The sequence below is a fragment of the Candidatus Accumulibacter propinquus genome, assembly GCF_056856495.1.
In genome coordinates this window covers 749402-838866 of record NZ_JBSEHC010000002.1, presented here as the reverse complement: position 1 = coordinate 838866, position 89465 = coordinate 749402, and the positions used below count along the sequence as shown (strand labels likewise).

Here is an 89465-nt window from a genome sequence, read left to right as displayed (position 1 = left end):
GGCTGAGAAACGCATGTCGGCAGTCCCCTTTCCATATGGACGTTGTGTAAAGTTGCAACATCTGAAGACAACAAGCCTGCGCATGGCAAACCTACGGTACCGACACGCCCGCGATACGGCCGACCGACTGGGGCAAGTGTTTACGCCACAGCCGATTGCCGAGCTCCTCGCTGAATCGATCCCGGTCGATGCATGCGAGGTGCGTCGCGTTCTCGACTTGGGTGCCGGAAAAGGCGCTCTGGCCAAAGCCGTACTTGAGCGAAACTCCTTGGCCACGGCAACGCTTGTTGAAATCGATAGGGCAAACATACGAGCTCTTGAGGCGGTGTTCCCCGGCCGGACGACCGTAATCCTTGCTGACGTATTGAAGCGCGCATGGAAGTCGCCTACCCATGCTGATTTAATCGTCAGCAATCCTCCGTACGGCGCAATCCCGTCGTCGCCTGAGCTCGAAGAAATACTTGCCATGTCAGGCTTGGCCGTCCCGGCCGGCGGTGGCGAATGGGTACGCGGAGACGTAGCCTTCGTCGCTCGTGCCTGGGGGCTGGCCGAGCACGGTACAGGCATGGGACTGATCGTCGCAGCACCGATGATCAGGGATCCTGCCTACCGCGTGCTGCGGCAACGGTTGGTTGGCGAGCTACGCGGTTTGTGCGTGACGCAACTGAATGAGAGCACGTTCCAAAACGCACAAGTCCGAGCGTTCATGATCGCCGGGCAGCGGGCGGCTCATCGACGCAGGAACGTGTTGCTGCGTAAAGCAAAAGCTGACGGCACCATCATCGACGAGATCGAAGTCAGCTACAGCGCTGCAACTACCAGCCTCGACATCGATTATCACCGGGCGCTCCAGCGCATTGATGTTCGCACAGACACGATTTTGGACACGCTCGCGTCTATCGGAGCTTCGATTACCCGTGGCAGCCGGTCGCAACGTGAATTCGAACGCCTGGGATTAAGCGCATTCCATACGACGGATTTCCCTGGGGCTACCGATGAAATTGTCCTGCAAGGGTCTGCACACAAGACGTTTCATTCGGCTCGGCAGGGTGACATTCTCATTCCGCGTGTAGGATCCAGATGTCTCGTCCGCCAAGCACGTGTCAGTGGCGGTACAGGCCTCTTTACCGACTGCATCTATCGGATCTCGGTTGATCAACGCAACTGCGCCCGTGTGTGGAAAACACTTTCGAGTTCGTTCGGTGCCGAATGGCGGAGCATAAATGCCGGAGGCAGTTGTGCCAAGCATTTGCCGATTCAGACTCTCTGGAACATGCCTCTTCTGCCGTGATCAGCCAATAGACTGGGCTATGGCTACGCTAGCCTGACAGTCACGTGGTGCCACGTCGCATTTCCTTCTGAACGTTTATTTACGCGCTGGGGATGGTCGTAGTAGAGGGACGTTGTCGGCTCAATTCCCTTGGTTTCCAGCAAAAACAGAGCAGCTCCAACAGCATGCGGTTTCGTGCCAATGGGCGACACATAGAAACAACCACTTTCGTCTCCCAGCTGGCGGTAAAGCTCCCACAGCGTCAGGTACGTCTCACGTATCGAATTGGCTTGGCAGTACACGATTGAGTGGTCGTCAATACCCAGCTCCTCCAATACGTGCAAGTGTGGACGGATCGAATTGGCTTCCCATCCGCTCTGGAATGCTGGAACACCGATAACCGCGTAGACGCCGTACCGGTTTCGGTTTCGTTCGCCCAGTTGCTCAAACGCATTACGAATTCTGGCCGATTCATAGCCGAGCATGAACACATGCGCAGCCTTCATGTTTGACTGGTATTCGTTCGCAAACCCGAGGACGCCCTGGAACCGGCAATTCGTCGTCAGTGCGAAATCGCGGCGTTGAGGCTCCTCTTTGTGCGCAGTCTTGTTTTCTGTGTACTTGATTGGCTCTGCATAAAGAAATTCCACGGCCTGATGCCCCCCCTGGCGAGCCGCCATAAGGAGATGCAGAATCTCGCCAAGGCCCAACGTTGTTGCGTCGATCAAGATACGACTGCAACCGTCCATGTGCTCGATGATACGTTGTCGATTGGACTTGTTAGCGTTCAGGTAAATCTCTTGGTTATCCGGATCAAAGCGAAAACCGGAAATCGTTTTGGTGACATCCTTGAGCGCATTGACCGTCGCGAACCCACGATCATCGACCGATACGCCAACAAAGGCGAGATCTGCTCCCGCACACTCCGGCGGTACCGATGGCAATTGCCTTGAGGTGAACGTGTAACCAGGCCCAGTCATGATCCTGCTTCGCCAAAGAGGTCAGGGTGATCATCGCCGCCGTTATCTTGACGGCTAAATTCGCGCACCAAAGCGTCTCTCCCTCGCTGATCTCCTTCTAGCATCCCAAGTAATTGGACTGCTGATATCGGTAAGCTGCGCTTCTTTCGGAACGAAATCTGAAAGTATGGGGAAAATATTGGGTTCAAGATGTAGTCGACATCGATGGCGCCGGTCGACTTCATCTTCGTTTCGCGTCCAACGTACAGCACTGACCACTTCTCGGCTTCGCAGAGATATCTTCGCAGCTTGTCGTCCACCTCGCCGCGAGACAACGTAAAGTGATTTATTTCCGGCTCGCTCTGCCGGCCACTTCTGTGCCGCTCCAGGAAAATTGAGCCTAAGCATTGTGCGAGATTGTGGAGCTGCGGACCATAAACTCCGTGCCCGCTGACGGTCCCCAGAATCAACTCGCTCGCATCCTTCACGGCCTTCGCTTGGACGGCTGGGGGCACTACGGGCAACTCACAATCTTCACTGGATTTGAAAACTTTGAAGATGCGATGGATCAGTTCGAGAAGGTGGCGAATATTGGCCTTGGCAATGAGCGTCAACGAGGTAAATCCAGAAAATAGGATCGACTCCCGCCTAGCATCGATGTATATGGCGTTAACGCAGCCGAACAGGTTGTTCCCTACCAAATCCCCAGTTGGCGATAAGCGGCCCTCCTTTCCAGACTTCAAGGCCTCAAACTCGGCAAGCAGCCGGTCTGGATCTTCGCGTGGACGGTACAACAAAGCTGACATCAGGACCGAAACTTCGGGGTACTTATCGTCGATGAAACTAGACAAGTCAATCCGTGATCGCCGTTTCAACAACGCGGCCCGGACCCTTGCAAGAAGGCAATCCCGCAATCGATGATCTGCAAGAATCGCCATGGCTGCCCCGCGATCAGTTGTTCGCGGAAGCAGTTCTTCCGCCGCTCTGATTACCCGATCCCGGTACTCTTGATTTTTGTAGCGGTGCTTAATTTGATTGACTGAACGCAATTGCTCAGGGACGATAGGAAGCCTGTCCAGAAGGTATGGGGCATGCTCCGCCAAGCGAAAAAAGAGAAGTTCGGCCGCAAACAAATCGAAATCCTTGGCGACCTCTTCTTCGAGGTCGATTTCTCTATAGTCAGAAATTAACTGGATCGACTCAGACCCTAAGGTTTGGGTTGTGTGCCACCCATTACGCTTCATAGCGATGTTGTAGAGGAGCGGCGGCTCACCGTGCTTCAACATGCCGTTAATGAATTGCTGTTGCTCGATACGAAGGTTTTCGTACTCGTCGATAAATACCGCAAACGTCGAGTCCCTAAGGTACGGCAACTGCGTTTGGAGTGTCTCAACCAGTGTCTTCAGGAACGGTTGAGCAGGCAAAAAAATGGGTCGAGGAAAGGTCTCAAGATTGTTGAGCCATGACGACATCTTTCGGCGACTTTTTTGAAGCGCCCGCTCCAAGTCGTTTAGCGTCTGTCCTAGCGCCGCATCGAAATCCTGAAGTGCTTCGAGGTCCAGTTCGTCGATTCTCCCGTACGAGCGCTGACGCTCCGGGTTGCAGTTCAGGTTCCGGACCGCCTGAATAATCTCCTTGCCCAACTCGCAGGCTAGAACGTGTTCAAACGCCGCTCGCCACGTTTCTGGAGCCTGCCCCCCCCCAGCGAAGGAGTTAAGAAAGTTTGTGTCGGCCCTCCAATAAAGACCGATGTGCGCGAGGTCTGCCTGTGGCACGTTGGGTCGCTTGGGGGAGAACTGGGTGGCATGGCAGAAGTAACGCAGCAGTGTTGTCTTTCCGCATCCACGCCCACCGATGATCACGATGGCCTTGCTCTGCGTCTTGATACCCAGTTCATTAAGGAACGGCGGGACGACGAAGTCGGCCCAGATGTCCTCCTTCGTTTCCTCGCTCCGATTTTTTGAGAATACGTCAGGTAATTTGTGTGTCATGATCAGCGCTCAAGTATCGGCTGCCATTCGGCAGACCCGTACCAAAGAATCGGAAGGGAGTTGTTGGGAGTGGAGTGGCTAAAGCCAAACGTCAGTGCAAGCTCACCGTATCCAAGCGGACTAACTCTGTTCGGACCGCATTTTCGCTTGCCAGCAAAATCCACGTACCAAGACTTTGCATCATCGGCTGTCACGCAGCCATTGTGCCCGATCCGCTCCCAGACCGCTGCTGAAAAGAAATCGTGTGATGGACCGAGCGTTTCCGCCGACACTACGCATACCTGAGGGAGTTCCTTCGCGAGATGGTCGATGCCTTTCTGATGTGCCACGACCGGCGCATAGAAGTGGCTTACACTACTATCCAAGTGCTTGTCGAAGTGCCACTGGCCAAAGAACCCCTCGAACTGCCCACCAGACCCGAGAAAGTCGTCGACAAACAGAATTGTTTCGACCGAACCTTCTTCGACTGCTTTGACTGCCTGCCACGGCCAGCACATCCATTTCGCATTGAGTAGCAGGATTCTTTGCAAGCGGCGCAAGACCAAGGGGCCAGACTTCGTCGGAGCGTCCGTCTCGCAAATAACGGGAACCAGCCTTACCTTCGGATCCGTTCTGCCTTTGAGCATCTCCAGCAATTGGAGATCCTGGGCGCCAGGGTAGAGATTTCCATAGAGATTGCTTCTAAACAGAGATCGGAGCGCAGCCTCGAACTGCTGCCTAGTCCTAAATATCAATTGGTCAAGCAAACAAGCTGCAAAGAACTGTTCTTCGGGGCCACAGAATTGCCGGAACCAGCTCTCAAAGCGAGGCATGGGGATTTCCCAGAAACCTCGTTCGATAAGCAGCTTGCTGTTAGCGCAGACTGAATCAACGAAGGATTCAGCAGTATCCGGTAACCTCACTTCCCCTCCCATCTATCAATATGTTCTTGGCAATTTGTTGCCTCGCCATTAGCTTAACATTGCAGCTTGCAAGGGGGTGCGGCGATGTCAAGGTCTGAATCGCCCCGCTTGCGTTGACCGTTTTGAGCGTCTGCTTGACGACACAATTTTGTCGCTGATTCAAAGGAGGCTGGATGGCTGCTGAGGCCGAACAACTGTCAGAGTCCGCAGATAACGGGACGTCCGGTTCAAGATCAGTTGCCCGCCGTTCGCGCCGGATCACATTTCGCGGCCGCTACGCCTGCTGATGGCCGACTGACGACATTCGCCAGTCTATCATTCCACACATTGACGCGCCTCGCTTGCCCGACTTAGGTCAGCAGGTTGTACACCTGCCAGCACTGTCTCCACCATGCCTGGCGCCGTCAGAGCCAACTGTATGGCGCACGTGGTGATGGCGTCTTCTGGGCCAGCAAGATCAATCGGACTGACCCCGGCGAGGGGTGCGCTACCTCCTTCAAAGGGCGGGCCATGAGGGGGTTTTCACGCTGGGCAGCCGACGAGTACAATCCTCGACACTCCCCGATGGGTTCTATGTCGTTTCATCGGGAACTGACCGCCCATTGGCGCCAACTCTGCGGGGTGACCTCAAGCAAATGCGTCCGCTACGTCTTCTGTTCCCGCTCCTGTTACTCCTCCTCTCCCTCCACGCCCACGCCGACACCTTGACCGGGACGGTGGTTGCCGTCGCCGACGGCGACACCATCACCGTCCTCGACGCCAACCACGAGCAGCACAAGATTCGTCTCGCTGGTATCGACGCCCCTGAGAAGTCACAACCCTTCGGCCAGAACTCGAAACAATCGATGTCGACCCTTGTGTTCGGGAAAGAGGTCGATGTGCAGTGGCACAAGCACGACCGTTACCAGCGCATCATTGGCAAAGTCATGGTCGCGGATACGAACTGCCGGACAAGCCATTGCCCCAAGACACTCGACGCCGGCTTGGCACAGATCACCGTTGGTTTGGCGTGGTGGTACCGGCAGTATGCGAAGGAGCAAACGCCAGAGGACGCGGGGCGGTATGAGTTTGCCGAGCAGGAGTCAAGGGCGAAGCATGCCGGCCTGTGGTCAGACCCTCGCCCGGTACCGCCGTGGGATTGGCGGAAGGGCGAGCATTGAAACTGTGGCCGGCGACGATTGACGAAGCGGTTGGGGTGGTGATTGCCTCGCTGTCGGACCAGGAGAAATCGGCGATCGCGGCCATGGCGGAGTCGGATCTGATCGGGCTACACTTCGGCTTGGGGATGTGGATTCGGAATAACCTGGGGCTGTGGCAGGGCAACGACGAGCTGATGCATGCGATCAGGGAGCGTGACCAGGCGATTCACCCTGACGATGTGTCGATGGTCATCGTTGAGGCGGTGTGGGAGAGGCTGCGGGAAATGGTGCCGAAGGTGCATTGAGATGTGCGGCTCCTTACGGCCAGGAGCGGACGCTGAGTAAGTGTGCCCTAAGCAGTCATTCAAGCGATCCCGGTGTATCCTGTTGACCCTACATTACGTAGTGCTGCTTTTCGAGGAAATTTAGTTCCCTGTCCAAGTAGCAACCGTACGAGTGAAAGCCTGCTGGGAAGCGCCTTTCAGCGCGATGCAGGGCGTCGAGTTAGGGAGCACGCGCCGGAGTTATGCAGCAAAACTGTCTCCCTAAAACAAAGTTAGCGCTATGCAGATTACGTTCGACGACAAGCTAGAACAGCATCTAGACGATGTACTAGCTTATTGGCAAAAGATATATTTTGAATATGAACAGAGAGCGGCACGTATAGCGACAGCCGGAGGAGTTCTCGCAACTTTCTTTGGAAGTTTGACCGTTAAATTTTCGATGGCACCAACTAGCATCACAAGCCTTGCGGTAGTAATAGCATATTCAGGAGTGGTTCTGATTGTTGGTTCAAGTCTGTTTTCGTTAACCATATTTTTGCCGATTACACATCGAGGGAAAATTGGTCTATTAGCGCTTCGCCGAGCGGAACGTGAAGAAAATTCTGCAAATCTAGAAATTCGAACGGTTTCACGAGAAGATTTTCCAGGCATCGTACATCGTAGAGCGCAAGTATTTTTCTGGGCGCCTGCCGATGAGTCAGATACAACAGTCAGCTATAGGCTTCGTTCAAAACTTGCAGCCATAAGCCAATTCAGAAGAATGTCAAGTCTGCGAAGTATGCGAAATCTAGTCGCTGTTTGGTTACTCATATTCGGTACGCTCGTAATTCTGGTGGCGGGAGCAGTTCAGCTCTCATCATGATGATCACAATGAACGCTAACATGCCGCTCAACACGGACGCCCTACAGCAAGCTTCGCTTGTTTCCGGCCGCCGGTTAGCTTCACGTTAGCCCTCTCAAGGAGCCCATGTCATGTCTCGCGACGAAGAAGAAGAGGATTCGTCGTCAAAAACCAATGAAACTCACAAACACGGGAGAGACAAGATGGATGCCCAAGACTTTCTGATCGAATTCGCAGACCGTCCAGAGTATTTGGTAGCGCTCATGTTCAGCACTCCGAACACTGAGCTATCCAAGACACTCTCGACCGTAACTATTGAATTCAGCGAGTCCGAAGTGCTAGCGCGGGTCAAACGCCCGTCGCACCAAGGCCGAGGCCCGCAACTACTCGCAACCAAGCAAACCATCTTCGCCGCAATCCTTCTCCATCATCTCATCTTGGCACGTGGCCCAGACTTTGCGTCGTCGGTAGAAGAACGCGCACGCTACTTTGGTGAGAAGGCGGCAGTTCGCAATGCAAACTTCTTTCCGAACCTTCAAGGCGGATGGTATCCGCCAGGCCAGTCTCCGGATGCAGAAAGCTCAACCTTTTTCCAAGAGATCGACATCATGCCGTCCGATCTCGAAGTTGCCCAAAGCAAAACCAACGAAGCCCTTGCATTCCTAGAGCAGCAAGGTCTGGCCATCGATCCGGCGTTTACGCCCGAGTTCATGGTTCTTGCCGGGCTCATACCAATGCACTTCTCCGTGCGAACGCCCAAAGGTGAGCGCGTCTACAGGGAGATCAAGGTCAATGCTCCGTTGTGGTCGCTCGATATAGTGCGCGGAACTAGAAACGCACGCCCGTACACCGATGTCGAATTCAAGTTCCGCGGAATTGAGATCGTTCGAAAAGCCATAACTGCGATGGCGACGCAATACCTCGAGTCCGAGGAGAAGGTTCGCCACGCGAAGGGCCAGCCGACCATTCGTCGCAAGGGCGCACCTAACCTCGATGGCGAGTGAGGGGGCTAACAATTCCGTCGAGAGGGACCGCCCACAAGCTGCGCTTGTGGGTTCCCTTCGCGGCTTCGCCGCTACGGCGGCCCCTCACGTCAAACGTTGGGCACTCACAGAGGGCTAACATGCAAGCCGATTCGCATAACACAGATAACCCTATGCGTCTCTTTAAGCTTCAAAAACTGTGGTTGCGCGTTGCCACTATTGCGCGGGAGCAATCTATCGGCATGAATGAGTCGCTGGATATTCTCGTGACCCGAGCGACTACACTTTCTAATGATGATGTTTCAGCCTTGAGACAAATGATTAATCAATCAGCGCGCACCCCCTCACGGTCTATTCACTGGAAGCAAATAGTTTCTGGTGGCGGTGGCCCCGGAACAGGGAAACGAAGATAGTATTGGAGCCTAACATTGCGGTCGCGAGTAACACTCGGCGCCTCTTCCCTTAAACGATTGTCATCACGGAGCATTCACCATGGCTGTATACGACATAGCGTTTGGTGAGAAGCTCGCGGATGTTGCCAGCTTCGTCGTTGCAGATGGACTTACCGACCATGATGCGAAACGAACCGTTCTTTATCTCAGTCTTCTTTCCACCGAAATTTCAATGAAATCCATGCTTGAGCACGCTGGTAGGCCTGTGGCCGCAATACGGGCGCAATCTCACAAGCTCGCGAATTTACTTACTGACCTCGGCAAATGCGAGGTCGAGGTTGAAGTCACGCCAGACAATCGCATGTTTGTGCCCGCGACTCGCCTTCGCTCTTGCTCTCTGAGGCATGGCGATGCAGAGGTTACTGTCGGCGCAGTAATTGATGCAGAGAGCCTGGGTGCTTCAATATATCCAAACCAAATCAGGTATGGTGATGTCTTGCGACATTATCCGCCTGACGTGGTGGCACAAATGGCTTTAAGTGTTGCAGCCTTTGCCCGTCAGCACTGGCAAAGTATTCGTATCAAATGATGCCCAACACTACGTTCCAGGGGACGCAGCGCGATAAAGCCGCGCCGGGTGGATTCAGACGTGATGCTGCAGAAGAACCACTTCGACCGGCCGCTTTTCCGGGAGCCGTGCGTCGCCTTTGGGTCGTTTGCGGCCATTTATCGAGACCCGCCCAACCCGACCGCACCACCAATGACCCAGCGCCTCCGCCCCGCCGTCACCGACCCCGTCATCCTGATGTTCTCCCGGCGCCAGGTCGAAACCCTCGACCTCGCCGAGCCGTTGCATTTTCTGCGCCGCCTGACCGCCGACCGACACACGGCACTCGAGTTCTCCGGCCGGCTCAGTCTGGTGGTGGACGGCTACAACGACGACCCGCGCGAGCTGTTCGAGATCCCCGAGGTGCGCGCGTACATCAAGCACCTCGACCAGGAGTGGCGTTACTGGTTCTTCTTCCTGTCGCAGGCCGACGAGTCGATCAAGCTGCTGGAGAGCTGCCTGTGCGAGACCATCGAGGTGGTGCCGGGCGTGACGTCCGTGGACATGGAGCAGCTGGAGCGATCGCTGGCGCGACACTTCGGCGCGATGTACCGGCTGGGCGAGGAGCTGAAGCTGCCCGACGAGATGTGCGAGGAGGTCGCCGAGGGGATCGTCGGCATGTACCGGAATGCGACGGTGGAGCGGATCGAGGGGGATGATTACCGGTAGGTGACCTTGCCGTGGGCAGGGTGTATGCTGCCGGTCGGTGTGAGGCGTCCAAGGTACGGATCAGGGGTGGCCGGAGGGAGGTTCCCGGCGATGCTGAGCTGACGGGAGGCGCCGGAGTTATGCAGCAAGAGTCCTCCCGATAATATTCATTATGAGTCTCATCGTGACTGATATCGCAGATTTGCTTCACCAATCGGATGAGCTAGCTACCGAACTGTCCGAGCTTCTGGAGTTGCCACCATACGACAACTCCCCGCGAATAACAGCTAGTCGCACCCTCTGCGGGGTTTCATTCGAGCACTCCGAAAGCGTGCGCGTTCTAATATCGACCGGAAACTTCACCTCCTCACTCGGTGTGCTCCGGATGCAATACGAGGCACTTGCAAAGGCGATTTGGGCGCTTTACGCAGCTTCTGAGAGTTCTATTTCCAAGTTACAAAGCAACCTGAATCATGAAACCGTTAAGTCGGCTGACAGAATTCCCATGCTGAGTGTGCTACTGGTTGAGCTTGAGGGGAAAGCTCCAGCTCAAGCGCTTGGGCAATTGACTGAATTCAAAGAGTATTCCTGGAAACCGTTGAGTTCCTATATCCACGGGGGTATTCACGCAATAACACGGCATCGCAACGGATACCCTGTTGAATTGCTCGCACAGGCAGTGAGGTTGTCGAACGGTCTACAGGTCATGACCGGAATGATGTTGGTTATCTTGTCCGGCGATACCAAACAACAAGGGCGTATGGCCACGATTCAGCAAAGATTCGCTAACTGCTTTCCCGCCCCTAATCCTGATAAAACAGCGCCCTAGCCTGAATATTGCATGAATTTTCTTATCGGCTCTGTTCCTCGCGCCACTGCGATTTTTTGATTTTTAGGCGAGGGCTGCCCTTCCCCCACTGGCGGGGTGAAGCGTGAGAATGAGTGGATGGCCGGGGTGGGTGGCAGCGTCTCGTGCGCCAGACGTTCCGGGTCATGGAGAGGCGGACATCGCGGACCTCCGGTTAGACGAATAGAGTCGCTGACAGACCAAGGCCAGAAGCGCCTTGACCGGGCAATTACTGGGCAGATGCAGCAACACGCGGTCTTTGTACTGCTTGACTCGGGTGGCGATCTTGAACAGGGTGAGCATGATGGTCGTGGGTTCGGCGGTAGCCAGCCTCGTGCCTTGCAACGCCAGGCAGCGCAATTGCTGGTGTAAGACATAGGCCGCGGCCGCCAGCAACAGGCGTGCGGAGTTAGCGAGGAAAGACGACGCCGAGGTCCGGTCGGATTTCAGATCGTCCTTCACTTGCTTGATCAAATTCTCTGCCTGACCACGGGCACAGTAGTCCTGTTGGTAGAGCGTGCGGGACGAGGGGCCGCGCAAGGTGGTGACCACGAAGCGTTGATTGTCTTTGGCCGGCGATTGGCCACTACTCCCCAGGATTTCGGCCTTGAGCACCACCCGGAAGGCTTGCGGCCAAGACCCGGCCGCATACTCAAAGTCACCGAAAAACCGCACCGCGTCCACCGGAGGCCCCAGGCCTTGAGCGGCCAGCGACTGATGCAGGGCGAGGTGGCCACGCGCGTTCTTCATCAAACCCTCGGCTTGGCGCAACAGGACGGCAATGCCGCCCAGTCCGAAGAGGAAATCAGCATTCCCATCGGCCAGGATCAACAGCATCAGTTCGGGATTGGAGAAATGACCGTCGCCCCGCAGCAGGACATGGGTGTTTGGCCAGTGGCGGCGTAACAAGCGCAGCACCCGCTTCATGATCATCGCGTTCTCGGCGCCAGTCGGGCGTCTGCCGGGGCGTAGGACGGCGGTCACCAAGGCGCCGGAATGGGCCTCGAACACCAGCAAGGGCAAATAGCAATGGCTGTGGTAATGATGGTTGTAGCAGGAAAGCTCCTGTTGGCCATAAGTGGCATCATCGGTGTGGTCGAGATCCAGCGTGATCGTGAGGGGGGCCTCCGAGTAACCGGCGATGAACTGCTCGACCAAGGCGTGCGCCATCCGGTAGATATCGCTGCGCCGTAGCGCCCCTTCCAGACGGGACAAGGTGGCGCCGCAGGCCAAGGGGTTGTCGGTATCCAGAGGCGCACGCCCCGTGATCAGCTTGAACAGTGGATCATGCCGTAGGGTGTTCGCGTCATTGCCGTCTTCATAACCCGAGGCGATCTGAAAAACCCGCTGCATCAGCAAAGCGCGGAGCGAGTGGGTGATGTAACGCGCGTCACGGGCATCCACAATGGCCCCGGTCAGGCGATCAATCAGGCCAATGCGGCGATCAACGGCGCCCAGCATCAAGGTGCCCAGATCTGAGGACATCTCTCCGCCGGTGAAGTCGGCGCGAACCGTCAAGCCCGCAACAGGCAGAAATTGGAGGGGTTTCGGGCGGAATCGGAAGGGTTCCGGGGGAAAATCAACAGCAGGGCGAGTGTCGAGAGCGATTTTTTACGGACTGTTTGAGAGAAAACAAGCACTCTATCATACGGTTATCGCATTTATCGCCCTGTCTATGCACAATCCAGGCTAGGGGCCCCGCTAAAGCGGCCCCCTTGAGCTCCACGTGTGCGCCGGCCATGGCGTGTAATTCATAAGTGAAAGTCGTATGGACAAGGCTTGCCGAACCGTCGGTGGCGAATTCTCACGACACTGTGGATGGGGGAGCCGTGAGGCTTCTCCCTATCCCGATTAGTCACAAATTCGCCGTGAGCGAGCGTAAATCAGCTCAAACTCTCAATAACTCAGTCGAGGTATCAATTCAATGAAGATCGTCTCCGCAATCGCGCTTACAGCCACTCTTCTAATCTCCGGGTGTGCGTCTGTAGATATGGCCTCACAAGCCGAGTCGGCAAGAGCAAAAGAATTCAACCCACCTAGTCAAGGCAACGCGGGTGTTTACGTTTATCGAGACAGCTTCGTTGGCAAGGCCCTTAAAAAAGACATATGGATTGATGGGAAGTGCGTCGGCGAGAGCGCGCCAGATGTGTTTTTCTATACCGAAGTTGAGGGCGGGAAGAATCACAAGATCGATACGGAATCTGAGTTTTCACCAAATGCCCTTGAGTTAATGTTCGAGGCAGGGAAGAACTATTTCATTCGGCAGTTCATTAAGATAGGAGTATTTGTTGGTGGCGCAGGGCTAGAACAGATCCCTGAAGAGCAAGGAAAAATAGCTGTCGCCAAACTCGAAATGGCAATACCAGGTAAGTGTAGTGCGGAGCGATAAACCAAGTCCTATCGAACCTAGGGCGCCCAACGAGTAAGAATAGATCGTGCGCAGCCACGATCTCAAGCCGGCACCCAAGCGAGCCGGCGGCAGGATCCAAGTCAGTTGACTGCCTGCGCCGGTGAGGGGCATGTGTGCTGCGAGGCCGATCGAGGGGATGAGTACCGGTAGGTGACGGTGATTAGGGCAGGGTGTATGCTGGCGGTCTGTGCGCGCGTCTGCTTCGCGCGATCGCTTGTCTGCCCAGACGGGGCAGACGGATGGCTGGTGAACAATGGGCGAGCCAAACGCTGATGATGCGTCGATTGTGATTGTCGAGGCAGCGTGGGAGAGGCTGCGGGAAATGTTGCCGAAGGTGCATTGAGATGTGCGGTCGATACGCTCTCTACAGTCCGGCCTCCCGAGTTCGGGAGCAGTTCAATCTCAACGACGAACTCGACTTCGGGCCGCGCTACAACATCGCACCGACGACGCAGGTCTTGATCGTCCAGGCGGGACCGCAAGGCGAGCGGCTGGCGAAACTTCACCGCTGGGGACTGATCCCGTCATGGGCCAAGGATGTCTCGAACGGCGCCAAGCTCATCAATGCGCGCGGGGAAACCGTCGCCGAGAAACCCGCGTTTCGCACGGCGTTTCGTCGCTGGCGGTGCATCGTGCCGGCGAACGGCTTCTACGAGTGGAAGGCCGTACCGGAAGCGGGTCGCACCATCAAGCAGCCGTACTTCATTCGCCCGCAGGATGAGGGCGATCTGTTCGGGTTTGCCGGGCTCTCCGAGCGCTGGGTGTCGCCGGAAGGCGAGGAAATCCACACGTGCTGCATTATCACGACGGACGCTAACGCACTGATGACGCCGATTCACGACCGGATGCCGGTGATTCTGCAAGCCAGGGATTACGGGGCGTGGCTGGACCCGGGTCAGGCCGATGTGGATAGGTTGCGCGTATTGCTACGCCCTGCCGCGGCTGATGGCATGATCGCCTACAAGGTATGCCGGGCGGTCAATTCGTCTCGCGGTAAGTCTGCGACGTTGGTGGAACCACTCTGACTCAGCGCCGCCGCCCCGCTGTCACCGACCTCGACCTCTTGATGTTCTCTAGGCACTAGTTCGAAACAAGCGACCTAGCATTGAGGCGCCATACGGAGACCTGATGTTCCGACCCGAGACCGTCAAGGTCGCCCGTCAGGAAATGGTGGTCCGCGCGCCAGTCGCCAAGCTCCTGCAGGGCGCTGCTCCAGTATCCTTCGTCCGCGCTGCGCAGTACCACGGCGAGTTCGCGATCGCGATCATCGACGGTAGTGAGTTGCGCTTCGAGGACTTCGAGCTTGCCGTCACCATTGGTATCCGACAGGCTGATCCAGCCGTTGCTCTCCCACGGAACGTCGTCGAAAGCAGTCTCTTCGGCTCGCCACTGCATGTCGTTGAATCGCCACAGGTCGATCGTCGCGTGGCCATCGCCGCCATCAGACAGGCGCAGCAGTTCGGCTTCCTGCAGGCCGACCATGTCCCCGAGCAGGTATCTGGCGCTGGCGCTCCAGGCGCCGAGCAGTGTTGATGTGCTTTCGGAAAATCCCGCGCCATCGATCAGCCAGGTGCGGGCCATGGCCTGGCCCGCATCGTTCGGCGAGACCTCGACGAGTGCGGCGCTGCCGGTGCCGCTGACGTCACCCACCAGATAGTGACTTTCGGGCCTCCAGGCTCCGAGTTCCAGCGTTTCGCCAGCGAGCTAAGCAACGCCAGTGGCTTGCCACAGCCTGGCAAAGGCGTTGCCGTCGGGCCGTTCGCCGATGACGACGAGATCCAGGCGTCGGTCGGCGTTGAAGTCGACATCCAGGATGCGGACATCCGGTGCAGCAAGTTCCAGGAACCGGTTCTCGCCAAGGCGGTCAGTGGAGAGCCGTGCTTCGCCATCGGTGGTGGCTGACCCGTCGAGCGGCGGGTCACCAGCCAGTCTGTCGACAAGCACCCGCGCTCGCTCGGCAAGGGTCGCGTCGTGGCTTTGCACTTCCGCATGTGCCCCAGCCGCCTCGATGGTTGCCATCGGAAGCGAGACTGGATCGCCTGATAACAGCAGTCGCGGCTCGATGGCTTCGAAATGAATGCGCGGACTGGTTTCGCAGGCTCTGGCGGAGGAGGGTGGGTTGCCGCAAGCCTGCCCTGGCGGTGATTGTTTTCCCTGCAAGGCAGGGAAGACTCTACGCAGCGCTCTACGCAGCGCAGATAGTAGCGGTGCGAGTGAAAATCCGGGTGGGCTATCGGGACGGTCGTTTGCTTCTACAGACTGGCGCATGGCTATTCCCCCCTCGCATCGCGATGCAATGCCAACGGACAAACCCCAAGTTCCTTGCTGGCCGGCAAAGGCCCAAGGACTGACTGCAAATGCTACGAATGAACGATCAGCGGCATTTCCTGTTATTCTGTCGGGCAAAATCTTATGCAAGATGTTGCGAGGTGTCAACAATTTCTTGCGTTTATTGCCACATTCTTCTTTCCTTGCGATCGGTTGTCGATGTCTGCATTTCCCGTCAATGACGGAACACCCCAATACGGAACAGCCTCGGGAGTCGGGTCAGACCCGCGTCCGCTTCCGAAAGTCGAATCCAGCGCGCTGGCGGCGCGTTTGCAGGCGATCATCGGCAAGGAGTCCGTGTCGTCCTTTGCGCGCCGCTGCGGACTCGCGGAATCGGTTCTGCGGACCTATCTCAGGGACGGTCGCATGCCGCCGCTCGACAAGGCCTGCGCAATGGCAGCCGCCGCCGGTGTCTCGGTCGACTGGCTGGCCACCGGCAACGGCCCGGGCAGGGCTGCCGAAGTGCAGGCAAGCTACAGTTTGAGTGCGCCGGGTGTGGCCGCTTCCGACACGCGGCCGGTCGACACCGGTGTGCTGGAAGGCATCCTCAAGGCCGTCCTGGAAGCGCAGGATACTCACGCCCCACCAGCGTATCTGGCCGCACTGATCGCCGATCTTTACCGGCGGGCAATGGATCGGCACCTGCCGGCATAGTTCGCAGGCGGCTATTGCAGCTGTCTTGAGGTTGCACGTCGCTGCCATACCCCGGAACGGGGCACAGGCAGCTCCGAAGTACTCGACGATCTCCACTGCCGGCGCTTCGGGTCGCGGCAGATCGTCGAGATTTCCCAGTCTGTCGTCCCTGGGTCAGATGCTGTCCAATTCGGTGCCACGATTACGACCATGAACACTACTTCATCCTATTCTCGTGACTCTCGGGCTGCCTGGCTGTTGGCGGGGGTCGAGCTGTTTTTCTCCTTGAGCTGGGTGGTCTACGTCATTTTCCTGCCCGAACTGTTGCTGCGGGGTGGGGTGGATAAGCACTATCTGCCGTGGCTCCTGGCGGCCGACCAGTTGCTGTTCGCTCTGGCCGACTGGTCGATGGGTGTGGCGGTTGATCGCGCACGCGCGGCGCTGCGCAGGATCGGACCGATGCTGGTGCTGCTGTCGGCAGTTTCGGCGCTGGCCATGTTGCTGTTGCCGTGGCTGTCAGGGATGCCGATGCTCTTCCTGTTGATGACCGGCTTGTGGGTGGCAACTTCCTCGGCCCTGCGCGCGCCACCTTACGTGCTGCTTTCGCGCTATGCCGGGCGCTCCTCGGTGGCCGGTCTGGCCGGTATCCAGTTGCTTGGTCTGGCGGCGGCCTCGGCCCTGGCACCGTACCTCGGGATGCTGCTCAAAGGCGTCGATCCGGCTTTGCCGTTCCTGTTCAGCGCGCTGGCGGTCGGGCTGTCGGCGTTGGCGCTGATCTACGTCGAACGGCTGCAGCCGCCCAGTCAGCCGATCGTTGCCGACGCGCAGTCCGCCCGGGTGGGGGCGACGGGAAGGCGCGGGTGGGCCTGGTTGCTGCTCCTGGCCTTGCTGCTCGCGTTCGGGCAGCAGGTGCATACGGCGATCAACGCGGCGGCGCAGTTTCGGCGCCTGGCCGATCCGGAACTGCTCGCCTGGCTGCTGCCCGTTTTCTGGGTCGGTTTCAGCCTGGGTCTGCTGCTCGTCGATCGTCTGGTGCGCGCGCATGGCACGCTGCGGGTCCTGCAACTGGCCTGCGTGGCCGGCGCGCTGGCGCTCAGCGTCTCGGCAATTGCCGTTTCTTTGCCGCTGCTGGTGTTGAGCCAGGGGGTGGCGGGTTTCTTCTGGGGCTTTATCCTGTGCGCGTTGATTGGCTACGCCGTCGAGCGGGGACAGCCACTGCGCACTGGTCGCCATACCGGCATGCTGATGGCGACCCTGGCGGTGGCCGCGATGTCGCGCCTGGGTTTGACCGCCTCCGGGGCGGTGGCTGCAGGGTCGCTGCTGGAATGGCTGCCGGTGATCGTGTGGGGGATGGTGGCCGTGTTTCTGGTCCGGAGGGGTGCGACTTCGGAGTAGGCGCCGCCGCCGCGCGGCGGGAGCCGCAAGACCGTCACCAACCTGAAGCGATGGTACGCTCGCCGGGAATTGCCAACCTCATTTGAAGCGGCAAGCGCCAGGCCCGTCAGGGTGGCCGCAGCTCCCGCAAGGGGCAGGAAAGTCATCCGCGCCCGCAACCGAACCGCTTGGCGCGGCAAAGGCCGAAAGCTTCTTGTGCAGGTCGGTGCTGCGGCAGTCTGGACACTCCGGCGCGGGCAAGGGCTGGCGGACCAGTTTCTCGAATTCCTTGCCGCAAGCGGCACACTCGTACTCATAGATGGGCATGTTGTCTAAACTCCAGTTGTTTCGCGATTATCGTTGAAAACCACTGGCCAGTGGCTGACTCAGTGAAACCGGGCTGCGACATCGGACAGCGCAGATGTCGCAATGTCGCAAACGCGACAATCGCCGCATGGTGTGCAATATCGCGGAATCAAGCGCTTACCGGTGGCACGGCGATTGCAACAAGACCTCCAACCGAGGACTTACGCCATGAAGACAGCCGAAATCGCCGAACTGTTGAACGAGCCCGCCTGCGCGCACAACGCCAAGGAAAAGTCCGGTTGCGCACGCACCAAACCGGGCGCCACGGCAGGCGGCTGCTCCTTCGACGGAGCACAGATCGCGCTACTGCCGATTGCCGATGTCGCGCACATTGTGCATGGACCGATTGCCTGTGCCGGGGCTTCCTGGGACAACCGCGGCGCCCGCTCGTCTGGCCCGACGCTGTACCGCATCGGCATGACCACCGACCTCACCGAGCAGGACGTGATCATGGGTCGCGGCGAGAAGCGACTGTTTCTGGCGATCAAGCAGGCCATCGACGACTACTCCCCCCAGGCGGTGTTTCTCTACTCCACGTGCGTTCCGGCACTGATCGGCGACGACCTCGAAGCGGTTGCCAAAGCCGCCAGCGAGCGCTGGGGGGTGCCGGTGGTGCCCATCGACTGTGCCGGCTTCTATGGCACCAAGAACCTCGGCAATCGCATCGCCGGGGAAGCGATGTTCAAATACGTGATCGGCAGCCGCGAACCGGACCCGGTGCCGGCGACCGCGCAACGGCCAGGAATCACCGTGCACGACGTGAACCTGATTGGCGAATACAACATCGCCGGCGAGTTCTGGTACCTCGCGCCGCTGTTCGACGAACTCGGCTTGCGGATCCTGTGCACGCTCTCCGGGGACGCACGCTTTCATGAAGTGCAGACCATGCATCGGGCCCGGGCGTCGATGGTGGTCTGCGCCAAAGCGTTGCTCAATGTCGCGCGCAAACTCGAAGAATCCTTCGGTGTGCCCTATTTCGAGGGAAGCTTTTACGGGATCACCGATACTTCGCAGGCTTTCCGCGACTTCGCAGCGCTGCTCGGGGACGCCGATCTGACCGCGCGTACCGAGGCGATGATCAGCCGCGAGGAGGCGAGGATTCGCGCTGCCCTGGAGCCCTGGCGCAAGCGCCTGGCCGGCAAGCGGGTGTTGCTCTATACCGGCGGTGTCAAGAGCTGGTCGGTGGTCTCGGCTCTCCAGGATCTCGGCATGACGGTGGTCGCCACCGGCACCAACAAATCCACCGAGGAAGACAAGGCGCGCATCCGCGAGATCATGGGCGACGACGCCAGGATGATCACCGACGGTAGTCCGAAGGCACTGCTGCAGGCTTTCCGGGACCACCAGGCAGACATCCTGATTGCCGGTGGTCGCAACCTGTACACGGCACTGAAGGCGCGCATTCCTTTTCTCGACATCAACCAGGAGCGGGAATTCGGCTATGCCGGCTACGAGGGGATGCTGGAACTGGTGCGTCAGTTGACGCTGACGCTGGAGTCGCCGGTGTGGCACAAGGTGCGCGCACCCGCGCCGTGGGCCCGCCACAAGGTCGCCGGCGAAGCACTGGCCTGGCGCGGAGAAAACGATGGTTGAGATCCTCAAACGTGCCAAACCACTGGCGGTGAGTCCGCTCAAGGCCAGTCAACCGATAGGCGCCGCACTCGCTTTCCTCGGCCTGCGCCGAGCGATCCCGATGTTGCACGGCTCGCAGGGTTGCACCGCCTTCGGCAAGGTATTTCTGGTGCGCCATTTCCGCGAGCCGATTCCGCTGCAGACGACGGCCATGGATCAGGTGTCGAGCATCATGAGCGCCGACGAGAACGTCATCGCGGGCCTGCGCGTGCTCTGCGAGAAAAATTCTCCGGAAATCATCGGCCTGCCGACCACCGGCCTGTCCGAAACGCAGGGTTGCGACATCCAGCGGCTGGTGCGCGAATTCCGCGCTCGTCATCCGCAGTTCGCGGAAACCGTCGGTGGTGCCGGTGAACACGCCGGACTATGCCGGGTGTCTCGAAACCGGTTTTGCTCTCGCGGTCGAAGCGATCATTGACACGCTGGTCCCGCACACCGCCAGGTCTTCGCTGGTCGGGCGCCGCCGCAAGCAGGTCAACGTGCTCGCCTCGTCGATGCTGACGCCCGGAGACATCGAGGCCATCAAGACCTGGATCGAGGCCTTCGGCCTGCGGCCGCTGGTGCTGCCGGATATCGGTGATTCGCTCGACGGACACCTGATCGACCAGGACAGTACCCCGCTGACGCTCGGCGGAACCTCCCGAGGCGAAGTGGCAACGCTTGGCGAAGCGGCGGCCACCCTGGTCATTGGACGTTCGCTGAACCGCGCCGCGGATCTGCTCAAGTCGCGTACCGGCGTGCCGGACTTCCGTTTCGACCATCTGCTGGGCCTCGACGCCTGCGATGCCTTCACCCTGGTATTGACCGAACTCTCCGGTCAGCCGGTGACCGCCGGCATCGAGCGACAGAGGGCTCAGTTGCAGGACGCGATGGTCGACACGCATTTCATGACCGGCTTCCTGCGTGTCGGCATCGCTGCCGATCCAGATTTGCTGGTTGCGCTCGGACAGTTCCTCCATGGCGTCGGCGCCGAGGTAGTGGCTGCCGTGGCGTCAAGCCGCGCGGAGATCCTCGCCGACCTGCCCGCCGCGACGGTACGGATCGGCGATCTCGAGGATCTCGAACGCCAGGCTCTGGCCCATCGAGCCCAACTGATCGTCTCCAATTCGCACGCGGCGGCGAGCGCGGAACGCCTGCAGATTCCCTTGCTGCGCGCCGGCTTCCCGCAGTACGACTGGGTCGGGGGCTATGCACGGACCTGGGTCGGCTATCGCGGCGCACGTCAGGCCCTGTTCGACATCGCCAATCTCTTCCTGGGGAACCACCATGACACCCCTGTCCATCGATCCATATACCGGGTCAACCGCGCCGGCGATCCGCAGTTCCGGCCGACGCCTGGCTCTGGCCTGGTCCAGCACTAGGGAGGCGCCGAGCATGCTCAGGGTGGCCTTTGCCAGCAATGACCGCAGCACCGTCAACCAGCACTTCGGTGCTGCCGAAGGTTTCGCGATCTATGCCCTGGACGGCGAACGCGCGCAACTGGTCGAACTCGTCGAGTTCCCACCGGAAAGCATGGACGGCAACGAGAACCGGCTACCGGCCAAGATTGGCACGCTGACCGGCTGTGCCGCCGTGTATTGCCTTGCGGCAGGGGCATCGGCGGTGAAACAGCTGCTCGCGGCAGGCGTCCAGCCGATCCGCCTGGACGCTGAAGCAGCGATCGAAGGGCTGCTGAAGGAAATCAGTCTGGCGGTCCGCGAAGGTGGCATCGCGTGGGTCGACAAGGCCATTCGCCAACAAGCGGCCGACAACAGCCGCTTCGATCGGATGCTCGAAGAGGGCTGGGACGAATGATGCCCAGCTTCCGCGAAACAAGCGTCGGCATGACCGACACCCTTTTCGCCGTCCCGGTCCACTTTCTGTCCGGACAACTGCTCGCCGACCGCGAAGGTCACCGATATACCCGCAATGATCTCGATTGGGCCACTCTCTCCCGCTCGCGCCAGGCGTGATCTGCTTCCCTCTTACCCACCGCGCGCCGTACCTGCCCAGGAACCCTGCCAGGCTCGCTGACGCGCCTTCCAAGGCCGCATTTCCCGGAGAAACCAAATGACTGAAACCCTTGCCCCCGAATCCGCCATCGAACCCGCCAATGATCCCGTCTATGCCACTGACTTTGTCAAGGAAATGCTGCGCCAGACGCGGGCGCTCGACAGCTACGGCCAGTGGGACGGCAAACCGACATCGGCGATTCTCGCCGGCTACGTGCTGAGCAAGGAACAGAAGCGTGCGATTCCGACCATCGGTGATCCGGACGAAGTGACGCTGGCCCGTGTCAAGGCCTTCCACAACGCGATCGCGGTGTTGATCGAAAAGGAGTGCGGCCAGATGGCGGTGCCCTTCGTACAGATCACCCATGAGGGTTTTGGTCGGGCGCTGATTACCGTCGGCAAGCTGCTGGTCATGGATCGGACGCTACGCGACGTGCATCGCTTCGGCTTCGAGTCGCTGTCGAAAATGAAAACCGAAGGCGACAAGCACCTGGCGGTGGCGTTGGGCATTATCGGCAGATTCCCAGAAGTGGCCGGCATGTAAGGGGGCGATGATGACCGAAAGCGAACTCAAGGAACTCGACAGGGAAGTGAAGAAGCTGAAACGTATCGCCAGCGAGTGGGCGGCGCAACTTCACGACCTGGTGGAAGACAGGCTGCCTGCCGGTTGGCAGGAACTCCCGGAAATATCACGGGCAACGCTCGAGGCCTGTCAGGCCTGGGCGGTTGCCAACGCCCGCCTGCAGGCGGCGCAGAAAGGCTAAGAAAATGACCACGATCACCGGACGCACACGCGGTGGGGACGAGTGGATCCCACAGTTCGTCAGCTTCCTCGATCCCAGGAAGTGCATCGGTTGCGGCCGCTGCTACAAGGTCTGTCCACGCAATGTTCTCGATCTCGTCGAACGCAGTGAGCAGTTGCTCGCTGACGCGGACGACGACGATGCCGATGACGACGAAATGATGGTGATGACCATTGCCAATGGCGCAGACTGCATCGGCTGTGGCGCCTGCGGCCGCGTTTGCCCGAAGGACTGCTACACCTATGCGTCTGCCGAGGCGTGAGCTCGTCCCGCACGCCGGCGTCCGCGAGATCGGATCGGATGTCGGCGTGTCGTGTTTACGACAAAGCGCAAAATCCGGAATAATGGCCAACACCAATTGCAATTCAACGAGTTATGAGCGCTTCTCGGGGCTGGTACGAAGCTTGCACAGGGATGGTGAGAGCCGCAAACCCACCCCATCAGAAGGAGAGCGCACCATGATCACGCTGACCCCCGCCGCATCCAAGGCGATAAACCGTTTCATCAAGGCAACGGAGACTCCGGTCGCCGGTCTGCGCATCTTCGTTTCCGGTGGTGGTTGCGCCGGGCTGCAGTATGGCCTGCGCCTCGAACAGGACAAGAGCGCGGATGATCTGGAGTTCGATGTCGGCACCGGCGCCAAATTGCTGGTCGATCCGATGAGCAGTTCGATGCTCGAAGGCCTGACCGTCGACTTCGTCGACAGCCTGACCCAGACCGGATTCAAGTTCAACAATCCGAACGTGTCGGGCGCCTGCGCCTGCGGCCAATCATTTACCGGCTAAGGAGATCATCATGTGGGACTACTCCGAGAAGGTGCGCGAACACTTCTTCAACCCGAGGAACTCGGGACCTCTGGAAAACGCCAACGGTATCGGCGACTTCGGTTCCATCAAGTGCGGCGACGCGCTGCGCCTGATGCTGAAGGTCAACCCCGAAACGGAAGTCATCGACGACGCGCGCTTCCAGACCTTCGGCTGCGGCTCGGCGATCGCATCGTCGTCGGCCCTGACCGAGATCATCAAGGGCAAGACGCTCGACGAGGCCCTGCAGGTCAGCAACCAGGACATCGCCGACTATCTCGACGGTCTGCCGCCGGAAAAGATGCACTGTTCGGTGATGGGACGCGAGGCGCTGCAGGCGGCGGTCGCCAACTATCGTGGCGAGGTATGGAAAGACGATCACGAAGACGGCGATCTGGTCTGCAAGTGTTTTGCGATCGACGCCGTGATGATCGAGGATACCATTCGTGCCAACAGCCTCAGGACGCTCGAAGAGGTGGCCAACTATACGAAAGCCGGTGGCGGCTGCTCGGCCTGTCACGAGAAGATCGAGGACATCCTGATCGCGGTCAACGGCCGCCTCTATGCCAACGAGCCGAAGCCTGCCAAGGCCAGGACGGCAGCGGCCGAGGCGCCCGGCAAGCCGAAGCTGACCAATTACCAACGTATCCGCAAGATTGAAGAGACTCTTGAGGCGATCCGCCCGATGCTGCAGCGCGACCACGGTGACGTCACCCTGGTCGAGGTCGATGGCAAGAAGATCTACGTCGATCTCACCGGCGCCTGCCGGGGATGTGCCATGGAAGCCGCGACCCTCGGTGGGGTCCAGCAAAAACTCATCGAAGCCTTGGGCGAACTGGTGCAGGTACTGCCTGTCGCCGCGCTGGCGCGCGCGTAACACTCATCCGACAGGAGCAGAAGACCATGCAACCGATCTATATGGACAACAACGCCACGACGGCCTGTGATCCCGCCGTCGTGGCCGCCATGCTGCCTTTCTTTACCGAGCAGTTCGGCAATGCCTCCTCGATCCACAGTTTCGGTTCCCAGGTCGGCAAGGCGATCAAGGAAGCGCGCATCAAGGTGCAGTCACTGCTCGGCGCTGCGCACGACTCGGAAATCGTTTTCACCTCCTGTGGCACCGAGTCCGACAGCACCGCCATTCTTTCGGCGCTGAAGGCCAACCCCGAACGTCGCACGGTGATCACCACGGTCGTCGAGCATCCGGCGATCCTCACGCTGTGCACGTACCTGGAGAAGGAAAACTACGTCGTGCATCGCCTGCGTGTCGACCGCAAGGGACGCATCGACCTCGACGAATACAAGTCGCTGCTCAACGATCGCGTGGCCATCGTGTCGGCGATGTGGGCCAACAACGAAACGGGAACCCTGTTTCCGGTCGAGGAAATGGCCGAGATGGCGCACGAGAAGGGCGTCCTGTTCCACACCGACGCCGTGCAGGCCGTCGGCAAGGTCGGTATCGACCTGAAAAACACGAAGATCGACATGCTGTCGTTGTCCGGTCACAAGTTGCACGCCCCGAAAGGCATCGGCGTGTTGTACGTGCGTCGCAACACCCGCTTTCGCCCGCTGCTGCGGGGTGGCCATCAGGAACGCGGTCGCCGCGCCGGCACCGAAAACTCGGCGTCGATCGTTGGCCTGGGGGTAGCCTGCGAACTCGCCCAGCACTACATGGCAAACGAGAACACCAGCGTCAAGCGGCTGCGCGACCGGCTCGAACGCGGCATACTCGCGCGTGTCCGCAACGCCTTCATCAGTGGCGACACGCTCTATCGTCTGCCGAATACGGCGAGCATCGCCTTCGAGTACGTCGAAGGCGAAGGGATCTTGCTGCTCCTGAACCAGCAGGGAATTGCCGCATCCTCCGGATCCGCCTGCACCTCGGGTTCCCTGGAGCCATCGCATGTGATGCGGGCGATGGGTATCCCCTACACGGCGGCGCACGGCACGATCCGATTCTCGTTGTCGCGTTACAACACCGAAGCGGAAGTCGACCGGGTCATCGCCTGCGTGCCACCGATCATCGCGCAACTCAGGAAACTCTCACCCTACTGGAGCGGCGAAGGACCGGTGGCCAATCCGGAGCAAGCATTCCAGCCCGAATACGCCTAACGTACCCAGTGCCGCTGCTTGGGCGGCATGCCAAACGAAAACTCCCGGCACCAGCGGGGAGTTTTCGGTGTGGTAACAAGCGAATGGGCGATTCTCTGCACCTGCCCTTGTGGTTGCTGCAACACCTGCTGAACGAGTTGGCGGCAGAAAAACGGCCCGGAACGGGGGGGTACCGTTGCCGGGCCGGCACTACAGGTGCCTGGCGGAGGGGGTGGGGCGCCAAGCACCCAAACACATGGTCCGGTAAACGACTGACAGGATCTGTGCGGTAGCGCACATTGCGCACGCTTTCCGTCGGTAGATCTTCGCGCAATTGATTGCGAGCATCCTCCAGTATTCTCAAGCAACCAGTCTGTTGTTATAATCCTGTCCCTGCATGGGGTGACGACAGTTCCCTTGCCGCTGTAGCTCAGTCGGTAGAGCAGCGCATTCGTAATGCGAAGGTCGACAGTTCGATTCCGTCCAGCGGCACCATTAAATCAAGCACTTAGCCTCGGTCAAAAGCCGGGGCTTTTTGCTGGGGTTACGCCGGGGTTACATTTGCCGTCGCCAAGCACGCTCGCCTGACCGGAATCCTTGTCAACATTTGCCCACCTCTATGAGTCAGGTTCTTGATCTGGATTCTTCTTCGGCCTTCCGCCCATCCTGCCGTTGACTCTGGATTGCTCCTTGCCGGCTTCCGTCGTCGGCCCGGTCGAACAGCCGCCATGCCACTTGCAGCGCCCGTTGAGGTAGATAGCCGTCAGCTTGCAGGGTGTCCCCGCTTTGGTCCGTGCGCCGCATGCCAGGCCTCGCAGATCGTCGGGAAATGGTGGCGTTGCCGGTGGCGGGTAACGATAGCCGCGCTCCTGCCACTGCTGATGCACGGCTGATTGCAGTTCGTGATATTTCCGCCGGCGTCGCCGCCTGTCCGGTGTCGAGTCACTTACCGGCAGCAGCCCCTTCCTCTGTCGCCTCGCCGTGTCCGGTCGTTTGTTGCCTGATGTCCATTCGCCAATTTCCCACGCGCACGCGCCCGCACAATGTCCTCGTTTTTTGGGGTTAGCGTTATCGTGTAGTTACACGGACGGGTTCCGCCAGTACGCCGCCAAAGATTGCGAGCACCCTACCCATGGTCGGGGTGCGCCGACGAGGCGTGCGTGCCTGGTGCTTGGTCGCCGATCATCCGACGACGGGCGCTTGCTCGGGGTCGCCGGGGTCGTGCTCGTCGGGGTCGATCCGGTCGGGTTCTTCGGGTTCGTCGGGTTCGGGGTCGCCGGGGTCTATCCGGTCGGGCTCTTCGGGGTGAGGGTCTATCCGGTCGGGCTCGGGGTCGTCGGGTGTGCTCGTTTCGATGGGTAGGAACATGGGTAGCATCTCGTGGTGAAGGTTATCGGCTTGCGGTGCAAGGCGTTGGTGGGTGCAGATGGTGGGCGCCATCTCCCCAGCAAGCACGGTCAATGCGCTGTGAATGCGTTTCCCGTATGCCTGTCTGTAGGTCTTCGACAAATTGATGCGCGTCTTTATCCGCTGTTGAGTGCGGCAACTGCGTTTCCGACTCGCCGGGCAACATTGAACCAGAACAGCGATCTGGACCGACCTCGATCACGCGCACAACGAAATTTTCGTGCTCGGTTTTGTGGGTTAGCGTTATCGCGGTTCTTCCCGATCGGTTTCCAGTTGGCAAGCGCCAAAGATTCGACAGCCCCCTACCGGCCCGACGACAGCGCCACCAATGCCGCAGCAAGCCTACAGAATCGACGCACAGCGGACGATCGGCCCGCAAGCCATACAATCCCCCCCGCCAATACGGCAGCGAAACGCGCAGGAGCGTTGCCAGTCGGTGGTTGCTAATGGCATTGCGCAACGCAGCGCTAGCATATTACGCGCCAGAAATGACTTGCGCCTGCTCAACGTCAATTGGTGCTTGGTTTGGCAGGCTATGTGCTTATGATTGCCATAGGCATGGTGCGACGCGGTTTTGCTGCGCACTACACGATAGCCCGTGTAACCTACTTAATACGCTTCAACGCCGCCCCTTGCTCCCGTAACAGCCGGCTCAGTTCCCGCAACTGATCGCGCCATCCGCCCTTGAATCCGCGCATGGCCGACCGCGCCTTACCCGCTTCCGTCTTCGGCCCGGTGGATTTCTCCCACGGTCGCCATTGCCGGATCAATTCGGCCCGCAAGGCCCTGTGCTCTGGCGTTCGGAAGTAGCTCATGGTTGCCCCCTGATAGTTGGGTTTGCTGGCTTTCGTTTTCCAGCGCGCGTGAGGTGACCGCGGTACCGTTGTTGATTTGCTGCGGCCCGGTGGTGACGTTCGCCTGTTTGGCAAAGACGAGGGGCGGGTTCTTGATCGCCGCCAGCGTTTCCAGAGTCGCCCGGCACTGGGACTGCGCCCGTAGCGCCATCTTCAGATTTGTCTCGAATGCCGGGATCTGGTCGCAGCCCATGCCGCGCTCGAGCAGCCGAGAAAACAGGCTTTGCAGCGTCGTCGCCTGATTCATCAACATGGCCTCGGTCAGCGCCAGGTCACCGCCATTGACCACCGCCGCCTGGTTGCGTAGACAGTTGATAAGCTCCGGCGTGTCGAGATACTTGCCGAACCCACCTTTTCCTTCAACCGCCTGTATTGCTCGCGATGCCGCTAGCGCCGGAGAGGCAACCAACTGTGCGATTTTGGTCCGCGAATCTTCCAGTGATGTAAAGGTCAGGTCCACATTTTTTCTGGCTTCGTTTACGTCAGGAGTCGCCGGATTCTTCTGTACTCTGGTTGCCATCATCATTTCCTTTGGTTGCCGTACAAAGTCTCACATGGCCGGTGAAGCGGGCAGGGCGACCAGGGTGACGCGTTTGCGGCCGGCCCTTCGGGTTGCCGGACTAGCCAGGCTTCCAGCCGGGTGCAGATTACCGGCTTTCGTCGTTTCACTCATTCAGTACCTCGACAGTGTTTATTCAGTCATGAGCTTTCTTGTAACGTTCACGAAACCATACCGCCGGCCGATTTCAGACCAGGCACGCTGTGCCGAAAGGCGAGCGGATTCTGACGCTTCGACGCGCCCAAGATTCGCCAGTAATGCCCGCAGCGGTGCCCCCTCTTCATCACCGACGGCGTCTATGGTCGCCCGCTTGTCCCGCATCCGCTGGGCGCGCTTGCGCTCGCTGTCACTCATCGGCCGCAAGCCCTTGGGCGGCCTTCCTCGTTTAGTGACTGTCACAACTTTGCCGCTCATCGTGCTCATTTATATTACGTGACAGTCACAATAATACCAGACGAAGCCCTATTGGGTACGCGGTACCTCGCTGCAGGTCTGTTGTCGTCGCCAATGTGGCACTGGCCGGAATAAGCCTCGGTAAAGCGGCCGCTCAGAGTCTCGCGCCATATAAGGAACACTGCCAAGGCGTAATGGCGCTGCACGGCATCCGGGTCTGGACAGTTCGATGGCAACAGTCCAAAACGGCAACAAGAAATTCAGCAGAGTGCCAGAGTGGGAACTGACACACTAGACACAGTAAGGGTCGAAGGACTTTAGGGTCCCGGTCACCGTCCAAGATGCGAAGCCACCAGACTTGCAGCAATGAACTCTGGCTCGGGCCACTGACACCGGAACCTATCATTCCGAAAGGTCCACAAAGAGGTGCGCAGGTCACTCACCGAAGCCTTTGCTCGCACACTCATCGACGTCGAGCTTGCCGATCAGGGCTGGACGATCAGTGAGGACGTCATGGTCCGCCAAAAAAGAAAGCCCCCGTGCCGACGTCAGGGAGCATCGATCGCCCGGCACACGACCCGAGATCGGCCAGCCAGCGGGGAATCGAATGCGAAGAACGGCTTCGCCGTGCATCGTGCCGTGGCTGCAGCTGGCTGCGCCCCCGTAAGGCAGCATACGATTCGCGCGGCTGGAATTCCTTGCCAATCACGCGGTCGTTTGCGGTACCATTCGACGGCATTCCTGTAGCATCTTCGCCGCAGTCGCCATCCTGCAAGAAGTGCTCACATCCCGTGTAGAACCCAATTTGCCAAGGCTGGGAGGATTCAGGCAGGCGGGAGCTGCCTGCTTTATCCGGGAGCGCAAGAACAACAAGAGAAAGACATCAATGCTTCCTTACGCTCCTGGCGCGCGTGTCGTTGTTCGCGATGAAGAGTGGCTTGTTCGCCGCGTCGATCCATCCAGCGATGGCGGCTACCTGCTCGGTTGCGATGGCGTTTCCGAACTGGTGCGCGGCCGTTCTGCCCAGTTCCTGACGCAGCTGGAGGAGGAAATCCTCGTTCTCGACCCCGCCGCGACCGAGCTTGTGGCGGACACCAGTTCGCATTTCAACAGCACCTTCCTGTATCTCGAAGCGCAGCTTCGCCGCAGCACTCCCAACGATGACCAGATCCATCTAGGCCATCGCGCGGTCATGAATCTCGTGCCCTATCAGCTCGATCCCGCGCTGCAGGCCCTCCGGCAGCCGCGCCAGCGGATCCTGATTGCCGATGCCGTCGGTCTGGGAAAGACGCTCGAGGCGGGCATTCTCACTTCCGAGCTGATTCAGCGCGGGCGCGGGCAGCGTATCCTGGTGATTACGCTCAAGAGCATGCTGACCCAGTTCCAGAAGGAATTCTGGAGCCGCTTCTCGATTCCTCTGGTGCGTCTGGATTCGGTCGGCCTGCAGCGGGTGCGCAACAGCATCCCCAGCAATCACAACCCGTTCAACTACTACGACCGCACCATCATCTCGATTGATACGCTCAAGAACAATCTTGAGTACCGGAATTATCTGGAAAACGCCTGGTGGGACATCATCATCATCGATGAGTGTCACAACGTCGCGGCGCGCGGCAACGAGGATGGCTTGTCACGACGTGCCCGACTGGCCCGCCTGCTCTCCGGCCGCTCAGACACCATGATGCTCCTGTCGGCCACGCCGCACGATGGTTCGGCGCGCAGCTTCGCTTCGCTGATGAGCCTGCTCGACCCCACCGCCATCAGCGACCCCGACGACTACACGCCGGAGGATTTTCGCAACAAGGGGCTGGTCGTCCGCCGTTTCAAGAAGGACATTCGCGATCAGGTCAGTGCCGATTTCCAGGAACGTATCACCGAGCAGTTGAAACAGTCTGCCAGTCCGCAGGAAGAAGCAGCCTACCGGGCCCTGCTGGCGATCCCGTTTACCCAGAAGGGCGAGCACCGCGCCGGGAAGCAGCAGGAGTTGCAGCGGGTCGGCATGCAGAAAGCCATGTTCTCCAGCCCGTTCGCCGCGCTCGATTCCACCGGGCGGCGAATCGCTCTGCTGCAGGACAAGCCAAACATCAGCGGCGATGAACAGGCCGAGGTCGCCGCTCTGGAGGAGTTTTCTGCTGCCCTGCGCCGGATCGATGCCGCGAGTTTCAGCAAGTTTCAGCGCCTGGTGCAGCGTCTCAAGGACCCATCATTCAACTGGCAAGCGGCCGACCCCTCAGACCGTCTGGTCATTTTCTCGGAGCGGATCGAAACGCTGCGCTGGTTGCGGGAAAACCTGCCCGGGCCGGCTGGCCTGAAGCCTGTCCACTTCGAGATCCTGCACGGCGGCATGACCGACACCGAGCAGCAGGAACTGGTCGATCGCTTCGGTCGCCAGGACGACTCCGTGCGGGTCCTGCTGTGCTCCGATGTCGCCTCGGAAGGTCTCAACCTGCATTACTTCTGCCATCGACTGGTGCATTTCGATCTGCCGTGGTCGCTGATGGTGTTCCAACAGCGCAATGGCCGTGTAGATCGTTACGGCCAGATCAGGCAACCCCGCATCGTCTATCTGTTCACGGAAACCGGTGTCGACCGTATCAAGGGCGACCTGCGCATTCTCGAAATCCTGCAAACCAAGGATGAGCAGGCCAACCGAAACCTTGGCGACCCGGCCTCATTCCTGCACGTGTTCGATCCGGAGAAGGAAGCCGCCAAGGTGGCAGAGATCATGGCCGCCGGCACCAGTCCGCAGCAGTTTGAAGCGGCGATCGATGCGGCGCAGGGTTTAACCGAACAGGCAGATGCGGATGCCGACGCCGATGGCGACTGGCTGCTCAAACTGTTTGCCCAGACGGAGCAGCGGGGCGATGCGGCTGCCCCATCACCGCCCAGCACCGATTTCATCCGTGAGGGCATTTCCCTGTTCGGCGATGGCGAACTCAGCAGCGACTACGCCTTTGCCAGGACCGCCCTGCAGCAACTCTGCATTCCGACACCGATTGTCTCCTTCAGCCACGACGATGCCAGCCAGACGATCACGCTGAACGCGCCGCGTGACCTGCAGGAACGCTTACGCGTTACCCTGCCGCTGGAAGTACGCGACGAGCACCATCGCTATACCCTGTGTGCCCACAAGAGCCGCATGGCCCAGGCCATCGAGCAGGCCCGTCAGGCGAAAGCGGATGAGGAGAGCTGGCCAGCGCTGCACTACCTCTGGCAACAGCATCCGATCATGGACTGGCTGTCGGATCGGGTGCTCACCGCCTTCGGCCGTCATCGCGCACCGGTCATCCAGTGTCCGCAACTGATCGATGGCGAACAGGCCTTCCTGCTTATGGGCCTGATCCCCAACCGCAAGGGCCAGCCCTTGCTGATCGAGTGGCAGGCCGCGGTATTCGACTCTTGCGCCTGGAGCTTGCAGGCCTTCCCCGACTTCGTCGCCCGCACCCGGTTCAAGGCCGGTACTCTGGCCAACCGCAATCAGGGGATCGACACCGCCGCGCTGCAGGCCAACCTGCCCGGTGCGGTCGCCGCGATGAAGCAGCACATGCTGGCCTTGCAGCGCCGCTTTGCCGCAGACATGACCGCCCGCCTGTCGGGAACCCTTGCCGATCTGCAACGCCTGCAAGGCAGGCAGATCGAGCAGCTTGAATTGCGCCTGGCCGCCAACCAGCAGGCCGAACAGTTCAAGAAGACCAGACGTGAGCAGCGCACACAGCATATCCGCAAAGTCTTCGATGAATACCGGCAGTGGGTGCAGGACACCATGACCACCGAGCCACAGCCCTTCATCCAGGTTCTGGCCGCCGCCGTGCGCTGAAACCGGGAAAGGAACGAGAGAACCTGCCATGTCCGTCGCCCAGACCGTCCAGAGCTTTGCCGGCATTGCCAACGAGAACGAGTTCTACGGCCACCATTACCTCGCCGAAGTCTTCAAGGGCGACATCCGCGCCCTGATCGAGAGCTGGCAGGCCGCCGAAGAAACCGCTGCCCAATCGCCTGCCGCTGGCGAAACCGCCGCGGCAAGACGTGCCGACAGCCGGGCGCCGCACAAACGCCTCGCTGGTCTCGGCGGCAAGTGGTTTGCCGCGCTCGCCACCCAGGCACGCCTGCGCGAAGACGCCGAGCGCCTGCTTGCCCACCGGCAACTGCACGCCCCCTTGCTCGAGGCCCTCGGTTACCCGCTCAGGCCCCAACAGATCGAGTTGCAGGCAGGTATGCCGGTGCCCGTCTGGGCAGCTTTTGGCGAAGCGCATCAGGCGCCGCAGTTGCTGATCGTGCCCGCCTACCAGCCCGGTCGCGAAGACGATGACCCGCTCGATCATCGTCTGACCGCCACTCACTATGGCGGGCAGGAAGCCCCGCCGGCGTTCAGCAAACTCTCCTGGCTGGAAATCCTCACCGAAGCGCTGTTCGGCACCGACCAGCCGCCGCGCTATGTCATTCTGGTCGGATTCAGGGAATGGCTGCTGGTCGACCGCTACAAATGGCCGAACAATCGACTGCTGCGCTTTGACTGGAGCGAAATCCTCGACCGCAAGGAAACCTACACCCTGCAGGCGGCGGCGGCCCTGCTGCACCATGACAGCCTGGCCCCCCGGCAGGGCGCCAGCCTGCTCGACGGCCTCGATGAAAACGCCCACAAGCACGCCTTCGGCGTCAGCGAAGACCTCAAGTACGCGCTGCGCGAAGCGATCGAGGCGCTCGGCAATGAAGCGGTGCGACAACTGCGCGAAAAGGCGCAAGCCGGCAAGCAGGGCTTCTACACCGGCAAGGACGCTGTCGATGCCGGCGACCTCAGCCTCGAATGCCTGCGCCTGGTGTATCGCCTGTTGTTCCTGTTCTATATTGAAGCGCGTCCCGAGCTCGGCTATGTGCCGATCCAGAAGAGCGAGATCTACGCCAGGGGCTACAGTCTCGAGTCCCTGCGCGATCTTGAACTGACACAGCTCAATACCGCCGCTGCGCGCGACGGACTCTTTTTCGACGCGACGCTGCGCCGCCTGTTCTCGCTGATCGGAGAGGGCTGTGGCGCAGCCGCCCAGCAAAGCGTCCTCGCCGGCAGCGTCAAGGAAGCCTTCACGCTGTCGCCGCTCGACAGCAAGCTGTTCGACCCCGGGGCAACGCCGCTGCTCAACCAGGTGCGTTTCCCCAACCACGTCTGGCAGCTCGTCATCCGTTTGATGTCGCTGTCGAACGGCAGACGCAAGGGACGCGTCAGCTATCAACTGCTGTCCATCAACCAGCTCGGCGCCGTCTATGAAGCGCTGCTCTCCTATCGCGGATTCTTTGCCCCGGAAGACCTCTACGAAGTCCAGCCGGAGCCCAAAAAGGCGTCAGCCAGCACCGGTGGCGATGACGACTACGAAGAGGGCGAACGCGAGGGTGAACAGCAGGGCGGCGGCAGTACTGACCTGATGGACAGCGCCTGGTTCGTCCCGGCCAGCCGTATCGACCAGTACAAACCCGGCGAACGCGTCCATGACCTCGACGAGCAGGGTCGCAGGAAGCTGCGCGTCTATCCCCGCGACACCTTCATTTACCGCCTGGCCGGTCGCGACCGGCAGAAGAGCGCGAGCTACTACACGCCGCAGGTGCTCACCCGTTGCCTGGTCAAATACGCGCTCAAGGAACTGCTGAAAGGCAAAACCGCCGACGACATCCTCACCCTCACCGTCGTCGAGCCGGCCATGGGCAGCGCGGCGTTCCTCAACGAAGCCGTCAATCAGTTGGCGGAGGCGTATCTGGAGCGCAAACAGATCGAGATCAAGCGCCGCATCCCTCACGAGCAATACCCAGTCGAGCTGCAAAAGACGCGCATGTACCTGGCCGACCGCAATGTCCATGGCGTCGACCTGAACCCCATCGCCACCGAACTCGCCGAAGTCAGCCTCTGGCTTAATGCCATCTACGGCGAGCCGCCAGAACGGGGCCAGCCGCCGACGGCCGCCCGCGTCCCCTGGTTTGGCTACCAGCTTTTTTCCGGCAACAGCCTGATCGGCGCAAGGCGCGAGGTTTTTGCCGAGAGCCTGCTGAAGAAGGGTAGCAAACCCGCGTGGTACGACACCCCCCCGCGCCGCTGCGGTTTTGCCCCCTCTCCTGCCGGCGGGAGTGGGGCCGGGGGAGGGGGTGAAGTTCGCCGCCCCGACGAGGTCTATCACTTCCTGCTGCCCGACCCCGGCATGGCCAGTTACACCGACAAGGTGGCGAGACAGCTCTACCCGGCCGACTTCGCGCGACTCAAGACCTGGCGCACGGCGATGAAGCCGCCGCTCGAAGCGCACGAAGTCCGGCGCCTCGTGCAGCTTTCTGACGCCATCGACCAGTTGTGGTCCGAGCACGTTAATCTCGTCGGCGAAGATCGCGCCCGCACTGAAGACCCCCTGGCGCTGTGGCCTCACGATTCGCCCCGTCTCCCGGAGGGAGAGGGCTGGGGAGAGGGCAGCCGCACCGTCACCACACGCGCGCAGAAGGAAGCGATTCGCACCAAAGGCCTGCTGAACCAGGACGACGACTACGCCACGCCGTACCGCCGCCTCAAGCTGGTGATGGATTACTGGTGCGCGTTGTGGTTCTGGCCGATCACCCGCAGTGCCGATCTGCCGAGCCGCGAGCAGTGGTGGCTGGAAATCGGCGCCATCCTCGAGGGCAACATTGTCGATCTGTCGCCGCAAATCCCGATGGACTTCAGCGCCGCGCCGGTGCCGCAGCCATTTCTGCCGGAAGTCCAGGCAACGCTATTCGGCGAGGTGCAGCCGATGCTGGCCACCGCACCGGCGCATCCGCAACTGCATGACAAGTTTGGCCAACTGCGGATCAGCAAACTGCGAACCCACTTTTCCCGGGTGGCGACGGTGGAGGCCGTTGCCCGGCAACGGCGGTTCATGCATTGGGAGCTGACCTTTGCCGATGTCTTCGCCAGACGGGGTGGCTTCGATCTGGTCGTCGGCAATCCGCCCTGGCTCAAGGTCGAATGGAACGAGGCGGGGATTCTCGGCGAACGCAATCCACTCGTCGCGATTCGCAAGCTGAATGCCAGCGAACTGGCGCAGCAGCGCAGTGCAGCCTTCGAGCAGTTTCCCGGCCTGCAAGGCGAGTGGACGGCCGAACTTGAGGAGGCGGAAGCCACGCAGAACTACTTCAATGCCCAGCAGAACTATCCGCTGCTCAAGGGTGTGCAGACCAATCTCTACAAGTGCTTCATGCCGATTGGCTGGATGCTGGCTGGGCAGCGCGGCGTCGTTGGCTACTTGCACCCGGAAGGGCCGTACGACGATCCGAAGGGCGGGGCGTTGCGGGAAGCAGTGTATGCGCGGTTGCGGGCGCATTTTCAATTTACAAATGTTCGCCTTCTTTTTGCGGAGGTCATGATCTGGGTTCGATACTCGATCAATATTTATGGCAAGAATCGTGAGTCGCCACTATTTGATTCGCTTGCAAACCTGTTTGATCCAGCAACAGTCGATCGTTGCTATGAACATGATGGATACGGCCTGGCAGGCGGTATCAAAGATGATGCTGGCGAGTGGAATACCACAGGTCACGCCGACCGCATCGTTGGTGTCGGCGACGAACTGCTGACCGTTTTCGCAAAGCTCTACGACGAGCCTGGTACACCACCGCGCCGCGCGCGCCTTCCAGCACTGCACGCTGGACACCTTTCCAGCGTGCTCGCCAAACTCGCCGCGCATCCGCGCCGCTTAGCCGATCTGGGCGATGACTATTTCTCCACCGTGATGTTTGACGAAACCTATTCGCAGCGCGATGGCACTCTATTCCGAAATGCCGACCGTAGCGCGCCCTTTGCCGCCGCGCCGGAAGACTGGGTGCTCTCGGGCCCGCATTTTTTTGTAGCCAATCCTTTCTACAAGACACCCCGCCAGCTTTGCATTAACCCTCGCGCTTACGACCCGCTCGACCTTGAAACCCTCCCTGACGACTATCTGCCCCGCAGCAACTACCGCCCGATGCAGGATCGCGCCGAATATGCTCGCCGCACGCCCCGCGTAAGCTGGAGCGAAGCAGAAACGCTTACCTTGCCGTGGGATCACCTCACTGCGGAAGAACAAGCCGAACATGCCAGCCAGAAAGGGCAGACGGTTGCCGTGCAACGCTGGCGGCATAAGCGGGTGACGGAGTACTTTCGATTGGCTTTTCGAGCGATGTTGTCAGTGTCAGCGGAACGAACACTAACCGGCGCCCTCGTCGCAAGAGGCTGCTCGCACATCAATGGTGTTCAATCGAATGCGTTTAGAGATGTTGTCTCGCTCCTCGCCGCCGGGGCAGTGTGCAGTTCGCTGATTGCTGATTTCTATCTCAAGTCTATTGGACGCCCGAACCTACATGGCACTTGGACGCGACTGCCGCTACTTCCAATTCAACAGCCATTGATTGTCCGGTACCTTGCACTCAACTGCCTCTCTAGCCAATTCGCTCCACTTTGGTCCGAACTCTTCCGCGCCAAAGTCTTCCATTACGAGCGCTGGAGCCAACCTAACAACCCGCGCCTGCCGCAGGATTTCTTCGGCAAGCTCACGCCCGAATGGCAACGCCACTGCGCCCTGCGTACCGACTACGCCCGTCGCATGGCGCTGGTCGAAATCGACGTATTGGTTTCTCAAGCCCTCGGCCTCACCCTCGACGAACTGCTGCTCATCTACCGCGTCCAGTTCCCGGTCATGCAACAGAATGAGCGCGACACCTGGTACGACATGGCCGGCCGCATCATTTTTAGCTGCAACATCGGCCTGGCCGGAACGGGCCTGCCGCGCAAGGGCAGCCGCAGCACCGCCGACGTGACCTTCACCACCCCCGATGGCCGCAGTAAAACCGGCAAGTATGGCTGGGACGATATCCACGCCATGCAGGACGCCGGCACCTTGCCCGCCGGTAGCACCGTCACCACCACCGTCCTCGACGACACCCACCCCGGCGGCCCGCAAACCCGCACCCGCACCTACACCGCCCCCTTCGCCCTCGCCAGTCGCGAAGCCGATTACCGCGTTGCGTGGGCGTTCTTTGCGCAACAAAACGATGTTTGAAGAAACCCAAGGAGCTGCTATGAGCCGTTTTCCATTACGCCATCTGTCTGTACGTGTGCCCTGGCATGACACGGGCTGGAAGGGCGTTGTCTGTCAGGCGCCGCATCTCAACGGCGCGTGCGTGAAGCTCAAGGGGGTTGCCGGCGCTAAAGACGACGAGCGGGAACGCAAGATTGCCGGCCGGTCGCTTGGAGAGCTTGCACCCGACGAATTCCCGCCTTGTGTGAATGAGCGCGGCAGCTTCATGGCGCCGTTCGAGCTGGAACCGATCAAGCGGCATGCGCTGGCGCACATGAATCCGACCGATTACGGCCACTTCCAGCCGACCCCGCAACGCTACCCGCCTTACTCCGCCGGCATAGTGCCGTTTCGCTGGTTGATGCGAGAAAACATCGAAAGCCTTGCGCATGAGCTGGAACTGGATGCAGCACTCGATCGAGAGCCTAAGCTTAGGTGATATCCCCAATTCTTCATACCGTTGTGTGCGATACTTTTAGCCGATTCTGCGATTGGAGGTCTTGCGAATGGGAGTCGCCACGGTAGCGGAAAGGAAGGTTTCTCTTGAAGCCGAGCACCTGGAAGATATCCGGCTTGCTGCGAGCAAGATGACGGGGGCGAGGCGCAGGGCGTTTCAGGCGGAGATGGCGTTGAAATATTGTAGTGGCAGTGCTCGGCGTGCCGAGGAGGTGTTCGGCTGGAGTCGGCAGGCCGTGCAGCTCGGTCTGCATGAGAAACGTACGGGTATCATCTGTCTGGGGCTGCACGCGTTCTGCTGCGGTGCGAAATTGTGGGAGAAGAAACACCCCGAGGTGGCGCAAGCCCTGTGGGAACTGGCGGAAAGTCATGCGCAACAAGACCCGACTTTTCGCACGACCTTGTCGTTCACCCGCCTGACCGCGGAGGAAGCCATCAAGCAGTTGCGAGCGCAGGGATTTGCGGACGATGTCCTGCCTTCCCGAAGCGGTATGTCGAGAGTGTTGAACCGCAACGGGTACCGGTTGCGCCCGGTGCTCAAGGCCAAACCCCAAAAAAAGTCCCTGAAACCGACGCCATTTTCGCCAACATCCGGGAACGTGACCGCGATAGCCAAGACGAAGCCGTCATGCGCCTGAGCATGGACTGCAAGGCGACGGTGAAGATTGGCGACTACTCGCGTGGCGGCAAGACGCGGGGTGACCACCGGGCTGCCGACCACGACATGGGGTGCGAGGAAAAACACACGCCGTTTGGTGTCGTCAATGAAGACAGTGGGTCTCTCCATCTGTCCTTCGGAAGCTCGGCGAAGACCAGCGATTTCATCATCGACAGTCTCTACGCCTGGTGGGAGCGTCAAGCACCCGAGGAGCGTGCTCGCGTCACACACCTCCAGATCAAGGCCGATAACGGACCGGAGAGCAATGGCCGGCGTACGCAATTCCTCAAGCGCATGGTCCAGTTCGCCGATCACATCGGCAGGTCCATCCGCCTCCTCTACTATCCGCCGTACCACAGCAAATACAATCCGGTGGAGCGTTGCTGGGGAATCCTGGAAAAGCACTGGAACGGTGCCAAGTTGACCGATACCCAAACGATGCTGGAGTGGGCCAAGACCATGACCTGGAAAGGCGTTCATCCCGTCGTCGAACTGAGCCGCACGGTCTACGAGAAAGGAGTCACGGTGGCCAAGGAGGCTATGCAAGCGGTCGAGTCCCGTCTGGAACGTCACCCGCTCCTACCCAAGTGGGACATCTTGATCCGACCAGTCGGCACGGTATGAACTATCGTAGAAATCACCTTAAATATGACAGTCGCTGGGTGCACGAGGCGGGTAACCAGACCGCATTGCTGGATGGCTTCGCGGGGCATCTGCGCGAAGAGGACTCGCTGATTCTATTTTACGCCAAACATGTGCCCTTCGTAGAGGGCACCGCGCGCGTACTGATCGGCGCCGGGCGCATCAAGAAAATTGGGAAGCTCAGCGAATACGACCGTAAGGGCGATGGTCCGCACGGCATGTTGTGGGAGCGTCCTGTTCAGCATTCCATTCGCCCGAATGGCGAGGACGGGTTTCTGATGCCTTACGCAGAGTTGCTGGCTCGAGCGGAAGTCGACCCCTCCCTCGACCTTGAGCGTTACACCGCGAAGGCGCCGGACGAGCACTGGAACGAATTCTCGTATGCCAGTGAACTGGTGCGGCACGATGGGGCGATAGCATCCTTGCTGACGATGGATCTCGTGCTGGGGCGTATGCATGACGAATTGGGTATCGAGCTGAGCGCGCCGCGCAAATGGATTCATACGGAACTGGTGCGGTTGTGGAAAGTGCGTGGCCCCTTCCCGGGTTTGGGTGCGGTACTGACAGCATTTGGCTTCAGCCGTGGGGTATTCGTGGCGCATGCCTTGCAGGAAAAGGCAGGCGAGAACGTCGATCCGTGGCCACAGGTGGATGCTGCATTCAAGAAACCGGATGAGCTGTTGCCCAAGGCTTTGCGAGCAGACATCAAGGCGTTGGCTTCTACCTGGAAGGGCTTGTCAGCAGAGCGCCGCCACTACCTGAAGCTCTTGAGCCGCTTCGAGCTGACGGTTGAACAGGCGCAGAACCTGTACGAGGCTGGGGCGCGAAAGAATGCGGGCTGGGGCGGATCAGATAAGGAGATTCTTGAAAACCCGTACCGGATTTATGAATTGAGCCGCCTCGATCCGGATGGCGTTCGCTTGCTGACGGTGGATCGTGGCGTGTTCCCGGATGATGCTGTGCGGCTGGTGCATCCGCTGGAGGAGCCTTCTTGTCTGGAGTCTGGCGTGGATCGTCGCCGGGTACGGGCGTTCTCTCTGGCGGCTCTCGAAAAGGCTGCACTGGATGGCCACACCTTGCAGTCTCGAGATGGCTTGGTCGAGGCCATTCGCGCTTTTGCCGTAAAACCCGAATGCGCTGTGACCGGCGACATGCTGAGCGCACAACTGCCGCAAATGGCGCCGGAGATTGTTCCGGCACTGGTGAATGAGGATCAGGGCTTGCAACTTGATCGCTACAAGGCGATTGGCGAGCTGGTGCGCAAGGAACTGAGGCGGGTAGATGGTGCGCGCCATGTGGTGGCGGTGGATTGGAAGCAGGCACTGCAGGCAAAGCTGAAGACGCCCGTGGATGAGGAAGACAAGCGCGCACATGAAGAAAAAATGGCCGCACTCAAAGAATTGGCGGAAGCGCGTCTGAGCGTGCTCGCGGGGCCAGCCGGTGCTGGAAAGACCACCGTGCTCGGAATCCTGTGTGCGCAGGAGCCAATCGCCAGGGACGCGATACTCTTGCTTGCCCCGACGGGTAAGGCTCGCGTGCGCATGCAGGAGCTGTCCAAGGGAGCACGGGCAGCAGCCATGACCATTGCGCAGTTCCTGAACCAGCACGGTCGCTACGACGGGAATGCCGGACGCTACATTCTGAGCGACCGCCCTAAAGCGGAAGGCTATGGCACGGTGATCGTGGATGAGTCTTCCATGCTGACTGAGGATATGTTGGGCGCGTTGTTTGATGCACTGAAGGGCGTGAAACGTTACATCTTTGTGGGCGATCCGGCGCAGTTACCACCAATTGGCGCCGGGCACCCGTTTGTCGATCTGATTGCGAAGCTGCGCCCGGCAAGCCGTGAGCAAATATTCCCGCGGGTCGCCAGGAGCTACGCAGAGCTGACAATCGAACGCCGCCAGGTGGGGGCGGATCGCCCTGACTTGCGATTGGCTCGGTGGTTTAGTGCTGCAGCGCCCGATACGGGTGATGACGATATGTTTTGCGAAAGTGCACCTGCATCAGACACGATCCGCTTCGTGCAGTGGTCTGACGCGAACGACTTTCAGGTCAGTTTGCTGAAGGTATTGTGCGAGGAGCTGAAACTATCGGGGTTGGACGACGACCGCGGGTTTAATCGACGTCTCGGTGCCACCGAACAAGGTGAATACGATTACTTCAATGCCACCCGTGGTGAAAAAGCCGGCTCGGTAGAAGCGGTGGAGCGATGGCAGATTCTGAGTCCACTGCGTGGCATGAGCTTCGGTGTCAGTGATATCAATCGTCAGATTCACGAGCGTTTTCGTAAGAATTTTCTCGAACTGGCGACCCGTCGCTTTCGTTCAATCCCGAAACCCATGGGAGCTGAACGAGTGGTTTATGGCGACAAAGTGATAAACCTTAGTAACCACAGACGGGATGGCAAAAAAGTCTATCCGCAGGAGGGGGCGCTGGGCTATCTGGCCAATGGTGAGATTGGTCTCGCCGTTGGGCAGTGGAAGACCAAATGCTTTCCGAAAATCCTGAAGGTCGAATTCGCATCGCAGAAGGGTTACACCTATGACTTCTATGGAAGCGACTTCAAGGACGAAGGCGACGCAGCAATGGAGCTGGCGTACGCACTGACGATCCACAAGGCACAGGGAAGCCAGTTTGAACTGACGATCGTGGTTCTGCCTGAGGGGCATCCGATCCTTTCTCGGGAGCTGATCTATACCGCGCTGACACGCCATCAGCATCGTGTTGTGATCCTGCATCAAGGCCCACGAAGCGGGTTAAAGGACCTTTCCTCACCGTTAAGTTCATCCATTGCCCGCCGCATGACGAATTTGCTCATGGATTGCCGGATGCGGGAGATCAAACAGGAGAAGGGCAGCGTCTTTATGCAGGATGGGTTGATCCATCTGACCCGTGATGGCCGTGCCGTACGTTCCATGTCTGAACTGGTCATCGCAGAAGCCTTGATTGCGGCAGGGCAAGTCTTTTCCTACGAGAAGCCTCTTGTCTTAAATGGCGAAGTTCGCTATCCGGACTTCACGCTCGAAGATGAAATCAGTGGCCGCACCATCTACTGGGAACACCTCGGAATGCTTGAGAAGAAAGGCTATTGCGACAAGTGGAATAAGAAGCTTGCTTGGTATGCCAAGAACGGTGTGCGGCTAGAACGCGAGGGCGGCGGACCGAACGGGATGCTGGTGACGTCGGAGGGGTCGGGATCAACCGCGTTCAATGCATCCGAGATTCAAGCAACGATCCAGCGGTTGTTCTAAGTTTGATCAGGGGAAGCTCATCAGATGAGCTTTGGGGCGGGTAGATTTGTAGCACTGCTGGCAAGGGGAGTGATTACGGATGGCGTGGGATAGAGGAACGGAAGTTCGACGCATCGATAACCCGGGTAGAACTGGGGTGACATCGGGCCAAGTGCGCCAGAGAGGTGCAATTGCCTATCTGGGGGTGCGTTGGCAGGATGGGACTCAGGATTACGTGGCTGAAGATCAGCTTGAAGAATTGCATGCCATTGCTTCCAAGGATCGCTTCGAGTTGATCGAACTTGGTAAGTACGGTCGTTCTGGCGACTTGCGCCGTAGCCTGACCCATGTGCACCTGTCCGGGCGTCTGGCGAACCTCGTTTATTCGATGGGGGTCACGAATACGGACTTCTACGCTCATCAATACAAACCACTCCTGACTTTGTTGGAGTCTCCGGCTGACGGACTGTTGATTGCCGACGAAGTGGGTTTGGGTAAGACGATTGAGGCGGGAATTATCTGGACCGAACTTCGAGCACGTGAGGACATGCGTCGCCTGCTGATCGTTTGCCCGGCAGTGTTACGTGAGAAATGGCGTGATGAGTTGAAGCTTCGTTTTGGCATAGATGCCTCTATTGTTGATGCGGCCACGCTTGTGGCTGAGCTTAAACACTCATCCAGTATGGGCGCTCCGAAAGCCTGGATAGCGAGCTATCAGACTCTGCGGCCGCCCAAAAGCTGGCGCCCGAGTGATACGCCGCCACCGAAGAAAGCCTCTGGTCGCGTGCGGCTGGCGCATTTGTTGGACGAGCATGCCGAAGAAGAACCTATGGTGGATCTCGTTGTTTTTGACGAAGCCCATTACATGCGTAATCCAGAGAGTTCAGTGCATCGTCTGGGTGAAATGCTTCAGAAGGTTTCGCAGCAGCGGGTGCTTCTATCGGCGACGCCGATAAATCTACATAACGACGACCTGTTCCATCTGTTGCAGTTATGCGACCCAGAGCACTTTCAGTACCCATCAAGTTTTCAGGAGCTACTACTGGCGAATCAGCCATTGGTTTCAGCCCGAGATGCTGCGCTCAATCCTGCCTCAAGCGCAGAAGATATTCTGATTTATGTGAAAAGGGCAGCTGATACAGATTTGCTACGTAACTCTCGTCAACTGGCGGCCTTGCTCGAAGATCCTCCGACGGATGAAGATCTAGCCAGGCTGGAATTCCGGGCTGAGCTGGCAGCTAGCCTGGAACGAATCAATTTACTGGGCCACGTGATCACCCGAACCCGCAAACGGGATGTTCAAATGGAGCGTCCTCGGCGAGAGGTGCATCCTGAGAAGGTGCCCATGACGGATGCGGAGCGTGCTTTCTATGAATACGTAACCGAAGTTACGCGTGAGTATGCATGGCGGCGAGGAATTTCCGACGGATTTCTTCTGGCAACGCCTCAGCGGCAGGTGTGCAGCTGCCCTGCTGCATTTGCTCGCGCGTGGTTAGGTAATGATGATTCTCTAGTCGAGGATATGGCAGAGCAAGTTTCCGAGGAGTATGAGGAGAATGATGATGAAGGAGAACTAGCGAATATAAGTGAGTCCCTCAAGGAGTTCTTGCTGGCACATCGTCCGCGGAATCTGAATGCAGCCGAACTGGAGCAGTCTGATTCGAAGTTGCAGCGCCTGGTGACGGTTCTGAAGGAGTTTTTTTTGGACAATCCGGACGAAAAGGTGATTTTGTTCACCTCGTTCCGCGTCACTGCAAAATATTTGAGTGAGCGCCTAAAGACTCTCGGTATGCCAAGCCTCTTGTTATGGGGGGGCATGTCGGAGTCCAAACAGGATTTGATCAACGAATTTCGTGACCGTCCGGACCTTCGTGTTCTGGTTTCTACCGAGGTGGCATCGGAAGGTGTCGACTTGCAGTTCAGTCGCTTGCTGGTCAATTACGATCTGCCATGGAACCCGATGCGAGTGGAACAGCGCATCGGCCGTATTGATCGTCTTGGGCAAAAGGCGCAGGTCATTCATATCTGGAATCTGTTCTATCAGGAAACCATCGATGAACGTATTTTCGGACGGTTGCTGACCCGGCTAAAGGTGTTCGAGCAGGCATTGGGCGAGCCAGAGCCTATCATTGGAGAGACTATTAAGAAACTCGAGTCCAAGTTGCTGACGAGCCGTCTGACCCCTAGTCAGGAGGATGATGAAATTCAACGGGCGGCGCAGGCATTGGAAAACGTGCGTCAGCGGCAAGAAGAGTTGGAAAAGAACGCTTCGCAGATGATGGCGCACGGTGGCCTGGTCCTTGAACGGATAGAAGCGGCCGATGAGCTCTCACGCCGTGTGACCGAGCGGGACCTGACCATTTATGTTCAGGACTTCTTGAATCAGCATGTTGCTGGTCACCGCTTTCAATATCAAGAATCGGATAACACCTTCTTGATCCAGTTGCCCGCAAGTGTGGCAGCGGACCTGGATGACTTCTGCCGTCGAAAGGGAGTAATTGGGCAGACATCGTTGGGAAACGCACTTCCCCGGCAATGTAGATTTGTAAACAAGCTGACTAGTACCAGTAATAAGTCAGTTGAGAGCATTAACCAGTTTCATCCACTCATTCGTTTCATCAGTCAACGACTGAACGAATTGGAAGACGCTTTCTATCCACTGGTATCCGTAAAAGTGTCTGGTCGCGAAACGAGCGTGGGGCCTGGGGACTACGTGTTTGCGTTGAGGCGTTGGACCTTCAGTGGCGTACGAGAAGAGGAGTGGCTGCAATCCGCGGTATGCGAGCTTTCCGCACGGGTGCCTTTTTCTGATGAAGTAGCTGAAAGCCTGATCAATCTTGCACGCACTCACGGGAGCGATTGGATTGAGGCACCTACCTGCGTTTTACCCGACGTAGCGAGTGCTTGTCTTGATGAGCTGGAGAAGCACCTTGAAGACTCCTATCAGCGAGCAAAGAAGCGCAAGCAAGATGAGAATGCTGACAGACTCATGTTCCAGTTGCATGGCATTGATCAGCACATGGCCCAGCGACTTCAAACACTTGAGAGCGTTCAAGCGCAGCACGCCTTGCGTGGTCGGAGTTCGCTTGTAAAAGCCACTCAGGGGCGAATTGCGAAGCTACGGGCACGTATGGGACTCAAAAGAGCACAGATCCAGAGGCAAGAGAGTCTGCAGCCAGACGATGCACCAGTGTGCGTGGGTCTGATTCGTGTCGAGAAATAGTAGAGATGGAATCTATGAGCGACTGGAAAAGCACGCTAAAAGCACTGAAAAAAGAAATGTTTGGAGCTAAAGGCGAAGGCGATCAGCCGAAGAAAGTGCCAAGGATCGGGGCGTCTTCGCTTGCGCTGAAGCCGAAACATAAGCCGTTTGTTGCTCGGGTGCCATCTTCAGAATTAAGAGATACCGAAGCAGCAGTTGCGTTTTCCAAATCTACTCAACCATTGACGAAGCCAAAAATAAACTTGCAACGGCCGGTGGCTCCGCAGTTTGTGGTCCCAAACGTTCCAAAGCCCCTCACGCGACAGCAAGCTCATCAAGATAAGACGCCTCTGGTTCGACCACCCCCCTCAAGACCAAGTGCGGTGCCAACTACATTCCAAATTCATTCGGGCGAGAGTTTAACGAGACAGGCAAATTTCAAAATTCCGGAAGCATGGGTCGCTGAAGGAAGTCGCACTCAGTCACCAACACAAAGTCAGTCTGACGGCGCTATTGACGTCTTCATTGGTCTTGATTTCGGCACGTCATATACGAAGGCTGCAGTTGGGTTGAAGGATCAGATTTTTGTAGTTGATTGGCATGGCGTATCAGCAGGTGCGGATCGATATTTGCTTCCAAGCGAATACTCCATCTTGGCCGACGGTTCGTGCCAGCTTGGACAAGCGCCTGATGTGACATTTGATCAAGTCCGCCAACGTCTCAAGCATCCACTCATAGATGTGCCCGTTTCCTCCGCTTCCCTTGGCAAGGCCGCTGTATTCTTAGCTTTAGTCTTGCGCTATGTCCGAGCATGGGTGTTTTTTCATCAGGGCGACAAGATAGGACGGAGTGCGATTCGATGGATGTTGAACATCGGTGCGCCCAGTAATGGGCTCGAGATTGAAGGACAGCGCCGGGCCTATCTGAAAATGTGCTCGTCGGCCTGGTCGATGAGCGCCTCTGAGTCCGGGCCGTCTGCTGCTCAGGCAGGTGATCTGATCAGTGCGTGGCTGCCTGACGTCCTGCCCAAGGATTTGATTGGCCTTGATGTACTACCGGAGTTTGTTGCTCAGATTGCTGGCTATGTTCAGTCTTCGCAGCGTCAGCGCGGTTTGCATGCTTTGGTTGATGTTGGTGGAGGAACCTTGGATGTCGTGACATTTATTGTTCACGAGCGAGACGGGGAAGACGTTTTTCCGTTCTTGGTTCCCGAGATTAGACCATTAGGCACACAGATGCTTTATCAAAACCGACTTGTTGAAGCTCCGGGTTGCGAGAATGCGAAGCTCCCCGACGAATTGCAGCCAGTATTGGATTCTTCCGAGTATGCCCAGTGCACTGGTTTGCCAGTGGATCATATAGAGCTTCGGGACAAAGTCTTTTGGAGTGAGGTACACAGCACTGTTCATCGCGTTTTTCACCGCACCAAAGCGAAGCGATATCGTTTGTCTGACGCTTGGACGAAGGGGCTCCCGGTGTTTTTGACCGGGGGAGGTGGTTCGCTGGATGGCTACGTGAAATCTGTTCGGTCTGGCGGTCGGCACTGCGCGTCGGTGATGAATTTGATGCTGCTCCCGAAACACCCAAAGCTTGCTGAGTTCTCAGGAACCACAAGCAATTACCAACGGGTATCAGTCGCTTGCGGGCTTGCTCAAGATGCATTCTCGCTTGGACAGCTGATTCCAGCTGGACAAGTCGAAGACGATGCTGTCGTAGACCGTGTAGCTGTTCGACCTGATCGGGATGAGCTTTATGCCCGTTGATTTCTAATCCCGGATATTTCATAACCCTCATTGCCTGATATCGCATGCTTCCGTCCCTCCTTGCCCGCGAAATACAGAATGGTCTGAAGCACTTCCTGACGACCGGATTCGAGCCATCGGACCCCCTCTTCGCCGGCGTCATGCAGCGCTTCACCGACGACGAGGGTCGCTGGCTGAAAGGCCCCTATGTCCAGATTGGCCTGCCGTTCCGGACCGGGCAACGGGGAAGGACGTTTTTCGGGAGTTTCGAGACGGAGCATCCCGGACACGTTCATCAGGAAGCGGCATGGCAGCGACTGGCCAGTCAGCTTGGTGCCGCCGGGACGCTGGTCGCCACCGGCACCGGCAGCGGCAAGACCGAGTGTTTTCTGTACCCGCTGCTCGATCACTGCGCGCGCGCCAGTAGTGACGGCGCTGCGGGTATCAAGGCGCTGGTGATCTACCCCATGAACGCACTGGCGACCGACCAGGCGCGGCGTTTTGCGCAGGTGATTGCCCGCACACCGGGTTTCAGGGGGCTGCGGGTGGGGCTGTTTGTCGGCGGGCGCTCGGGCAGGGATGGCCAGGGCCTGATGGCGATGACCGCGACCAGCGTGATCACCGACCGGGAGACATTGCGCAAGGACCCGCCCGACATCCTGCTGACCAACTACAAGATGCTCGACTACCTGCTGATTCGCCCCAAGGATCGGCTGCTCTGGGCGAAGAACACGGCCGAGACCCTGCGCTATGTCGTGGTCGATGAACTGCACACCTTCGACGGTGCCCAGGGGACCGACCTGGCCTTGCTGTTGCGCCGCCTGCGTGCGCGCCTGAAAACCCCCGCCGGGCATCTGATCTGCGCCGGGACTTCGGCGACGCTGGGCGGCAACTCGGACACCGCGCCCTTGCGCGAATACGCCCGGCAAATTTTCGGGGTGGATTTCCCGCCCGAGTCGGTGGTGACGGAAAATCGCCTGGACGAGATCGAGTTCCTCGGAAACAGCGTCATCGAGCATGTGCTCTATCCGCGCCCCGACTTTGAAGCGCTGCTCGATGCCGATCGCTATCTATCGCCGGCGGCGGCGGTTGAGGCCTGGTTCCGCCTGTTCTTCCCCGGCGTAGCGCCGCCGGTCGACGTCAACGACCTCGCCTGGCGCAGCGCACTCGGGGCAGCGCTCAAGAAACATCTGCTGTTTATCAACCTGCTGAAGCTGATCAGGGGCCGGATCGTCTCGCTGAGCGAGTTGCAGGAGCAGATGCAGGGCCCCCTGCCCGAGGCGGCGCGACCGTACATCGCCAGGGTACTCGATGCCTTGCTGGTGCTCGTCGCCTGGGCTCGGGATCCCGCCGGCCAACCGCTGGTCACCCTGCGCGTGCAGTTGTGGATGCGCGAGTTGCGGCGCATGGTCACGCAGCTTCGCAGTGACCCGAATACGATCGAGTTGCGCGCCGAAAGCGACGTCAGGCGCGAGCCGGGCAAGCTCTATCTGCCGCTGCTGCAATGTGCAGATTGCCATACCACCGGCTGGCTGAGCCGTCTGCCGAGTGGCCAGTCACGGCTGTCGACCGATCTTGACGAGATTTACAACACATGGTTCTCCGGGCAGCCGGAGGCCCTGCGCCTGTATTCCGCGGCGGGCCTGAGCCGGCCGCTGTGCGACGGCATGATGCAGCGCGTTTGTACGCAGTGCGGCCATCTGCAGAGCGGCACAGGGGAATGCGCCGCCTGCGGACACGGCGACCTGATCGATGTTTTCCGGGTGACGGCGAGCCGGACGACTACGACGAATGCGGGCGTTTCGCATACCTGGCACGATCCGGCGTGTCCGGCCTGCGGCAGCAAGTTCAGACAACTCCTGCTCGGTGCGCGCAACGCGACGCTGGGTGCGGTGACGATCGAGCAGACCTGGGCCAGCCCGTTCAATGACGACAAGAAGCTCATAGCGTTTTCTGATTCGGTGCAGGATGCGGCGCATCGGGCCGGCTTCTTCACCGCGCGCACCTACCTCAATACGGTGCGGACGGGTCTTGCGCAGGTCATCGACCAGATTGCGACGCCGCAGTGTTCCTGGACCACCTTTCTCGAAAAGTCGGCCAACCTGTGGCACGAGAAGGACTCGCCACTGGCGATGCCGGTGGAGCGATTCGTTTCGGAGTTCATCGGTCCGAACATGATGTGGCAGCGCGATTGGGCGGTATCGATGCAGGCGCATGACCACTTGCCAAAAGACAGCCATCTGCCGGAGCGGGTCAGGAAGCGTCTGCGCTGGCAGGCCTTTGCTGAATTCACCTACCTCAGTCGGCGTGGACGCAATCTGGACGCGATTGGCAAGGCCACGCTGGCGCCCCGCCTTGAAGATATCGAGCGGGCAGCCGATGTGCTGTTACCCGTTCTGCAGGAATCCTTTGGCATTCGCCATGCCGTCCGGCGGACCGTCGTGCACTGGCTGTGGGGCTTTGTCTGCCACTTGCGACAGCGTGGCGCGGTGGGCATGCCGGAGTTGATGGCCTATGCGCGTGACGGCAATGTTTTCGCCTTTACGCGCACGCAGGGACGTGGCGAGTGGCTGCCTGGCATGGGCGAGCGCACGCCGCGCCCGGTTTTCCTGTCGCTGGGGCGCGCGCGCGGATTTGACCATTTGGTGAATCCGCACGCGCCGACCTTCTTTCAGACCTGGCTGTTGGCTACCCTGGGTGCGGAGGGACTGCTGCCCGGCAAGGCAGAGGAGGCCATCTACGCGCGGGCGATCGAGGCCCTGGTTCAGGAAGGCGTCGTGTTGCGTATCGAGGCGCAACCGTTTGATGTGATTGCCCTGAATCCGGCGGCACTGGTGATTGAAACCCGGTTGCAGCGACTGGTTTCCGCGCAGGGAAAGCGTGCGCTGACCGTTCCCGCCGATGCTGCTGCGGCCCTGCTGGGAATGCCCTGCCTGGATGCCTCGCAGGAAACCTATGCCGAGCGCGACGACGCTGGCGGCTGGCTGGCCAGACGCTTCAGTCGCGGCGACTTGCGGCGGGTGTTTTCTGCAGAACATACCGGCCTGCTGCAAAGGGATCAGCGTGAGGCTCTGGAACTTCGCTTCAAGGACAAGAACCCGCGCCCCTGGTACGAGAATCTGTTGTCGGCAACGCCCACCCTCGAGATGGGGGTCGATATCGGCGATCTTTCGTCGGTATTGCTCTGTTCCGTCCCGCCGAATCAGGCCAGCTACTTGCAGCGCATTGGACGCGCCGGGCGACGCGATGGCAATGCCTTCACGGCCACCCTGGCCGATGGCGCGAGTCCGCACGACCTGTATTTCTTTGCCGACACCGACGAGATGTTGCAGGGCGAGGTGGTGCCGCCGGGCATCTTCCTGAAGGCTGCCGAAGTGCTGCGCCGGCAGATGTTCGCTTTTTGTCTCGATGACTGGGTCGGATCCGGCATTCCCGACACGGCGCTGCCGGACAAGACCCAGGATGCGCTCAATGCGCGCGACAGTCTGGATCAGACGCGTTTTCCCTACACCTTCCTGGAGTACATCCTCGCGCACGAAGAGCGCTTGCTGAGTGCCTTCATGGCGTTGTTGGGAGCAGACCTCGATGACCGGGTCGCGGGTCGCCTGCGCGGATTCATGCAGGGAAACGAGGAAGACGATGCTCTACGCCTTCGCCTGAGCAAGCTCATTGAGGATCTGGCCAAGGAACGTAAGACGCACCGTGATCGCGGGGTATCCATCAGGAAGCAGATTAAGGGACTCAAGGCGCGTCCGCAGGATGAGGCCACTCGCGAAGAGATTGACCATCTCGAACGCGAGCGGCAGAAAGCCTTGGAGTTGGTCAGGGAGATCAATCAGCGTGATCTGCTGAACACCCTTACCGATGCGGGGATGATCCCGAATTACGCTTTCCCGGAAGCCGGGGTTGAGTTGAAGTCGCTGCTTTGGCGGAAAAAAGGCAGCGATGATCCGGAAGGCTCCACGACCTACATTTCGTTGCCTGCTGAGCGCTATGAACGACCGGCGCAATCGGCACTCTCGGAATTCGCACCGGAAAACGTGTTCTATGCCAACCAGCGCCGGGTCGAGATCGACCAGATCAACGTCAGCCTGTCGTCGCTCGAACGCTGGCGCATGTGCCCGACCTGCCAGCACATGGAGAATCTCGAGATCCATGCGGACAGCCATGCATCCTGCCCGCGTTGCGGCGACCCGATGTGGGCCAATATTTCGCAGCAGCGCCAGTTGCTTCGTTTCAAGCAGGCGATTGCCAACAGCAACGATACGGAAGTGCGAATTGACGACAGCGCTGAAGATCGCGAGCCGAAATTCTATGTGCGCCAGATGCTGGCTGATTTCGAGACCAGCGATATCAGGGAAGCGTATCGGCTGGCGGCGCCGGACATGCCTTTTGGTTTCGAGTTCATTGAGCGGGTGGTCTTCAGGGACGTGAATTTTGGCGAACCCACGAAACCCGGTGAGTGCTACGCCGTCGCCGGGCAACAGAAGGCGCGCCCGGGGTTTAAGCTCTGCAAGCATTGTGGACAGATCCAGCGGGCGCCGCGCAATGCGCGTGAACGTGAGCTTGTTCAGTTCCACGCTTTTGACTGCGAGAAGCGGGGTAGTGATGATCCGGAAAACATCATCGACTGCCTTTACCTGTATCGTGAGTTCTCGTCGGAAGCCTTGCGGATTCTCGTACCCTACACCAGTTCGGGGGTCGATGAAGCCTCTGTTCAGTCCTTCATGGCAGCCATACGGATTGGTCTCAAGAAGCGATTTGGCGGCAAAGTCGATCACCTGAGGATGGTGACGCAAGAGGAGAAGGGCCAGGACGGCGCCGCGAATCGGCAGTATGTGATGCTTTATGACTCGGTGCCGGGCGGGACGGGCTACCTGCATGAACTGCTCGCCAATGAAGCGCAAGCGCTGGTCGAGTTGCTGCGCCTGGCGCTGACTCACTTGTGCGCCTGTTCCTGCAACGCGGATGCCGAGAAGGACGGCTGCTACCGATGCGTCTATCAGTACCGTCTGGGGCGTGCGATGGCGCTGGTCTCGCGCGATCGGGCGCGATTGCTGTTGGAGCAGTTGGTCGAAAACCTGGGACAACTGGAGCGCGTTGCCTCGGTTGCCGACATTTACATCAATCCCAACTTTGACTCGGAGCTTGAGGCGCGCTTCATCGAGAGCCTGCGCCGCCTGAGCGGGGTGGGCGGATTGCCGTTCGTGAAGCTGGTACAGGACATTGTTCAGGGGAAATCCGGCTATTTGCTCGAGGTCGGCGAGCAGCGCTATTGGGTCGAGCCGCAGGTCGATCTGGCTGCCAACGAGGGGATCAAGGCGGCGTGTCGGCCAGACTTTGTGCTCTGGCCGACGCAGACCAAATCGCCGAGGCGGCCGATCGCCATCTTCTGTGACGGCTGGGCCCACCATCAGGCCTCGACCCGGGAGGATGCCCACAAGCGCAGCGCCCTGGTGGCGAGCGGCCGATTCTGGGTCTGGTCGCTGACCTGGGACGATGTCCAGGCCGCGATGGACGGGACGCTGGATACTAACCTGGCGGACTGCCTGGAAGCGATGTGCTGCAACGAAGCCCTGCCGCCGCCGCTTCGCTCGCTGCTCGACGACGACCTATGGACGCGGCATGCCGTGGCGGTCCTGCTGCAGTGGTTGGGCAAGCCACCGGGAGAGGGAGGGGATCAACAGGCCGGTAAAATGGCCCGTCACGCCGGTGCCACCGCGTTCCGCATGATCCCCCACCCGCAAAGCGCTCTTCTGGAAGATGCGCGAAACCAGTTGCTGAGCTTCTGGAACGGGCCGCATAACCTGCCTTGTGAGCACCCCGCCCGGAGCGTTCCCTGTGGCAATGTGAATGATCCTTCCTTGCGACTGCGCTATTGGTGGCCAGGTGAGCTGGCGAATTTGTCGGTTGCCATTCCGGTCAGCCCGGGGTTCGTCCTCTTCAACGATGCGCATCTGCACGATGAACCTGAGCGGCATCTGGTCTGGCGGCGCTGGTTATGGCTGTTCAACATCTTCCAGATGCTGCCGGGTTTTCTGCTCGCCACACAAGAGGGCTTGGAGGCCGGTGACCATTCCGTGTTCGGCTTTGCCAAGGGTGCCAAGGGTGTTTCTCCCGCATCAAGCGCGCACGGGGCAGTGCACGCGGCTGCCTGGGCGGCGGTCATCGAACAGGCGATGAGTTCCCTGGCCGAGGGATTGCAGGTCTTGATGGATGCCGGTTTGTCACCCCCCGATGAGGTGGGTTACGAACTGGAGCAAGCCGGTGACGTGGTCGCCGAAGCCGAACTGGCCTGGGTTGCGCAGAAGCGGGTGCTTTTGATGCCAGCCCAGGTGGAGAGTGCGGCCGTCTGGCAGGTCAACGGATGGCAGACATGGATGGCAGATGGCCAGTGGCCTCAGCAGTTGGTTGCTGCGCTCGGTCATCATGGCGCGCAAGCAAACACACAGCAGGAGAGCCCGGAATGACTTTCAAACCAAAAGTGGCGTTGGCGCAGGATTTCCTGGCGAATCTGGCTACCCTGACCGCCACGGTGCAAGGGAAGGTGCTGCGGTGGGCCTTGCGTTTTCAGAGTGATCCCACCTCCAATGGCATCAATTATGAGCCGATCCATGGCGCCCGTGATGGGAATCTGAAGTCTGTCCGTATCGACCAGGACTGGCGTGGGATTGTCTTCAAACCCCCCGCCGGGGACGTCTATGTGCTGATGTATGTGGGTCACCATGACGATGCCTACCGGTGGGCAGAGGGACGACGTGTCGCGGTGAACCCGACGACCGGTGCGCTACAGGTGTTTGCCGTCGAAAGCCTCATCGAGCCCGCTCTGGAGCAGGCGCGTCTGGCGGCGCCCAGGCCGGCTGTTGAACCGCAAACGCCTCCGATGGAACCGCCGAGGACGGCGATGTTTGCTGCGCTGTCAGATGCGGACCTGCTGAGCATCGGCACGCCGGAGGAGCTCCTGGAGCAAGTCAGATCGATCCACACCGAATTCGAGCTGGATGCCGTGCAAGGTCTGCTGCCGGTTGAGGCCTACGAGGGTTTGTTTCTGATTGCCGCTGGCGATAGCGTGTCCGATGTGCTGATTTCACGGGAAACCCGTGTCGATCGCCCAATCGATACGGAAGACTTCGCCACGGCCATCGAGACGGCGGAGTCGCAATCGCGCTTCGTGGTGGTCGCGGATGAGGCGACGATGGCCGCCATGCTGAACTCGCCACTCTCGCAATGGCGGGTATTCCTGCATCCGACCCAACGCAAACTGGCGCAGGGGGATCGTGGCGGTCCGATGCGGGTACTGGGCGGCGCAGGCACCGGCAAGACAGTTCTGGCGATGCATCGGGCGAAATGGCTTGCCGAGAATCGGGCCACGACCGAGAAAAAGGTTTTCTTCACCACCTTCACGCGCAATCTGGCCGCCGACATTGAGGAAAATCTTAAAACCTTCTGCAGTCCGGGTGTCATGCAGAAGATCGAGGTGAAGAATCTCGACGCTTGGGTGCATGGCTTTCTTCGCCGCTACAAGTACGATCATCAAATCATCTACAACCGCAAGAAAGGGGAAGCAGCGGAAGCCTGGCAACGTGCGCTGACGCTGCAGGAAACCACCCTGGCCTTGCCGCCGGACTTTTATGAGGATGAGCTTGAGCGCGTCGTTCTGGCGCAGGGGATCAACTCGCGTGATGACTATCGCCAGGCCAGGCGGACCGGACGGGGTGTAGTGCTGACGCGAGGCAAGCGCGATGCCATCTGGCCGGTCTTTGAGGAGTACCGGGCGCAACTGGCCAGTCGCAAGCTGAAGGAAGTCGATGACGCCTATCGCGACGCAGCGGCCCTGCTACGGGACAAACCACCAGCGTACTCTGCGGTCATCGTTGATGAAACGCAGGATTTCGGGCCGCAGGCGCTGCGGCTGCTGCGTGCGATGGTGCCGGCAGCGCCCAACGATCTCCTGTTTGTCGGAGATGGTCATCAGCGCATCTACCCCAGGAATCGCGCTTCAATGAGTTCCTCAGGCATCAATATCCGGGGACGGTCGCGCAAGCTGTATCTCAACTATCGCACCACGGAGGAAATCCGTCGCCTGGCGGTGGCCACGCTGGAAGGTTGCGCGGTCGATGATCTCGATGAAGGTTCCGATGAGGTCAAGCGCTACAAGTCGCTCTCACATGGCCCGATCCCCAGAACGCTTGCTTTCCCGCATCTGGAGGACGCTCTCTCCAGCTTGCTTCCGCTGGTTCAGGCAGGCTTGGCCGAAGCACGTTCCGTTTGTGTGATTGTACCCACCAGGCAGGATGCAGTTGCGGTCCAGGGGGCCTTGAAGGCTGGAAAGCTATCGACCACGATCCTTGGTCCGGAGGAGCGTGACAACCCTGATTCCAGGTCGGTGCGCATTTCAACCATGCATCGCGCCAAGGGTCTTGAATTCGATGAGGTGCTCCTGTTGATCCGTCAGGATTGCCGCGGCCTGAAAGCGAGCGGGGATGACCTTCAGCGTCTTCAATACGTGGCCATGACCAGAGCCAGGAAAGTGGTGACGATTGTCCGATATTAGGCCGAGCGGGAACGAAGCCTTCGTTCGTTCGCTTTCGTGTTCGTTCGGCAGAACTCAAAACGACACCGTCAGCGGCCGCATGTAGACGTCGGCCGCTTTCTCGATCTGGGCAAAGCTTGGCGGGGCGCTGCCGCGCTCGATGGCGTCAAGCTTGTCGGGCTTTAGCCCAAGTTTTCCGGCTGCGGCCTCGACCGAATAGCCGGCCGTCTTGCGCGCCCACACGAGAAGACACACGAGAAGATCGGGGTTGATCGGTGCGGCAAGGCTGGCAGCCATTTCGAAATGTCAAGGATGAGTTGAAGCTCATCATTCTGCCTTTGTGCCCTCTTGTCCAGAAGCGTCTAACCCGTGCCGTGGTACCGGACGAACAGGTCGAGAAGGGCAAGTGCGTCGTACTTCCCCTTGGGCACCGCCAGTTGGAACTGCACTAGGCCATCGGCCGTAGGGATGACGAAGCACGGAAACTCGTAGCGGTCCGGGTATCGCCTGTAGTCCGGCTCGGAATCGGCACTCTCCGCCAGATGTGGTTGAAGACGTGCGCCTGCCGACAGTCCCGCGTCTGCCGACGGCGACTCGTCCTGGATCAGCGCCGCGCGTTGCATCCACTCACCCATTGCCAGGGCCTAGGCCGTTTCCGTTCCGTGCTTTCGGATTCACGCGATAGCGCACATGGCCTCGGTGCTGAAAGCCCGCGGCCTGGACTGATTGCAGCAACCAACCGGCCTCCACGAGTTCACCCAGCGCTTCGTCGACGATCTCACGGTCATCAAGCAGGCTCCACTGCTTGCGGTAGACGTCGCGTGCGGTGAAACCATCACCACTGCCCAGGTCGTCAAGCTGACCTTTGCCGATCCGTTCGGCCAGTGCAGCGGCGGCCTGTGATTGCAGGTTGGCGGCCAAACCGTAGATGCGCCGAGCGTGCGCTTCGAGGTAGCTGCACCAGTCAGCGGCACGGGCAGCAGCAGAAAGGCTGACGGGGCCGGCGATTTCTCCGGCGGCAATAGCTTCGGCGCGGTCGACCAGATGGAACAGCAGCGCGAGGCTGGCCATCGTCTTCGGCTGTTTGGAGAGGTATTCGACCATCAGCGGTGCCTCGTCCGGGCTCTCCAGCTTCTCACGGTGTAGGCGCTCATACCACTCGATGAACAGGTTCTGCGCGCCATCATCCGCAAAGCGCAGGCAGGGGGTTTGGTCGTAGAGGCCGGGCGGGGCAACTATCGCGAAATCAGTGCGCGCCAGAGTCTCGATGATGGCAAAGGCGCGCTCGCGGGCCGGGGCATCTGGGTACTCGTCGACGATATGCGTAAACGGCTGCACGTCTGGATACGTCAGCAACTGAAAGCGCTGCATCATGCCGTCGTTTTCGATACGGGCCTGATAAAGGTAGTTGCGAACCTTGTCCGGCTGGGTGCCGCCGAGGATGGACACGCACATGTTGTCGCAGATGACATGTCCGCGCCCGATGCGGTCCAGCGGGAAACTGCCTTGGCCGTTCCATGCTTCGAGGTAAAAGCTGCGATCCTGCTCGCGTCCTTGCTTGTCCCAGCCGCGTAGCAGGCCAACCAGTTCGTCACGGAAGACCAAAATGCCGCGCCGGTTCGTCGAAAGCAAGTCATGCAGCGCCTCAATGGTTGCGTCGTTGGTACGAAAACGCTCTTGCAGGTTGCCGGGGGGCGGCGCGGTCAAATTGGCCATTTCGCGCTTGATCTCGGCCACGCTGCGTGTCGGTGGATTTGGTCGGGGTTGGCGGGATGGCGCCTTGCGCTTGGCTGGCGCAGTGGCGGCGGCGTCGCTGCCTTCTTCGAGGGGCATATTGCCGGTGGTGGCATCGACATAGGCGGCCGCCATGCTGGCAGTGCGCTTGGCGAGCATGTCCGCCTTGACGGCTTCCTTGAGGTCGGCCTCGAGCAGCTTCTGGCGTGCCTTGGTTTCCAGGTCAGCTGCGGCGGCCTTTGCATGCTGGGTGCCGTCGGCGGCTAGCTTCTCCAGACGCCCCAGTGCCTTGACCATTTCCGCTAGGGCCGGGGTCTTTTTCTTTGACGGCGGGCCAATCACGCCGCCCCACAAATTCGGCACGATCAACCAATCATCCTTGCGCTTGGGCTTGATCCCGATGCCAGCGCCGACCACTGCGGCGAGAATGCCGATGGCGCCGACGGCGCAAAAGTCGATAGGGCATTGCATCCTGTACGCCGTATCGGTGATCCAGTCGCGCAATGCATCCGGGATCAACTCAGGGTCAAGCGGCGGCACCTGCAGCAGGGCAATGCGAATTGGCTCGGGCTCTGGCAGCGCGTCGTACTCCGCTTGCTGCGCAGCCGCGATATATGGGGTTGGATCGAGCCATTCGCCGGCCATGTGCTCGAAATGGCCAGCGCCGGGGGGCGCGAAGAACGGCTGTGAGAGTTTTTCGGCGCAGGCGTCCAGTCCTGCCAGCGCCAGCCCAGCGGCAAATTGCCGATAGGTGCCGGGCCAGTCGCGCGCTGGCACGGGCGCCGCGAGTGGCAGCACTACCCGCAGGCGCAGCGCGTCGGGCGTACTGCGTTTGGTGGTGTAGATGGCGCATTCGCAACTTGCCAGCGCCGCGCGGGTTCGCTCGAGATTGGCATCCTTGTCAATGTCTAGCACCAGCGCGGTGATTGCCAGCACGTCGATGTCGCGGCGCGTGCCTTCGGGTTTGAAGTCGGCATAGACCAGCGCCGGTACGGTATCCAGACTTGCCGTGCGGGGGGCCGCCTGCATTTGCGCGAAGCGCTCCACCAGCACGCCCCAGCGTGTTTCCTTCTGCTCGATCTGGTTGGACTTGACGCCACCCTTCTGCACCGCGTATCGCAGTACTCTGTCCAGTGTGTCAGTTTGCTGGTGGGCAGTTGCGTTGATTCTTTCTTCTTTCATCGAGTCGGACTCCAGGCTCCCAGCGCTTTGGCTGCGGCGACAAAGCCGATGCCGTAGCGCGCCATGTGGAAGGCCAGCACGTTATCCCCATGCGCACCACACGCCGGTACCCGACAGCGGAAAGCGCCGGTGTCGAGATTCACCGACAGACTGGGGTGCTGATCGTCGTGGAACGGGCAGCGCGCGGTGGCGCTACGGCCGTGGCCGCGCAGGGATTCCAGTTCGGCAGCGTAGTAGGGGAGTGGATCAGGCAGGCGGGCGCGGTCAAAGGGCGGCCTCAGTGGTTTGCGGATGTATGGATTCATGGCGAATCACTCTCACGCCGTCGAACCAGTTTCGCGAGTGCGCTTTTCCAGCCAGGCTTCAAGGTCCGCACGGCGGTAACGCACGTTGCGCCCGATCTTGATGAAGGGAAGGTTGTAGCGCCCGGTGCTGCGCCACACAGACAGGGTCCCGGGGGAATTGTCGAGAAACTGCGCCGCCGCTTTCTCGTCGAGCAGGTCCGCGCCTGCTGCGATGAGATTACAGAGATTCTTGGTAGTCATCATTCGCTCCAATAGGGAACTGCACGGGGCAGTTCAGAACTGCAAAGCGCAGTTCATGGAGCGAAGGTTAGAGAAAGGGAACAGGAAGAAAAACGGAAAGGGGTTTCCCTTTAAGGGGGTCACCCTTCGTCAAAGCCTTGCCGCGGCTTACTTGCGATGGTGTCGCTATTCGTCTGGTTTGCGGCCCGTCGGCGCCCATTCAGGGCGAATGATGCTCGCAGCCTTTTCGGCAAGACTTTCCGAGTATCCGCGCTTGATCAGCCATTCCGCCACATCTGCATTCTTCGGGTGGGTACCCCTATCTTCTCGATCAGCATTCGCCCAATGCGTCGCCGAAGCTTGATTTAATGTGGCGAGCTTGTCGGAAACGTGACCGCGCTGGGCGGATATGGGCAAGGTCAAAAAAGTGTCTGCCGCTGGGGTTTCGCGACGCTCACGGATATTTTTAATATCAGCACTTTGTGCAAAAATAACATCTTTTGTTACGCGCAATTCATCGTCACTTAAACCGCCTACTCTTCTGAAACTTGTAATATATTCATTATGTATCCACCAATGGCCGTTGCTATCTCTATCAGAGAGTGCGTCTATCTGCACTGTAATCGTCCCCATTTTGAGAAGTTCGGCAGATTCCATTCTGGTTAAAGGGATGTACATGAAGTGCTTTAAGCCATAGTCCACCGCCACCCAAAAATATGGCGGTCCGTCTGTGGGAGGTTCTGCATATTCATCGTAATAACCGCATTCTGCGGGCATGAGTCGATTTATTAGCCAATACAAGCGCACCCTACCTTCTGACGCTGCAATCAATACTGTGTCCGCGTCAGTATCAAGTATTTCCGCAGCCTTATTCAGCCGAATATGTGTTGATTCAAGCACTCCGCGCCCCTTTTACGCTTCGCCCTTGGTTCAGGATGCCGCGCCAGCCGGGCAAGGGAACCCGGTTTTCTCTCCGTCGAGATAGGCGCAGCAAAACTCAGGTTTTCTCAGGTCACGCGGCCCGGTCGCCATGTTGCGCGCGCATCAGATCAAGCAGGAATTCTGGCGCAAGGTCCGCGCCGTTGGCCCATGCCGCCGTGCGCATCACGGGGTGCTGGCTTGCCGTGGCGAACACGGCAGGATCATGCAGCGCCTCGAACATTTCGCCGTCGATTTCAGTGGATAAATCCACTTCGCCGGCTTCGCCGTTGTTGAACCGCAGGAACAGGCGATAACCGGGCAGGGGGGTTACTTCCGTGGTGTGCAGGATCACGCCGCCACCGCAAAGCGCCGCACGTCGATTTCCACGCCCGCCGCCGCCGCCTGTTCGGCCTGTTTCAGCAAGGCCACGGTAACGGCTTCATCATGGAAGGCTTCGCCGCAGTTCTCGCACACCAGCGCCGGCACTTCGCGGAAAACGATCGTCATGCCGCCGCGCTCAAGTGGAACAGTGGCGGTTCCGGGGCGGGTTTCGCCGTGACGGCAGATTGGGCATTTCATGGGTTTCTCCTTGTTGCCAGGTCCGCCAGCCATAGGGCGGGGTCGGGTTCGTAGACGGTTATGATGATGCGCTCGCCCTCGCCGGGGTTGTCAGCGAACACCAGATGCAAAGGGCGGTTGCCGGCGAAGCCCAGCCATAGGCAGCTAGGGTAGGGCGTATCGGTCGGGTAGTCCTCGATCACGCTGCCCGATACCAGCGCCGCGGCAACGTCGGCTGTCGATATGGCGCGCTCGAACATTCGCCGCACGGCATGCTGCCGATAGATCAGTTTCACGCCTTGCCCCGCTTCGGTATGGTCACCACTTCCGCCGCGGCTTTCATTCCGCCGGCCTCCATCATCGCCGCGGTTGCCGTGTTGACGGACGATCGCACCGGGTCAAGGTCGAGACGGGCATAGATCGCCGTTGCCTGTTGGCTCTTGTGGTTCAGGCTCTTGCCGATGATCGCCAGCGAAGCGCCGGTTCTTGCCTGCCAGCTTCCCAGCGTGCGCCGCAGATCGTGCAGGGTTACGCCGTTCGGGTCGTTTCTGCCGTAGGGGATACCGGCCCGCACCATGACGCGAATGACCGCGTTCTTCGGTTCCACCATGTGACCGCTGACGCCAGGTCCGGGGAAGACGAACCCGCCGCCGGTCGTTTCCTGCCGTGCCTTGAGGATCTCCACCGCTTCCGGGCAGAGCGTCACGTTCTGCGGGGTGCCGTTCTTCGTATCGGGGACACGCCAGACGGAATCAGCCAAGTTGATTTCTGACCAGTGCATCGCGCACAGATTGGCCCGCCGAGCGCCGGTCAGCAGCGCCAGCAGGATGAAGTCACGCATGGCGATACTCGGTTCTTCGGCCAGCGATTGAAAGAAGCGGGGCAGTTCGTCGGCTTGCAAGAAGCGGTCACGGCTCATCACGCGGCCTGCCACCTTGACGCCTTGTGCCGGGTTCGTTTCGAGGTAGCCCCATTCAATCGCCTTGCCGAAGATGCCAGACGCCAGCGCCCGTACAAGCCTGACCGTCGCCGCTGCCTTGCCGGCCTTCTCAACATCGGAGAGCGCACGGGCAATCATCGCCCTCGTGATGCTCGTCAGCTTTCGGTCGCCAAGTGGCTTTTGCAGGTAGTCCCGGAACCGCTGCTGCATGTCACGCCACACCACCAGCTTTTCGCCGTGCCGGGTGCCGTACTCGGTGAAAAACTCCGTCAATGTCGGTTCAGCCTTGAAGGTTCGCTTTACTTCGGCAGGGTTCGCGCCCTGCTCGATTTCGGCATTCACCGTAGCGGCAGCCTTGCGCGCTTGCTCCACCGTCATGGCTGGGAAGCGCCCCAGGGTGACACGCTCCGGCCCGCCGCCCTTGGTGCGCCGGTACATGGAAAAGGTTTTCATGCCCGCCGGGGTTACACGTAGCTGCAGGCCTGTTGTCTTGGTGTCGTAATACGTTGCGCGCGTGCCGGTCGCAGGTGTAGGCAGCGCAAGGATTCGCTCCTTGTTGAACTGGAATCTTGCAGCATCATCCATGACATCACCTTATGCGTACGTTCTGTGCTGGGGTTACGCCGGGGTTACATTTGCGGTCAAAAACCGTGTATTTTGGTGTAACCCCGTTAATGTAAGTGTAGCACTAACATATTGCTGCGTATAGGTTTGTTAAGGTCTGATAATGCGTAGGTATGCCAGAAATCACGCATTCGTAATGCGAAGGTCGACAGTTCGATTCCGTCCAGCGGCACCAGTAAATCAAGCACTTAGGCCACTTTCAAGAGTGGCCTTTTTGTTTGCGCGCCCAGCATGGGCGCACTCTTGCGGGTGCAAGTCCCGCCGTAAGTTGATCACAGCGAACGAAGCGAAGCGCAACTGCCTGAGGGTGACCGATGGTGGGAAGGAAGCGTGAAGTGAAACTGTGAGCCGATGGACAAGAACCGGATAGAAGGCGCTGCCGAGCAGGGCGAGCGGGCAAGTGACTGCGAAGCTCTCGTGATCAAGGCGAAGTGGCGTAAATTCGGCGGCTGTGCAGGGAAGGAGTGCGTTCTTACCTGGGGAGATCTCGCCTCATGGCTGAAAGGCCGACGGTGACAAGCCGGAGCGAGAAGTCAGCAGAGGCCATAGTAGCTGCCGGCAAGGGGCGAAGGGCCGAACGAGTAGGAGGGCCGACGGCCATGTTGCTTGGAAGTGCAGTGCATCAGACGCTCGGGCAACCGGGGCGCAAGGCGGGAGGGCGAGGTGAAGCCAAGCCCGAAGCGTTGCGTGATGAAGCACGGCCGGCGCGACAGGGACTCGAAGGTTCAGGGCGAGATGACCTGCTCACGCAGGCGCTCGCGAGCGCGAACATGGTGAATGCGTGGAAACGCGTCAAAGCCAATCGCGGCAGTGCTGGGGTGGATGGACGGACGATTGCCGAGACGGCGGCGTACCTGAGAACGCACTGGCCCGGGATTCGGGAGGCATTACTGAACGGCAGTTACCGGCCTGAGCCGGTGCGGCGCGTACAGATTCCGAAGGCCGGTGGCGGGATGCGGGAATTGGGGATTCCGACGGTGACGGATCGGCTGATCCAGCAAGCCCTGCTGCAGGTCTTGCAGCCGATGATTGATCCGACGTTCTCCGAACACAGCTTCGGCTTCCGACCGGGACGCCGTGCGCACGACGCGGTGCTCACTGCACGGCGCTACGTGCAGGACGGTTACCGGATGGTGGTCGATGTCGATTTGGAGAAGTTCTTCGACCGGGTCAATCACGACATTCTGATGGAACGGTTATCGCGGCGAATCGACGACAAGGCCGTGCTGCGGCTGATTCGTCGTTACCTTGTGGCCGGCATCATGGATGGCGGCGTGGTCATGCAACGGTATGAGGGGACGCCGCAAGGCGGTCCGTTCACTCCTCGTACACAAAGGATAACTTGCGGCGGAACGTTGGCCTTCTGAAGATTGATGCAGAGTGGATGAGTCATCCGGGTTCCCGGAAGATGGAACGGGGGTTGGGATCGAATGGCGAATGGTGATGCTGTCAGAACTGACGACGACTTCCTTGACCAGCAGCCGCACGATACGCTGACGTTCGGCGATATCGAGGGTGTGAACATTTTCCCGCATCCGCCCAAGGAATGCCGATAGCGTTTCCGCCAATCGGAGGTAGGCGGCTTGGTCGGAGAACTGGGCGCTGAGCGACTCGACTTCGGCGTGCAGGGCCAGCTCACGCTGGCGCAGCGCAGGCATGCGCCGACGCAGTTCCGCCAACGACAGCAAGTCCTCCTGATAGGCGGTGAGAAGCCGCTCCATGCTCTTTTGTACTCGCGCCAGATCCCGGTGGAGCGTTTCTTGGCGACGCTGCGCAGGATGTGTCTGGCGCGCCACTTCAAGCCGCCGATCCAACTCGGTCTGGATGAGCGCCGGATCCTCCAACAGGCGCAGGACTTCGGCCCATACGATGCTTTCCAGCAAGTCCAGCCGGATCGGGCGCTGATCACAGCGGGCCTGGCCGTCGTAGCGATAGGCATCCGAGCCGAGGCAGCGGTAGTAGAAGAGCTTGCGTGCCGTGCTGCGGGTCGAGGTTCGATAGAGAGCATAGCCACACTGGCGGCAGTGTACGAGTCCCTGCAGCAGGCTGGGCTCGACGGTGCGCCGAGCCGCGTACTTCTTGTTCACCACCAGACGTTCCTCGGCGAGGGCAAACGTCTCCTCATGGATCAAGGCGGGAACCGCGATCTCGAGCCATTCCTCGCGTGGGCGCTCCAGGCTGGCGCTGTTGCGTACCGGCAATCCCCCGCGTTGCCGGGCCAGACGATTGAGGCGCTGTCGTACTGCGACCTGGGTCTTGCCAAAGCAAGCCTGTCCCTTGTACGCCGGGTTGCGAAGCATCGCCCAGACGGTGGAGCGTTCCCATCGGGTGCCTTCCTTTCGGGTCGGCACCTCCTGCTCGTTCAGCCAACGCGTGATCGCACCGATCGACAAGCCGCCAGCGGTATAAAGATCATAGACTTGGCGCACCACCTCGGCTTGTGCCTCGATCACCTCATAGCGAGCGTTCGCCTCATCGCTCTTGCACACGTAGCGGTAGCCATAGGGAGCGCCACTCAACACACTGACTTCTCCCAGTTGGGCGCGGTGGCGCTTGCCGCGGCGCGAGCGCTCCAGGATTTGCGCTCGCTCGTATTCGGCGATCATGCCCTGGAACTGCAGCAGCAACTGATCTTCCGGGGTCTCGCTGCGCGGGGCCCGCAGGAAAACGGCGGCCACCCCGTGGCGAGCCAACTCCTCGGTGAGCAGGACCTGATAGGCGTACTTGCGGCTCAGCCGGTCAGGCGAGAGCACGAGCACCGCTTCAATCTGTCCTCCCGCCGCCAGATCGCGTACCCGCTCCAGCCCTGGCCGCAGCAGGCTCGCCCCGCTGTAGCCCTCGTCCTCGAAGATCCATTCAGCCGGCACGCAATAGTCCTTGCTTGCAGCGAAGGCCACCAGTGCCGCTGTCTGGCTGGCAATCGTGTGCTCCTCGCGCTGTTGCGCCGACGACACGCGGGCGTAAATGGCTGCTGTCTTCATCGCTCTTTCCACTCAGCCCGGACGGCCGCCCCGTGCGGCGTGCCCGATCCGGTACCAGGATCTCGTAGACTTGCTCAAGCTTGGCGGCGAGCAGGCGGTCAAAGACATAGTCCAGATACACGTCATGACCCTGCCGGCGCCGATCAACCATGTTGGCGTGCCTTGGCCAGATACGCCGATACCGCGCACCCAACAATCTCGCCCATCGTCCGGCCGCTTTCTTGAGCATACGCGCGCAACTCCCCCACGACCTCGCCGGGGATTTTGATCGTGACGGGAATGGTCGGTTGGGCAACCGGCAGCGGCTGCGCGAGTTCCTGTGCCTCCTGCAGGTATCGATAGGCCTGGCGACGCGACAACGCGAATGATTCGGTCAATACTTGCGCGGCCTCGCTGAGGCTGTGACCACGAACAAGCAGAGCGAAGGCGCTGTTCACCCGTTGTGCCCTTTCGGAATCGGTGGCGCGCGACATGTGCCTTAAGCATATGACCCCCTGCGACGCAAATCAAGTGTCGTTTCAGAACGATGAAGGGGAATTTGCCGATCGAACTCGAAGTTATCTTTTGTGTACGTGGCGTGGTCAGTCCGGTGTTGGCCAACTTGTTCCTCCACTACACGTTTGACGTCTGGATGACGAAACACTATCCGGACAACCCCTGGTGTCGGTATGCGGATGATGGGTTGGTCCATTGTCGGACCGAGCAGGAGGCGCAGGCCCTGATGGCGGCGCTCGATGCAAGGTTTGCGCAATGCGCCCTGCTGATGCATCCGGACAAGACCAAGATCGTGTACTGCAAAGACGGTAGTCGCAAGGGGAGGTATCCGGTCACGCAGTTTGATTTCCTCGGATATACCTTCCGGCCAAGGGTAGTGAAGAACAGCAAGCGCAACAGCCTGTTTGTGAGCTTCACCCCGGCGGTCAGCAACAAAGCGCTGACGGCGATGCGGGCATCGACACGCAAACTGAGCTACCGAAATCGGACGGAGCTGAGCCTAGCCGACATTTCCCGACTGCACAATCCAATCCTGAGGGGTTGGCTGGCGTATTACGGAAGATTCTATCGGTCGGCGATGTACCCCGTCTTCAGGCACTTCAACAAGACGTTGGTGGCTTGGGCGATGAGGAAGTACAGACGGCTGAAGGGCCACAAAATACGGGCGAGCAGGTTTCTCGAACAGCTTTCCGAGAAGAAGCCGTATCTCTTCGTGCATTGGCAGAAAGGAATGGTCGGTGCGTTTGCTTGATGGGAGCGGTGTGAATCGAGAGGTTCACGCACCGTTCTGTGAGAGGCCGGGGGTGCAACTCCTCCGGCCTACTTGCCACAGCCTGCATTGGTGCATGGATGTCGTCTTTGGCGACGACCAGATGCGCGCTCGCACCGATCATGCCGCTCAGAATTTCGCCGTCTTGCGCCAGTTCGTCTTGAACCTCCTGCGCCTCGCTCCGGTAAAACGCAAAGGGGGCCTCAAGGTTCAGCGACTGATCGCCGCCACTTCGGACGCCTTCCGCGCCCAACTCCTGGGTCTTGTATAAGATTCATGCGATTGCCCTGGAGGGCCGATCCAGGCAGGAGCACACGCAAATCTTTTCATTTACACTGTCGGTGTTGTCAACATTTCGGGTGCGCTTCCTCCTGAGCTGCGACAACGACCTTCTCCTGTTTGGTTCCGGCTTTGCCGGCTGACGTCAAATTTGTACCAGGCCTTATGCGGCGAGATGGGATTGAGATGATCGGTAAGGCCGCGGGGAACACGTGTATGGGCCGAAGTGGCGCGTGGCGGGTCGGCAATTTTCTGGTCCCGGGAATGATCCTGATTCCCGGCATGGTGTTGACCCTCGTGGTTTGGCAAGTCGTTCGCCAGCACGAGAGTAGCAAATCCCGAGTCGAATTCGAGCTCCTGCTCCACCATATAACAGACGCCATCCAGGATCGACTGAAGGCGAACGAACAGGTTCTGCGTGGTGCTGTCGGTCTTTTTTCTGCCAACACTCAGGTCGGAAGGGATGTGACGCGGGCCGAGTTCAAAGCCTTTGTGGCGGCCCTAAGACTCAACGAGCGATACCCGGGTATCCAGGGGGTCGGCTTTTCCAGGCTGATCACGCCCGCGCAGCTTGCCGACCACCTGCTCGCGATTCGCGCCGATGGCTTTCCGGAATACGCGTTGCGCCCTCCCGGTGAGCGCAGGAACTACTCATCCATCGTCTATCTTGAACCGTTCGACTGGAGAAACCAGCGTGCATTCGGCTACGACATGTACTCGGAACCGGTACGACAGCGCGCGATGGAGCGAGCCTGGAAAAGTGGTGCTGCGGCTCTCTCCGGCCGGGTCATCCTGCTTCAGGAAACCGACAAGGACGTTCAGCCAGGGATCCTGATGTATCTGCCGGTTTACCACTCAGGGACTACGCCGACCGGCGAAGAGCGACGTCTGGACGAACTCATCGGCTGGGCGTATTCGCCGCTACGGATGAAGGACATGATGTCCAGTCTGCTTGAACGCGACATTCCGCACACGGTTGGGCGGATTGCTTTCACCATTTACGACGGAGAAAACGCCGACCCAGCGGCGTTGCTCTTTTCCAACGAAGATTCCGACAAAGGCGAAGCCAGTCGATTCCACGCCAGCAGGAAGATCGAGATTGCAGGACAACCGTGGTTTCTGACAGCAACGGCACTACCCGGACTGGGAGAGCCTACGAGTGTTGCGAATTCAATGGTCATCCTGACGGCAGGCTTGGGTATCAGTCTGCTGCTGGCCTTCCTCAACATGAACCAGTTACGCAGTTCTGCACGTCTCGCAGTTGCGGTTAGCCAATTGCAGGAAAGCGAGTCCCGCTTCCGTCACTTCTTCGAGAAGAACAAATCGGTGATGTTCCTCATCGATCCCGAAAGCGGTGCGATCATCGACGCAAATCAGGCGGCAGCAAGCTATTATGGCTATCCGAAGCCAAGCCTGCTCGGCATGCTCATCAACGAGATCAACACGCTGCCACCGGAAGAAGTCGCTCAGGAACGACAACGGGCGTTGCACGAGGAACGAAACTACTTCAACTTTCCTCACCGGCTGGCTTCCGGCGAGATTCGCGATGTCGAAGTCTATTCGACACCGGTCGAAGCCGCTGGCAAGCCGCTGCTCTTTTCCGTGATCCATGACATCACGGAACGCAAGCAGCAGGAGAGAGCCCTGCGTGAGGCCAGCCTGCAACTGGCCTTGGCGCAGAGCGCGGCTCAAGCCGGCTTCTGGAATTGGGATATCGTTAGCGGCAAGCCGACCTGGACGCCGGAACTCTTCCAGCTTCTTGGCCTTGATCCGGCCACGACGGAGGCCAGTTTTGAAGCATGGCAGTCTGTGCTGCATCCAGACGACCTCCAAGAGGCTGTAGGACGTATTGGCGATGCCGTACGGGACCATGTTCCGCTGGTGAACGAATATCGCATTGTACTGCCGTCGGGGCAGACGCGCTGGATCTATGCCAGGGGCGATACCTCGTATGACGCGCAGGGCCGTCCCTTGTACATGAGCGGTTTATGCATCGACATCACGTCGCGGAAGCAAATCGAGTCCGATCTGCACGACAGCGAGGAGACCTTCCGAACTCTGGCTGCATTAGCTCCAGTCGGAATTTATCTGGCTTCGCCCGACGGTGACTGTATCTATGCGAACAGGCGCTGGTGTGAAATGGCCGGAATGTCCCCGGCAGACGCTCTCGGCAAGGGATGGTTGGCGGCGTTGCATCCGGAAGATCGCGAAGCCGTTGCGTCGAACTGGCAGCGAATGGTTGCGTCTGAAGGGACCTGGGGCCATGAGTACCGCTTTCGCACTCGGGCTGGAAGGGTACCTGGGTATATGGTTTGGCCTCGCCACAACGGGATTCCGCGGGCCAGATCGTCAAATACATTGGCAGCAACCTCGACATTACCGAACGCAAGCATACAGAAGCCGAGCTTGACCAGTATCGTCACCACCTTGAAGCGATGGTCGAGGAACGCACGAAGGAGCTTTCCGCAGCCAAGGAGGCTGCCGAAGCCGCGAGTCGCGCCAAGAGCACCTTCCTCGCCAACATGAGTCACGAGTTGCGCACGCCCATGAACGCCATCATGGGGATGACTGAACTGATCATGCGACGGACAACCGACGCAAGACAGATGGATCAGTTGGGCAAGCTGAAACACGCTTCCACGCATCTGCTGTCAGTCATCAACGACGTCCTGGATATTTCCAGGATCGAGGCCGAGCACCTGGTCCTGGAGCAGCTCAGCTTCAAATTCGGCCTGGTGCTGGAAAACCTGATGGGCATGATCGGGCAGAAAGTTGCGGAAAAGGGCCTGAAGCTGTTCTTCGATCTGCCGCCTGCAGTTGCCAGCCTGACGTTGCTGGGCGATCCGATGCGTCTGGGTCAGATTTTCCTCAATCTCGCGGGCAACGCCGTCAAATTCACTGCACAAGGTGCCATTACCGTGCGAGTCAAGCTACTTGAGGAACATCCGGGCGATGTCCTGTTGCGTTGCGAGGTGCAGGATACCGGCATTGTCATCGCGATCGAGGATCAGAGACGCCTGTTTACCGCCTTCGAGCAGGCCGATAGTTCGATGACCCGCAAGTATGGTGGTACCGGCCTGGGACTTGCCATCAGCAAGCGTCTGGTTGAAATGATGGGTGGAAGTATCGGCATCGAGAGTACGCTTGGGCAGGGCAGCACCTTCTGGTTTACCGTAAGTCTGAAGAAGTCGTCCGACGCCGACACCCTGGCGCCGACTATTGCAGAACAATCAGCAGAGGTGCAACTCAAAGCCCATCACGCCGGGGCACGCATCCTTCTTGCAGAAGACGAGCCGATCAATCAGGAGGTTGCACGCGGGTTGCTGACAGATGTCGGCCTCACCGTGGAGTTGGCCGAGGACGGAGGTTGCGCGGTCGCCATGTCGCAACGCAGCCACTACGACCTGATCCTGATGGACATGCTGATGCCGATGATGAACGGCATAGAGGCCACGCGGGTGATCCGGACGTTGCCCGGCTACGCACGCACCCCGATTCTGGCGATGACGGCGAATGCCTTCAATGAGGATCGCAGGGTCTGCCTTGCCGCCGGCATGGACGACCACCTCGCCAAACCCATCGACCCCGATGTGCTGTACGAGACCTTGTTGCAGTGGTTGAGCAAGTCTCGCGCATAGGCTTCAGGGAGGGCTGGCCAGCGGCATCACATGATCGCTTCAACTTATACCGAGTGGCGACGGCATGGATTGCCGGGGATGTCGGGCTTCTGGCGCACGGTGCCGCGTCGCTGTCGGATGCCGAGTTGCTGGCGATCTTCCTGAGTGTCGGCTGCAAGGGGAAATCCGCGGTCGACCTGGGGCGTGAGCTGATCAGCCGCTTCGGCGGGCTGAACGGCCTGTTCGCGGCCAGCCAGGCCGACTGTTCGGCGGTGCCTGGCATGGGGCCCGCGAAATGCGCGCAGTTGCAGGAGGTCCTGGAAAAGGTGTGGCGGTCGCTGGGCGATGAAATGCGCCGGGGAAACGGCTCTTCTTCACCGGCGGCGGCGCGCGATTACCTGCGGCTGCCTCTCGGGGGGCTGCAGCACGAGGTGTTCTTCGCGCTGTGGCTGGATGCGCAGAATCGCCTGATCGCCTCGGCAAATCTGTATAAAGGCAGGATGTTTCAAATTCTCACTCTGTCCCAATAAGAAAACAGACAAAAAAGGCTTAAGGTGATATCCCCAATTCTTCATACCGTTGTGTGCGATACTTTTAGCCGATTCTGCGATTGGAGGTCTTGCGAATGGGAGTCGCCACGGTAGCGGAAAGGAAGATTTCTCTTGAAGCCGAGCACCTGGAAGATATCCGGCTTGCTGCGAGCAAGATGACGGGGGCGAGGCGCAGGGCGTTTCAGGCGGAGATGGCGTTGAAATATTGTAGTGGCAGTGCTCGGCGTGCCGAGGAGGTATTCGGCTGGAGTCGGCAGGCCGTGCAGCTCGGTCTGCATGAGAAACGTACGGGTATCATCTGTCTGGGGCTGCACGCGTTCTGCTGCGGTGCGAAATTGTGGGAGAAGAAACACCCCGAGGTGGCGCAAGCCCTGTGGGAACTGGCGGAAAGTCATGCGCAACAAGACCCGACTTTTCGTACGACCGTGTCGTTCACCCGCCTGACGGCGGAGGAAGCCATCAAGCAGTTGCGAGCACAGGGATTTGCGGACGATGTCCTGCCTTCCCGAAGCGGTATGTCGAAAGTGTTGAATCGCAACGGGTACCGGTTGCGCCCGGTGCTCAAGGCCAAACCCCAAAAAAAGTCCCTGAAACCGACGCCATTTTCGCCAACATCCGGGAACGTGACCGCGATAGCCAAGACGAAGCCGTCATGCGCCTGAGCATGGACTGCAAGGCGACGGTGAAGATTGGCGACTACTCGCGTGGCGGCAAGACGCGGGGTGACCACCGGGCTGCCGACCACGACATGGGGTGCGAGGAAAAACACACGCCGTTTGGTGTCGTCAATGAAGACAGTGGGTCTCTCCATCTGTCCTTCGGAAGCTCGGCGAAGACCAGCGATTTCATCATCGACAGTCTCTACGCCTGGTGGGAGCGTCAAGCACCCGAGGAGCGTGCTCGCGTCACACACCTCCAGATCAAGGCCGATAACGGACCGGAGAGCAATGGCCGGCGTACGCAATTCCTCAAGCGCATGGTCCAGTTCGCCGATCACATCGGCAGGTCCATCCGCCTCCTCTACTATCCGCCATACCACAGCAAATACAATCCGGTGGAGCGTTGCTGGGGAATCCTGGAAAAGCACTGGAACGGTGCCAAGCTGACCGATACCCAAACGATGCTGGAGTGGGCCAAGACCATGACCTGGAAAGGCGTTCATCCCGTCGTCGAACTGAGCCGCACGGTCTACGAGAAAGGAGTCACGGTGGCCAAGGAGGCTATGCAATCGGTCGAGTCCCGGCTGGAACGTCACCCGCTCCTACCCAAGTGGGACATCTTGATCCGACCAGTCAGCACGGTATGAACTATCGTAGAAATCACCTAACGCTGATGGCGAGCAATAACGGTAGCGGAAAATCCCTCGAATCCTGGATCTGGGACGCCGCCTGTTCCATCCGCGGGGCCAAGGACGCGCCGAAATACAAGGACTACATCCTCCCCCTGATCTTCACCAAGCGCCTCTGCGGCGTCTTCGACGACGAGCTGAACCGCATCGCCAAGGAAGTCGGCTCGCGCAAGAAGGCCTTCCAGCTCGCCAGGGCCGACCACAAGCTCGTCCGCTTCTACCTCCCGCTCGTGCCGGACGATCCCGAGCAGCCCGTCTGGTCCGTCATCCGCAAGCTCTCCGACAGGATCGGCGAAGGCGTCACCACCCACATGCGGTCCATCGCCCGGGAAAACCCGCTGCTGCAGGGGATCATCGACCGCGTCGACTTCAACGCCACCACGCACGGCCAGCGCGACCTCGACGACGATCGCCTCTCGAACCTCATCGAGGCGATCAGCACCAAGCGTCTCGGGCTCGACGACGTCGAGGCCGACATCATCGGCAAGAGCTACGAATACCTCATCCGCAAGTTTGCCGAGGGCGGCGGCCAGAGCGCCGGCGAGTTCTACACCCCGCCCGAGGTCGGCACCATCATGTCGCGCGTCCTCCAGCCCGAGCCCGGCATGGAAATCTACGACCCCACCTGCGGTTCCGGCGGCCTGCTGATCAAGTGCGAGTTCGCGATGGAAGAGGCCGCCTCTTCCCCCTCGCCCCGAACGGGGGAGAGGGTAGGGGTGAGGGGGCAATCAAAACAATTCGCCCCCCTCAAGCTCTACGGCCAGGAATACATCGCCGAGACCTGGGCCATGGCCAACATGAACATGATCATCCACGACATGGAAGGCCAGATCGAGATCGGCGACACCTTCAAGAACCCCAAATTCCGGAGCAAAGGCAAGCTCCGCACCTTCGACCGCGTCGTCGCCAATCCCATGTGGAACCAGGACTGGTTCACCGAGGCCGACTACGACAACGACGAACTCGACCGCTTCCCCGCCGGGGCCGGCTTCCCCGGCAAATCTTCCGCCGACTGGGGCTGGGTGCAGCACATGCACGCCAGCCTCAATGCCACCGGCCGCGCCGCCGTCGTCCTCGACACCGGCGCCGCCTCCCGTGGATCGGGCAATGCCGGCACCAACAAGGAAAAGACCGTCCGCCAGTGGTTTGTCGACCACGACCTTGTCGAGAGCGTGCTCTACCTGCCGGAAAACCTGTTCTACAACACCACCGCCCCGGGCATCGTCCTGTTTCTGAACAAGGCCAAGCCGAAGGAGCGGCAGGGCAAGGTTTTCCTGGTCAACGCCAGCCAGGTCTTCGCAAAGGGCGACCCCAAGAACTTCATCCCCGAAGCCGGCATCCAGCGCATCGCCGATACCCTCATCGGCTGGACGGAAGCGGAAAAACTCAGCCGCATCGTCGACCACGCCGAACTGAAGAAGAACGACTACAACATCTCCCCCAGCCGCTACATCCACACCAGCGACGCCGAAACATACCGGCCCATCGCGGAGATCGTCGAGGAACTGAAGGTCATCGAAGCCGAGGCGCGGGAAATGGACGAGGCCCTGCGAAAGATTCTCCAGCAACTGGGGGTGGCCAAATGAGCAACGAACCCACAGGCAATCTGGTCATTTACCAGACCGAGGATGGCCGGGCCTGGATTGAATGTCGGCTGGTAGATGCGACCGTGTGGCTGTCGCAGGCGCGCATGGGAGAGCTGTTCGACCGGTCGAAGAAAACCATCAGCGAACACCTCCAGAACCTTTTCGAGGAAGGCGAACTCGACCAGGACTCAGTTGTCCGGAATTTCCGGACAACTGCCGCCGACGGCAGATCCTACGACGTGGCCTACTACAATCTGGATGCCATTCTGGCTGTCGGGTTCCGGGTCAAATCGCCCCGTGGCACCCAATTCCGTCGCTGGGCCAATACCCAACTTCGCGAGCTGATCGTCAAAGGCTTCGTCATGGACGACGAGCGCCTCAAGAACCCCGGTGGCTGGGACTACTTCGACGAACTCCTCGCCCGTATCCGCGAGATCAGTGCGTCGGAGAAGCGCTTTTACCAGAAGGTGCGCGACCTCTTCGCTCTCAGCAGCGACTACCAGATCCGGGAACAGGAAACCTCGCTCTTCTTCGCCGAAGTGCAGAACAAACTCCTCTACGCCGCCACCCGCCAGACCGCCGCCGAGCTCATCATCGCCCGCGCCGATCCCAGCCAGCCCAACATGGCGCTCACCACCTGGAGCGGCTCCCGCGTTCGCAAGCACGACATCCTCATCGCCAAGAACTACCTCAGCGCAGACGAAGTCGTACCCTCAACCGCCTCGTCGTCATCTTCCTCGAACAGGCCGAACTCCGCGCCAAACAACAGAAAGACCTCACCCTCGAATTCTGGCGCAGCAGCGTGGACCGCAGTCTCGCTTCCAACGACCAGCCCCTGCTCGATGGCCCCGGCTCCGTCAGCCACGCGGACATGAAAACCATCGCCGCCGAACGCTACGACAGTTTCGACGCCAAACGCCGGCAGCAGGAAGCCATCGCTGCCGACGCCGAGGATTTGAAGGCCATCGAGGACCTCGAAAAAGACCTCAAGCGGAAGTGAGGCGAGAAGTGAGCGCCAAACGGAGCCAACGGAGCGCGGATAGCGCGACCGCCGAAGCACGCAGCGCGAAGAAGGATACGGACATGGTGTTGAAGGAGATTCTGGAGAAGATCGGGGTATGAGGATCGAGGAGTTCCAATTTCCTTCCGATTGGAGTCTCGGCCCCATTGCTGGGTGCTTCGACTTCACCACGAAGCCTCGCGGTCTCGACCTTTCGAAGAATGGCGACGAAATCCCGTTTTTCCCGATGGATCAAATCCCGTTGGGCCGGATTCGCGTATCTGAATTCATGCCCAAGCCATTGTCTCAGCTCGGAAGCGGCACCTACGTTGAAAACGGCGATCTCATGGTAGCCAAGATCACTCCGTCGTTCGAGAACGGCAAGCAGGCCATCGTCGATATCGAGACGGACTTCGCTTATGCCACGACTGAGGTGATCCCGATGCGGGGCAGGAACGGAGAGTCGGATACGCTCTTCCTATTTTTCTACCTTTTGCACCCTGAAGTACGTTCTGACCTCGCGGGCAAAATGGAAGGCAGCACGGGGCGTCAGCGTTTGAGTAAAACCGTTCTTGGCGACCGGTTCATCCCGCTCCCCCCACTCCCCGAGCAGAAGAAGATCGCGCACATCCTTTCGACGGTGCAGCGGGCGATCGAAGCGCAGGAGCGGATCATTCAGACCACCACCGAGCTGAAAAAGGCCCTCATGCACAAGCTCTTCACCGAAGGCCTCCGCAACGAACCCCAAAAACAAACCGAAATCGGCCCCATGCCCGAAAGCTGGGAGGTGGTGGGGTTGGGTAAGGTCGCAAAGATCGAGCGCGGTAAGTTTTCACACCGCCCACGCAACGCCCCCCGTTTCTACGGTGGCGAGTATCCCTTCGTTCAAACAGGCGACGTTTCCAATTGCGATGGCTACGTCCGTTCCTACACGCAAACGCTCAACGAGGATGGTCTTGCCATCAGCAAGATGTTTCCCGCTGGCACCATTCTCATCACGATCGCCGCCAATATCGGATTCACCGGGATTCTAGAATTTGATTCCGCATGCCCGGACAGCCTCATCGGAATTACGCCCGATGAGACTCTCCACGCCGAGTTTCTCAACTACTACCTGACCACACAGCAGCCGGAGATGGACCGACTCGCTCCCAAAGGCACGCAGAAGAATATCAACATTCAGTTCCTTAAACCTTGGCCAGTTCCATTGCCCTCCGTTGAAGAGCAGTCGGAAATTGCGGCAGCATTCTTGGCGACAGATCGGAAGATCAATCTGGCAACCCAGAAACGCAATCAACTCCAGGACCTCTTCCGTACCCTCCTTCACGAACTGATGACTGCGAAGACCCGCGTTCACAAACTTGACTTCTGGGCGAGACGAAGCAGTGATCCAGCGGTACATACAGGACCAGGAGCACGAGGATAAGCGACTGGATCAGCTGAGCCTATGGCGTTGATTTGCCACCTTTAGGTGGCGCAAGAAAGTCAGGGTCGCGTTAGCGACCCTGTTTAACCGCTTTGAGCGGCTCACACAATGAATGCCCCCGGCTCTGCCGGGGGATGGTTACTTATTTGGCAATATATCGAAATAATTGACGATATATGGCTGTATATCTGGATAACTCGCAATAAATTACGACCATGAAGATCACTGGCCTACTCACCGATGATGCCGTGCTCGCCGAACTGGGCGCACGGATTGCCGGTCGCCGGGTTGAATTGCAGCTCACCCAGGCGGCCGTGGCCGAACAGGCGGGGATCGCCAAGCGCACCCTCGAGCGCATGGAGGCCGGGCAGACGTCACAGTTGGGCACTTTGGTTCGGGTGCTGCGGGTGCTGGACGCCGCATCCGGGCTGGATAGCCTGATACCTGAGTCCGGGCCCAGACCGATGGATTTGTTGAAGCAAAAGGGCAAGGTCCGGCAACGGGCGTCGGGGCGCCGCGCTGAGAAAGAATCAGCCAAACCCTGGCGCTGGGATGAGAAACCATGAGCACGCTGGCCGAAGTCAGGCTGTGGGGTAAAACCATCGGCGCGGTCTCGCTGCAGGATGGGGAGGAGGTCGCCAGCTTTGAATTCGATGCCGAATTCGCGCAAAGCGGCATTCAGGTCGCGCCGATCGTGATGCCGCTTTCCAGGCGCGTGTACCGCTTCCCCGAGCTTTCCCGTTCGACTTTTCACGGGTTGCCCGGCCTGCTGGCCAACTCGCTGCCGGACAAATTCGGCAATGCGCTGATCGATGCCTGGCTGGCTTCGCAGGGGCGGCAAGCGAATTCCTTCAACGCAGTTGAGCGGCTTTGCTATACCGGCGAACGCGGCATGGGTGCGCTGGAATTTGCCCCCGCCATCGGCCCCAGGGCGAAGCTGACAACACCCATTGAGGTCGGCAAGCTGGTTGAGCTTGCATCGGAGGTGTTGGCCCACCGGAACAATTTGCAGGCATCTTTTGCGGCTGAAGGCAGGGAAGATGCGCTGAGGGATATTCTGCGCGTGGGCACATCCGCCGGGGGCGCGCGGGCGAAGGCGATCATCGCATGGAACCCGAAAACCAATGAAGTTCGGTCCGGCCAGGTCAAGGCCGGCAAGGGATTTGAATACTGGCTGTTGAAATTTGACGGCGTCAGTGGCAACAAGGACAAGGAACTGGAAGACCCGAAGGGCTACGGGATGATCGAGTATGCGTATTACCTGATGGCGCTCGACTGTGGCATTGAGATCAGTGAATGCCGGCTGTTCAAGGAGAATGGCCGCTCGCATTTCATGACGCGCCGCTTTGATCGGCTGACTACCGGCGAAAAACTTCACATGCAGTCGCTCTGCGCCCTGGCGCACTACGACTTCAACATGGCAGGCGCGCACAGCTACGAGCAGGCCTTGCTGGTGATGCGGCAACTGCAGTTGCCCATGCAGGCCATCGAGCAACTGTTCCGGCGCATGGTGTTCAACATCGTGGCCCGCAATCAGGATGACCACGTGAAGAATATTGCCTTCCTGATGAATAAATCCGGCGAGTGGTCGCTGTCGCCGGCCTTTGACATGACCTACAGCTTCAATCCTGCGGGGGCGTGGACGGCAAGCCATCAGATGACGATGAATGGAAAACGCGACCATTTCACGCTGGAGGACTTCAACGCCTGCGCCAGGACGGCTTCGATGAAGCGGGGGCGCGCCGCGAAAATCCTTGCCGAGGTGCAGGCGACGGTAGCGCAATGGCCATCGTTTGCGGAAACGGCAGGCGTGCCTGAAGGGGTGCGCGAAAAAATTCAGCGCACGTTGAATCTGAAACCCTATTCATGAAGCCCTATCGATGAAACCGGGCGAGTACAAAACCGTCCAGGCGCGGATCATCGGCTACGCCCATGCCATCGGCTGGACCTTTGTGCCCAGAGAGGAAGCCGAACGACGGCGCGGCTTTGATCCGGAAGTGCCCCCCGCCGACCGCGCCAAAAACCGTTCGCTCTTCTTCGACGACCTGCTCGACGCCAAAGTGCGGGAGTTCAACCCGCGCTACGCCGAGGCCGAAGGCGCCCTGCTTGGGGTTTTTCGCCATCTCCACACCGACATCTACGGCTACCGCGAATTCGTCGAGCACCTGCGCAACCGGGGCAAGTTCTTCGACCACGAGGAAAAACGCGAGCGCGACCTGATCCTGATCGATTACGACGATCCGGCGCGCAACGTTTTTGAGGTCACCGAGGAGTGGGCCTTTCACAACGGCCACTACGGCACGCGCGAGGATGTGGTCTTTCTGATCAACGGCATCCCGGTGCTGGTGATCGAGTGCAAGAACGCCAACAAGGACGAGGCGATTGCCCTCGCGGTGGACCAGATCCGCCGTTACCACCGCGAGACGCCCGAACTGTTCGTGTCACAGCAGTTGTTCACCGCCACCGACGCCATCGGCTTTTCCTACGGGGTGAGCTGGAACACGGTGCGGCGGAACATCTTCAACTGGAAAGGGGAACGGGTTTTCCAACCCGTTGGTCTGGACAACAACACGGGCAGGAATGCCCGTGCTCCTTTTTTCAATCCTGACGCCGAAATCGAGAGGCACCAGCGGAACCTTCCCCATTGGCAGCAGGGTGAGAAGTGGGTTTTTGTGACCTGGCGACTGAGTGATTCCCTGCCGAAGGCAATGCTGGAGCAGTGGAAGGAGGAGCGAACGACTTGGCTTGCGCTTCATCCGGAGCCGTGGGATGAGCAGACCGAATCCGAGTATCACGATCGTTTTTCCCGGCAGATCGACGAGTGGCTGGATCAGGGGGCCGGGGCGTGTGTACTAAAGGATACGGCGAACGCTCGGATCGTCGCGGATGCGTTGCGGCACTTCGAGGGGGAACGCTATGAGATCGCGTCGTTCGTCGTGATGCCGAATCACGTGCATGTGCTGTTTCGACCTCTGGGCAAACACACACTGCCGGAGATCCTGAAATCGTGGAAAGGATTCACGGCGCGGGAGATCAACAAGCGGATGGGTAGGACCGGGGCACTTTGGCAGGATGAGTATTGGGACCGGCTGATTCGGAATGAACGGCACTTTTTCAAGGTGGCTGAATATATCCGGGAAAACCCGGTAAAGGCGGGAACACGGGTTTCCCAACCCGTGTATGAGAGTGAGTTGATCACGGACAGGAATGTCCGTGCGTCTTTTGAAGGTGAAGGAAACGGGTTGGAAAACCCGTTCCCCAGTCGGCTGGAGGCCAAGGTGAAGAGCTTCTGCGCCATCACGCAGCTGCTCGCCTTCCTGAAGGACTACATCGTCTTTGCCGAGAAAGACGAGGAACTCAACAAATACATCCTGCGCCAGCACCAGACCGGCGCGGTGGAGGCGACCGTCAGCCGCGCCCTCGATCCCCAGCGCACGCGCGGCCTCGTCTGGCACACCCAGGGCAGCGGCAAGACCTTCACCATGATCAAGGCAGCGGAGCGGCTCTTCCGCTCGCCCGCAGCGGACAAGCCGACCGTCCTGCTGATGATCGACCGCAACGAGCTCGAAGACCAGATGCTCAAGAACCTCGCCGCGCTGGGCTTGAGCAACCTGGAGCACGCCAGCAGCATCGCCCGGCTCAACCAGCTGCTGCGCGACGACTACCGCGGCATCATCGTGACCATGATTCACAAGTTCCGCGACATGCCGGCGAACCTGAACACGCGCTCGAACATCTATGTCCTGATCGACGAAGCCCACCGCACCACCGGCGGCGACCTCGGCAACTTCCTCATGGCCGGCCTGCCGAACGCGACCTTCCTTGGCTTCACCGGCACCCCGGTGGACAAGACCGTTTATGGCCTGGGCACCTTCAAGACCTTCGGCTGCGAGGATGACCAGGGTTACCTGCACAAGTATTCCATCGCCGACAGCATCGAGGACGGCACGACGCTGCCGCTCTACTACCAGCTCGCCCCCAACGAAATGCTCGTCCCGCATGAAACGCTGGACAAGGAGTTCCTCTCCCTCGCCGAGGCCGAAGGCGTCGCCGAAATCGAGGAGCTGAACAAGATCCTCGAGCGGGCGGTGAACCTGAAAAACTTTCTCAAGGGCAAGGAACGCATCCAGAAGGTGGCGCAGTTCGTCGCCAAACACTACCGCGAGAACGTCGGGCCACTCGGCTACAAGGCCTTCCTCGTCGGTGTGGACCGCGAAGCCTGCGCGCATTACAAGCACGCCCTCGACCAGTTCCTGCCGCCCGAGTATTCCGAAGTCGTGTACACCGGCAGCAACAACGACTCCAGGCTGCTGAAGGAATTCCACCTCGACCCGAAGAAGGAGCGGCAGATTCGCAAGCGCTTCGGCAAGCTCGATCAGCAACCGAAAATCCTGATCGTCACCGAGAAGCTGCTCACCGGCTTCGACGCGCCCGTGCTCTACGCCATGTATCTCGACAAGCCGATGCGCGACCATACCCTGCTGCAGGCCATCGCGCGGGTGAACCGACCCTACGAGAACGAGGCGCAGGAGATGGTGAAACCCCACGGCTTCGTTCTGGATTTTATCGGCATCTTCGACAAGCTCGAAAAGGCACTCGCCTTCGACAGCGACGAGATCAACGCCATCCTCAAGGACCTCAAGCTGCTGAAGGTGCTGTTCAGGAACAAGATGGAGTCCAGGGCCCCCGTCTACCTCGGCCTGATCGAGCGCAATTTCAACGACCAGGACGTGGACACGCTCATCGAGCACTTCCGCGATCCCGAGTGGCGGAAGGCATTCTTCAAGGAGTACAAGGAGGTCGAGATGCTCTACGAGATCATCTCGCCCGATGCCTTCCTGCGCCCGTACATTGACGACTATCGAACGTTATCAGCGATCTATCAGGTCGTCCGTAAGGCCTATACCAGGACCATGATGGTCGACCGCGAGTTTCAGGCCAAGACCAGCCATCTGGTGCAGCAGCAGGTCGGTAGTTATGGCGTGGGCGTTTTGGGTGAGATTGTCGCAATCAATGGCAACACCATCGAGCTGATCAAGAACAAGAGCGGCGGGGATGGCAGCAAAGTCATCAACCTGATCAAGAGCATTGAAAAACTGGCCGAGGAGAACAGCGATGACCCCTACCTCATCGCCATGGCCGAGCGCGCCAGGGCCGTGCAGGAGGACTTCGAGAACCGCCAAACCAGCACTGCCGAGGCCTTGGCCGAATTGTTGCGCGAAGTGGAAAGCAACGAAACGAGGAAGAAGGTACAAGCCGAAAAGTCATTCGATGGCCTGACATACTTCGTCTATCGTCGCCTGCTCGACGCGAAGATCCATAACACAGAGGCCGTCAGCCGGAAGATTCGCAAGGCCTTCACCGAGTTTCCGAACTGGCAGCGGAGCGAAAATGCCATACGCGAACTCCGCAAGCAAGTGACCTTCGCCATCTTTGCGGAAAATGACAACCTGGACCAGGTGACCGCTATGGTCGACGAACTGTTCACCCTGCTGGAGAAGGCGAATCGGATCTAGAAATATGAAACCGATCGATCACAAAGATCGGATCTAGAAATATGAAACCGATCGATCACAAAGGCGAGTTCAAACAGCGCGTCCGTCAATGGGCCGACAAGCTGGACGTCAAGGTCGTCTGGTTGGGTGTGCGTCCGATGCGCAACAAATGGGCGTCGTGTTCTACCGCAGGGCATTTGAATTTCAGCGACGAACTACCCGACCTGAGACCCGAGCTATGGGACTACGTTATCGTCCACGAGCTGCTCCACTTCTCTGTGCCAAATCATGGAAAACTTTGGAAAAGCCTGATGCACGCCCACTTGGGTGAGTATGAGGCCTATGAATGCGAGTTAAAGAAGATGGCGCATAACATGTAACACCGGAAGTTCCAGCAATGACCGCATTACGGTCACCGGCGTCAACGTTGAGAGTGTAATTCGTGACTTTGGTTACACGCCACCTGTTATATGTACTCCACAAGAACTATTGGAGGCTCTGAATGAAGATTACCAGTCCGATTATTGAAGAAATTCATGCATTCCGTGCGCAGTATGCACGACAATATGGCTATGACTTGAAGGTTATTTGTGATGCCGCGCGGCAGAATCAAAGACAAAGTGGGCATGAGGTCGTGAGTTTTTATGTTCCAGGCCCCCCAGTCAATTCGACCTTGAGCACAAAAACGGAGCCTTCCGGACCGCTTGCGGCGGCCACCGATATCCGCCGATGAACATTCGTTTTCATAATCTGGCCACTTTGGCAGACTCCAGCTTGACTTGCGGGGTTCAGGATCAATGAGCTTCGGCACTCGCACAGAATTGAACAAATGCGACTTTATCTAGACCTTTGCTGCTTCAACCGGCCATACGATGATCAGTCGCAAACTCGGATTCGACTGGAGACTGAGGCAAAGCTGGTGATTCAGCAGAGAATTCGCGCCGGCGAATGCGAGTTGCTGTGGTCTTCTTCATTGGATTTCGAGAATTCCCAAAATCCGTTTGAAGAGCACCTGCGGGCTATACGGGAATGGCGACAACTGGCGGTGACATGTGTCATGGCGGATGCTGAAGTGGTGGACCTTGCCCGTGAGGCGATGGTGTTTGGCATCGGTGAATATGACGCTTTGCACGCCGCCTCGGCCATCGTCGGCAAAGCGGACATTCTTGTGACGACTGATGACCGGTTCAGCAAACGGTTGCGGCAGTTTGGCAGAGTCAGGGTGCTTTTCCCCATGGAAGCGGTGTCTTGTCTGGAGAAATGGTATGAAGACTGAGGCAGAAATTCGCATCGCCGGAATGCAGGCGTTGATCAGTGCCCTCGGGTTGGTGGAAGCCGAACGCTTCATGGTCGCGGTATCGCGTGATCGCTTCAACTACACCGAGTGGCGACGGCATGGGTTGCCGGGGATGTCGCTCGAACTGCTGGCGCAGCAAGCCAATCGCCATACGGAAGAACTGGTCGAGAATCAGGGCAAATCGGAAGGCCGCAGCGAGTAGCTGTGGTCGGGCGTGGAATGCCGGAAGGCGCTTTCGACTGGTGAGGTGAAGACATGGCGATTACCGATTGGCCCGAGGACGAGCGACCGCGCGAGCGCCTATTGGCGCACGGTGCCGCGTCGCTGTCGGATGCCGAGTTGCTGGCGATCTTCCTGCGTGTCGGCTGCAGGGGAAAATCCGCGGTCGATCTGGGGCGTGAGCTGATCAGCCGCTTCGGCGGGCTGAACGGCCTGTTCGCGGCCAGCCAGGCCGACTTTTCGGCGGTGCCCGGCATGGGGCCCGCGAAATTCGCGCAATTGCAGGCGGTCCTGGAAATGGCGCGGCGGGCGCTGGGCGAGGAAATGCGCCGGGGAATCGGCTTTTCTTCTCCGGCGGCGGTGCGCGATTACCTGCGGCTGCATCTCGCGGGGCTGCAGCACGAGGTGTTCTTCGCGCTGTGGCTGGATGCGCAGAATCGCCTGATCGCTGCCGAAGAGCTGTTTCGCGGCACATTGACGCAGACCAGCGTCTATCCGCGCGAGGTGGTGAAGCACGCGCTGCGACACAACGCCGCGGCGGTGGTCCTGGCGCACAACCACCCCTCGGGGGTCGCTGAACCCTCGCGCGCCGACGAACTGCTGACCAGCGAACTCAAGCAGGTCCTGGCGCTGGTGGAAGTGCGCGTGCTCGACCATTTCATCGTCGCCGCGCAATCGCCACCACTGTCTTTCGCCGAACGCGGCCTGCTGTAGGACCGTTCGCGGCGCGGCGCTGGCTGCACGGCTGCCGTGCGCGTCTCGCCGAGCCGGGTCCTGCTCAGAAGCCGTAAGGAGTGTACAGCCACTCCTTGACCACTTCGACGTCGCGATCGGGCAGGTAGCGAAAACCGGCCTGGACGTCGTCGATGACCGCGTTGGCCAGAGCGTGCGGTGCGCTCCTGGTGGTCAGCATGTGGAAGAACCAGGCCATCGGGTAGCCGACGGCCTTGTCGTAGCGGATCATGCTGTCGTGCAGGGCCAGTCCCTGCATCCCGAAGCTGGCGCCGAACTTCGGCGGTGTGCCGTTCAGGGCGGCAACCGGCGTGGCATGCAGCACCGGCTGCCGGTAACGGTCCATGTGCTCGCGCACGACGATCACCCAGTGGTGGGAAAACTGCGTCGCCGCGCCGGCGCTGCTCGCTTCCCAGGCCGCGACGAAACGATGGATCGGTTGCGGGTCGGGCTTCTGCGCGCGCATGCGGCCGAGGAAGGTGTCCACCGGCGTCAGGCGACGCAGGACCAGGAACGGCGCTCCGATCGGTTCGGCCCCCGCGCAGCAGGTCGGGTCCGCGCTGCGCGGGTCGACCAGTTCCTCGATGCTCGACGGCAGGGTTTCCGTGGCGAACAGGGGATGGCAGATCACTTCCTGCAGTTCCTCGATTTCGATCTGCACGAAATCGGCCGCCCCAGGACCGGTGGCGGCGACGAAATAATGCGTACGGCCGGTGAGACGGGTGGCGCGCAGGCCGAGGTCGGCATAGGCGTCGCACAGCGCCGCCATGTCGTCGTCGTGGGCGGCGAGTTCGAGTTCGGCCCAGGTTTCCAGATGGTCGGAGAGATGCGCGTTGGCAGCGTCGACAACGCCGCCGAGGCGATACCAGCCGCCGCGCGAGAGGACTTCGCGGAAGGTGAGTGCGGGCGCCAGCGGCGCCAGTTCCCTGGCCAACATGGCAGGTCCCATGGTGGCCGGGGTTCGCACGCAGAGCTCGGCGATCTTGTGCGACAGTTCCTCCCAATGTGACACGCTATTCATTCGCTGTTCTCCGGCGTTGAGTGACTTTGCTGCAGGCGTTCCCGGGCGGCTTGACGCACCTCGGGCTCGGGATCTTCCAGGCGGCTGGCCAGGGCATCAAGGGGCGCGCGGCCGACCGCCGCCAGGCGGACCAGCCAGTCGTTGTCGTCGAGCAGGCGCGCCGCGTGTTCGGGCAGGGCGCGTTCGGCGACGATGCGCCGCACCTCGGCGTCGCGGTCGTCGAGCAGGCGCGCCAGGGCGAAGGCCGGCAGGCGGCGGGCAATGGTCTTGCGCACCTCGCGCTCGGGGTCGTCGGCCAGCCGCGGCAACTTGCCGTGCGACAGTCGCTGCGCGACGACCACGCGCACCATGTAGTCGGGGTCGGCGGCCATCGACAGGAGTTGTTCGGCGTCGAGCCGATGCGCGACGGTGATTCGCACCTCGCGATCGGGGTCGCTGGCCAGGGCGATGGCCGCCGCCGGCGGCAGGCGCGAGGCGACGACGCGGCGCACGACTTCATCGGCGTCGGCGGTGAGCGCCGTCACTGCCGGCAGCGGCGCGTAACGTGCGGCGATCGCGCGCCGCTCCCAGAAGCCATCATCCAGCCAGCTTGCCGCTTCCTGCGGGTGACGCCGGAAAAAGCGGTCGATGCGTTGCCCGCTCAAGGCCCGCACACAGACCGCCGCGGGATCGCAGGCGCCACCGGCGAGCAACGTCGCCGCGTAGCGACAGTCGCCGCAGGGCGGCGCCAGCGCCTGCGCCAGCGGCGCGCGGTGAGCGTCGTCGCGCTCAGTCGGCATCCTCACCGCGCAGTCCCACCACCAGTCCGGTCGCGACCTCGGCGTCGGCGGTGAGCGTGACGCAATGCGCGCTGGCATCGAGGTAATAGAGGTTGCAGTGGGCGTTGCCGAAAGCCGGCTGCGCGCGCGGCGGCAGATCGTCGTCGCTGCAGACGACCACCCGCAGACCGGCGAACTGCGCCCGCAAGTCCCGCTGCAGTTCGGCGGCCGGCAGGCTGGCGGTCGCCTCGCCGACGTGCGTGGCGACCGCTTCGAGCAGCGCCGCGGCGATCATGCGTCCGAGCTGGCGAGATGCGCGGCAAAGCGGGTCAGCGAGCCGGCCTCGACACCCATGATGCGCGCCAGCCAGGGCGGCGGGTGGCGCAGCGCCTGCTGCAGCTGCGCGAGCGTCGCGGCGGCGGTCGCGCCGGGGTTGTCGCGGCTGGAGACCTTTACCGGATGCACCCCGGCGCGTACCACCTTGGCCGTTGCCGGGCCACCGATCGACTGTACGTAGACGATCTGGCAGTCGCCGATCAGCGCCGCGCGCGCGACGTTGCGATCCTCGGCGTGGTCCGCCTCCAGCGTCGGGCGCACGCCGATCAAGCGCACCTCGCTCGGCGACACCTGGTAGATCAGGAAGCGCTCGCAGGAACCGTAGTGCCCGTCGAGCAGTTGCTCGCGATTCGAAGCGCAGGCGACGCGGATCGATTCGGGCATTTCGCCTTCACTGTAGCTGGCCACCGCCGGCAGCTCGCTGTTGGTGATGCCTTCGCCCCACAGCAGGCGCACCGCCTGCTTGAGCTGCTCTTTCGGAACATCCGGTTCGACCACGTCGTCGCCCTGCAGCAGGACCTGCAGGTCGGCGACGGTGACCGTCGAGAGCTTGGCCTCGGTGAGCGGCAGGTCGAGTCGCTCGACCAGCGCCGAGACCAGCTCCCGGGCCGACAGACTGCCCAGCTCGCGGGCGGCGAGCGCCACGCGCAGCGCGGCTTCGCGGGTAATCGACTGCGCCATCGGCGTCTCCCTGGCGGCCTAGATGAAGACGATGCAGGACTCGCCTGCCGGACAGGCGTCGAGACACTGCGGCGAATCGTGTTCACCCTCGCACTCGGTACAGGTGTCGACGTTGATCTTGTAGATGCCGGCCTTGCTGGTGATCGAGCTGGTCGGGCAGACCGGCTTGCAGTCGCCGCAAGAGGTGCATTCGGCCTGGATGATTTTCATTGCCATGGTGTGACTCTCCGTGAGATGGATTACTCGGGCGCGTCCAGTCGCCTGGCGCGCAGCGAGATCGGGAAGCGTCCAGGCAGCGCCTGGGGTTCGATGTAGTAGGCGCCACCGTTGTTGAGACGGATCTCGCCGCCCCACTTGTCCGCGCTGTCGAACTCCATCGAAACAATGGCGTCCTCCAGATCGCGCTTCGGCAGGTAGAACGAGTAGGCACCGGCGGCATCCTTGCGGACCATGATGTTGGCCATGAAACTTCCCTTTGCGGTTGGCGACGGGGACGGCGAAGCGTCCCCGCCCGGCTGCGGTGCACGCGCGGCTTCAGCGCACCAGGTCGAAGTTGTAGTCGGTGGTGGCCATGCCCATGGTCTCCTGGTCGAGACGTTCGAGCACCGCATTGACCAGCGTGGTGACCACCTGCATGGCCCCCTCGTAACCCACCGTCGTCTGGCGATGCAGGTGGTGACGATCGAACAGCGGGAAGCCGATGCGGATCAGCGGCACCTCGAAGGCCTTGCCCTTGTGCAGGGTATCGCGCTGGATGAACTTGCCGTAGCTGTTGCCGATCAGGAAATCCGGCTTGTCGGTGAAGCACAGCGAACGCAGGTGCCACAGGTCGAGACCGGTGTAGGCCTTGGCGTTGGCGCCGAACGGGCTCTCGGCGAGCATCTTCTCCATCGCCTTCAACCAGCGCTTGGTGCCGTTGTGACTGACCACGTGCGTCGGTTCGGCGCCGCATTCGAAGAGAATCTTGACCATCCCCATGACGAAGTCCGGGTCGCCGTAGAGCGCGAACTTCTTGCCGTGCAGCCAGGCGTGCGAGTCGGACATCAGGTCGACCAGGCGGCCGCGCTCGGTGGCCAGCGACTCCGGAATCGGCTTGCCGGTCAGCTCGGAGACCTTCATCAGGAACTCGTCGGTCCAGTCCACGCCCATCGGGATGTTGAGCTTGGGCACCTCGTGGTTCCAGGTGTTCTCGACCAGCTTCTTAGTCTTGTCGAGCTGGTAGGGCTGCAGCAGGAAGGTGCTGATGGCGTTCGGCGCATCCTTGATCTCGGCCTGCGTGGTGCCGCCGGCGTACATCCGGAACTCGCCGTCAGCCGGCGTGTCGAGCACCTCGGTGGGGTCGGAGAGCAGCGTCGCGTCGACACCCATTTCGGCCATCATCCGCTTGATGACGCGGAAGTTGCCCAGGTAGGTCTCGAAGCCGGGAACGAAGTTGAGCTTGCCGTTCTTGCCCGGTGCCTTGTCGGCCATGGTGTTCAGCGTGAACGAGCGCATGATGCCCTCGAACATGTTGTCCCAGCCGGTGACGTGCGAGCCGACGAAGGAGGGGGTGTGCGCGAAGGGGACCGGGAACTCGTCGGGTACGAAGCCTTCCTTCTTGGCGTTGTTGATGAATGCGTTGAGGTCGTCACCGATGACCTCGGCCATGCACGTCGTCGATACCGCGATCATTTCCGGCTTGTAGATCGCCTTGGCGTTTTCGAGGCCGTCGAACATGTTCTTCTGGCCCCCGAAGACGGCGGCGTCCTCGGTCATCGAATCCGAGACACAGCAGATCGGTTCCTTGAAATGGCGGTTGAAGTAGGTGCGGAAGTACGACACGCAGCCCTGCGAACCATGCACATAGGGCAGGGTCTTCTCGAAACCCAGGGCGCAGAGCACGGCGCCGAGCGGCTGGCAGGCCTTCGCCGGATCGACGGTCAGCGCCTCGCGCTTGAAGTTCAGGTCCTGGTATTCCTGGGTCGTCGTCCAGAGGAAGACTTCCTGAACCTTTTCCGGGGAGTGGCGCTCTTCGAACAGATCCTGCTTGTTCTTCAGCGAGACCTTGTAGTCTTCCTCGCGGAACAGCGGGTAGCAGGGCTTGATGTCATCTACAGTTTGCATCTTCATCTCCTTTGCCTGCGCCACCCATTTGTGGACGCAGGCACAAGTTGAGGGAAACCTCGTTCAGGCGACCTTCTTCAGCTCATTCGTTTCAGCAGCTTCCGGGAGTTTCTTCCACGGTGGGGTCTGCTTGCTCCAGCAGGGGTTGGAGATCGCCATGTCCATGTCGCGGGCGAAGATCGCAAAACCGTCGTAGCCGTGGTACGGACCGGAGTAGTCCCAGGAGTGCATCTGGCGCAGCGGGATACCCATCTTCTGG

74 protein-coding genes, 1 tRNA gene and 7 pseudogenes (1 of these 82 cut by a window edge) are annotated in these 89465 nt (G+C 59.8%); 50 read left to right on the top strand and 32 right to left on the bottom strand.

Annotated features, from left to right (window positions below; genetic code table 11):
* The coding region (locus AC15MQ_RS06165) for a methyltransferase (RefSeq protein WP_483079661.1) at window positions 1-1291 on the top strand (1291 nt) is incomplete at its 5' end.
* A gap of 23 nt (window positions 1292-1314) precedes the next feature.
* Here the strand turns inward: AC15MQ_RS06165 and AC15MQ_RS06160 are convergent.
* Genes AC15MQ_RS06160 through AC15MQ_RS06150 form a run of 3 tightly spaced genes read right to left on the bottom strand, consistent with a single transcriptional unit; the run spans window position 1315 to window position 5032 of the window.
* Window positions 1315-2250 (bottom strand): hypothetical protein, encoded by a 936-nt coding sequence (locus tag AC15MQ_RS06160; protein ID WP_483079660.1) that lies wholly within the window; start codon window positions 2248-2250, stop codon window positions 1315-1317.
* Complete coding sequence (locus tag AC15MQ_RS06155; RefSeq protein ID WP_483079659.1) at window positions 2247-4220, bottom strand: ORC-CDC6 family AAA ATPase; 1974 nt, start codon at window positions 4218-4220, stop codon at window positions 2247-2249. Before AC15MQ_RS06155 ends, AC15MQ_RS06160 begins: the two co-directional genes overlap by 4 nt.
* A 2-nt stretch (window positions 4221-4222) precedes the next feature.
* A complete protein-coding gene (locus AC15MQ_RS06150; protein ID WP_483079658.1) occupies window positions 4223-5032 on the bottom strand; it encodes a phosphoribosyltransferase-like protein in 810 nt (269 codons plus the stop codon).
* Between the two features lie 725 nt (window positions 5033-5757).
* On the opposite strand from AC15MQ_RS06150, the gene AC15MQ_RS06145 reads away from it, so the two are divergent.
* The 7 genes from AC15MQ_RS06145 to AC15MQ_RS06115 all read left to right on the top strand — a co-directional run bounded on the left by AC15MQ_RS06145 (window position 5758) and on the right by AC15MQ_RS06115 (window position 10845).
* Window positions 5758-6282 carry a thermonuclease family protein gene (locus tag AC15MQ_RS06145; RefSeq protein ID WP_483079657.1) on the top strand — a complete coding sequence of 175 codons (525 nt, stop codon included), beginning with the start codon at window positions 5758-5760 and terminating at the stop codon, window positions 6280-6282.
* Window positions 6279-6566 carry a DUF6794 domain-containing protein gene (locus AC15MQ_RS06140; protein WP_483079656.1) on the top strand — a complete coding sequence of 96 codons (288 nt, stop codon included), beginning with the start codon at window positions 6279-6281 and terminating at the stop codon, window positions 6564-6566. The genes AC15MQ_RS06145 and AC15MQ_RS06140 overlap by 4 nt, the downstream gene beginning before the upstream one ends.
* Window positions 6567-6825: 259 nt before the next feature.
* Window positions 6826-7407 (top strand): hypothetical protein, encoded by a 582-nt coding sequence (locus tag AC15MQ_RS06135; protein ID WP_483079655.1) that lies wholly within the window; start codon window positions 6826-6828, stop codon window positions 7405-7407.
* A 110-nt stretch (window positions 7408-7517) separates the two neighbouring features.
* A complete protein-coding gene (locus AC15MQ_RS06130) occupies window positions 7518-8390 on the top strand; it encodes a hypothetical protein (RefSeq protein ID WP_483079654.1) in 873 nt (290 codons plus the stop codon).
* 471 nt (window positions 8391-8861) lie between these two features.
* A complete protein-coding gene (locus AC15MQ_RS06125) occupies window positions 8862-9350 on the top strand; it encodes a hypothetical protein (RefSeq protein ID WP_483079653.1) in 489 nt (162 codons plus the stop codon).
* A 63-nt stretch (window positions 9351-9413) separates the two neighbouring features.
* Window positions 9414-10037, top strand: a complete 624-nt coding sequence (locus AC15MQ_RS06120) for a hypothetical protein (RefSeq protein WP_483079652.1) — start codon at window positions 9414-9416, stop codon at window positions 10035-10037.
* A gap of 163 nt (window positions 10038-10200) precedes the next feature.
* Entirely contained in the window at window positions 10201-10845 is a 645-nt protein-coding gene (locus tag AC15MQ_RS06115; RefSeq protein WP_483079651.1) for a DUF6988 family protein, read from the top strand.
* A gap of 162 nt (window positions 10846-11007) precedes the next feature.
* Here the strand turns inward: AC15MQ_RS06115 and AC15MQ_RS06110 are convergent, their stop codons facing one another.
* On the bottom strand, window positions 11008-12396 hold the full coding sequence (locus tag AC15MQ_RS06110) for an IS1380 family transposase (RefSeq protein WP_483079679.1): 1389 nt from the start codon (window positions 12394-12396) through the stop codon (window positions 11008-11010).
* 391 nt (window positions 12397-12787) lie between these two features.
* On the opposite strand from AC15MQ_RS06110, the gene AC15MQ_RS06105 reads away from it, so the two are divergent.
* Both AC15MQ_RS06105 and AC15MQ_RS06100 read left to right on the top strand, forming a co-directional pair.
* The gene (locus AC15MQ_RS06105; RefSeq protein WP_483079650.1) at window positions 12788-13252 is read left to right on the top strand and encodes a DUF2846 domain-containing protein; all 465 of its coding nucleotides are present in this window, start codon (window positions 12788-12790) and stop codon (window positions 13250-13252) included.
* A 365-nt stretch (window positions 13253-13617) separates the two neighbouring features.
* On the top strand, window positions 13618-14298 hold the full coding sequence (locus AC15MQ_RS06100) for an SOS response-associated peptidase (protein WP_483079649.1): 681 nt from the start codon (window positions 13618-13620) through the stop codon (window positions 14296-14298).
* Between the two features lie 55 nt (window positions 14299-14353).
* On the opposite strand, the gene AC15MQ_RS06095 is transcribed toward AC15MQ_RS06100, so the two are convergent.
* On the bottom strand, window positions 14354-14923 hold the full coding sequence (locus tag AC15MQ_RS06095; RefSeq protein WP_483079648.1) for a hypothetical protein: 570 nt from the start codon (window positions 14921-14923) through the stop codon (window positions 14354-14356).
* Between the two features lie 54 nt (window positions 14924-14977).
* On the bottom strand, window positions 14978-15541 hold the full coding sequence (locus AC15MQ_RS06090) for an LEPR-XLL domain-containing protein (RefSeq protein WP_483079647.1): 564 nt from the start codon (window positions 15539-15541) through the stop codon (window positions 14978-14980).
* A 219-nt stretch (window positions 15542-15760) separates the two neighbouring features.
* On the opposite strand from AC15MQ_RS06090, the gene AC15MQ_RS06085 reads away from it, so the two are divergent.
* Window positions 15761-16255, top strand: coding sequence for a helix-turn-helix domain-containing protein (locus AC15MQ_RS06085; protein WP_483079646.1), 495 nt, complete (start codon window positions 15761-15763; stop codon window positions 16253-16255).
* Between the two features lie 189 nt (window positions 16256-16444).
* Window positions 16445-17629, top strand: coding sequence for an MFS transporter (locus tag AC15MQ_RS06080; RefSeq protein ID WP_483079645.1), 1185 nt, complete (start codon window positions 16445-16447; stop codon window positions 17627-17629).
* Between the two features lie 78 nt (window positions 17630-17707).
* On the opposite strand, the gene AC15MQ_RS06075 is transcribed toward AC15MQ_RS06080, so the two are convergent.
* Window positions 17708-17935 carry an FmdB family zinc ribbon protein gene (locus AC15MQ_RS06075; RefSeq protein WP_483079644.1) on the bottom strand — a complete coding sequence of 76 codons (228 nt, stop codon included), beginning with the start codon at window positions 17933-17935 and terminating at the stop codon, window positions 17708-17710.
* Window positions 17936-18142: 207 nt separating this feature from the next.
* Between AC15MQ_RS06075 and nifE the strand changes: the two genes are divergently transcribed.
* The 11 genes and pseudogenes from nifE (at window position 18143) to AC15MQ_RS06020 (ending at window position 25789) form a co-directional block, all read left to right on the top strand.
* Window positions 18143-19567, top strand: a complete 1425-nt coding sequence (nifE, locus tag AC15MQ_RS06070; RefSeq protein ID WP_483079643.1) for a nitrogenase iron-molybdenum cofactor biosynthesis protein NifE — start codon at window positions 18143-18145, stop codon at window positions 19565-19567.
* A pseudogene (gene nifN, locus AC15MQ_RS06065) lies at window positions 19560-20967 on the top strand (nitrogenase iron-molybdenum cofactor biosynthesis protein NifN). The gene nifE and the pseudogene nifN overlap by 8 nt, the downstream one beginning before the upstream one ends.
* A 13-nt stretch (window positions 20968-20980) precedes the next feature.
* Window positions 20981-21400, top strand: a complete 420-nt coding sequence (locus AC15MQ_RS06060; RefSeq protein WP_483079642.1) for a NifB/NifX family molybdenum-iron cluster-binding protein — start codon at window positions 20981-20983, stop codon at window positions 21398-21400.
* Window positions 21397-21558 (top strand): hypothetical protein, encoded by a 162-nt coding sequence (locus tag AC15MQ_RS06055; RefSeq protein WP_287653344.1) that lies wholly within the window; start codon window positions 21397-21399, stop codon window positions 21556-21558. The genes AC15MQ_RS06060 and AC15MQ_RS06055 overlap by 4 nt, the downstream gene beginning before the upstream one ends.
* A 97-nt stretch (window positions 21559-21655) precedes the next feature.
* The gene (locus AC15MQ_RS06050) at window positions 21656-22141 is read left to right on the top strand and encodes a NifX-associated nitrogen fixation protein (protein ID WP_287670860.1); all 486 of its coding nucleotides are present in this window, start codon (window positions 21656-21658) and stop codon (window positions 22139-22141) included.
* A gap of 10 nt (window positions 22142-22151) precedes the next feature.
* Window positions 22152-22361: a CCE_0567 family metalloprotein gene (locus AC15MQ_RS06045; protein WP_287653353.1), complete on the top strand. Its 210-nt coding sequence runs from the start codon at window positions 22152-22154 to the stop codon at window positions 22359-22361.
* A gap of 4 nt (window positions 22362-22365) precedes the next feature.
* Complete coding sequence (gene fdxB, locus AC15MQ_RS06040; protein WP_287653342.1) at window positions 22366-22662, top strand: ferredoxin III, nif-specific; 297 nt, start codon at window positions 22366-22368, stop codon at window positions 22660-22662.
* Window positions 22663-22858: 196 nt separating this feature from the next.
* On the top strand, window positions 22859-23185 hold the full coding sequence (locus AC15MQ_RS06035; RefSeq protein ID WP_287653341.1) for a HesB/IscA family protein: 327 nt from the start codon (window positions 22859-22861) through the stop codon (window positions 23183-23185).
* A gap of 10 nt (window positions 23186-23195) precedes the next feature.
* Complete coding sequence (nifU, locus tag AC15MQ_RS06030) at window positions 23196-24080, top strand: Fe-S cluster assembly protein NifU (RefSeq protein ID WP_287653339.1); 885 nt, start codon at window positions 23196-23198, stop codon at window positions 24078-24080.
* Between the two features lie 26 nt (window positions 24081-24106).
* Window positions 24107-25315, top strand: coding sequence for a cysteine desulfurase NifS (nifS, locus tag AC15MQ_RS06025; RefSeq protein ID WP_483079641.1), 1209 nt, complete (start codon window positions 24107-24109; stop codon window positions 25313-25315).
* A 398-nt stretch (window positions 25316-25713) separates the two neighbouring features.
* Window positions 25714-25789 (top strand) — tRNA-Thr (locus tag AC15MQ_RS06020).
* A 122-nt stretch (window positions 25790-25911) separates the two neighbouring features.
* On the opposite strand, the gene AC15MQ_RS06015 is transcribed toward AC15MQ_RS06020, so the two are convergent.
* The 5 genes from AC15MQ_RS06015 to AC15MQ_RS05995 all read right to left on the bottom strand — a co-directional run bounded on the left by AC15MQ_RS06015 (window position 25912) and on the right by AC15MQ_RS05995 (window position 28537).
* Window positions 25912-26181, bottom strand: a complete 270-nt coding sequence (locus AC15MQ_RS06015; RefSeq protein WP_483079640.1) for an HGGxSTG domain-containing protein — start codon at window positions 26179-26181, stop codon at window positions 25912-25914.
* 295 nt (window positions 26182-26476) lie between these two features.
* A complete protein-coding gene (locus AC15MQ_RS06010; protein ID WP_483079639.1) occupies window positions 26477-26662 on the bottom strand; it encodes a hypothetical protein in 186 nt (61 codons plus the stop codon).
* 750 nt (window positions 26663-27412) lie between these two features.
* The gene (locus tag AC15MQ_RS06005; RefSeq protein ID WP_483079638.1) at window positions 27413-28081 is read right to left on the bottom strand and encodes a hypothetical protein; all 669 of its coding nucleotides are present in this window, start codon (window positions 28079-28081) and stop codon (window positions 27413-27415) included.
* Between the two features lie 24 nt (window positions 28082-28105).
* On the bottom strand, window positions 28106-28228 hold the full coding sequence (locus AC15MQ_RS06000; RefSeq protein WP_483079637.1) for a hypothetical protein: 123 nt from the start codon (window positions 28226-28228) through the stop codon (window positions 28106-28108).
* An 18-nt stretch (window positions 28229-28246) separates the two neighbouring features.
* The gene (locus tag AC15MQ_RS05995) at window positions 28247-28537 is read right to left on the bottom strand and encodes a hypothetical protein (RefSeq protein WP_483079636.1); all 291 of its coding nucleotides are present in this window, start codon (window positions 28535-28537) and stop codon (window positions 28247-28249) included.
* A gap of 856 nt (window positions 28538-29393) precedes the next feature.
* Here AC15MQ_RS05995 and AC15MQ_RS05990 point away from each other — a divergent pair.
* The 9 genes and pseudogenes from AC15MQ_RS05990 to AC15MQ_RS05950 all read left to right on the top strand — a co-directional run bounded on the left by AC15MQ_RS05990 (window position 29394) and on the right by AC15MQ_RS05950 (window position 56050).
* The gene (locus AC15MQ_RS05990) at window positions 29394-32324 is read left to right on the top strand and encodes a DEAD/DEAH box helicase (RefSeq protein ID WP_483079635.1); all 2931 of its coding nucleotides are present in this window, start codon (window positions 29394-29396) and stop codon (window positions 32322-32324) included.
* Between the two features lie 28 nt (window positions 32325-32352).
* Window positions 32353-37545: an Eco57I restriction-modification methylase domain-containing protein gene (locus AC15MQ_RS05985; RefSeq protein WP_483079634.1), complete on the top strand. Its 5193-nt coding sequence runs from the start codon at window positions 32353-32355 to the stop codon at window positions 37543-37545.
* On the top strand, window positions 37538-38002 hold the full coding sequence (locus AC15MQ_RS05980) for a hypothetical protein (protein WP_483079633.1): 465 nt from the start codon (window positions 37538-37540) through the stop codon (window positions 38000-38002). Before AC15MQ_RS05985 ends, AC15MQ_RS05980 begins: the two co-directional genes overlap by 8 nt.
* Before the next feature lie 67 nt (window positions 38003-38069).
* Window positions 38070-39301: pseudogene (locus tag AC15MQ_RS05975) on the top strand (ISAzo13 family transposase).
* Window positions 39298-42573 carry an AAA family ATPase gene (locus AC15MQ_RS05970; RefSeq protein WP_483079632.1) on the top strand — a complete coding sequence of 1092 codons (3276 nt, stop codon included), beginning with the start codon at window positions 39298-39300 and terminating at the stop codon, window positions 42571-42573. Before AC15MQ_RS05975 ends, AC15MQ_RS05970 begins: the two are co-directional and overlap by 4 nt.
* A 214-nt stretch (window positions 42574-42787) precedes the next feature.
* On the top strand, window positions 42788-45775 hold the full coding sequence (locus AC15MQ_RS05965) for an SNF2-related protein (protein ID WP_483079631.1): 2988 nt from the start codon (window positions 42788-42790) through the stop codon (window positions 45773-45775).
* Between the two features lie 14 nt (window positions 45776-45789).
* Entirely contained in the window at window positions 45790-47517 is a 1728-nt protein-coding gene (locus AC15MQ_RS05960; RefSeq protein ID WP_483079630.1) for a hypothetical protein, read from the top strand.
* 44 nt (window positions 47518-47561) lie between these two features.
* Window positions 47562-53966, top strand: coding sequence for a DEAD/DEAH box helicase (locus tag AC15MQ_RS05955; protein ID WP_483079629.1), 6405 nt, complete (start codon window positions 47562-47564; stop codon window positions 53964-53966).
* The gene (locus AC15MQ_RS05950) at window positions 53963-56050 is read left to right on the top strand and encodes a UvrD-helicase domain-containing protein (RefSeq protein ID WP_483079628.1); all 2088 of its coding nucleotides are present in this window, start codon (window positions 53963-53965) and stop codon (window positions 56048-56050) included. The genes AC15MQ_RS05955 and AC15MQ_RS05950 overlap by 4 nt, the downstream gene beginning before the upstream one ends.
* Before the next feature lie 54 nt (window positions 56051-56104).
* On the opposite strand, the gene AC15MQ_RS05945 is transcribed toward AC15MQ_RS05950, so the two are convergent.
* From AC15MQ_RS05945 to AC15MQ_RS05900, 10 genes are all read right to left on the bottom strand, one after another.
* Window positions 56105-56326 carry a helix-turn-helix domain-containing protein gene (locus AC15MQ_RS05945; protein WP_483079627.1) on the bottom strand — a complete coding sequence of 74 codons (222 nt, stop codon included), beginning with the start codon at window positions 56324-56326 and terminating at the stop codon, window positions 56105-56107.
* A 65-nt stretch (window positions 56327-56391) separates the two neighbouring features.
* Window positions 56392-56664 carry a hypothetical protein gene (locus tag AC15MQ_RS05940; RefSeq protein ID WP_483079626.1) on the bottom strand — a complete coding sequence of 91 codons (273 nt, stop codon included), beginning with the start codon at window positions 56662-56664 and terminating at the stop codon, window positions 56392-56394.
* A complete protein-coding gene (locus tag AC15MQ_RS05935; protein WP_483079625.1) occupies window positions 56657-58945 on the bottom strand; it encodes a YfjI family protein in 2289 nt (762 codons plus the stop codon). The genes AC15MQ_RS05940 and AC15MQ_RS05935 overlap by 8 nt, the downstream gene beginning before the upstream one ends.
* A complete protein-coding gene (locus AC15MQ_RS05930; protein WP_483079624.1) occupies window positions 58942-59250 on the bottom strand; it encodes a CHC2 zinc finger domain-containing protein in 309 nt (102 codons plus the stop codon). The genes AC15MQ_RS05935 and AC15MQ_RS05930 overlap by 4 nt, the downstream gene beginning before the upstream one ends.
* Window positions 59251-59262: 12 nt before the next feature.
* The gene (locus AC15MQ_RS05925; protein ID WP_483079623.1) at window positions 59263-59490 is read right to left on the bottom strand and encodes a helix-turn-helix domain-containing protein; all 228 of its coding nucleotides are present in this window, start codon (window positions 59488-59490) and stop codon (window positions 59263-59265) included.
* A 165-nt stretch (window positions 59491-59655) separates the two neighbouring features.
* On the bottom strand, window positions 59656-60369 hold the full coding sequence (locus AC15MQ_RS05920; RefSeq protein ID WP_483079622.1) for a hypothetical protein: 714 nt from the start codon (window positions 60367-60369) through the stop codon (window positions 59656-59658).
* A 112-nt stretch (window positions 60370-60481) separates the two neighbouring features.
* Window positions 60482-60742: a DUF2442 domain-containing protein gene (locus AC15MQ_RS05915; RefSeq protein ID WP_483079621.1), complete on the bottom strand. Its 261-nt coding sequence runs from the start codon at window positions 60740-60742 to the stop codon at window positions 60482-60484.
* Window positions 60739-60969: a type II toxin-antitoxin system MqsA family antitoxin gene (locus AC15MQ_RS05910; protein WP_287652141.1), complete on the bottom strand. Its 231-nt coding sequence runs from the start codon at window positions 60967-60969 to the stop codon at window positions 60739-60741. Before AC15MQ_RS05910 ends, AC15MQ_RS05915 begins: the two co-directional genes overlap by 4 nt.
* Complete coding sequence (locus AC15MQ_RS05905) at window positions 60966-61244, bottom strand: DUF4258 domain-containing protein (RefSeq protein ID WP_483079620.1); 279 nt, start codon at window positions 61242-61244, stop codon at window positions 60966-60968. The genes AC15MQ_RS05910 and AC15MQ_RS05905 overlap by 4 nt, the downstream gene beginning before the upstream one ends.
* Window positions 61241-62473, bottom strand: coding sequence for a tyrosine-type recombinase/integrase (locus tag AC15MQ_RS05900; protein WP_483079619.1), 1233 nt, complete (start codon window positions 62471-62473; stop codon window positions 61241-61243). Before AC15MQ_RS05900 ends, AC15MQ_RS05905 begins: the two co-directional genes overlap by 4 nt.
* Window positions 62474-63111: 638 nt before the next feature.
* Between AC15MQ_RS05900 and AC15MQ_RS05895 the strand changes: the two are divergent.
* A pseudogene (locus AC15MQ_RS05895) lies at window positions 63112-63837 on the top strand (reverse transcriptase domain-containing protein); the annotation flags it as partial.
* 540 nt (window positions 63838-64377) lie between these two features.
* Here the strand turns inward: AC15MQ_RS05895 and AC15MQ_RS05890 are convergent.
* Window positions 64378-65493: pseudogene (locus AC15MQ_RS05890) on the bottom strand (recombinase family protein); the annotation flags it as partial.
* Window positions 65494-65636: 143 nt separating this feature from the next.
* Window positions 65637-65930, bottom strand: a complete 294-nt coding sequence (locus tag AC15MQ_RS05885) for a hypothetical protein (protein WP_483079618.1) — start codon at window positions 65928-65930, stop codon at window positions 65637-65639.
* A 101-nt stretch (window positions 65931-66031) separates the two neighbouring features.
* Between AC15MQ_RS05885 and AC15MQ_RS05880 the strand changes: the two genes are divergently transcribed.
* From AC15MQ_RS05880 to radC, 17 genes and pseudogenes are all read left to right on the top strand, one after another.
* Window positions 66032-66739: a group II intron maturase-specific domain-containing protein gene (locus tag AC15MQ_RS05880; protein ID WP_483079617.1), complete on the top strand. Its 708-nt coding sequence runs from the start codon at window positions 66032-66034 to the stop codon at window positions 66737-66739.
* Between the two features lie 82 nt (window positions 66740-66821).
* Window positions 66822-67028 (top strand): annotated as a pseudogene (locus AC15MQ_RS05875) (ISAs1 family transposase); the annotation flags it as partial.
* 272 nt (window positions 67029-67300) lie between these two features.
* On the top strand, window positions 67301-69562 hold the full coding sequence (locus AC15MQ_RS05870; RefSeq protein WP_483079616.1) for a CHASE domain-containing protein: 2262 nt from the start codon (window positions 67301-67303) through the stop codon (window positions 69560-69562).
* Entirely contained in the window at window positions 69472-70674 is a 1203-nt protein-coding gene (locus tag AC15MQ_RS05865) for an ATP-binding protein (protein ID WP_483079615.1), read from the top strand. Before AC15MQ_RS05870 ends, AC15MQ_RS05865 begins: the two co-directional genes overlap by 91 nt.
* On the top strand, window positions 70650-71183 hold the full coding sequence (locus tag AC15MQ_RS05860) for a UPF0758 domain-containing protein (protein ID WP_483079614.1): 534 nt from the start codon (window positions 70650-70652) through the stop codon (window positions 71181-71183). Before AC15MQ_RS05865 ends, AC15MQ_RS05860 begins: the two co-directional genes overlap by 25 nt.
* Window positions 71184-71278: 95 nt before the next feature.
* Window positions 71279-72510 (top strand): annotated as a pseudogene (locus AC15MQ_RS05855) (ISAzo13 family transposase).
* A gap of 26 nt (window positions 72511-72536) precedes the next feature.
* A complete protein-coding gene (locus AC15MQ_RS05850) occupies window positions 72537-74138 on the top strand; it encodes a type I restriction-modification system subunit M (RefSeq protein ID WP_483079613.1) in 1602 nt (533 codons plus the stop codon).
* Window positions 74135-75138, top strand: a pseudogene (locus AC15MQ_RS05845) (virulence RhuM family protein). Before AC15MQ_RS05850 ends, AC15MQ_RS05845 begins: the two are co-directional and overlap by 4 nt.
* A 118-nt stretch (window positions 75139-75256) precedes the next feature.
* Window positions 75257-76564, top strand: a complete 1308-nt coding sequence (locus AC15MQ_RS05840; RefSeq protein ID WP_483079612.1) for a restriction endonuclease subunit S — start codon at window positions 75257-75259, stop codon at window positions 76562-76564.
* Window positions 76565-76779: 215 nt separating this feature from the next.
* Window positions 76780-77130, top strand: a complete 351-nt coding sequence (locus tag AC15MQ_RS05835; protein WP_483079611.1) for a helix-turn-helix domain-containing protein — start codon at window positions 76780-76782, stop codon at window positions 77128-77130.
* Window positions 77127-78434 carry a type II toxin-antitoxin system HipA family toxin gene (locus AC15MQ_RS05830; protein ID WP_483079610.1) on the top strand — a complete coding sequence of 436 codons (1308 nt, stop codon included), beginning with the start codon at window positions 77127-77129 and terminating at the stop codon, window positions 78432-78434. The genes AC15MQ_RS05835 and AC15MQ_RS05830 overlap by 4 nt, the downstream gene beginning before the upstream one ends.
* A 10-nt stretch (window positions 78435-78444) precedes the next feature.
* A complete protein-coding gene (locus tag AC15MQ_RS05825; protein ID WP_483079609.1) occupies window positions 78445-82080 on the top strand; it encodes an REP-associated tyrosine transposase in 3636 nt (1211 codons plus the stop codon).
* A 41-nt stretch (window positions 82081-82121) separates the two neighbouring features.
* A complete protein-coding gene (locus AC15MQ_RS05820; protein WP_287655643.1) occupies window positions 82122-82439 on the top strand; it encodes a M48 metallopeptidase family protein in 318 nt (105 codons plus the stop codon).
* A gap of 122 nt (window positions 82440-82561) precedes the next feature.
* A complete protein-coding gene (locus AC15MQ_RS05815; protein WP_483079608.1) occupies window positions 82562-82792 on the top strand; it encodes a hypothetical protein in 231 nt (76 codons plus the stop codon).
* 186 nt (window positions 82793-82978) lie between these two features.
* On the top strand, window positions 82979-83335 hold the full coding sequence (locus AC15MQ_RS05810; RefSeq protein ID WP_287670540.1) for a PIN domain-containing protein: 357 nt from the start codon (window positions 82979-82981) through the stop codon (window positions 83333-83335).
* Window positions 83325-83558: a hypothetical protein gene (locus AC15MQ_RS05805; protein WP_483079607.1), complete on the top strand. Its 234-nt coding sequence runs from the start codon at window positions 83325-83327 to the stop codon at window positions 83556-83558. The genes AC15MQ_RS05810 and AC15MQ_RS05805 overlap by 11 nt, the downstream gene beginning before the upstream one ends.
* A gap of 53 nt (window positions 83559-83611) precedes the next feature.
* Window positions 83612-84289 carry a RadC family protein gene (gene radC, locus AC15MQ_RS05800; protein WP_287655644.1) on the top strand — a complete coding sequence of 226 codons (678 nt, stop codon included), beginning with the start codon at window positions 83612-83614 and terminating at the stop codon, window positions 84287-84289.
* A 64-nt stretch (window positions 84290-84353) separates the two neighbouring features.
* Here the strand turns inward: radC and AC15MQ_RS05795 are convergent, their stop codons facing one another.
* The 8 genes from AC15MQ_RS05795 to nifD all read right to left on the bottom strand — a co-directional run.
* On the bottom strand, window positions 84354-85328 hold the full coding sequence (locus tag AC15MQ_RS05795; RefSeq protein ID WP_483079606.1) for a hypothetical protein: 975 nt from the start codon (window positions 85326-85328) through the stop codon (window positions 84354-84356).
* Complete coding sequence (locus AC15MQ_RS05790) at window positions 85325-86107, bottom strand: 4Fe4S-binding leucine-rich repeat protein (protein ID WP_483079678.1); 783 nt, start codon at window positions 86105-86107, stop codon at window positions 85325-85327. Before AC15MQ_RS05790 ends, AC15MQ_RS05795 begins: the two co-directional genes overlap by 4 nt.
* Window positions 86097-86381 (bottom strand): DUF6129 family protein, encoded by a 285-nt coding sequence (locus tag AC15MQ_RS05785; protein ID WP_483079605.1) that lies wholly within the window; start codon window positions 86379-86381, stop codon window positions 86097-86099. The genes AC15MQ_RS05790 and AC15MQ_RS05785 overlap by 11 nt, the downstream gene beginning before the upstream one ends.
* Window positions 86378-87103 carry a dinitrogenase iron-molybdenum cofactor biosynthesis protein gene (locus tag AC15MQ_RS05780; protein WP_483079604.1) on the bottom strand — a complete coding sequence of 242 codons (726 nt, stop codon included), beginning with the start codon at window positions 87101-87103 and terminating at the stop codon, window positions 86378-86380. The genes AC15MQ_RS05785 and AC15MQ_RS05780 overlap by 4 nt, the downstream gene beginning before the upstream one ends.
* 18 nt (window positions 87104-87121) lie before the next feature.
* Window positions 87122-87319: a 4Fe-4S dicluster domain-containing protein gene (locus tag AC15MQ_RS05775; protein WP_287655635.1), complete on the bottom strand. Its 198-nt coding sequence runs from the start codon at window positions 87317-87319 to the stop codon at window positions 87122-87124.
* A 23-nt stretch (window positions 87320-87342) separates the two neighbouring features.
* The gene (gene nifT / locus AC15MQ_RS05770; RefSeq protein ID WP_287669219.1) at window positions 87343-87567 is read right to left on the bottom strand and encodes a putative nitrogen fixation protein NifT; all 225 of its coding nucleotides are present in this window, start codon (window positions 87565-87567) and stop codon (window positions 87343-87345) included.
* Window positions 87568-87637: 70 nt separating this feature from the next.
* A complete protein-coding gene (nifK, locus tag AC15MQ_RS05765) occupies window positions 87638-89206 on the bottom strand; it encodes a nitrogenase molybdenum-iron protein subunit beta (protein ID WP_287655633.1) in 1569 nt (522 codons plus the stop codon).
* A 63-nt stretch (window positions 89207-89269) separates the two neighbouring features.
* A protein-coding gene (nifD, locus tag AC15MQ_RS05760) for a nitrogenase molybdenum-iron protein alpha chain (RefSeq protein WP_483079603.1) crosses the window boundary here: on the bottom strand, window positions 89270-89465 show its final stretch. 1289 nt of this gene lie beyond the right edge of the window; 196 of the gene's 1485 nt are visible here — the last part of the coding sequence; the start codon falls outside the window, past its right edge — the gene reads right to left on this strand; it ends in the stop codon at window positions 89270-89272.

Excerpts from the sequence above, each read along its gene's own strand:
- AC15MQ_RS05780 (WP_483079604.1), bottom strand. The coding sequence starts at position 87,103 with ATGGCGCAGTCGATTACCCGCGAAGCCGCGCTGCGCGTGGCGCTCGCC.
- AC15MQ_RS05930 (WP_483079624.1), bottom strand. The coding sequence starts at position 59,250 with ATGAATCCATACATCCGCAAACCACTGAGGCCGCCCTTTGACCGCGCC.
- AC15MQ_RS05835 (WP_483079611.1), top strand. The coding sequence starts at position 76,780 with ATGAAGATCACTGGCCTACTCACCGATGATGCCGTGCTCGCCGAACTG.
- nifT (WP_287669219.1), bottom strand. The coding sequence starts at position 87,567 with ATGGCCAACATCATGGTCCGCAAGGATGCCGCCGGTGCCTACTCGTTC.
- AC15MQ_RS05970 (WP_483079632.1), top strand. The coding sequence starts at position 39,298 with ATGAACTATCGTAGAAATCACCTTAAATATGACAGTCGCTGGGTGCAC.
- AC15MQ_RS05945 (WP_483079627.1), bottom strand. The coding sequence starts at position 56,326 with ATGGCTGCCAGCCTTGCCGCACCGATCAACCCCGATCTTCTCGTGTGT.
- AC15MQ_RS05955 (WP_483079629.1), top strand. The coding sequence starts at position 47,562 with ATGCTTCCGTCCCTCCTTGCCCGCGAAATACAGAATGGTCTGAAGCAC.
- AC15MQ_RS06000 (WP_483079637.1), bottom strand. The coding sequence starts at position 28,228 with ATGAGTGAAACGACGAAAGCCGGTAATCTGCACCCGGCTGGAAGCCTG.
- AC15MQ_RS05815 (WP_483079608.1), top strand. The coding sequence starts at position 82,562 with ATGAAGATTACCAGTCCGATTATTGAAGAAATTCATGCATTCCGTGCG.
- AC15MQ_RS06045 (WP_287653353.1), top strand. The coding sequence starts at position 22,152 with ATGACCGAAAGCGAACTCAAGGAACTCGACAGGGAAGTGAAGAAGCTG.
- AC15MQ_RS05900 (WP_483079619.1), bottom strand. The coding sequence starts at position 62,473 with ATGGATGATGCTGCAAGATTCCAGTTCAACAAGGAGCGAATCCTTGCG.
- AC15MQ_RS05940 (WP_483079626.1), bottom strand. The coding sequence starts at position 56,664 with ATGGGTGAGTGGATGCAACGCGCGGCGCTGATCCAGGACGAGTCGCCG.
- AC15MQ_RS06010 (WP_483079639.1), bottom strand. The coding sequence starts at position 26,662 with ATGTTCCTACCCATCGAAACGAGCACACCCGACGACCCCGAGCCCGAC.
- AC15MQ_RS05865 (WP_483079615.1), top strand. The coding sequence starts at position 69,472 with ATGGTCGAGGAACGCACGAAGGAGCTTTCCGCAGCCAAGGAGGCTGCC.
- AC15MQ_RS05825 (WP_483079609.1), top strand. The coding sequence starts at position 78,445 with ATGAAACCGGGCGAGTACAAAACCGTCCAGGCGCGGATCATCGGCTAC.
- AC15MQ_RS05995 (WP_483079636.1), bottom strand. The coding sequence starts at position 28,537 with ATGAGCACGATGAGCGGCAAAGTTGTGACAGTCACTAAACGAGGAAGG.
- AC15MQ_RS06090 (WP_483079647.1), bottom strand. The coding sequence starts at position 15,541 with ATGCGCCAGTCTGTAGAAGCAAACGACCGTCCCGATAGCCCACCCGGA.
- AC15MQ_RS05830 (WP_483079610.1), top strand. The coding sequence starts at position 77,127 with ATGAGCACGCTGGCCGAAGTCAGGCTGTGGGGTAAAACCATCGGCGCG.
- AC15MQ_RS06105 (WP_483079650.1), top strand. The coding sequence starts at position 12,788 with ATGAAGATCGTCTCCGCAATCGCGCTTACAGCCACTCTTCTAATCTCC.
- AC15MQ_RS06085 (WP_483079646.1), top strand. The coding sequence starts at position 15,761 with ATGTCTGCATTTCCCGTCAATGACGGAACACCCCAATACGGAACAGCC.
- AC15MQ_RS06135 (WP_483079655.1), top strand. The coding sequence starts at position 6,826 with ATGCAGATTACGTTCGACGACAAGCTAGAACAGCATCTAGACGATGTA.
- AC15MQ_RS06100 (WP_483079649.1), top strand. The coding sequence starts at position 13,618 with ATGTGCGGTCGATACGCTCTCTACAGTCCGGCCTCCCGAGTTCGGGAG.
- radC (WP_287655644.1), top strand. The coding sequence starts at position 83,612 with ATGGCGATTACCGATTGGCCCGAGGACGAGCGACCGCGCGAGCGCCTA.
- AC15MQ_RS05990 (WP_483079635.1), top strand. The coding sequence starts at position 29,394 with ATGCTTCCTTACGCTCCTGGCGCGCGTGTCGTTGTTCGCGATGAAGAG.
- AC15MQ_RS05980 (WP_483079633.1), top strand. The coding sequence starts at position 37,538 with ATGTTTGAAGAAACCCAAGGAGCTGCTATGAGCCGTTTTCCATTACGC.
- AC15MQ_RS06005 (WP_483079638.1), bottom strand. The coding sequence starts at position 28,081 with ATGATGATGGCAACCAGAGTACAGAAGAATCCGGCGACTCCTGACGTA.
- AC15MQ_RS06060 (WP_483079642.1), top strand. The coding sequence starts at position 20,981 with ATGCTCAGGGTGGCCTTTGCCAGCAATGACCGCAGCACCGTCAACCAG.
- AC15MQ_RS05985 (WP_483079634.1), top strand. The coding sequence starts at position 32,353 with ATGTCCGTCGCCCAGACCGTCCAGAGCTTTGCCGGCATTGCCAACGAG.
- AC15MQ_RS05950 (WP_483079628.1), top strand. The coding sequence starts at position 53,963 with ATGACTTTCAAACCAAAAGTGGCGTTGGCGCAGGATTTCCTGGCGAAT.
- AC15MQ_RS06055 (WP_287653344.1), top strand. The coding sequence starts at position 21,397 with ATGATGCCCAGCTTCCGCGAAACAAGCGTCGGCATGACCGACACCCTT.
- AC15MQ_RS06125 (WP_483079653.1), top strand. The coding sequence starts at position 8,862 with ATGGCTGTATACGACATAGCGTTTGGTGAGAAGCTCGCGGATGTTGCC.
- AC15MQ_RS06035 (WP_287653341.1), top strand. The coding sequence starts at position 22,859 with ATGATCACGCTGACCCCCGCCGCATCCAAGGCGATAAACCGTTTCATC.
- AC15MQ_RS05850 (WP_483079613.1), top strand. The coding sequence starts at position 72,537 with ATGGCGAGCAATAACGGTAGCGGAAAATCCCTCGAATCCTGGATCTGG.
- AC15MQ_RS05925 (WP_483079623.1), bottom strand. The coding sequence starts at position 59,490 with ATGACTACCAAGAATCTCTGTAATCTCATCGCAGCAGGCGCGGACCTG.
- AC15MQ_RS05820 (WP_287655643.1), top strand. The coding sequence starts at position 82,122 with ATGAAACCGATCGATCACAAAGGCGAGTTCAAACAGCGCGTCCGTCAA.
- nifU (WP_287653339.1), top strand. The coding sequence starts at position 23,196 with ATGTGGGACTACTCCGAGAAGGTGCGCGAACACTTCTTCAACCCGAGG.
- AC15MQ_RS06075 (WP_483079644.1), bottom strand. The coding sequence starts at position 17,935 with ATGCCCATCTATGAGTACGAGTGTGCCGCTTGCGGCAAGGAATTCGAG.
- nifS (WP_483079641.1), top strand. The coding sequence starts at position 24,107 with ATGCAACCGATCTATATGGACAACAACGCCACGACGGCCTGTGATCCC.
- fdxB (WP_287653342.1), top strand. The coding sequence starts at position 22,366 with ATGACCACGATCACCGGACGCACACGCGGTGGGGACGAGTGGATCCCA.
- AC15MQ_RS05795 (WP_483079606.1), bottom strand. The coding sequence starts at position 85,328 with ATGAATAGCGTGTCACATTGGGAGGAACTGTCGCACAAGATCGCCGAG.
- AC15MQ_RS06050 (WP_287670860.1), top strand. The coding sequence starts at position 21,656 with ATGACTGAAACCCTTGCCCCCGAATCCGCCATCGAACCCGCCAATGAT.
- AC15MQ_RS06145 (WP_483079657.1), top strand. The coding sequence starts at position 5,758 with ATGCGTCCGCTACGTCTTCTGTTCCCGCTCCTGTTACTCCTCCTCTCC.
- AC15MQ_RS06120 (WP_483079652.1), top strand. The coding sequence starts at position 9,414 with ATGCTGCAGAAGAACCACTTCGACCGGCCGCTTTTCCGGGAGCCGTGC.
- nifK (WP_287655633.1), bottom strand. The coding sequence starts at position 89,206 with ATGCAAACTGTAGATGACATCAAGCCCTGCTACCCGCTGTTCCGCGAG.
- AC15MQ_RS06155 (WP_483079659.1), bottom strand. The coding sequence starts at position 4,220 with ATGACACACAAATTACCTGACGTATTCTCAAAAAATCGGAGCGAGGAA.
- AC15MQ_RS05790 (WP_483079678.1), bottom strand. The coding sequence starts at position 86,107 with ATGCCGACTGAGCGCGACGACGCTCACCGCGCGCCGCTGGCGCAGGCG.
- AC15MQ_RS06150 (WP_483079658.1), bottom strand. The coding sequence starts at position 5,032 with ATGCCTCGCTTTGAGAGCTGGTTCCGGCAATTCTGTGGCCCCGAAGAA.
- AC15MQ_RS06130 (WP_483079654.1), top strand. The coding sequence starts at position 7,518 with ATGTCTCGCGACGAAGAAGAAGAGGATTCGTCGTCAAAAACCAATGAA.
- AC15MQ_RS05960 (WP_483079630.1), top strand. The coding sequence starts at position 45,790 with ATGAGCGACTGGAAAAGCACGCTAAAAGCACTGAAAAAAGAAATGTTT.
- AC15MQ_RS05870 (WP_483079616.1), top strand. The coding sequence starts at position 67,301 with ATGATCCTGATTCCCGGCATGGTGTTGACCCTCGTGGTTTGGCAAGTC.
- AC15MQ_RS05785 (WP_483079605.1), bottom strand. The coding sequence starts at position 86,381 with ATGATCGCCGCGGCGCTGCTCGAAGCGGTCGCCACGCACGTCGGCGAG.
- AC15MQ_RS05910 (WP_287652141.1), bottom strand. The coding sequence starts at position 60,969 with ATGAAATGCCCAATCTGCCGTCACGGCGAAACCCGCCCCGGAACCGCC.
- AC15MQ_RS06160 (WP_483079660.1), bottom strand. The coding sequence starts at position 2,250 with ATGACTGGGCCTGGTTACACGTTCACCTCAAGGCAATTGCCATCGGTA.
- AC15MQ_RS06080 (WP_483079645.1), top strand. The coding sequence starts at position 16,445 with ATGAACACTACTTCATCCTATTCTCGTGACTCTCGGGCTGCCTGGCTG.
- AC15MQ_RS05805 (WP_483079607.1), top strand. The coding sequence starts at position 83,325 with ATGAAGACTGAGGCAGAAATTCGCATCGCCGGAATGCAGGCGTTGATC.
- AC15MQ_RS05840 (WP_483079612.1), top strand. The coding sequence starts at position 75,257 with ATGAGGATCGAGGAGTTCCAATTTCCTTCCGATTGGAGTCTCGGCCCC.
- AC15MQ_RS05775 (WP_287655635.1), bottom strand. The coding sequence starts at position 87,319 with ATGGCAATGAAAATCATCCAGGCCGAATGCACCTCTTGCGGCGACTGC.
- AC15MQ_RS05935 (WP_483079625.1), bottom strand. The coding sequence starts at position 58,945 with ATGAAAGAAGAAAGAATCAACGCAACTGCCCACCAGCAAACTGACACA.
- nifE (WP_483079643.1), top strand. The coding sequence starts at position 18,143 with ATGAAGACAGCCGAAATCGCCGAACTGTTGAACGAGCCCGCCTGCGCG.